At 53.5% G+C, this 112,776-nt stretch carries 113 protein-coding genes (1 of these 113 only partly in view); 81 read left to right on the forward strand and 32 right to left on the reverse strand.

Annotated features, from left to right (window positions below; genetic code table 11):
- Positions 1-229 precede the first annotated feature (229 nt).
- From DFK18_RS10400 to DFK18_RS10410, 3 genes are all read left to right on the forward strand, one after another.
- On the forward strand, positions 230-853 hold the full coding sequence (locus tag DFK18_RS10400; RefSeq protein WP_114418197.1) for a potassium channel family protein: 624 nt from the start codon (positions 230-232) through the stop codon (positions 851-853).
- A 99-nt stretch (positions 854-952) separates the two neighbouring features.
- The gene (locus DFK18_RS10405) at positions 953-1,330 is read left to right on the forward strand and encodes a DUF4870 family protein (protein ID WP_218563943.1); all 378 of its coding nucleotides are present in this window, start codon (positions 953-955) and stop codon (positions 1,328-1,330) included.
- Positions 1,331-1,381: 51 nt separating this feature from the next.
- Positions 1,382-1,918 carry a DUF924 family protein gene (locus DFK18_RS10410; RefSeq protein ID WP_114418198.1) on the forward strand — a complete coding sequence of 179 codons (537 nt, stop codon included), beginning with the start codon at positions 1,382-1,384 and terminating at the stop codon, positions 1,916-1,918.
- Positions 1,919-2,022: 104 nt separating this feature from the next.
- On the opposite strand, the gene DFK18_RS10415 is transcribed toward DFK18_RS10410, so the two are convergent.
- A complete protein-coding gene (locus DFK18_RS10415) occupies positions 2,023-3,642 on the reverse strand; it encodes a sensor domain-containing diguanylate cyclase (protein ID WP_114418199.1) in 1,620 nt (539 codons plus the stop codon).
- A 135-nt stretch (positions 3,643-3,777) separates the two neighbouring features.
- On the opposite strand from DFK18_RS10415, the gene DFK18_RS10420 reads away from it, so the two are divergent.
- Complete coding sequence (locus DFK18_RS10420; protein WP_114418200.1) at positions 3,778-4,653, forward strand: fructosamine kinase family protein; 876 nt, start codon at positions 3,778-3,780, stop codon at positions 4,651-4,653.
- Positions 4,654-4,667: 14 nt separating this feature from the next.
- Here the strand turns inward: DFK18_RS10420 and DFK18_RS10425 are convergent, their stop codons facing one another.
- Complete coding sequence (locus DFK18_RS10425; protein WP_114418201.1) at positions 4,668-5,171, reverse strand: SIS domain-containing protein; 504 nt, start codon at positions 5,169-5,171, stop codon at positions 4,668-4,670.
- Between the two features lie 155 nt (positions 5,172-5,326).
- On the opposite strand from DFK18_RS10425, the gene DFK18_RS10430 reads away from it, so the two are divergent.
- The 4 genes from DFK18_RS10430 to DFK18_RS10445 all read left to right on the forward strand — a co-directional run bounded on the left by DFK18_RS10430 (position 5,327) and on the right by DFK18_RS10445 (position 9,621).
- Positions 5,327-5,740, forward strand: coding sequence for an acyl-CoA thioesterase (locus DFK18_RS10430; RefSeq protein WP_114418202.1), 414 nt, complete (start codon positions 5,327-5,329; stop codon positions 5,738-5,740).
- A 54-nt stretch (positions 5,741-5,794) separates the two neighbouring features.
- Positions 5,795-6,502 carry a (d)CMP kinase gene (gene cmk, locus DFK18_RS10435; RefSeq protein WP_114418203.1) on the forward strand — a complete coding sequence of 236 codons (708 nt, stop codon included), beginning with the start codon at positions 5,795-5,797 and terminating at the stop codon, positions 6,500-6,502.
- Between the two features lie 196 nt (positions 6,503-6,698).
- Positions 6,699-8,375: a 30S ribosomal protein S1 gene (rpsA, locus tag DFK18_RS10440; RefSeq protein ID WP_114418204.1), complete on the forward strand. Its 1,677-nt coding sequence runs from the start codon at positions 6,699-6,701 to the stop codon at positions 8,373-8,375.
- Positions 8,376-8,493: 118 nt separating this feature from the next.
- Positions 8,494-9,621, forward strand: coding sequence for a PQQ-dependent sugar dehydrogenase (locus DFK18_RS10445; RefSeq protein WP_114418205.1), 1,128 nt, complete (start codon positions 8,494-8,496; stop codon positions 9,619-9,621).
- Here DFK18_RS10445 and DFK18_RS10450 read toward each other — a convergent pair.
- The gene (locus DFK18_RS10450) at positions 9,618-10,781 is read right to left on the reverse strand and encodes an HD-GYP domain-containing protein (protein ID WP_114418206.1); all 1,164 of its coding nucleotides are present in this window, start codon (positions 10,779-10,781) and stop codon (positions 9,618-9,620) included. The genes DFK18_RS10445 and DFK18_RS10450 overlap by 4 nt on opposite strands.
- A gap of 325 nt (positions 10,782-11,106) precedes the next feature.
- On the opposite strand from DFK18_RS10450, the gene DFK18_RS10455 reads away from it, so the two are divergent.
- Positions 11,107-12,264, forward strand: coding sequence for an EAL and HDOD domain-containing protein (locus tag DFK18_RS10455; protein ID WP_218563944.1), 1,158 nt, complete (start codon positions 11,107-11,109; stop codon positions 12,262-12,264).
- Between the two features lie 15 nt (positions 12,265-12,279).
- Here the strand turns inward: DFK18_RS10455 and tusA are convergent, their stop codons facing one another.
- Entirely contained in the window at positions 12,280-12,534 is a 255-nt protein-coding gene (gene tusA / locus DFK18_RS10460; protein ID WP_425451596.1) for a sulfurtransferase TusA, read from the reverse strand.
- A gap of 91 nt (positions 12,535-12,625) precedes the next feature.
- On the opposite strand from tusA, the gene DFK18_RS10465 reads away from it, so the two are divergent.
- Positions 12,626-12,916, forward strand: coding sequence for an antibiotic biosynthesis monooxygenase family protein (locus DFK18_RS10465; protein ID WP_245944366.1), 291 nt, complete (start codon positions 12,626-12,628; stop codon positions 12,914-12,916).
- 48 nt (positions 12,917-12,964) lie between these two features.
- Here DFK18_RS10465 and DFK18_RS10470 read toward each other — a convergent pair whose 3' ends face one another.
- Complete coding sequence (locus DFK18_RS10470; protein ID WP_114418209.1) at positions 12,965-13,414, reverse strand: universal stress protein; 450 nt, start codon at positions 13,412-13,414, stop codon at positions 12,965-12,967.
- A gap of 119 nt (positions 13,415-13,533) precedes the next feature.
- Here DFK18_RS10470 and DFK18_RS10475 point away from each other — a divergent pair, with 119 nt between their 5' ends.
- From DFK18_RS10475 to DFK18_RS10485, 3 genes are all read left to right on the forward strand, one after another.
- The gene (locus DFK18_RS10475) at positions 13,534-14,049 is read left to right on the forward strand and encodes a hypothetical protein (RefSeq protein WP_162299763.1); all 516 of its coding nucleotides are present in this window, start codon (positions 13,534-13,536) and stop codon (positions 14,047-14,049) included.
- Positions 14,050-14,062: 13 nt separating this feature from the next.
- Positions 14,063-14,704: a peptide-methionine (S)-S-oxide reductase MsrA gene (msrA, locus tag DFK18_RS10480; RefSeq protein ID WP_114418211.1), complete on the forward strand. Its 642-nt coding sequence runs from the start codon at positions 14,063-14,065 to the stop codon at positions 14,702-14,704.
- A gap of 113 nt (positions 14,705-14,817) precedes the next feature.
- Positions 14,818-16,452 (forward strand): methyl-accepting chemotaxis protein, encoded by a 1,635-nt coding sequence (locus DFK18_RS10485; RefSeq protein WP_114418212.1) that lies wholly within the window; start codon positions 14,818-14,820, stop codon positions 16,450-16,452.
- 54 nt (positions 16,453-16,506) lie between these two features.
- On the opposite strand, the gene gdhA is transcribed toward DFK18_RS10485, so the two are convergent.
- Together gdhA and hisC are read right to left on the reverse strand one after the other, a co-directional pair.
- Entirely contained in the window at positions 16,507-17,859 is a 1,353-nt protein-coding gene (gene gdhA / locus DFK18_RS10490; RefSeq protein WP_114418213.1) for an NADP-specific glutamate dehydrogenase, read from the reverse strand.
- Between the two features lie 158 nt (positions 17,860-18,017).
- Complete coding sequence (hisC, locus tag DFK18_RS10495) at positions 18,018-19,079, reverse strand: histidinol-phosphate transaminase (protein WP_114418214.1); 1,062 nt, start codon at positions 19,077-19,079, stop codon at positions 18,018-18,020.
- 53 nt (positions 19,080-19,132) lie between these two features.
- Between hisC and DFK18_RS10500 the strand changes: the two genes are divergently transcribed.
- The 15 genes from DFK18_RS10500 (at position 19,133) to DFK18_RS10570 (ending at position 32,230) form a co-directional block, all read left to right on the forward strand.
- Positions 19,133-19,858, forward strand: a complete 726-nt coding sequence (locus DFK18_RS10500) for a pseudouridine synthase (protein WP_114418215.1) — start codon at positions 19,133-19,135, stop codon at positions 19,856-19,858.
- A gap of 39 nt (positions 19,859-19,897) precedes the next feature.
- Complete coding sequence (locus DFK18_RS10505; protein WP_114418216.1) at positions 19,898-20,233, forward strand: hypothetical protein; 336 nt, start codon at positions 19,898-19,900, stop codon at positions 20,231-20,233.
- An 86-nt stretch (positions 20,234-20,319) separates the two neighbouring features.
- Complete coding sequence (gene fabD, locus DFK18_RS10510; protein ID WP_114418217.1) at positions 20,320-21,279, forward strand: ACP S-malonyltransferase; 960 nt, start codon at positions 20,320-20,322, stop codon at positions 21,277-21,279.
- A gap of 18 nt (positions 21,280-21,297) precedes the next feature.
- On the forward strand, positions 21,298-22,062 hold the full coding sequence (fabG, locus tag DFK18_RS10515; protein WP_114418218.1) for a 3-oxoacyl-ACP reductase FabG: 765 nt from the start codon (positions 21,298-21,300) through the stop codon (positions 22,060-22,062).
- 135 nt (positions 22,063-22,197) lie between these two features.
- A complete protein-coding gene (gene acpP / locus DFK18_RS10520) occupies positions 22,198-22,431 on the forward strand; it encodes an acyl carrier protein (protein ID WP_091959712.1) in 234 nt (77 codons plus the stop codon).
- 209 nt (positions 22,432-22,640) lie between these two features.
- The gene (fabF, locus tag DFK18_RS10525) at positions 22,641-23,879 is read left to right on the forward strand and encodes a beta-ketoacyl-ACP synthase II (RefSeq protein WP_114418219.1); all 1,239 of its coding nucleotides are present in this window, start codon (positions 22,641-22,643) and stop codon (positions 23,877-23,879) included.
- A gap of 7 nt (positions 23,880-23,886) precedes the next feature.
- On the forward strand, positions 23,887-24,732 hold the full coding sequence (locus tag DFK18_RS10530) for an aminotransferase class IV (RefSeq protein ID WP_114418220.1): 846 nt from the start codon (positions 23,887-23,889) through the stop codon (positions 24,730-24,732).
- Positions 24,733-24,743: 11 nt separating this feature from the next.
- Complete coding sequence (mltG, locus tag DFK18_RS10535; protein ID WP_114418221.1) at positions 24,744-25,811, forward strand: endolytic transglycosylase MltG; 1,068 nt, start codon at positions 24,744-24,746, stop codon at positions 25,809-25,811.
- Positions 25,808-26,476 (forward strand): dTMP kinase, encoded by a 669-nt coding sequence (gene tmk / locus DFK18_RS10540; RefSeq protein WP_114418222.1) that lies wholly within the window; start codon positions 25,808-25,810, stop codon positions 26,474-26,476. Before mltG ends, tmk begins: the two co-directional genes overlap by 4 nt.
- Positions 26,473-27,495 carry a DNA polymerase III subunit delta' gene (locus DFK18_RS10545; RefSeq protein ID WP_114418223.1) on the forward strand — a complete coding sequence of 341 codons (1,023 nt, stop codon included), beginning with the start codon at positions 26,473-26,475 and terminating at the stop codon, positions 27,493-27,495. The genes tmk and DFK18_RS10545 overlap by 4 nt, the downstream gene beginning before the upstream one ends.
- On the forward strand, positions 27,488-27,823 hold the full coding sequence (locus DFK18_RS10550; RefSeq protein WP_114418224.1) for a PilZ domain-containing protein: 336 nt from the start codon (positions 27,488-27,490) through the stop codon (positions 27,821-27,823). Before DFK18_RS10545 ends, DFK18_RS10550 begins: the two co-directional genes overlap by 8 nt.
- Positions 27,824-27,837: 14 nt before the next feature.
- Positions 27,838-28,653 (forward strand): TatD family hydrolase, encoded by an 816-nt coding sequence (locus tag DFK18_RS10555; protein WP_114418225.1) that lies wholly within the window; start codon positions 27,838-27,840, stop codon positions 28,651-28,653.
- A 63-nt stretch (positions 28,654-28,716) separates the two neighbouring features.
- Positions 28,717-29,394: a TetR/AcrR family transcriptional regulator gene (locus tag DFK18_RS10560; RefSeq protein ID WP_114418226.1), complete on the forward strand. Its 678-nt coding sequence runs from the start codon at positions 28,717-28,719 to the stop codon at positions 29,392-29,394.
- 2 nt (positions 29,395-29,396) lie between these two features.
- Positions 29,397-29,963, forward strand: a complete 567-nt coding sequence (locus tag DFK18_RS10565) for a DUF1285 domain-containing protein (protein WP_114418227.1) — start codon at positions 29,397-29,399, stop codon at positions 29,961-29,963.
- Positions 29,960-32,230: an ATP-dependent helicase gene (locus tag DFK18_RS10570; protein WP_162299764.1), complete on the forward strand. Its 2,271-nt coding sequence runs from the start codon at positions 29,960-29,962 to the stop codon at positions 32,228-32,230. The genes DFK18_RS10565 and DFK18_RS10570 overlap by 4 nt, the downstream gene beginning before the upstream one ends.
- Here the strand turns inward: DFK18_RS10570 and DFK18_RS10575 are convergent.
- The gene (locus tag DFK18_RS10575) at positions 32,208-32,966 is read right to left on the reverse strand and encodes a TrmH family RNA methyltransferase (RefSeq protein ID WP_114418229.1); all 759 of its coding nucleotides are present in this window, start codon (positions 32,964-32,966) and stop codon (positions 32,208-32,210) included. The genes DFK18_RS10570 and DFK18_RS10575 overlap by 23 nt on opposite strands.
- A gap of 114 nt (positions 32,967-33,080) precedes the next feature.
- Here DFK18_RS10575 and purT point away from each other — a divergent pair, with 114 nt between their 5' ends.
- Complete coding sequence (gene purT, locus DFK18_RS10580; RefSeq protein ID WP_114418230.1) at positions 33,081-34,262, forward strand: formate-dependent phosphoribosylglycinamide formyltransferase; 1,182 nt, start codon at positions 33,081-33,083, stop codon at positions 34,260-34,262.
- 122 nt (positions 34,263-34,384) lie between these two features.
- Complete coding sequence (gene ppnP, locus DFK18_RS10585; RefSeq protein WP_114418231.1) at positions 34,385-34,669, forward strand: pyrimidine/purine nucleoside phosphorylase; 285 nt, start codon at positions 34,385-34,387, stop codon at positions 34,667-34,669.
- Between the two features lie 82 nt (positions 34,670-34,751).
- Here the strand turns inward: ppnP and DFK18_RS10590 are convergent, their stop codons facing one another.
- Complete coding sequence (locus tag DFK18_RS10590) at positions 34,752-36,389, reverse strand: electron transfer flavoprotein-ubiquinone oxidoreductase (RefSeq protein WP_114418326.1); 1,638 nt, start codon at positions 36,387-36,389, stop codon at positions 34,752-34,754.
- Between the two features lie 326 nt (positions 36,390-36,715).
- Between DFK18_RS10590 and DFK18_RS10595 the strand changes: the two genes are divergently transcribed.
- The 5 genes from DFK18_RS10595 to DFK18_RS10615 all read left to right on the forward strand — a co-directional run bounded on the left by DFK18_RS10595 (position 36,716) and on the right by DFK18_RS10615 (position 41,075).
- Positions 36,716-37,465 carry an electron transfer flavoprotein subunit beta/FixA family protein gene (locus DFK18_RS10595; protein WP_114418232.1) on the forward strand — a complete coding sequence of 250 codons (750 nt, stop codon included), beginning with the start codon at positions 36,716-36,718 and terminating at the stop codon, positions 37,463-37,465.
- Complete coding sequence (locus tag DFK18_RS10600; protein ID WP_114418233.1) at positions 37,465-38,391, forward strand: electron transfer flavoprotein subunit alpha/FixB family protein; 927 nt, start codon at positions 37,465-37,467, stop codon at positions 38,389-38,391. Before DFK18_RS10595 ends, DFK18_RS10600 begins: the two co-directional genes overlap by 1 nt.
- A 135-nt stretch (positions 38,392-38,526) precedes the next feature.
- Positions 38,527-39,912: an ATP-dependent RNA helicase DbpA gene (gene dbpA, locus DFK18_RS10605; RefSeq protein ID WP_114418234.1), complete on the forward strand. Its 1,386-nt coding sequence runs from the start codon at positions 38,527-38,529 to the stop codon at positions 39,910-39,912.
- Between the two features lie 81 nt (positions 39,913-39,993).
- On the forward strand, positions 39,994-40,485 hold the full coding sequence (locus DFK18_RS10610; protein WP_114418235.1) for a hypothetical protein: 492 nt from the start codon (positions 39,994-39,996) through the stop codon (positions 40,483-40,485).
- Positions 40,486-40,652: 167 nt separating this feature from the next.
- Entirely contained in the window at positions 40,653-41,075 is a 423-nt protein-coding gene (locus DFK18_RS10615) for an ArsC/Spx/MgsR family protein (protein ID WP_114418236.1), read from the forward strand.
- Positions 41,076-41,159: 84 nt separating this feature from the next.
- Here DFK18_RS10615 and DFK18_RS10620 read toward each other — a convergent pair whose 3' ends face one another.
- Both DFK18_RS10620 and DFK18_RS10625 read right to left on the reverse strand, forming a co-directional pair.
- On the reverse strand, positions 41,160-41,672 hold the full coding sequence (locus DFK18_RS10620) for a DUF2846 domain-containing protein (RefSeq protein WP_114418237.1): 513 nt from the start codon (positions 41,670-41,672) through the stop codon (positions 41,160-41,162).
- Positions 41,673-41,777: 105 nt separating this feature from the next.
- Positions 41,778-44,102, reverse strand: coding sequence for a diguanylate cyclase (locus DFK18_RS10625; protein ID WP_114418238.1), 2,325 nt, complete (start codon positions 44,100-44,102; stop codon positions 41,778-41,780).
- Between the two features lie 389 nt (positions 44,103-44,491).
- Here DFK18_RS10625 and DFK18_RS10630 point away from each other — a divergent pair, with 389 nt between their 5' ends.
- From DFK18_RS10630 to DFK18_RS10640, 3 genes are read left to right on the forward strand one after another with little or no spacing between them, the layout of a single operon-like run.
- A complete protein-coding gene (locus DFK18_RS10630; RefSeq protein ID WP_114418239.1) occupies positions 44,492-46,219 on the forward strand; it encodes a DUF1538 domain-containing protein in 1,728 nt (575 codons plus the stop codon).
- The gene (locus tag DFK18_RS10635; protein ID WP_114418240.1) at positions 46,216-46,587 is read left to right on the forward strand and encodes a P-II family nitrogen regulator; all 372 of its coding nucleotides are present in this window, start codon (positions 46,216-46,218) and stop codon (positions 46,585-46,587) included. Before DFK18_RS10630 ends, DFK18_RS10635 begins: the two co-directional genes overlap by 4 nt.
- On the forward strand, positions 46,584-46,907 hold the full coding sequence (locus tag DFK18_RS10640) for a hypothetical protein (protein WP_114418241.1): 324 nt from the start codon (positions 46,584-46,586) through the stop codon (positions 46,905-46,907). Before DFK18_RS10635 ends, DFK18_RS10640 begins: the two co-directional genes overlap by 4 nt.
- Here the strand turns inward: DFK18_RS10640 and DFK18_RS10645 are convergent.
- Entirely contained in the window at positions 46,904-47,368 is a 465-nt protein-coding gene (locus DFK18_RS10645) for a flavodoxin family protein (RefSeq protein WP_114418242.1), read from the reverse strand. The two genes, DFK18_RS10640 and DFK18_RS10645, sit on opposite strands and share 4 nt — an antisense overlap.
- 29 nt (positions 47,369-47,397) lie before the next feature.
- Complete coding sequence (locus DFK18_RS10650) at positions 47,398-48,942, reverse strand: bifunctional GNAT family N-acetyltransferase/carbon-nitrogen hydrolase family protein (protein ID WP_114418243.1); 1,545 nt, start codon at positions 48,940-48,942, stop codon at positions 47,398-47,400.
- A 149-nt stretch (positions 48,943-49,091) separates the two neighbouring features.
- On the opposite strand from DFK18_RS10650, the gene DFK18_RS10655 reads away from it, so the two are divergent.
- Positions 49,092-49,637: a YaeQ family protein gene (locus DFK18_RS10655; protein ID WP_114418244.1), complete on the forward strand. Its 546-nt coding sequence runs from the start codon at positions 49,092-49,094 to the stop codon at positions 49,635-49,637.
- A gap of 4 nt (positions 49,638-49,641) precedes the next feature.
- On the opposite strand, the gene DFK18_RS10660 is transcribed toward DFK18_RS10655, so the two are convergent.
- Both DFK18_RS10660 and DFK18_RS10665 read right to left on the reverse strand, forming a co-directional pair.
- Positions 49,642-50,949 carry a methyl-accepting chemotaxis protein gene (locus DFK18_RS10660; RefSeq protein ID WP_114418245.1) on the reverse strand — a complete coding sequence of 436 codons (1,308 nt, stop codon included), beginning with the start codon at positions 50,947-50,949 and terminating at the stop codon, positions 49,642-49,644.
- 206 nt (positions 50,950-51,155) lie between these two features.
- The gene (locus DFK18_RS10665) at positions 51,156-51,638 is read right to left on the reverse strand and encodes an Lrp/AsnC family transcriptional regulator (RefSeq protein ID WP_114418246.1); all 483 of its coding nucleotides are present in this window, start codon (positions 51,636-51,638) and stop codon (positions 51,156-51,158) included.
- A 182-nt stretch (positions 51,639-51,820) separates the two neighbouring features.
- On the opposite strand from DFK18_RS10665, the gene DFK18_RS10670 reads away from it, so the two are divergent.
- Entirely contained in the window at positions 51,821-55,306 is a 3,486-nt protein-coding gene (locus tag DFK18_RS10670) for an indolepyruvate ferredoxin oxidoreductase family protein (protein ID WP_114418247.1), read from the forward strand.
- Here the strand turns inward: DFK18_RS10670 and DFK18_RS10675 are convergent.
- On the reverse strand, positions 55,303-56,847 hold the full coding sequence (locus DFK18_RS10675) for a diguanylate cyclase (protein WP_114418248.1): 1,545 nt from the start codon (positions 56,845-56,847) through the stop codon (positions 55,303-55,305). The genes DFK18_RS10670 and DFK18_RS10675 overlap by 4 nt on opposite strands.
- Positions 56,848-56,952: 105 nt before the next feature.
- On the reverse strand, positions 56,953-57,462 hold the full coding sequence (locus DFK18_RS10680) for a DNA-deoxyinosine glycosylase (RefSeq protein ID WP_114418249.1): 510 nt from the start codon (positions 57,460-57,462) through the stop codon (positions 56,953-56,955).
- A 42-nt stretch (positions 57,463-57,504) separates the two neighbouring features.
- Between DFK18_RS10680 and DFK18_RS10685 the strand changes: the two genes are divergently transcribed.
- From DFK18_RS10685 to DFK18_RS10695, 3 genes are all read left to right on the forward strand, one after another.
- Positions 57,505-57,966: a YaiI/YqxD family protein gene (locus tag DFK18_RS10685; protein ID WP_114418250.1), complete on the forward strand. Its 462-nt coding sequence runs from the start codon at positions 57,505-57,507 to the stop codon at positions 57,964-57,966.
- A gap of 191 nt (positions 57,967-58,157) precedes the next feature.
- The gene (locus DFK18_RS10690; protein WP_114418251.1) at positions 58,158-58,361 is read left to right on the forward strand and encodes a cold-shock protein; all 204 of its coding nucleotides are present in this window, start codon (positions 58,158-58,160) and stop codon (positions 58,359-58,361) included.
- Positions 58,362-58,473: 112 nt separating this feature from the next.
- The gene (locus tag DFK18_RS10695; protein ID WP_114418252.1) at positions 58,474-60,456 is read left to right on the forward strand and encodes a CASTOR/POLLUX-related putative ion channel; all 1,983 of its coding nucleotides are present in this window, start codon (positions 58,474-58,476) and stop codon (positions 60,454-60,456) included.
- An 11-nt stretch (positions 60,457-60,467) separates the two neighbouring features.
- On the opposite strand, the gene DFK18_RS10700 is transcribed toward DFK18_RS10695, so the two are convergent.
- The 6 genes from DFK18_RS10700 to DFK18_RS10725 form a co-directional block, all read right to left on the reverse strand.
- Positions 60,468-61,850 carry a class II fumarate hydratase gene (locus DFK18_RS10700; RefSeq protein WP_114418253.1) on the reverse strand — a complete coding sequence of 461 codons (1,383 nt, stop codon included), beginning with the start codon at positions 61,848-61,850 and terminating at the stop codon, positions 60,468-60,470.
- A 149-nt stretch (positions 61,851-61,999) separates the two neighbouring features.
- Positions 62,000-64,051, reverse strand: a complete 2,052-nt coding sequence (metG, locus tag DFK18_RS10705; RefSeq protein WP_114418254.1) for a methionine--tRNA ligase — start codon at positions 64,049-64,051, stop codon at positions 62,000-62,002.
- Between the two features lie 117 nt (positions 64,052-64,168).
- Complete coding sequence (locus tag DFK18_RS10710) at positions 64,169-65,278, reverse strand: DUF1513 domain-containing protein (RefSeq protein ID WP_114418255.1); 1,110 nt, start codon at positions 65,276-65,278, stop codon at positions 64,169-64,171.
- Complete coding sequence (locus DFK18_RS10715) at positions 65,268-66,341, reverse strand: imelysin family protein (protein WP_114418256.1); 1,074 nt, start codon at positions 66,339-66,341, stop codon at positions 65,268-65,270. The genes DFK18_RS10710 and DFK18_RS10715 overlap by 11 nt, the downstream gene beginning before the upstream one ends.
- A complete protein-coding gene (locus DFK18_RS10720) occupies positions 66,342-67,775 on the reverse strand; it encodes a di-heme oxidoreductase family protein (RefSeq protein ID WP_114418257.1) in 1,434 nt (477 codons plus the stop codon).
- A 4-nt stretch (positions 67,776-67,779) separates the two neighbouring features.
- On the reverse strand, positions 67,780-69,072 hold the full coding sequence (locus DFK18_RS10725) for an imelysin family protein (protein WP_114418258.1): 1,293 nt from the start codon (positions 69,070-69,072) through the stop codon (positions 67,780-67,782).
- 121 nt (positions 69,073-69,193) lie between these two features.
- On the opposite strand from DFK18_RS10725, the gene DFK18_RS10730 reads away from it, so the two are divergent.
- From DFK18_RS10730 to DFK18_RS10795, 14 genes are all read left to right on the forward strand, one after another.
- Positions 69,194-70,360, forward strand: a complete 1,167-nt coding sequence (locus DFK18_RS10730; protein ID WP_114418259.1) for a cytochrome-c peroxidase — start codon at positions 69,194-69,196, stop codon at positions 70,358-70,360.
- Positions 70,361-70,426: 66 nt separating this feature from the next.
- Positions 70,427-71,575: a peptide-methionine (S)-S-oxide reductase MsrA gene (gene msrA / locus DFK18_RS10735; RefSeq protein ID WP_114418260.1), complete on the forward strand. Its 1,149-nt coding sequence runs from the start codon at positions 70,427-70,429 to the stop codon at positions 71,573-71,575.
- A 302-nt stretch (positions 71,576-71,877) separates the two neighbouring features.
- Entirely contained in the window at positions 71,878-73,065 is a 1,188-nt protein-coding gene (locus DFK18_RS10740) for a thiamine pyrophosphate-dependent dehydrogenase E1 component subunit alpha (protein WP_114418261.1), read from the forward strand.
- Positions 73,062-74,039, forward strand: a complete 978-nt coding sequence (locus DFK18_RS10745) for an alpha-ketoacid dehydrogenase subunit beta (RefSeq protein ID WP_114418262.1) — start codon at positions 73,062-73,064, stop codon at positions 74,037-74,039. The genes DFK18_RS10740 and DFK18_RS10745 overlap by 4 nt, the downstream gene beginning before the upstream one ends.
- 11 nt (positions 74,040-74,050) lie before the next feature.
- A complete protein-coding gene (locus DFK18_RS10750) occupies positions 74,051-75,280 on the forward strand; it encodes a 2-oxo acid dehydrogenase subunit E2 (protein ID WP_114418263.1) in 1,230 nt (409 codons plus the stop codon).
- Between the two features lie 181 nt (positions 75,281-75,461).
- Positions 75,462-76,532 (forward strand): NAD(P)H-dependent flavin oxidoreductase, encoded by a 1,071-nt coding sequence (locus DFK18_RS10755; RefSeq protein WP_114418264.1) that lies wholly within the window; start codon positions 75,462-75,464, stop codon positions 76,530-76,532.
- Between the two features lie 17 nt (positions 76,533-76,549).
- Positions 76,550-77,203, forward strand: a complete 654-nt coding sequence (locus DFK18_RS10760) for a DsbA family oxidoreductase (RefSeq protein WP_114418265.1) — start codon at positions 76,550-76,552, stop codon at positions 77,201-77,203.
- A gap of 83 nt (positions 77,204-77,286) precedes the next feature.
- Entirely contained in the window at positions 77,287-77,826 is a 540-nt protein-coding gene (locus DFK18_RS10765; protein WP_114418266.1) for a manganese efflux pump MntP, read from the forward strand.
- Between the two features lie 76 nt (positions 77,827-77,902).
- Complete coding sequence (locus DFK18_RS10770) at positions 77,903-78,841, forward strand: cation diffusion facilitator family transporter (RefSeq protein WP_114418267.1); 939 nt, start codon at positions 77,903-77,905, stop codon at positions 78,839-78,841.
- Positions 78,842-78,860: 19 nt separating this feature from the next.
- The gene (locus DFK18_RS10775; RefSeq protein ID WP_114418268.1) at positions 78,861-79,553 is read left to right on the forward strand and encodes an aspartate/glutamate racemase family protein; all 693 of its coding nucleotides are present in this window, start codon (positions 78,861-78,863) and stop codon (positions 79,551-79,553) included.
- 92 nt (positions 79,554-79,645) lie between these two features.
- Positions 79,646-80,146, forward strand: a complete 501-nt coding sequence (locus DFK18_RS10780; RefSeq protein WP_114418269.1) for a HugZ family pyridoxamine 5'-phosphate oxidase — start codon at positions 79,646-79,648, stop codon at positions 80,144-80,146.
- Between the two features lie 126 nt (positions 80,147-80,272).
- On the forward strand, positions 80,273-80,731 hold the full coding sequence (locus tag DFK18_RS10785; RefSeq protein WP_114418270.1) for a hypothetical protein: 459 nt from the start codon (positions 80,273-80,275) through the stop codon (positions 80,729-80,731).
- 224 nt (positions 80,732-80,955) lie between these two features.
- The gene (locus DFK18_RS10790) at positions 80,956-81,405 is read left to right on the forward strand and encodes a MarR family winged helix-turn-helix transcriptional regulator (RefSeq protein ID WP_114418271.1); all 450 of its coding nucleotides are present in this window, start codon (positions 80,956-80,958) and stop codon (positions 81,403-81,405) included.
- Between the two features lie 44 nt (positions 81,406-81,449).
- Positions 81,450-82,193, forward strand: a complete 744-nt coding sequence (locus DFK18_RS10795; RefSeq protein ID WP_114418272.1) for an SDR family NAD(P)-dependent oxidoreductase — start codon at positions 81,450-81,452, stop codon at positions 82,191-82,193.
- Positions 82,194-82,254: 61 nt separating this feature from the next.
- On the opposite strand, the gene DFK18_RS10800 is transcribed toward DFK18_RS10795, so the two are convergent.
- A complete protein-coding gene (locus DFK18_RS10800; RefSeq protein WP_114418327.1) occupies positions 82,255-83,109 on the reverse strand; it encodes an SDR family oxidoreductase in 855 nt (284 codons plus the stop codon).
- Positions 83,110-83,211: 102 nt separating this feature from the next.
- Between DFK18_RS10800 and DFK18_RS10805 the strand changes: the two genes are divergently transcribed.
- Positions 83,212-83,670: a winged helix-turn-helix transcriptional regulator gene (locus DFK18_RS10805; RefSeq protein ID WP_114418273.1), complete on the forward strand. Its 459-nt coding sequence runs from the start codon at positions 83,212-83,214 to the stop codon at positions 83,668-83,670.
- Here the strand turns inward: DFK18_RS10805 and DFK18_RS10810 are convergent.
- Entirely contained in the window at positions 83,667-84,974 is a 1,308-nt protein-coding gene (locus tag DFK18_RS10810) for an MATE family efflux transporter (protein ID WP_114418274.1), read from the reverse strand. The genes DFK18_RS10805 and DFK18_RS10810 overlap by 4 nt on opposite strands.
- Positions 84,975-85,101: 127 nt before the next feature.
- Positions 85,102-86,373 carry an NAD(P)/FAD-dependent oxidoreductase gene (locus DFK18_RS10815; RefSeq protein ID WP_114418275.1) on the reverse strand — a complete coding sequence of 424 codons (1,272 nt, stop codon included), beginning with the start codon at positions 86,371-86,373 and terminating at the stop codon, positions 85,102-85,104.
- Between the two features lie 242 nt (positions 86,374-86,615).
- Between DFK18_RS10815 and DFK18_RS10820 the strand changes: the two genes are divergently transcribed.
- The 11 genes from DFK18_RS10820 to DFK18_RS10870 all read left to right on the forward strand — a co-directional run bounded on the left by DFK18_RS10820 (position 86,616) and on the right by DFK18_RS10870 (position 94,169).
- Positions 86,616-86,939, forward strand: a complete 324-nt coding sequence (locus tag DFK18_RS10820) for a hypothetical protein (RefSeq protein WP_114418276.1) — start codon at positions 86,616-86,618, stop codon at positions 86,937-86,939.
- 56 nt (positions 86,940-86,995) lie between these two features.
- Positions 86,996-87,592, forward strand: coding sequence for a hypothetical protein (locus tag DFK18_RS10825; protein WP_114418277.1), 597 nt, complete (start codon positions 86,996-86,998; stop codon positions 87,590-87,592).
- A gap of 32 nt (positions 87,593-87,624) precedes the next feature.
- The gene (locus tag DFK18_RS10830; RefSeq protein WP_114418278.1) at positions 87,625-87,837 is read left to right on the forward strand and encodes a DUF4177 domain-containing protein; all 213 of its coding nucleotides are present in this window, start codon (positions 87,625-87,627) and stop codon (positions 87,835-87,837) included.
- A gap of 17 nt (positions 87,838-87,854) precedes the next feature.
- Positions 87,855-88,247, forward strand: coding sequence for a TM2 domain-containing protein (locus DFK18_RS10835; protein ID WP_114418279.1), 393 nt, complete (start codon positions 87,855-87,857; stop codon positions 88,245-88,247).
- A gap of 107 nt (positions 88,248-88,354) precedes the next feature.
- On the forward strand, positions 88,355-89,434 hold the full coding sequence (locus DFK18_RS10840; RefSeq protein ID WP_114418280.1) for an alkene reductase: 1,080 nt from the start codon (positions 88,355-88,357) through the stop codon (positions 89,432-89,434).
- 67 nt (positions 89,435-89,501) lie between these two features.
- The gene (gene yghU / locus DFK18_RS10845; protein ID WP_114418281.1) at positions 89,502-90,353 is read left to right on the forward strand and encodes a glutathione-dependent disulfide-bond oxidoreductase; all 852 of its coding nucleotides are present in this window, start codon (positions 89,502-89,504) and stop codon (positions 90,351-90,353) included.
- Positions 90,350-90,904, forward strand: coding sequence for a class I SAM-dependent methyltransferase (locus DFK18_RS10850; RefSeq protein WP_114418282.1), 555 nt, complete (start codon positions 90,350-90,352; stop codon positions 90,902-90,904). The genes yghU and DFK18_RS10850 overlap by 4 nt, the downstream gene beginning before the upstream one ends.
- 65 nt (positions 90,905-90,969) lie before the next feature.
- Positions 90,970-92,358: a 23S rRNA (uracil(1939)-C(5))-methyltransferase RlmD gene (gene rlmD / locus DFK18_RS10855; RefSeq protein ID WP_114418283.1), complete on the forward strand. Its 1,389-nt coding sequence runs from the start codon at positions 90,970-90,972 to the stop codon at positions 92,356-92,358.
- A 47-nt stretch (positions 92,359-92,405) separates the two neighbouring features.
- The gene (locus tag DFK18_RS10860; RefSeq protein ID WP_114418284.1) at positions 92,406-92,798 is read left to right on the forward strand and encodes a bacteriohemerythrin; all 393 of its coding nucleotides are present in this window, start codon (positions 92,406-92,408) and stop codon (positions 92,796-92,798) included.
- 4 nt (positions 92,799-92,802) lie between these two features.
- Complete coding sequence (locus DFK18_RS10865; RefSeq protein ID WP_114418285.1) at positions 92,803-93,054, forward strand: hypothetical protein; 252 nt, start codon at positions 92,803-92,805, stop codon at positions 93,052-93,054.
- A gap of 53 nt (positions 93,055-93,107) precedes the next feature.
- Entirely contained in the window at positions 93,108-94,169 is a 1,062-nt protein-coding gene (locus tag DFK18_RS10870) for a carboxysome shell carbonic anhydrase domain-containg protein (protein ID WP_114418286.1), read from the forward strand.
- On the opposite strand, the gene DFK18_RS10875 is transcribed toward DFK18_RS10870, so the two are convergent.
- Together DFK18_RS10875 and DFK18_RS10880 are read right to left on the reverse strand one after the other, a co-directional pair.
- Positions 94,152-95,528, reverse strand: a complete 1,377-nt coding sequence (locus DFK18_RS10875) for a (Fe-S)-binding protein (protein ID WP_114418287.1) — start codon at positions 95,526-95,528, stop codon at positions 94,152-94,154. The genes DFK18_RS10870 and DFK18_RS10875 overlap by 18 nt on opposite strands.
- A 172-nt stretch (positions 95,529-95,700) precedes the next feature.
- Positions 95,701-96,471, reverse strand: coding sequence for a DUF3750 domain-containing protein (locus DFK18_RS10880; RefSeq protein ID WP_114418288.1), 771 nt, complete (start codon positions 96,469-96,471; stop codon positions 95,701-95,703).
- Positions 96,472-96,558: 87 nt separating this feature from the next.
- Between DFK18_RS10880 and DFK18_RS10885 the strand changes: the two genes are divergently transcribed.
- Entirely contained in the window at positions 96,559-98,457 is a 1,899-nt protein-coding gene (locus DFK18_RS10885; RefSeq protein ID WP_114418289.1) for a protein kinase domain-containing protein, read from the forward strand.
- Here the strand turns inward: DFK18_RS10885 and DFK18_RS10890 are convergent.
- Together DFK18_RS10890 and DFK18_RS10895 are read right to left on the reverse strand one after the other, a co-directional pair.
- A complete protein-coding gene (locus DFK18_RS10890; protein ID WP_114418290.1) occupies positions 98,364-98,723 on the reverse strand; it encodes a hypothetical protein in 360 nt (119 codons plus the stop codon). The genes DFK18_RS10885 and DFK18_RS10890 overlap by 94 nt on opposite strands.
- Positions 98,724-100,592: a GGDEF domain-containing protein gene (locus DFK18_RS10895; protein ID WP_114418291.1), complete on the reverse strand. Its 1,869-nt coding sequence runs from the start codon at positions 100,590-100,592 to the stop codon at positions 98,724-98,726. It lies immediately after the preceding gene.
- Positions 100,593-100,823: 231 nt separating this feature from the next.
- On the opposite strand from DFK18_RS10895, the gene DFK18_RS10900 reads away from it, so the two are divergent.
- Positions 100,824-101,228, forward strand: a complete 405-nt coding sequence (locus DFK18_RS10900) for a hypothetical protein (RefSeq protein WP_114418292.1) — start codon at positions 100,824-100,826, stop codon at positions 101,226-101,228.
- 37 nt (positions 101,229-101,265) lie between these two features.
- On the opposite strand, the gene DFK18_RS10905 is transcribed toward DFK18_RS10900, so the two are convergent.
- On the reverse strand, positions 101,266-102,975 hold the full coding sequence (locus DFK18_RS10905) for a proline--tRNA ligase (RefSeq protein WP_114418293.1): 1,710 nt from the start codon (positions 102,973-102,975) through the stop codon (positions 101,266-101,268).
- Between the two features lie 210 nt (positions 102,976-103,185).
- Positions 103,186-104,490 carry a peptidoglycan DD-metalloendopeptidase family protein gene (locus DFK18_RS10910; RefSeq protein ID WP_114418294.1) on the reverse strand — a complete coding sequence of 435 codons (1,305 nt, stop codon included), beginning with the start codon at positions 104,488-104,490 and terminating at the stop codon, positions 103,186-103,188.
- Between the two features lie 167 nt (positions 104,491-104,657).
- Between DFK18_RS10910 and DFK18_RS10915 the strand changes: the two genes are divergently transcribed.
- The 10 genes from DFK18_RS10915 to DFK18_RS10960 all read left to right on the forward strand — a co-directional run.
- Positions 104,658-105,605, forward strand: a complete 948-nt coding sequence (locus DFK18_RS10915; RefSeq protein ID WP_114418328.1) for a LysR substrate-binding domain-containing protein — start codon at positions 104,658-104,660, stop codon at positions 105,603-105,605.
- A gap of 143 nt (positions 105,606-105,748) precedes the next feature.
- Entirely contained in the window at positions 105,749-106,003 is a 255-nt protein-coding gene (locus tag DFK18_RS10920; protein ID WP_114418295.1) for an FmdB family zinc ribbon protein, read from the forward strand.
- A gap of 274 nt (positions 106,004-106,277) precedes the next feature.
- Positions 106,278-108,050: an aspartate--tRNA ligase gene (gene aspS, locus DFK18_RS10925; RefSeq protein WP_114418296.1), complete on the forward strand. Its 1,773-nt coding sequence runs from the start codon at positions 106,278-106,280 to the stop codon at positions 108,048-108,050.
- Positions 108,051-108,291: 241 nt separating this feature from the next.
- A complete protein-coding gene (locus tag DFK18_RS10930) occupies positions 108,292-109,041 on the forward strand; it encodes a YebC/PmpR family DNA-binding transcriptional regulator (protein ID WP_114418297.1) in 750 nt (249 codons plus the stop codon).
- Between the two features lie 129 nt (positions 109,042-109,170).
- Positions 109,171-109,731, forward strand: a complete 561-nt coding sequence (ruvC, locus tag DFK18_RS10935; RefSeq protein ID WP_114418298.1) for a crossover junction endodeoxyribonuclease RuvC — start codon at positions 109,171-109,173, stop codon at positions 109,729-109,731.
- A gap of 35 nt (positions 109,732-109,766) precedes the next feature.
- Positions 109,767-110,420 carry a trimeric intracellular cation channel family protein gene (locus tag DFK18_RS10940; RefSeq protein WP_114418299.1) on the forward strand — a complete coding sequence of 218 codons (654 nt, stop codon included), beginning with the start codon at positions 109,767-109,769 and terminating at the stop codon, positions 110,418-110,420.
- Between the two features lie 50 nt (positions 110,421-110,470).
- Positions 110,471-111,079, forward strand: a complete 609-nt coding sequence (gene ruvA, locus DFK18_RS10945) for a Holliday junction branch migration protein RuvA (RefSeq protein WP_114418300.1) — start codon at positions 110,471-110,473, stop codon at positions 111,077-111,079.
- Positions 111,080-111,137: 58 nt separating this feature from the next.
- The gene (locus DFK18_RS10950) at positions 111,138-111,812 is read left to right on the forward strand and encodes a YoaK family protein (RefSeq protein ID WP_218563945.1); all 675 of its coding nucleotides are present in this window, start codon (positions 111,138-111,140) and stop codon (positions 111,810-111,812) included.
- A 70-nt stretch (positions 111,813-111,882) separates the two neighbouring features.
- On the forward strand, positions 111,883-112,110 hold the full coding sequence (locus tag DFK18_RS10955; protein ID WP_114418301.1) for a putative signal transducing protein: 228 nt from the start codon (positions 111,883-111,885) through the stop codon (positions 112,108-112,110).
- Between the two features lie 11 nt (positions 112,111-112,121).
- Positions 112,122-112,776, forward strand: partial view of a haloacid dehalogenase type II gene (locus tag DFK18_RS10960; RefSeq protein WP_114418330.1) — the 5' portion only. 23 nt of this gene lie beyond the right edge of the window; the window shows 655 of its 678 coding nt (coding positions 1-655); its start codon is at positions 112,122-112,124; the stop codon falls past the right edge of the window.

The following is a 112,776-nucleotide window of genomic DNA, read 5'->3' on the forward strand; positions in this document are numbered from 1 at the left end:
TCCTGGGTGTAGTGGTGGCCTGTTTATGCAGTTTGATGTTCATGAATACGCTCCTGAATGATCTGCTGAAGGAGACCCTTTGCAGCAAGCAAAGGATAACTCCTCAATGAGATTTGATCATCCGGAATCTGACATATAGCTACTTAGTGGTGATGCTGGTGACTTCTTTCAACCGGTCTTGCAAAGAAATCCGGGGTGTTTCAGGCTGGTTTTAAAAAGGAGACCCTGCATGCGCTGGATGAAAATATTTTGCCTGCTGTCACCGACCTGGTTGCTGGCTGATCGTTTTAAAAAAGGCTGTGACCGGACTCGGGTTATTAAAACCCTGAATTCAGTTTATTTGTCGATTGCTGTTGCTTCCATGGTCCTGGTGCTGGCTTTTCAGGCTTGGGGGGCTTGGCAGCCTTGGGTTCGCTTGCATCAGGCATTACCACTGATTGTCGTCTTCCTTTGGGGGTATTTTCTTTTGTCCCGCTGCAATGAGATCTTCTGGGCTTTTTTGATGGATGCTTTTGACAAGCTGGATGCCGCCCAGAAAAGCAGTAGTTGGTTGACTCCACGGCAAAGGGTGGCCTTGTCCTTGAAAAGCTATCTGGAGCTGGTCATCAATTTTGCCCTGATTTATTCCCTCTTTCCTGCTCAGGCGGCCTTTTGGGAAACCCGGCCACCCGGCAGTCTGTTAGAGAGCCTCTATTTCAGCGGTGTCACCATTACCACCCTGGGTTACGGGGACCTGGCACCGGCTCACTGGGCCCTGCAACTCTTGACTGTTTACGAGGTTTTTTGCGGGTTTATCCTGCTGGTGGTTTGCTTTACGGTTTATAGTAATCTTAATCGCCGCACTGCCATCTAGGGTTGCGGTATTACCCTTTGATAAAGGTAACTCCAGGGAACAGGAAGGCCTCCAGGGAGTCCTAACCAGCTGAATAGCAGAATATTTCAGGAGCCAGTCATGCAGAACGAACCTCATTCACCCTCTAAGACCACGGATGAGCTGCCCACATCGGGCGGTTATTCCATGAAAACCATCACCCTGGCGGTCTATGCATTGCAAGCAGCCTCTTTTCTGGTGGGCTTTACTTTTGTTGTGGCCGTGATTATCAACTATGTAAAGGCTTCCGAAGTTAGGGGAACCTGGCTGGAAACCCATTTTCGTTGGCAGATTAGAACCTTCTGGTTCTCGCTACTTTGGGTACTGGTCGGGATCGTCCTGAGTTTTGTTTTGATCGGTTATCTGGTTTTTCTGGTCAACACCATCTGGGTGATCTATCGCATCGTCAAGGGCTGGTTAAGATTGACTGAAAATAAGCCCATGTATGTTGAATTTTAATAGAAGGCTTAGTGGCTGTTTCTAAACAGCTGCAAAGTCAGGGGAGGTCGCGTGCCCGAGTCGGTTCTTGAATTCTGGTTTGATCAGTTGGAGCCCAGTCAGTGGTGGAAGGTGGATCACGACCTGGATCAGCAGTTGCGTGAGCGTTTTCTTCCGCTTCTTCGGGCTGCTGCTGCCGGTGAGTTGGCCGCCTGGCGAGGTGATTCGCGCGGGCGGCTGGCCGAGATTCTCTTGCTGGACCAGTTTTCCCGCAATATTTTTCGTAATACGCCCCGCGCTTTTAGCCAGGATGCTTTGGCCCTGGTTTTATCCCAGGAGGCGATTGCAGCCAATGCGCTTAAACACTTGTCGCAAGAAGAACGTAATTTTTTATTGATGCCCTGGATGCACAGTGAATCCGCGAAAATTCACCAGCAGGCTGAAATCCTGTTTCGGGATTATGCCTCCGAACATTCCTATGAATTTGAATTAAAGCACAAGGTCATTATCGACCGCTTTGGGCGCTATCCGCACCGCAATGCGATTCTTGGGCGTGAATCCACTCCCGAGGAAGTAGAGTTTCTGAAGCAACCCGGCTCTTCTTTTTAAGGAGCCTCTAATTAACCGCTGCGCTGCGCCCCATATGGATGTGGGTCGCAGCGCAATAGTTAATCAGAGGTTTCTTGGTTACCAAGAGGGATGGCCGCAAATGATTATTCCTTTGCAACTACCTGGTTGCGCCCGTTTTCTTTGGCTTGATATAGCGCTTGGTCGCAGCGTGTAATGAGCTGGCTGGCGTCTTCTTCCAGTTGGTGACTAACAACACCGAAGCTGGCTGTCACCTTACCTACGCCGGGAAAGTCGGTTGTGTTCAGGCAGTGATGAATTTTTTCGGCCATTTTACAGGCCTGATCCAGGCGGGTGTTGGCGCAGACCAGTAAAAATTCCTCTCCACCCCAACGGCCGGGGCAGTCGGTTTCACGCAGATTGCTGCGTAGAAGCTGGGCCAGGGTAATAAGCACCTGATCCCCTGCTGGGTGACCATAGGTGTCGTTGATGGTTTTGAAATGATCGATATCCAGAAGTAAAAGGGACAGAGGCTGGCCGTGTTTTTGATGCTGCTGGATACCTTCCTCAATATTTTTACTGATAGCGTTGCGATTGTAGAGGCCCGTTAAAGGGTCTGTAATGGATATTTTATGCAGATGTAGGTTTTTTTGACGAAGTTCTAGGGTTTTACGTTCTACTTCTTTCTCCAAGTGCTGCAGGGATAAGCGTAATCCAAGAAACAGAAGCAGTTCGATAAAGAGAAAGCCCAGGAGCCCCAAAAGGATATTGAATCTTAAAGTTGATTCAAGTGCTCGAACATCAGCAGTAATGTCCCTCCAGAAGATGACGCTGCCTGCCGGTCCTAACTGGCTGCTTTGGGAGGCCTGATAATCATAGAGAGGTATGCGGGTTACCGCATAGTGGGTTTCCCCACTTTCTAGTGTCCGGGTACCTGAGGTGAAGAAAGCAAGTTCTTTTTCTTGCATTAGCATGATCAGTTCAGGGAAGAAATCACTTGATTTGGACTCTATCCCGCATTGGCAGCTGAGAAGATCACTGCCAAAGCGTTCTTCAACATAATCCGGCCACATTTTTTCCGTGATATGGGTAGGGGTCAGGATCACGCCACCATGAATCTGGTACTGTTGCTGGAAAAGCTTGATTATTTCTTCAAAGGAGGTGCCAACCTCTAGAGCTCCCAGATGTCGAGGTCCTTCAGGTGAGGTTTCTGGGGCAAAAACGGGCACTACACCTCTTAAACCTGAATAGACTCTTCCTGTTTCAAAGCCGGTTCTTGGGGTTTGATCCTGATTAGTGGCCACAATAATATGGCGCAGGTTGTCCATGTTGTCGCCAAATTTTTCCGGCTTGTGTACTCGAAGGAAGCTGGTAGAGCCTGGAGGTAGGTGAAAGTGCAGCTGTCTGGCATCGAAGGTTTTCTGCACTTCTTGCCAGCTGCTTTGAACTTCGGCTAATAATTGTTGCCGCAGCTCGGCGGCACGGGGGCCGCCTGGACCACCGCCTTCCTCTTCTACAGCTCTTGTTGCCTGCTCAAAAAGTAGTTGAACCTGCTCATCTCTAGAAATATAGGTGGCTACAAATAAAAGGTTGTCTAGGGTTTGTGCTTTGGTTGCTTCATAGTCTCGGTGCAGGTTTTCGCCTTCTTCTTGGATAACGTGTTGAAAGCTTTCTTCTGCCCGTTGGTTGTTATAAACAACAAAAGTAATGTCCAGCAAAGCGAGGAAGAGGCTAGCAGTCAAAAAAAGAAGGTTTTTGGGAGACATCAAATAACCTGAAGTAAGAAAGCTCAATGCTGGGTGAACGCCGTTCAATCAGCTTGCTTGGCCGGTCTTGTAAAGTCAAGTAACTGAAGCGACGGGTTTTTTGTTCACCAGTGGGGCTTAAGAGTAGGAGGGTTAATGCCTGGGAATCTCAATGAACTTATTGCTGCCTTCCTTAAAAGGGATACTTGCGAGGGCCGATGGCATAGTTTATCCGGCGGCTGTGTTGATGAAACCGGTTATTGGCAGTTTCGGGATGGGCGGCGGATTTTTATTAAATTAGGACGCAAGGGGCAGGCAAAAAGATTTGCTGCCGAGGCGCGGGGCTTGCAGCTGCTGGCCGAGGCGAAGGGTCCACGTGTCCCTGAGGTCCTGGGGCAGCTAGTGAAAGGCGATCAGGCCTGCCTGATTTTGGAATATCTTGATTTGCAGCCTCTTCAGAACCCGGTGGAATTGGGGTATTCCCTTGCTCAACTGCACATAAAGAGTGGCAATTCCTTTGGTTGGCCCGAAGACAACTGGATCGGCTCCAGCCCACAAAAGAATCGCTGGCGAACGGACTGGGTTGATTTCTGGAGAGAAGAGCGCCTGGGTTACCAGCTTCAACTGGCCCGGGAAAACGGAGCTCCTGGTCAGCTGTTGGCTGCCGTGGAAGAACTGCAGCAAGGCCTGGATGCCTTTTTCACCCAGTATCAACCGCGTCCTTCATTAGTGCATGGTGATTTGTGGAGTGGAAACTGGGCCAGTGATCCTCAGGGGCGGAGCGTTATCTATGATCCCGCAGCCTATTACGGTGATCGTGAAGTGGATCTGGCTATGACGGAACTCTTTGGCGGACCTGGCCCCGATTTTTATGCCGCTTATCAGGAAGTCTGGCCTTTGGACCCAGGCTATTCGGTACGCAAGCAGTTATATAATCTCTATCACCTGCTCAATCATTTTAATATGTTTGGTAGTGGTTACGTGGGCCAGGCAAAGGGTACAGCGCTTTCTCTACTTGCAGAAATTCGTTAGTTGGGGGCGGAGTGTCAGGCTTGATCGGCTGAAGTCTTGAGCTCTCTGGCCTGATTGAAGGCCCTGGCGAGAAGATAGCCCAGAGTGCCCAGGGTGGCTGGTGAAGTGGCCGTCAAGTGACTGTGAGCAACCTTGGCGGCAGGTGATTCAGGGTCGCTGGTAATGGCTGCCAGCTTACAACGCTGCTCATGAACAAACCGGAGTAGGTGCTGATGGGTATCACTGTCTCCTTCCAGTGACAGCAATAGCAGTGTGTCTTCAGGGAAAACCAGCTCGACATCGGGCGCAAAGGTTTCATCGTTGTAGACAAAAATACAGGGCGTATCTGCCTGTGTCAGGGCGGAAAAGGTTTTGCGGCCGGCTTCACGATTTTGATCCTGAGCACAAATCACGATGCGCCCACGGCATTGCATCAGGGTAGCCAGGAAGTCTTCCATGTCCTGGTTTACTTGGCCAGCAATCTGGGACAAGGCTTCCTGCTCTGCTGCTAATTCTTTTTTGATTAAATCAAGATGCATATGCCGTTACAGAATGTAAGTTTATTTATTTGAATTCATCCTAATTCAAGGGACATGGCATAGCAAGCACATAGCAGCAGCAAATACAAACAAGCGTATGAATCTGGGTGCAAGTGTTTTAGACTGGCAGGCGTTTTTATTTGAGAGGATGCTCTATGTTGACCCGAACCCCCATTAAAATTCGTGGCTATCACCTGGATCTTTACGGCCATGTTAACAATGCCCGCTATCTGGAGTTTCTGGAGGAAGCTCGCTGGGACTTTCTCGAACAGCAGGTGGATGTTTCCTCTTTCACCGGTTCTGGCCTGGGCCTGGCGGTCGTGAATATTAATATCAACTATCGCCGCGGGGCTTATGTGAATGAGGAAATCGAAATCCTCACTTCCCTGGCTCGCCTGGGTAACAAAAGTGCGGTCATGCACCAGGATGTGGTCCTGAAGGGAACAGAAACCCTGGTGGCTGATGCCGATGTCACTTTTGTCGTGACTGATCAGAAAGCCCAGAAAGCGGTGCCGCTGGAGGGTGAGCTGAGAGAAGTTCTGGAACAATGGCAAAAAAAGGATGCCTGATGCTTTTGCAGATAAAAGGCGTATAATGCCGCTGCAAAACTTGAGGGAGTTGTTATGGTTGCTGAAAACACCGTGCCGGTGATCACTCTGGATGGCCCCGGAGGAGCGGGCAAGGGAACCGTTAGCATGCTGTTGGCCAAGCAGTTGGGCTGGCATCTTCTGGATTCAGGGGCGCTTTACCGCCTGGTGGGCCTGGCGGCCGATAACCATGGCGTCGAACTGGATAATGAAGCGTCTCTGGCAGTTCTGGCCGAGCATCTTGATGTGCAGTTTCTGGTCTCCAAAGAGGAGCTGGTCCAGGTAGTGCTCGAAGGCGAGGATGTTAGTCAGGAATTAAGAACTGAGCGGGTAGGTGGTCTGGCCTCCCAGGTGGCTGCCTTGCCCAGTGTTCGCGAAGCGCTCCTGGCCCGTCAGCGCGCCTTCCAGGATACGCCAGGACTGGTCTGTGATGGGCGCGATATGGGAACGGTGGTTTTTCCTGAGGCACCCCTGAAAATCTATCTGACGGCCAGTGCCGATGAACGGGCACGTAGACGTCAGGAACAGTTGCGTGACAAGGGCGTAACTGCTAGTCTATTGGACCTTAAAAAAGACATTCTGGAGCGTGATGCGCGTGACATGAACCGCAAGACAGCCCCGCTGCGGCCTGCAGAGGATGCTGTTGAAGTGGATACCACGTCGCTAAGCATTGCAGAAGTCGTCGACTTAATTCTTGCTGAAGCAAAAAGCCGAGGCTTGATATCTCAGGCATCCTCCGCCTGAGATGCTTTTCAAGTCGAGCAGTACGGAGGTCATTCAGAGTAGCGTCACAGTTTGCTGAGATCCCCTTTGAAAATCTCATCAGGCTTAACCAGCGTTAACGCCTCTGAATGGAAAAGACCAGGCCCGCGTTTGTTGGTGGCGCGGAGGGCGGCAAATCAGCCGCATTTTTTGACATAAAACTTGAGTAGACAATTTCATGACCGAATCCTTTGCCGAACTATTTGAAGAAAGCTTGCAAGAAGTCAACATGGAAGCTGGCTCCATCATTACCGCCACCGTTGTGGATATTGATGGTGACTGGGTTACCGTTAACGCCGGACTCAAGTCCGAAGGCGTTATCTCCCTCAGCCAGTTCGAGAATGCTGACGAACTGAAAGAAGGCGACCAGGTGGTTGTAGCCCTGGAGTCTGTGGAAGATGGCTTTGGTGAAACCCGTCTGTCCCGCGAAAAAGCCCGCCGCGCTGAGTCCTGGATTGAACTGGAAGCGGCTTTCGACAAGAACGAAATCGTCAAGGGTATTATCAATGGCAAGGTCAAGGGTGGCTTTACTGTTGATGTTAACTCCATCCGTGCCTTTCTGCCTGGCTCTCTGGTTGACGTGCGCCCTGTTCGCGACACCGCTCACCTGGAAAACAAAGAGCTGGACTTCAAAGTTATCAAGCTGGATGCCAAGCGCAACAACGTGGTTGTATCCCGCCGCGCTGTACTGGAAGCAGAAAACTCTGCCGAGCGTGAAGAACTGCTGGCCAACCTGGCCGAAGGTCAGGAAATCCAGGGTATTGTTAAGAACCTGACTGATTACGGTGCCTTCGTTGATCTGGGCGGCGTTGACGGTCTGCTGCACATTACCGACATGGCCTGGAAGCGTATCAAGCATCCTTCCGAGATTGTTGCTGTGGGCGACGAGATTACCGTTAAGGTACTCAAGTTCGACCGCGAGCGTAACCGTGTTTCCCTGGGCCTCAAGCAGCTGGGCGAAGATCCTTGGATCAACATCAAGTCTCGCTACCCAGAAAACTCAATCATCAAGGCACGCGTTACCAACCTGACTGACTACGGCTGCTTTGCTGAGCTGGAAGAAGGCGTTGAAGGTCTGGTACACGTTTCTGAAATGGACTGGACTAACAAGAACGTTAATCCTAAGTCTGTTGTTAGCCTGGGCGACGAAATTGATGTCATGATTCTGGACATCGACGAAGAGCGTCGTCGTATTTCTCTGGGTATCAAACAGTGCCGTCCCAACCCTTGGGAAGAGTTCTCCAGCCAGTACAACAAAGGCGACAAGATCTCTGGTGCCATCAAGTCCATCACCGACTTTGGTATCTTCGTTGGCCTGGACGGCGGCATCGACGGTCTGGTTCACCTGTCCGACATCTCCTGGAACGAAGCGGGCGAAGAAGCTGTTCGCAAGTTCAAGAAGGGTGAAGAAGTTGAAACCATCATCCTGTCGATCGATCCAGAGCGTGAGCGCATCTCCCTGGGCATCAAGCAGCTGGAAAGCGATCCTTTCAACGAGTTCCTGGCACTGAACGACAAGGGCTCCATTGTTAAGGGTCAGGTCGTTTCCGTTGAGCCTAAGGAAGCTGTTGTTGCTCTGAACGAAGAAGTTCAGGGTATCCTCAAAGCCTCCGAAATCAGTGCCGAGCGTGTTGAAGATGCACGTAACGAACTGAAAGAAGGCGATGAAGTTGAAGCTCGCATCGTTAATGTTGATCGTAAGAACCGTGTGATCAACCTGTCCATCAAAGCTAAGGACAAGGTTGAAACCGAACAGGCCATGGCTGCTCAGCGTGAAGCTCAGCAGACTGAAGGTCAGTCCGGTCCTACCACTATCGGTGACCTGATCAAGCAGCAAATGGAAAACCAGAACTAAGTTATTAAGTTCCCGGTTTGTCCAAGAAACCGCCACCTTCGGGTGGCGGTTTTTTTTCGTCTTCACTAGGCTTGCAAGCGAAGAGTTACTCCTTTCCCGCCAATTGAAGGATGTAAAAATGCGCAAGTTTGCTCTGATGATGGCTCTGGGCTTGCTGCTCTGTTTACCTTTGCAGGCTGATCAGCAAGTAACCACCGAAGACTACACCCTGAAGGTGGATATTCTGGCTGAAGGCCTGGAGCATCCCTGGTCGCTGGTATTTCTGCCGCAAGGCGAGGTCCTGATCAGCGAGCGTGCCGGACGTTTACGCCTCTATCGTGATGGTCAGCTATTGGATACCGCGATCCGGGGTTTGCCGGAGATCAGCGTGGGCGGTCAGGGCGGCTTGCTGGATTTGGCGCTGCACCCGAACTTTGCCAGCAATGCCTGGCTCTATTTCAGCTATGTGGCCGAAGTGGAGGGGGGTTATACCACTCGCCTGGCCAGAGCGCGTTATCAGAACCGGCAATTGCATGATCTGGAGGTGCTCTACACGGCTCTCCCGGCTAGCGGGACACGCAGACATTTCGGTGGTCGGCTGGTGTTTGATCGTCAGGGCTATCTCTACATGACAGTAGGCGACCGGGGTGAAAAGGAGCGTGCTCAGGATACCGGGGACGCTGCTGGTAGTGTTGTTCGGCTGACTGATGAGGGACAGGTGCCTGCAGATAACCCCCTGGTAGGTCAGGAAGCTGCCTTGCCGGAAATCTATGCCTGGGGAACCCGCAATGCTCAGGGCTTGGCTTTGGATTCACAAACCGGTGAAATCTGGATGCAGGAACATGGTCCTAGAGGCGGTGATGAGGTCAATCGATTGCAGTCTGGAGCCAACTACGGTTGGCCCAAAACCACCTTCGGACGTGCTTATACCGGTTTTGAAATCACGCCCCACACCCATTTGCCAGGCATAGAGCCGCCTCTGTGGCACTGGACGCCTTCCATTGCTCCTTCAGGATTAGTGGTCTATCGCGGCGAGCTATTTTCACGTTGGCAGGGGGATCTTCTGGTGGGAGCTCTCAAAGCCCGTTTGATTACGCGCCTGCCTCTGGAACGTGAAGGCGATACCTGGCAAATAAATCGTGAAGAGCGCTTCTTCGAAGACATTAAGGCCAGAATCCGGGCCTTGTATGAAGCGCCTGACGCCAGTGTCTGGGTTCTAGCGGATGCTGAGGATGGCTACCTGCTGCGTCTGACGCCTGGTGACTAGAGTTCTATTGCCGAGCGTACATGAACGCCCCAGAAGAGGAAGGGCTGCAGGGGTTTGAGAATATCCTTGCTGGCCACCTCCAGTATTTTGAACTGGGGATCACTGGTATCCCGGGGTGGTGGATGGATATAGGCCTGACCACTCATGGCCTTGATGCCAGCGCAGATGGGAGTATTGATGTTTTCACCACGTTTGGTGACCACGGCCAGATCACCATTAGTCAGTTTGACTGCTGTGCCCGGGGGGTAGATGCCGATCTGATTCAAAAAAAGCTTGGTGAGTTCCGGCCCGACCAGAGAGCCACGTTCGTTGAAAAGCTGTTTCAGGGCTGATTTTACCGACATGGGCTCACGGTATTCGCGAGCACCTATGAGGGCAACATAAATGTCGGCCAGAGCCACCAGCTTGGCTTCATTGGCCAGATCCTGCCCCTTGATCCCCAGGGGATAGCCGCTACCATCCAGGCGTTCATGGTGTTGAAGAACAGCACGCCGCCAGAGAGGCTCCTTGATTTGCATGCTGTCCAGCATTTCCAGGGTTCTTTGCGGATGATGGTGGATGGTCTCGCGCTGGCTGTCAGTTAGCGGTTCTTTTTGCCGATTGAGCTTGTCATGAATATGCAGCATGCCCAGATTGGCGGTCAGGGTGGCGGCTAGCGTGGAGAAGAGCTGTTCTCCATAGATGTTCAGCTTTTGCGAGATGACCGCAATTAGAACGGCACATTGAATAGGGTGATGGATGCTGTAGGGAATTTCATCATGCCGTGGCCAGTGAACCGTTCCCAGCAGGGCTTCCGGGCTGCGTTCGGCTAGACCGAGGACCTGGCTGCAGATGCTGCGGATTTTGCGATAGAAGACCTCGGGCGCTGCAGAATTGCTACTCTTAACCTGTTTGAAGGCAGTTTCCAGTTGGGATTCCAGCTCTTCGATTTCCAGAAAGGGGTTGACGTTGGCGCTGTAGCGAAAGGGTTTGAATTCACTGCTATGATCTTCACGACTGTAATCACGTTTGACCAACCCTCTTTCCATGAGGATTTCAATTTGCTGTTCGCTGCTGATCATGGCGCCACGGGACAAAAGCAGGCGTCCCCCTTTGGTGTAGATATCCAAATGGGTTTTGCGGCCTACAGTGAGTTCTCCGGGGCGTATTTTTTCAAGCATTCAGTGTCTCAGAACAAGCAGGTGTTCAATGTTTCATCGGGTAAAAGCGTGTGACCCCAGCTGGGTGGCTTTTTAATGGAGCAAAGATTATTCTTGCAGTCAGGTGCTTTGAGTATGGCGGCTAGTAACGTAAAAGTGTGAAATTTTGTGTTAAGGAATGGCTTAATAATTCATTTGTTTTGCATATACTAAGAACCAGGTGTTTGCTAAGCTGTTTTAGGATGTTGAAGACTTAATATTATAGGGCTAGGTAGCTATGGGTGATCAGGAAACAACCAGTCAAGACAACTATTGTATTGCATTACAGCCTATATGTGACCACCGCATGCGGCATGTTGCCGATGAGCTCCTCTACCGGGCCAATGCCACAGCTACCTTCGCTACAATTGAAGACCAGATGCAGGCAACGGCGCGAGTCTGCAATGTTGCCTTCTATGAAACGGGTCTGGAAAAGCTGATCGGCAATCGTAAGCTTTTTTTCAACGCCCCCCGGGAATGGTTGCTTAAGCCGGAGCTCCTGCCTCCCTATCCCGAACAGGTGGTGGTCGAAGTTCTGGAAAGTGTTACCGGTGACCCGGAAGTTCTGGAGGCCCTCCAAAAAGTCCGCCAACTGGGTTACGACGTGGCACTGGATGATTTTATTCTGACTACGGAGACCGAGCCTCTCCTGGATGTCGCTACCATCATCAAGGTGGATCTTTTCGAACCGGTTCGCGAAGAGGACATTGAACTCTACAAATCACGTGGCATTCGCTTGCTGGCTGAAAAGGTGGAGGACCTGGAAACCTTCAAGCATTACCGGGATCAGGGATTCGAATTTTTCCAGGGCTATTTTTATTCCAAGCCCGAAGTTCACGAGGAAACCTCACGCAAGGGCCGGGGTAACAACAAGGGTGCTCAGATCCGCTTGCTGAAAGAAGCCCAGGAAGAAGAGCCCAACTATGCGGCCATGGAGAATCTGATCGCCCAGGATCCGCAGCTGACCTTTATGCTGTTGAAATATGTTAACTCAGCTGCCTTTCGCCGCCGTAGTGAAATCACCACTATCCATCAGGCCTTGAATACCCTGGGCATTGACCGGGTCAGAACCATAGTTACCACCGTGATGCTGGCCAATAACGGTCCTGCTAGCCGCTTGTTGCTGCCTCAGGCTCTAACGCGGGCAGCCATGTGCGAAAAATTGGCTGAAAGCATGTCCGCCATCAATAAGCGTACTGCTTTTATGGTGGGCCTGATGTCGATGATGGATTTACTCATGGGCGTGGATATGAATGAACTGATGGATCAGTTGCCACTGAGTAAGGAGATCAAGGATGCCATTCTCCACCGCGAAGGTAAGCTGGGGCAGCTGCTGACTTTGGTCCTGGCGTTTGAGCAGGCACGTATGGAAGGCAAGTCACCCGGTTTGGTTGAACGTTTGAACCAGGCCTGGATGGACAGCCAAGTCTGGTCCAATGAAATCATGATGCAGGTTGATTATTGAAGCCCAGGTAAGCCTTCAATTGCTTTTTTTAATCCAGTAGCGGTATTCCTGTTCATCCTCTTGCTGGTGAACCAGTTCGTGTTGGAGGAACTGACAAAACTTGGGAATATCCCGCGTGGTGGCCGGGTCAGTGGCTCTGACCAGAAGGATTTCTCCTGCAGTCATCTCATCCATTTTCTTGTGCAAAAGCATGATCGGTTCCGGACAATATAGGCCTCGGCTGTCGAGAAGTGCCTGATACTCGGGAGCAGGTGAAGTGGGTGTCATCATCTTAGCCTTAAAGATAGTTGCACAGGGACGAAATTGGCGATAATTTTCAGGTATTTAGGCTGCTTGAGCAAGTTGTTTCAGGAATTGGAGAATGAAGATGATAAAAGTATTGATCGAACGCCATCTGCAGGATGGGCTGGAAGAAGAATACATGCAGGCCTCCAAGGCGCTGTTGCAGGCCTGTATGGAATTTCCTGGCTATATTTCCGGGGAGTCCCTGAAAGATCTGGATCGTCCCAACCACCGTATCATCATTACTCATTGGCAAAGTGAGTCGGCCTGGCGTGAATGGGAGAAATCACCCCAGCGTCAGCAGCTGCTGGGTGGCATTGCCGGTATCCTGGCTACTGATGAGAAGGTACTTTTGCTGTCTCCGATTTAAAGCTAGTCACCAGGTGTCCCGGTCAGGGCCGGGACACCCAGCTACTGCTTAGTTGTCGTCTTTTCCTACGCGTACAGCCAGGACATCACAGGGCGCGCCGTGCAGAACGCCGCTGGACACTGAACCTAGCAGCAGCTGCAGACCGTGACGGCCATGGCTGCCCACAACGATTAGATCAACCTTGTTTTCTTCGGCCAAACGATGGGTTTCCGAGTCCGGCATACCCACCAGGACATGCTGGTTTTCTTCGGGAATATCAAAGTCTTTGAGCAATTCGGCCATGCGCTTGTGGGCGTGTTCGTCCAGTTGTTCCTGGATGCTGGTCAAATCCATGGGGATGTCACCGCCATAAGCGAATCCCAGTGGCTCCAGGGTGTGCACCACCGAGACCTTGGCCTGCCGGTTGCGCGCAGCAATTTCCTGAGCCCGCTCCAGTACCTGGCGGGAATCTTCGGAAAGGTCGATGGCAACAAGAATGTTCTGGTATTCGTTACTCATAGATAGCGTCCTGTTTTCAGTGGCTTGCTAAACAAACTTTTCATGAGACTATAGCCTGAAATTGGCCTTTTTGTCTTGGCTTTCAAACTTCTTTTCAACATTTTTATAGTGAGGCGAGTGTGGAGTTATTGGGATGGTTCCTTCTGGCGGCCCTGTTGGTTCTTTCGCCGATTACCTGGTTAAAACCCAGTGTGCGGCAAAAGCAATTGATTCGTTTACGTGATCTGGCCCGGTCTTTGGGTATCAAGGTCACCTTGACGCCTCTTCAGTTACAGGATGGTCGCAAGCTCTATGGTTCGGCCTACCGTTGGTTACGGGCTCCCGAAGCACCGATCATGCCTGGCTATATCTGTCTGTTGAGCGATCGCCTGGATGAAGTTCAGGGACGCAGTTCCTATTGGAAGGACGGCTGGATACTGATGCAGGGCAGCCCTTCAATTTTGACGGATGAGCAGCGTCAGGCTTTTGATGCCTGGCTGGATCAATTACCAAAAGACAGCTTTGCTGTGGAATGGGGGTCGGCAACCCTCAGCCTCTGGTGGGAAGAAAGAGGCAGCAACGAGCTGCTGGAAGAACTGGATGCAGGCGCTCGTCAGCTTCTGCAGCTAGACTGCAAGAAACCGCATACAGCTTAAACGGGAGGTAGCCATGTCAGTGACTGCTTTTTCAGCCGAGGGCGAAAGACGCTTGGCCCCGACTTCTTTCCCTTTGCCGGACGTATCCGAGCCGGAAGGTGAGTCCCAACAGCAGGGGTGGAAGCGCCTGGTCCTGGGGGGTGGTTGTTTCTGGTGTGTCGAGGCTGTTTTTCAGCTACTGCCGGGTGTTCAGCAGGTGGTTTCCGGTTATGCCGGCGGGGAGGCTTCGACGGCCAACTACGAGGCTGTCTGTAGCGGTCAGACCGGCCACGCTGAAGTGGTGGCCATTGATTATGATCCGGTTGAAATCTCTCGTGGCCGCCTTTTGCAGGTCTTCTTTTCGGTGGCTCATAACCCGACACAGCTGGATCGCCAGGGAGCGGACCGGGGGCCTCAATACCGTTCGGTCATTTTTTATCAGACAGAGCAGGAAAAACACCAGGCCCAGGCCTACATCCAGCAATTGGAGGCTGCAGGGGCCTGGAGCCAGCCTCTGGTCACCCGCCTGGAAGCTCTGGAAGCCTTCTATCCGGCTGAAGACTACCATCAGGATTTTGTCCGTCAGCATCCCGGGCAGCCCTATGTCGAAGCCGTGGCACGCCCTAAGCTGGAGCAGGCACTGGCCAATTTTTCCTGTCCTCTGCCTCCTTCCTGAAGGTGGGTGCCTAAGCCTAAAGTTGCAGGGGGCGGCTCTTTTTTGTTGTACCCACTAGGCCTAAACTCAGTGACTTAGAAAACATAATAAGAAAGTATCAGAGGGGTGGGCGGATGAAAAATGCACTCAAGCTGCTTGGGTGGCTGTTTTTGCTGCTGGGTCTGGCTTTGTTCTGGTGGCAGGGGCTAAGCGGTCCTTTGGCGTGGTTGGCCAGTGGACTGGTTGTTCTGGGTGGTGTTGGGCTCAGTTGGCCAGCAGGCAAGCCCCAGGAAAAAAGAACCTCCAGTCGTTCGGGGCTGGAGCAAATTTATGCCGCAGATGGCCAGGCTCTGCAAGGGCTTTCAACGGCCGGTCTTTCATCCGCAGAGGCGGATTACCTCTCGCTCAAGCAGATGGCCAGCCAGTTGGCACAAAGAGCCAGCTTGACAGCGATTTCCACGGCCGAGGTTTCCCATCATGCCGATACCATGGATAAGCGCCTCAGCTGGCAGTCTGATCAGGTATCCACGGTTTCTTCTTCCATGGATTCCATTTCGGTGGCCATAGAGCAGGTTTCAGTTAATTCCAACAAGGTCGCGGAGATGGCCGGGCTGGCGCGTGACGATAGCTTTCATAGCCGTGATGCCCTGGCCGGTTTGATGACGGATATGCGGGATTTGTCCAGCCGTTCCGAGAAGGCGCTGGATCTGATAGAGCTGCTCAACGAAAAAAGCTCCAGTATTCAGCAGGTGACTCAGGTGATCGAGGGCATCGCTGAGCAGACTAACCTCCTGGCCCTGAATGCTGCCATCGAGGCGGCTCGTGCCGGTGAGCATGGTCGTGGTTTTGCTGTGGTGGCTGACGAGGTGCGTAGTCTGGCCAGTCGTACTTCGGAATCCACGCGCCAGGTTGAAGAGATCGTTCACGAGATCCAGAAAAGTACCCATGAAGTCGTGGATAGTATCGGCCATCTGATGAAACAGGTTTCCGGCGGTGCTGCAGCTGTCGAGGAAGTCGGTGGGCGCATGGAATCCATGGCGGGTCAGTTTGACGAAGTGGGTCAACAGATTAATTCTATCGCTTCAGCAGTGGGTGAAAGCCATGATCATGTTCAGGAGATTGCCGGTAGCCTGACTGAATTGACTGAGCAAATTTCCCAGGGTAACCGGGATATGCATGATCTGGCCCGGCAGGCACAAAGCCTGATGGATAATGCTGAATCCATTAATGCGGATCTGGCTACGCAGCGGGTGGACTCGCGTCACCAGCAAGCTTATCAATTGGCACGTCAGGCTGCGGACGAAGTTGGTGAGTTGTTGGAAAAAGCGATTCAGGACGGGCGTTTTTCAGAACAGAGCCTATTCAACCCTGACTATCAGGAAATTCCCGGAACCCAGCCCACCAAGTATCATACGGCTTTTGACAGCTTGACCGATGAGGTGCTGCCTCCCCTTCAGGAGCCTTTGCGCAAGGCTTTTCCCGGTGGTCTCTCCTATGCCATAGCCTTTGACCGTAACGGCTATGTGCCCACACACAATGATGCCTATGCGCATGCCCCCACGGGTGATCCTGATGTGGATCTGGTTAAAAGCCGTAGTAAAAGGATCTTTCAGGACCCCACAGGCAGTCGCTGCGCTTCCAATACCAAGGAGTTGCTGGTGCAGACCTATAAAAGGGATACCGGTGAAGTGGTTCACGATCTCTCGGTGCCCATTTATATCCGTGGCAAGCACTGGGGCGGTTTTCGAGTCGGTTACGCCCCGGAATGATGCTGTCTTCTTGACGAGGCCCGGCTTGATGCCGGGCTTTTTCTTGGCTGCTGGCTAGACGGCTCCCTGTTGAATCATGGCATTGGCGACTCGCCTGAAGCCGGCAATGTTGGTGCCCAGAACCAGATTTTTTTCCTGGCCAAATTCGGCCGCTGTCTGGTGGCTGAGAGTAAAGATATCCCGCATGATTTTTTGCAGGCGCTGATCCACTTCATCAAAACTCCACTGTGTCATGCTGGCGTTCTGGGCCATTTCCAGCTGACTGGTGGCAACTCCGCCTGCATTGGCTGCTTTGCCGGGGCCGTAAGCCAGTCCGGCTTCCAAAAACAGGTCAATGGCCGCTGCTGTGGAAGGCATGTTGGCACCTTCACACACACAGATAACGCCATTTTGAATCAGGGCCTTGGCATCAAGAGCTGTGAGCTCGTTCTGGGTTGCTGAAGGAAAGGCGGCCTGGGCAGGGAAATGCCAGACGGCATGGCCTCTTTGAGGGTAATCCTTGACCGCAAGATAGCGCGCGTCGGGATGCTGTTGGATATATTCTTCCAAAGAGCCTCGGCGAACTTCCTTGATTTCCTTGAGCAGGGCCAGATCGATTCCGCGATCATGATAGATACAGCCTCTGGAATCCGAGCAGGTTACCGGCAGGGCACCCAGTTGGTAGAGTTTTTCAATCGTATAAAGAGCGACATTGCCCGAGCCGGAAACCAGGCAGGTTTTGCCATCCAGACTTTCATTGCGACTATTGAGCAGGTTCTCGGCAAAATAGACTGCGCCATAACCGGTGGCTTCTTTACGAACCAGGGATCCGCCCCAGTTGATGTTTTTACCGGTTAATACACCTTCATAGCTGGCCGTGAGCCGCTTGTATTGACCGAAGAGGTAACCGATCTCCCTGGCACCGACCCCGATATCTCCTGCGGGCACATCGGTGGTAGAGCCGAGATGTCGATAAAGTTCACTCATGTAGGCTTGGCAAAAGCGCATGATTTCGGCATCTGATCGCCCCTTGGGATTGAAGTCGGAGCCGCCCTTGCCTCCACCTAGCGGCAGGCCGGTTAGAGCATTTTTGAAAATCTGTTCAAAACCTAAAAATTTGATAATCCCGGCATTGACGCTGGGGTGGAATCTCAAACCACCTTTATAGGGGCCAAGCGCTGAATTGAACTGGATCCGAAACCCCTTGTTGACCTGGATTCTATTCTGGTCATCCTGCCAGGTGACTCGAAACAGAAGCTGTCTTTCCGGTTCGACCAAGCGTTCAATGATATTCTGATCGGAATAGAGAGGATCTTTTTCAATGAGAGGGCGAATCGATTCCAGGACTTCTCGAGCCGCTTGATAGAATTCGTTTTGTCCGGGACTGCTTGCTTGAAGACGATCCAGGGTGGTCTGAACGTAGGACATGAAGGCTCCTTTTCGCAAAGATGGGGAGGTTGCATGAACCTATATAGTACATCCATGCATCTTTAAGGTGCGAAAATATAGCTGAAGGGAGGGTTTGCGTCCAGAGGTGTTCTGTTTTGGTGCAAATTGGGCGCCCGGAAAGGGCGCCTGGCGCAGGTTTATAAAACTTGCTTGAGGGTTGTGATCAGTTGCTGGTTTTGCTCGGGGGTGCCAAGCGTTATTCTCAGATACTTGTCGATACGAGGTTTGTTGAAATAACGAACCAGCAGTGCCCGGTCACGCAGCTGTTGGGCGAGCTGCTGCGCTGAAGTTGTTTCGGGAACCCGGGCAAAGACAAAGTTGGCCTTGGAGGGGAGTACCTCGAAGTCGAGTTTTTCCAGTTCCACGGTGAGCTCTTCGCGGCTCTGAATCAGAGTTTGGCAGAGGTTTTGATAGTAGTCTCTGTCTTCCAGGGCCGCTTGGGCACCAGCCAGAGCCAGACGATCCAGAGGGTAGGAATTGAAGCTGTCCTTGACCCGGTTGAGGCCTTCGATCAGTTCCGGGCTGCCCAGGGCAAAACCAACTCTCAAGCCAGCCAGGGCCCAGGATTTGGAGAAAGTCTGGGTGACCAGGAGATTGGGGTAGTCCTTGACCAGGCGGGCGGCTGACTCAGCGCCAAAATCGACATAGGCTTCGTCCACCAGTACGACTGAATCCCGGTTTCTTTCCAGTAGGGCAGTGAGGTCTTGTAGATCCAGGGCCTTGCCGGTGGGTGCGTTAGGGTTGGGGAAAATAATGCCGCCATTTTCGCTGGGATAATCTTCCAGGCGAATACTGAGTTGGTCATCCAGCGGCTGGAGTTGATAATCCACTTCGTAAAGCTGGCAATAAACCGGATAGAAGCTATAGGTGATGTCGGGAAAAATCAAAGGAGCCTTCTGTTGGCGAAAGAAAGCCTGGAAAGCCAGAGCCAGGACTTCATCCGAGCCGTTGCCGACAAAAATATTTTCACTGTCTAACTGGCAATAGCGGGCCAAAGCCTGCTTTAATTCCAGTCCCTGAGGATCAGGGTAGAGGCGAAGGCTGGCATTTGTTGCCTGGCGGATGGCTTCAAGCACCCTGGGAGAAGGGCCGTAGGGACTTTCGTTGGTGTTCAGCTTGATCAGGTTTTCGATTTTAGGCTGCTCGCCCGGTACATAGGGGGTCAGCTGGTGAACCAGCGGGCTCCAGAAACGGCTCATATTTAACCCTTGGGAATCAATTTCAGAAAAAATAAAGAGCTACTTTATACCTTATGGCAAAACAAACTCAACGTTTGGACAAGTTTCTGGCCAGTACGACTGAATTAACGCGAAGCCTGGCCAAGAAGGCGCTTCACCGCGGAGAAGTCAGTGTGAATGGCGAGGTGGTCAAGAACCCCGGGGTGCAGCTTACTGCCGAAGATGAAGTGGTCTGGCTGGAGCAAAGCCTAAAGAGCTGGGGGCCTCGCTATCTGCTGATGAACAAGCCGGCTGGATATGAGTGCACAAGCCGCAGTAGTCATCATCCGTTGGTACAGGATCTTCTGGATTTGCCGGATAAAGCCAGTATTCACCCGGTCGGCCGCCTGGATGTCGAGACTACAGGTTTACTGCTTTTGACCGATGATGGTCAATGGCTTCACAAAATTACCTCACCCCGTTACCAGAAAGAAAAGGTATATTTTGCAGAATTGGCTGAACCTCTTGTGGAAGGAGCGGCTGCTTCCCTGGCAGAGGGGGTGCTGTTGGAGGGGGAAGAAAAGCCGACAGAGCCGGCCAAACTGGAAATTTTGGATCCACAGCGCGTACGCCTGACCGTGACGGAAGGCCGTTACCATCTGGTTCGCAGGCTTTTTGCAGCCTTGGGAAACCGGGTAGTGCGTTTACACCGCGAAGCAGTTGCGGGACTCTGGCTGGATGAAAAGGCGCTGCCTGCGGGAAGCTGGCGGCATCTGAGTGAGGAGGAGGTGCAGGGGGCAGCCCAGGCACCCAGGGTATAATTGACCGGGACGAGCCGGTTACAGAACAGGATTTTCAGGATGCAAACCATGAAAAACCGCATGTTGATCGAATTGGAGCGTATCCGTAAGGATATCAATCGCGAAGTTATCAATCCCTTGGTTCCGGAGTTGAGCCTTGCCGATCTGGGGCCGCTTTTGACTATGGTGGCCAATGCCAGGGCTCAGTATGTGAAAACCCTCTTGGATCTGGCTCAGTCCACCGAAGGTGAGGCCCCTCAGGTAGAACAGGTTCAGGCATTGCGTGATCAGCGTTTCATTTTTGAAGAATTGGTGGCGGCAACCAATGCCCTGGAGACAGTGATTCAGCGTGAATATATGGATGTCAAGGATAGTCAGAGACCAAAACCTGCTTAAAAGTAGACAAAAGGCATAGCCTTCTGTGAGGGCTATGCTAGAATGCGCGCCCATAATTGAGCTGAGTATAGGAACAAGGTGACTTTATGGCTTCTACCCTGGCATTTGTTTTTCCTGGGCAGGGCTCCCAGCAGCTGGGAATGCTTGCTGAACTGGCAGAACGGTATGCAGTTGTGCGGGCTACTTTTGAAGAAGCATCCGCTGTTTTGGGTTATGACTTGTGGGAACTGGTTCAGGAAGGTCCAGCTGATCAGCTGAATCAGACCGATAAGACCCAGCCTGCGCTTCTGGCGGCCAGTGTTGCTGTCTGGCGGGTCTGGAAAGAACTGGAAGGCGCTCATCCTGCTTGGGTGGCGGGTCATAGTCTGGGTGAATATTCTGCCCTGGTTTGCAGTGGTGCCCTGGACTTTGCTGATGGTTTGCGTCTGGTTCGTGCCCGCGGCGAATTTATGCAGGCTGCAGTGCCGCAGGGTGAGGGTGCCATGGCCGCCATTCTGGGTCTGGATGCCGAAGCGGTGGAAAAAGCCTGCGCCGAAGCTGCAGAGGGTGAAGTCGTTCAGGCAGTCAATTATAATGCCCCCGGCCAGATCGTGATTGCCGGTTCTGTTGCCGCAGTTGATAGAGCCATTGCTGCCTGTCAGGCTGCCGGTGCCCGCAAGGCCATGCCGCTTCCGGTCAGTGTGCCTTCTCATTGTGAGTTGATGCGTCCAGCGGCTGAGAAGCTGGCAGAAGAGTTGAATCGCATTCAGCTCAACAAGCCGCGTGTGCCTGTGATTCAGAATGTGAATGCAGCACCTGAAACTGAAGTCTCCAAGCTGCGTGACAATCTGGTTGCTCAGCTTTACCGTCCGGTGCGCTGGATTGAAACCATCGAGTTTATGGATGCCCAGGGCGTGGATACCTATCTGGAATGTGGTCCAGGCAAGGTGCTGGTCGGTCTTAACAAGCGCATCGTCAAGCCAGCCAAGAGCCTGGCCGTGAATGATCCTGACTCGGTAATGGCTGCGCTGGAGTTGTTGCGCGGCCAGCAGGAAGCGAACGCATAAAAGAAAGCGAGAACAAAGATGACTGAACAACAGACACAAGAAAATCTGCAGGGTCGCGTAGCTCTGGTGACCGGTGCCAGTCGTGGTATTGGCCGGGCTATCGCTGTGGAGCTGGGCCGTCGCGGAGCGACCGTGATCGGTACTGCTACCAGCGAATCCGGTGCCCAGAAGATTACGGAAGGTCTTCGCGAAGCCGGTGTTGAAGGCCAGGGCATGCAGCTGAATGTGACCGATGCCGATTCTATTGCCCAGGTACTGAAAACGATTACCGATGAGCAGGGTGCGCCGACCATTTTGGTCAACAATGCAGGGATCACCCAGGACAACATCATGATGCGGATGAAGGAAGAGGAGTGGGATTCAGTAATGGATACCAACCTCAAGTCTGTTTATCGCATGAGCAAGGCCTGTCTGCGTGCCATGACCAAGGCTCGCTGGGGTCGTATTATCAATATCAGTTCCGTAGTTGCTACCATGGGTAATATGGGCCAAGCTAACTATGCGGCTGCCAAGGCCGGTATGGAAGGCTTCACCAAGTCTCTGGCCCGTGAACTGGGTTCACGTAATATTACTGTCAATGCGGTCGCGCCCGGCTTTATTGCCACGGACATGACCGAGGTGCTGCCCGAAGAACAGAAAGAATTTCTGATCAAGCAGGTGCCGCTGGGCCGCCTGGGCAAACCAGAAGAAATTGCAGCTGCCGTGGGTTTTCTGGCCAGTGAGCCAGCGGCTTATATTACCGGCGAAACCCTGCATGTTAATGGCGGCATGAACATGCGGTAAAAACCTTTTCTTCGAAGTGGATTTTTTTAACCAAAATCACTGATTTTAGGTTGCAAGAGTCCACTTCGGTTTATAAACTGGCGTGCAATTTTAGACAATGCACGGCAAGACTCTAACCAGGAGCAAACAAACGTTATGAGTACCATCGAAGAGCGCGTAAAAAAGATCGTCGCCGAACAACTGGGTGTTAAGGAAGAGGAAATTCAAAACTCCTCATCCTTCGTCGAGGACCTGGGCGCTGATTCTCTGGACACTGTCGAGCTGGTTATGGCTCTTGAAGAAGAATTCGAGACCGAAATCCCAGACGAAGAAGCAGAGAAAATCACGACTGTTCAAGAAGCTGTCGACTACGTTAATGCTCACCAGTAAGCCCAGGCTTGCTGCTAGGCAGTGAAGTTCCGGATTGTTTGTCTGGCTTCACAGAAAACCGCTTCACCCCTGACCGGGTGCGGCGGTTTTTCGTTTTTTAGGATATAATGCACAGCGGTTAGGGGTCGCCAAGCGAAGGCGCGGCCTATTTATATGCAAGATCCGGCTCCGGGTCTGGTATCAGGTCATTAGTATTTGGAGGAAGGGGCATGTCACGAAGAAGAGTTGTGGTCACTGGGATGGGGTTGGTAACTCCTCTGGGAAACAACCTGGATGAATCCTGGAAGGGGATTCTGGCTGGTCAAAGTGGCGTTGCTCCCATTGAAAACTTTGATGCCACTGCTTTTAGCACCCGCTTCGGTGCTCAGGTAAAGAATTTTAATGTGGAAGACTATATGTCGGTCAAGGATGCCCGCAAAATGGATACCTTTATCCAGTACGGCATGGCCGCAGCCATCCAGGCGATTGAGAACTCGGGCCTGGAGTGCAATGAAGAAAATGCCGATCGCATCGGTTGTGCCATCGGTTCCGGCATTGGTGGTCTGCCCATGATCGAGAAAAACCACGATGCCCTGAACAAGGGTGGTCCCCGTAAGGTGTCTCCTTTCTTTGTGCCTGGCTCCATCATCAACATGATTTCCGGTAACCTGGCCATCCGCTATGGCTACAAGGGGCCTAATATTGCGATCACCACGGCCTGTACCACGGGCACCCACAATATCGGCTATTCCGCCCGAACTATTGCCTATGGGGATGCTGATGTCATGGTTTGTGGCGGTGCTGAGTGTGCCAGTACTCCACTGGGTGTAGCTGGCTTTGCCGCTGCCCGTGCACTTTCTACCCGCAACGATGATCCGGTAGCTGCCAGCCGTCCCTGGGACAAGGATCGTGACGGTTTTGTTCTGGGTGACGGTGCCGGTGTTCTGGTGCTGGAAGAGTATGAACATGCCAAGGCGCGGGGCGCTACCATCTATGCTGAACTGAGTGGCTTTGGTATGAGTGATGATGCTTATCACATGACGCTGCCCCCCTCGGAAGGTACAGGTGCAGCGGCTGCTATGCGCAATGCCATCAAGGATTCTGGTCTTAATCCTGACCAGATTGATTACATCAATGCCCACGGCACCTCGACGCCTGCTGGTGATGTGGCCGAAAGCAAGGCGGTGGAGTCGGTGCTGGGCGCTGCATCCAAACAGGTTGCCGTGAGTTCCACCAAGTCCATGATCGGGCATCTGCTGGGTGCTGCCGGTGCCGTTGAAGCTGTCTTCTCGGTTCTGGCGATTCGTGACCAGGTAGCACCACCGACGATTAATCTGGATAACCCGGATGAAGCCTGTACGCTGGATTACGTGCCTCATGAAGCTCGCCAGATGGAGGTGAAGCATAGCCTCTCCAACTCCTTTGGTTTTGGGGGCACTAACGGCAGCCTGATCTTTAGCAAGGTCTAATTAGGGCATGTCCGTATTGCGAACCCTGGTTGATGGCCATGAACCCTCACCGGAAGACCTGGACTGGCTGCTGGCCAGCCGGGCCCTGGCTTTTGGCGAGGGAGTCTTCACCAGTGTTCGCATCTGGCAGGGCAGGGCCATTTTTTGGCCCGATCATCTGCAACGCCTGAAAAAAGGTCTGCAGAGTCTCAAAGCGGAAGTCCAAGGCCACTTTTGGGAAAAGCTTCAGACGGAAGTCCAGCAAGAAGCTGAATACCAGGTGTCCGGAATGCTCAAGGTCATGCTTCTGGCTGGTCCAGGAGGCCGAGGCTATCGTCGGGGTGGCGAGCGCTTGCCCTGGCATCGGGTGCTCTCGGGTCGGCAACTGCCACTTCAGCAGGCGGCCTACCAGGGGGTAACCGTCTGGTGGCAACCCAGTCCCGAAACTGGCCCCCAGACGGATAACAAACATCTAAATCGCCTCTGTCAGGTACTGGCTTCCGAAGCCTGCCCCGATCACTACCCTGAAGCCCTGCTCCATGATTCCCGGGGGCGCATTACCGAAGCCATTGCCCGTAATGTTTTCTGGTACGCCCAGGGCACTTGGCATACCCCCGCCCTGAGTCGCGGTGCCCTGGAAGGCGTGATGCGTAAGCAGCTTTTGCAGGCTACCGGTGCGATGGAGGAGGATGCGGCTTCTCTGGAGGCTTTGCAGGCCAGTGAAGAAGTCCTGCTGTGTAATAGTCTTCAGGGGATCTGGCCGGTGGTGCAGCTGGATGCAGAAGAAGGCTCTCTGGGGCGCTGGCCGCTGGGTCCACAAACGCGCTCACTGATGACTGCTTTTCATCCCGGGATGGGATTACCCCAGGCGTAAGGATTAAATTGATGAAAAAACTCTTCATGGCGCTTGTTCTGACAGGAACAGCCACTCTTCTGGCCTTGGTGCTCTGGGTGAATGGCCAGGTACACCAGCCACTCCAAGTCGATGAACCTCAGTTGCTTGAGGTGGCACCAGGCCAAAACCTGATCAGTTTACTGCAGCAGTTTGAAAGCCAAAACTGGATTGATTCATCCTTGCCTTTTCGCCTCTGGTTGCGAGCGACCAGTGAAAGCGGACGTATCCATGCCGGTGAATATCAGTTGGAACCGGGCTTAACCCTTCATGATCTCTATACCCGCATGCGTGATGGCGAAGTGGTAACCTATCAGGTCACTCTGGTGGAAGGCTGGACCTTTGCTGAAATCCGCGCTGCTTTGGCCGCAGCAAGCAAGCTGGAGCCGGTGAGTCATGATTGGAGCGAAGAAAAAATCATGGCCACTCTGGGGCAACCAGAGGAGCCGGCAGAAGGCTGGTTTTTCCCTGACACCTATGTCTATCACCAGGGAATGAAGGATCTGGATATCCTGCGTCAGGCTCACGAGAGAATGCAGCTTCTGTTAGAGGAAGTTTGGTCCGAGCGTCAGCCGGATCTGCCCCTGGATTCTCCCTACGAGGCTCTGATCCTGGCCTCGATCGTAGAACGTGAAACCGGTGCTGCCCATGAACGTCGCGATATTGCCGGTGTTTTCATACGCCGTCTGGAAAAAGGCATGCGTTTGCAGACTGACCCCACGGTTATCTATGGCATGGGAGAGGATTATCAGGGGCGGATCACCTATGCCGATCTGCGCCGCCCCACTCCCTGGAATACCTACACCATTCGAGGCCTGCCCCCTACGCCCATAGCTTCACCCGGTGAGGCGGCCCTGCGTGCCAGCGTCAACCCGGCAGAAGGGGAGGCGCTTTATTTTGTTGCCCGTGGTGATGGTACGCATCAGTTCTCGGCTACTCTGGAAGAGCATAACCAGGCTGTGCGTGAATATCAGCACCGACGGCGTGAGGATTACCGCAGCTGGCCAGCTGCCGAGGCGGCTGATGAAGAAAGCACCGGCACAGAGGACACTCAGCCATGACGGCCAGAGCTCGAGGTTATTTTGTCACCCTTGAAGGCGGTGAAGGTGCAGGTAAAACAACCAATCTTCAGGCCATTACCGCTCAGCTGGATGCTGCGGGTATAGACTGGATTGCCACTCGCGAGCCGGGTGGAACAGCCTTGGCAGAGAAAATCCGTGAACTCCTGCTGGCAGCTGAAGGTGAGGCACCGCATGAGGTAACCGAGTTGCTGCTGATGTTTGCTGCCCGGGCCCAGCATCTGGAGGAAGTGATCAAACCGGCACTGGCCCGTGGTCAATGGGTGGTTTGCGATCGTTTTACCGATGCAACCTATGCCTATCAAGGCGGGGGTCGTGGTCAAAGCGAAGAGACGATTCAGCAGTTGGAAAAACTGGTACAAAAAGATCTGCAACCGGATCTGACCTTTTTGCTGGACATGCCCGTAGAAAAGGCCGCAGAACGCCTGCAAACCCGTGGCCAGCAAAAGGATCGTTTTGAGCAGGAAAAGCAGGATTTCTTTTCCCGGGTCAGGGATGCCTACCTCAAGCAAGCGTTAAAAAACCCTCTACGCTTTCGGGTTTTGGATGCCAGCCAGCCCCTTGATCAGGTGCAGGCTGATCTCAAGGAAGCTCTGCTCCCCAGTATTCTGGCCTGGAAGCAAGCCCAGCCAAAGAGTGCGCAATGAGTCTCAAGGATGCCGGTGCCAACCCCACTAGCGAACAAAAACCAGCCTTGCCTTTGCCCTGGCAGGCTGATATTTGGCATCAATGGCTGCAGCAACTAAGCCAGGACCGGCTGCCACATGCCATCCTTCTAACCGGTTTGCCGGGTTTGGGCAAGCGAACGCTGGCCCGTGCCCTGGCACATTACCTGCTTTGTGAAAACCCGGAGCCGCGGGAGCCTTGTTGGCGTTGCCCTTCCTGCCAATTGCTGGATTCCGGCTTTCACCCGGACTGGCACCCCCTGGAACCGGAAGCTCCGGGCAAGGCTATCCGCGTTGATGCCATTCGTGAGATGAATGCCCAGGTACAGCAGAGTGCTCAACGGGGCGGTTACAAACTGGTGCTGATCTGGCCTGCCGAAGCCATGAACATCAATGCTGCCAATGCCTTGCTGAAAACGCTGGAAGAACCTGAACCGAGAACCCAGTTTATCCTGGTCAGTGACCAGCCCTCGGCTTTGCCAGCTACTATTCGCAGTCGCTGTCAGCAATGGCCGGTTAAAGCGCCGGATCTGGCCAGCGGCCAAGCCTGGCTTGGTTGCCAGTTATCACCGGAGCAGGATCCTGAAATACTGCTTAAAGCCGCCGGTGGTCGCCCTCTCCAGGCGGTTAAAATGGCCACGCCCGAGTGGGAAGAACCTCGCCAACTTCTCCTGCAGGTTATGGAGGCTCTGAACCGAGGCGCTGATCCCAGTGAGCAGGCACAGAGGCTGAAAAAGTTTGATTTGCCTCAGTTGCTGGATTATCTGCAAAGCTGGCTGGCTGATACGCTAAGGCTTAAACTCATGGGGGAGACGCAAGTCATGGATAGTCGTCAACTCCCCTTGTACCATCAATGGCAGCAGCTGCTCAGCAGCCAGCAACTCTTGGCACTGGACAGTGAATTCAAGCAGGCCCATCTGGCGCTGGCCAGCAACCCCAATCATGAACTCTTTATCGAACGCCTGCTGATCAGGCTGACTCAGGAGCTGGGACATGAGTGAAACCAAGACTTTGACACTCAAATTGAGAGACAAGCAGGCGCTCTATGCCGCCTATATGCCTTTCCTGAAACGTGGTGGTCTTTTTATCCCCACCAGTCGCCACTTCAAGCCTGGCGAAACCGTTCAGGTTTCGCTGCAGCTGGCCGATGAGCAGGACCCTATCGAAATAGTGGGTACCCTGGCCTGGCGTACCCCGGTCGGGGCCCAGGGTCGCAAGACACCGGGAATCGGAATCCATTTTGCCGAGGACGAGGATTCTCCGCGTTACTTTATTGAAGATCAGTTGGCTGGTCTGCTGAATACCGATAAATTAACACATACCATTTAGGAGCCGAAGACTTTATGTTACTGGTTGATTCCCATTGCCACCTGGACATGCTGGATCTGGAAAAAACTTCAGCGGGTGCTGAGGCGGGCCTTCAGGGAGTACTGGATACAGCCCGGCAGCGGGGCGTGGGGCATTTTTTGTGCATCAGTGTTAACCCCGGACGCCTGGATGAACTGCGCCAACTGGTCGAGCCCCATGCTGATGTCAGCTTGAGTGTCGGCTTGCATCCCCTGCATCAAGTGGATACGCCGGTCGATCTTGAGCAGTTGATTGAGCTGGCCCAAGCCGACGATATCGTTGCCCTGGGGGAAACGGGTCTGGACTACCACTATGATCCCGATCAGCGCCAACAGCAGCTGGATTATTTTCAGATGCACCTGGACGCAGCCCTGGTCGTAGACAAGCCGGTGATCGTTCATACGCGTGAAGCCCGGGAAGATACCCTGGCATTGCTCAAACCCTTTGCCGAAAAAGGTGGTCGCGGCGTCATCCACTGTTTTACCGAAGACCTGGATTTTGCCCGCCAGATGGTTGGTCTGGATTTCTATATTTCCCTGTCCGGCATTGTCACTTTTAATTCCGCGAAGAAACTGAGGACGGTGGCCGAGGTGCTGCCGCTGGATCGCCTGCTCGTGGAAACCGATTCTCCCTATTTGGCCCCCGTACCCCATAGGGGCAAGCAGAATGAACCCGGTTATGTTCGCGATGTGGCCGAGTTTCTGGCGCAATTGCGAGGGCTGGAAACCGATTTCCTGGCCCAGCAGACGACCGAGAACTTTTTTCATCTCTTCCCTCTGGCCAGGAAAAACGCCCCTGCACTTGCCTCTTGAGGCAAAGAGGATTACCTTGTTGACTGAAAAGCCGAATTGGGTCACAAGTTTGAGGAGCAAGCCATGGCTGAATCACCGGTAGAAAAACAGGCACGCCGAGTCAGGGAGTTTCGCCAGCGCGAATCCCGCATACTGGATGCCGCCCTGGAGTTGTTCCTCGAACAGGGTGAAGACAAGGTGACCGTGGAAATGATTGCCGAGAAGGTCAATATCGGCAAGGGCACCATCTACAAGCATTTTAGTACCAAGGCGGAAATCTATCTGCGCCTGATGCTGGACTATGAAAAAGAGATGGCCAATCTTTTCCAGCTTCCCCAGATAGCCGAAGACAAGGAAGCCCTGTCCAAGGCCTATTTTGAATTTCGCATGCAGGAGCCTGCCAAGTATCTGCTTTTTAACCGCCTGGAAGAAAAACTGGTCAAGGCCAATGTCATTCCCGAGATGATCGAAGAACTGCACCAGTTCCGGGCGCGCAATCTGGAAAGCCTGTCCGACCTGATCAGTGGGCGCGTGGAAGAAGGTCATCTGGAAGATGTGCCCGCCTATTTTCATTACTGTGCTTCCTGGGCCTTTGTGCATGGGGCAGCGGTGCTTTATCAATCCGAATTCTTCCAGGATGTTATCCAGGACAAGGATGAATTCTTCCGTTTTATGATGGATATCGGTGTGCGCCTGGGTAACCGTGGTCAACGCGGTAAAAAACATCTGGAAGCCGGTAAACCCACCAAGAATGATGCCTGATTATGAGTTTTGCGTCTTTTTCCGGTCTGGTGACCCGGATCGAAAAAAATGCCGAGGAAACCGGTGAACTACCTGTCGAGGACTGGCATCCCACCCAGGTTGTCGATGTGGATCTCAGCATCGATAGCCAGGGGCAGTGGTACCATGAAGGCCAGCCCTTTACCCGCAAGTCTCTGGTACGCCTCTTTTCCCGGCTGCTTCGCAAGGAAGCTGATGGTCACTATTACCTGATTACTCCGGCTGAAAAGGCCCGGATCAGGGTTGCCGAGGTTCCCTTCCTGGTGGTTCTGGCCGAAGCCGATGGCGAAGGTGAGAGCCAACGTCTGCGTCTGCAAACCAACGTCAGTGATGATTTCTGGCTGGATGGGGACCATCCTCTGCGGGTAGAAATGTCCGCTGACGGGGAACCCCGCCCCTTTGTTCGTGTGCGCGCCAATCTTGAAGCCAGAATCCTGCCCCAGGTTTATTATCAAATGGTCGACTGGGCCGAGGCTCGTGAAGAGGGCGAGCATACCTGTGTCTACCTGACCAGCTGTGGCCGAGAATTCCTCCTGGGTTGTTTCTCTTGAGTCTGAAGCCCTTAACACCAGAGCAGCAAGCGGTTGTCACCCATACTCGGGGGCATGCTCGTGTTCGTGCTGTGGCTGGTTCAGGCAAGACCACGACTCTGGTGGAAAGAGTCCTCTACCTGCTGCAGCAGGGGGTGGCCGCACGACGTTTGCTGGTGGTCATGTATAACCGTGCCGCCCGCGAGGATTTTTCCAGCAAGCTGCAGCAACAAGCGCTGGCCAGGGGTCTGCAAGGGCCGCTTCCCGACGTTCGGACCTTCCATTCTCTGGGGCATCGTCTTACGGCTACCCTGGTTCGCTGGGGTTACCTGAAGCCCAGACGCTTGCAGCAGGAAGAGTGGATGCAGGACAGTTTCAGTCGCCAGGCGTTGAAAACCCTGGCAGAACGTCAGGGCGAAGCTGTTCAGCCCTGGCTGGAAGAAGATGCACTGGATGCTTTCAAAAGTTTTTGCACCCGCGTTAAAAGTGGTTTGAAACCAGCCGCTGAAGTAGCTGAAGACCTGGAGCTGCCACGTAACCAAAAGCACCTGGTGGCCGCTTTTGATGAGCTGGAAACCCTACTGGAACAACAGCAGGCGATGTTTTTTGATGACCTGCTTTGGCGTCCCCTCCAGGTGATCAGCCAACATCCGGAGCTGAAGCAGCGGCTGCAGGGTTTTCTCGATTATCTGGTGGTGGATGAATACCAGGATATCAATGCAGTCCAGCAGGCCCTTCTGGTGACTCTTGCCGGAGAAGCCCAGGTTATGGTGGTGGGGGATGTCGACCAGTGTATTTATGAATGGCGTGGCGCCCGGCCTGATTACATGCTGCACCGTTTTCAGCAGGATTTTAACAGTGTGGTGGATTACCCGCTTTCCTGCAGTTTCCGCTTTGGTCACTGGCTGGCGCTGGTAGCCAACCAGGTGATTCAACATAATCGCGAGCGTCCTCCTCAGTTGACCCTGGCCAGGGATTTGCAAGCCACTTCGATTCAACAGGGACAGGGAGCCGCCTGGCTACTGGATCGGTTACAGCAATGGCAGGTCGCCCATCCCGGTAAAACCGCTGCCGTCCTGGTACGTAGCTGGTCACAGAGCCTGGCCGTGCAACTGGAATTACTCAAGGCCCATCAGCCTTTTCAATTGGCACGTCAGGAGCATTTTATTTTTAATCGGCCCCAGATTCAGGGGCTGCTGGCCTATGTACGCCTGGCCCTGAACTCAGCCCCAGGCCGGCGCATCAACTACCAGCATCCTGCAGCACGTCAGGATTTCTATCAGTTGCTGAGTTTTCCTACCCTCTATCTCACAGAAGTTGAGCGTCAGGCGCTGGTAGAAGCCAGAGCCCAGAACAGTGCCCGCCTGGAGGCGGTACTGGAGGCGCTGCCACCGGGTAAGCGCAAACGCTTGCAGCGGCGTTTACAGTTGTTGCAATCCTTGGCACGGCGGGCTGAGCAGATGGCACCCAGGGCTTTTCTGGATCAGGTACTGAGAGAAACAGACGCCCTGGAGCAGATCAAAAAGACCGCTGCCAGCAAAGAAGCAGCCGACGAAAGCCTGCGTTTGCTGGCTGGTTTGCAGCGCTATGCCCAGCAAAGCCCCAAAAAGCTGGCTGACTGGTTGCAGGAGCTGGAAGCAGCTCAGCAGGAAGGTTCGGCTCATCTGGCTGCCAGCAAGGACAAGAAGCAGGTGAGCATCCAGACCGTGCATGCAGCCAAGGGTCTGGAGTGGGACTGGGTGGGTGTCTATGGGCTGAACGAGGGGGATTTTCCCTATAACTCCGGCTTTAGCCGTTTGACGCCTGCGGAGGAAGAAGCGGAACGCCGTCTTTTCTATGTTGCCATTACCCGGAGTCGTGAGGCGCTGGTTCTGGCAGAGGGAGATGCCGGGGGGCAGGTCAGCCGCTTCCTTCAGGAAGCAGCGCTCAAGGATGCTCACTGGTTGATTAAAGCCTTGCGGGATGAAGAAACAGCTGCTGTAGGCCAGGAAACTTCAGTGGCCTACCCTGAGCTGATCAGGCATTACTGGCAGCAAGTCAGTGACCGACCGGTGCCACCTTTGACTCAAGCCAGTAAAGAGCCACCGCAGGCTGCTTCTCCCCGCTTGCAGGAGACATCGGGTCTGCAGCCAGGTGACAGGGTCAGCCATCAAACCTTTGGTGAGGGGGAGTTGCTGAGAGCAGAAGGCGATTATCCCAGTCGTTTGCTCGACATACGTTTTGATCAGGCCGGGCTCAAGCGCCTGAAGGAAGAAAGGGCGCCGCTCAGCCGCCTTCAAGGCGCCTGAGATTATCGCAGATCAGGGCCGTTGCTACCCCGACATTCAGTGATTCTGCCTGGCCATAGCCGGGCAGGGTGACCCGTTGCGTGATCTTGTCTTCCAGTTCGGGGGCGATGCCCTGGGCTTCACTGCCCATAACCACTATCCCCCCTTGGCCCGGTTTTTCCAGTTTCAGGTCATGTATGTTTTCCCCTTCCAGATAAGCACCTAGCACTGCTGTGCCTTCAGGAAGGGTCTGCATGAATTCATCCAGTGGCTGGTAGCTGACCTTGACCCTCAGGAAAGAGCCCTTGCTGGCGGTGATCACCTTGGGATTGAAGACCTCGGCCGTCCCGGGGGAGCATACCAGTTGCTGAATGCCATACCAGTCGGCAATGCGCAGAATCGTTCCCAGATTGCCGGGGTCATTGATCCGATCCAGCGCCAGGATCCAGTTGCCCGCTTGCCAGGAAACTGGCTGAGGCTCAGGCTGAATAGCCACGGCCAGGGCTGACTGGTTGCTGACCAGGGTCCCCAGCTGGGTGAGTTCTTGAGCCGAAGCCGGAACCACCTTTAAGTCGTCCAGATCAGCAGAAAAGCGCTGGATAAAATCGGGGGTGGCAAACACTTGATGGAGGGGCCAGCCCGATGCCAGGAGTTCCAGCACGGTTTTTTCACCTTCGACCAGGAACAACCCCTGTTCACGGCGGTATTTCTTTTTGTGCAGCGAGCGCAGCAGCTTGGCCTGGTTTTTACTGATCATCTGAGTCTCTTGATTGGCGGTGGTTGCGAAGCGCAAGCTTTATCGGCTGGCTTCCTCTATACTGCGGGAATTTTTACCATCTAGGCAGCCTCTAGCTGCACAAGGAGCCGGATTATGACACAAGTGGGTACGCCCTTCAGCCCAACAGCCACACGAGTACTCCTGCTGGGTAGTGGCGAGTTGGGTCGGGAAGTGGTCATCGAACTCAAGCGTCTGGGGTGTGAAGTGATTGCTGCCGATCGCTATGCGCATGCCCCTGCCATGCAGGTGGCTGATCGCAGTCGGGTCGTGGACATGCTGGATGCTCAGGCGCTGCGTCAAGTGGTCGAAGAGGAAAAACCGGCCTTGATCGTTCCGGAAATCGAGGCCCTGGCCACCGATGAGCTGGAGCGTCTTGAAGCGGAGGGTTTTCAGGTAGTTCCTACAGCCAGAGCCGCGCGTCTGACCATGAACCGGGAAGGCATTCGTCGCCTGGTGGCTGAAGAACTCCAGTTACCGACCTCGCCTTACTATTTTGCGGCAACCCGTGAAGACTACCTGCAGGCCGTCGAGTCGATCGGTCTGCCTTGTGTGGTCAAACCCATCATGTCCTCCTCAGGTAAAGGTCAGAGTCTGGTAAAAACAGAGGCTGATATCGAGGCGGCCTGGACCTATGCCCAGGAAGGTGGACGAGCCGGGAAAGGCAAGGTGATTATCGAGGGCTTTGTCGATTTTGATTATGAAATCACCCTGCTGACGGTACGTTCCATCAGTGGCACCCGTTTTTGCGCTCCCATTGGTCATCGCCAGGAAAAGGGCGATTATCGTGAATCCTGGCAGCCGCAAGCCATGTCGGCTGGCGCTTTGGAAAAAGCCAAAGAAATTGCCGAGCAGGTGACCTCTGCCCTGGGTGGCCAGGGGATTTTCGGTGTGGAGCTTTTTGTCAAAGGTGATCAGGTCTGGTTTAGTGAAGTCTCCCCGCGTCCTCACGATACCGGTATGGTGACCCTTATCTCCCAGAACCTTTCCGAATTTGCCCTGCATGCCCGCGCTATTCTGGGTTTGCCGGTGCCTCAGATTCGTCAGTTGGGGGCCGCCGCCTCGGCTGTACTCTTGGTGGAAGGTGAATCCAAGAGCATGATCTATTCCGGTCTGGAGGCCGCCTTGCAGGAAGAAGATACTGACCTGCGCTTGTTTGCCAAACCGGAGGTCAAAGGCAGTCGTCGTCTCGGCGTAGCCTTGGCACTGGATGAAGATCCACAAGCAGCCCGTGACAAGGCGTTAAGGGTGATCGACAAAATTCAGGTGACTTTATAACAAACTGCTTGCCAAGCTCTCGGGCTTGGCATTCAATAAAAGCACTAGTGACTGCTGTTGGTGGCTGGGTTGAAACTGGGCGCTGCAGCAGTAGCTTCTTATCCTTTTGTGGAGTGGTGTGTATGTTGCAGGTTAATGAGTATTTTGAAGGCCAGGTCAAATCCATTGCGCTGAATAACAGTGATGGTCCTTTGACTATGGGTGTGATGTCGGTGGGGGAGTATGAATTCTCCACCTCCAAGGATGAGGAGATGACCGTTGTGTCGGGTGCTTTGCAGGTTTTGTTGCCCGGCGATCCTGCTCTGCGTACTTTCCATAAAGGCCAAAGCTTCAATGTGCCTGCTGGCAGTGTATTCCAGGTCAAGGTTGAAGAGGAAAGCGCCTACCTGTGTCGTTATTCTGATTGAGGTTTGCAGAAGGGCGCATACCTTCTGGAATCCATAAAAAAGGGGCAGCCATGGCTGCCCCTTTTGCTTTTGCTAACCCCGATTACATGTTGGGGTAGGTTGGACCACCGCCGCCTTCAGGCGTTACCCAGGTAATATTCTGGGCAGGATCCTTGATGTCACAAGTCTTACAGTGAACACAGTTGGAGAAGTTGATCTGGAATTTGGGATTACCCGCATCATCTTCAACCACTTCATAGACCCCGGCAGGACAGTAGCGCTGTGCCGGCTCGTCATACTTGGGCAGGTTGTCGCGAATGGGGAGTTCAGGATCCTTCAAACGCAGGTGACAGGGTTGGTCTTCTTCATGCACCGCGTTGGACAGGAAGACAGAAGACAGCTTGTCAAAGCTGAGCTTGCCATCCGGCTTGGGATAGTCAATCTTCTCGCATTCGCTGGCTGGCTTCAGGGCTTCATGATCCTTCTTGGTGTCATGCAGGGTGATCGGCAGTTTGCCACCAAAGATGTTCTGGTCGATGAAGTTGAAAGCGCCGCCCAGGAAGGTGCCATACTTGTGCATGGCCGGACCGAAGTTACGCGACTGCTTGAGCTCCTGGTTGGCCCAGCTGCTTTCCCACTTGTCATTGTAGGCGGTGAGTTCCGCGCCACCTTCATCACCCTTGGCCAGGGCTTCAAAAACGGCTTCAGCGCCCAGCATGCCGGATTTCATGGCGGTGTGAACGCCCTTGATCTTGGCAAAGTTCAGGGTGCCGGCATCACAGCCGATCAAAAGGCCGCCAGGGAAGGTCATCTTGGGCAGGCAGTTGTAACCACCCTTGGTGATGGCACGCGCCCCATAGCTGACCCGCTTGCCGCCTTCCAGGTACTGTTTGATCACCGGATGGTGCTTCATGCGCTGGAATTCATCAAAAGGCGACAGGTGAGGGTTGGAGTAGGAAAGGTCAACGATCAGACCCACTTCCACCTGGTTGTTTTCATCATGATAAAGGAAGAAACCACCGGCAGTATCACCGGACAGAGGCCAGCCAGAGCCGTGAACCACCAGGCCTTGTTGATGCTTGTCGGGGTCGATATCCCAGAGTTCCTTGATGCCGATACCATAGTGCTGGGGGTCAGCATCAGTATCCAGCTTGTACTGGCTGATGAGTTCTTTACCCAGGTGGCCGCGACAGCCTTCGGTAAAGAGGGTGTACTTGGCACGCAGCTCCATACCTGGCTCAAAGCTATCCTTGGGTTCACCATCGGCGCCGATACCCATATCACCGGTGATTACACCCTGGACTTCGCCTTGGTCACCATAGATGATGCTGGCCGCAGGAAAGCCAGGGAAGACATTGACTTCCAACTCTTCGGCCTGTTCGCCCAGCCAGCGCACCAGATTGCCCAGGCTGACAATGTAGTTGCCATGGTTGTGCATGGTTTTGGGTACAGCGAAACCGGGCAGTTTGGTGCCGGAGGTTTCATTTTTAAGAAGGTAGACTTCATCTTTGGTCACCTGGGTGGTAACCGGGGCACCTTTGTCTTTCCAGTCAGGAATCAATTCATCCAGGGCACGGGTTTCAATGACCGCACCGGATAGAATATGGGCACCCACTTCAGAGCCTTTCTCAACCACACAGACTTCCAGCTCCTGGCCGGCTTCGTTGGCTTGCTGTTTCAGGCGGATGGCGGCTGCCAGCCCTGAGGGGCCAGCGCCGACGATGAGTACATCAAACTCCATAGATTCGCGTTCCACGGCAACTCTCCTCAAAGTGGGTTGTTTTCATTATCAAAACTGCTAAAGTGTATTTAAAACGGTCGTTTGCTTCTGGTCAATACCTGGCTTCAGTGAAGTGCTTTCAGCGACTGGAGTCAAGCCTTGTCACCGTTTTTTAAGCTTAGGGCATTATAAGCTTTAAAATGTGACCCGTCAGTTTAAGTCAAAGTTTGACTGAAAGCCGACTTAGAGTCATCATTCATGCAGCAAGCGTTATACGCCCTGTTTTTATGTCGCAGGTTGCACTCAAAGCTGCCTGCTGTTTCAACCACTGAGAAAACGGAGAATCTATGAAGGTTCTTGTCCCTGTTAAGCGCGTTGTCGACTACAACGTCAAGGTTCGTGTCAAAGCGGATCAGTCAGATGTTGATCTGGCTAATGTCAAAATGTCCATGAACCCTTTCTGTGAAATCGCGGTTGAAGAAGCGGTACGCTTGAAGGAAAAGGGTGTGGCCTCTGAAATAGTAGCAGTCACCATTGGCCCCAAAACAGCCCAGGAGCAGCTGCGTACTGCCATGGCGCTGGGTGCTGACCGCAGTATCCTGATCGAAACCGATGAGAAGGTGGATTCCCTGACTGCGGCCAAGTTGCTGGCCAAGGTGGTTGAGGAAGAAGAACCCCAAGTCGTCATGATGGGTAAACAGTCCATCGATACCGACAACAACCAGACACCTCAGATGCTGGCTGCTCTGGCAGGCTTTGCTCAGGCAACCTTTGCTTCTGAAGTAACCATCGACGGCGACAAGGCCCAGGTTAAGCGTGAAATTGATGGCGGTCTGCAAACCATCGAGGTCAAACTGCCTGCAGTGATCAGTGCCGACCTGCGCCTGAACGAACCTCGTTATGCCAAGCTGCCCAATATCATGAAGGCCAAGAAAAAGCCGCTGGACAGCAAAACACCTGCCGATTATGGCGTGGAAGTGGCTTCCAAGCTGAAAACCCTGAAGGTAGAGCCGCCTGCAGAGCGTTCTGCCGGTATCAAGGTGGGCAGCGTGGATGAGCTGGTCGACAAACTGAAAAATGAAGCGAAGGTGGTCTAATGAGTATTCTTGTTGTAGCTGATCATCATAACAGTGAACTGACACCCGTGACCGCCAATGTGGTCGCTGCAGCCAAGGAAATCGGTGGTGATATTCACCTGCTGGTTGCTGGCGAAAACTGCCAGGCTGCTGCTGAAGCTGCCGCCAAGCTGGAGGGTGTCAGCAAAGTACTGGTCGCCGATAATGCTGCCTATGGTCATCAACTGGCTGAAAACGTGGCTGCACTGCTGGCTGAAATTGGTAAGGACTACAGCCACCTGCTGACTGGTGCCACAGCTGTGGGTAAAAATGTGTTTCCACGCGCAGCCGCCCTGCTGGATGTGGACCAGATTTCTGAAATCATCAGTGTGGAAAGTGCCGATACCTTCCAGCGTCCTATCTATGCCGGTAACGCCATTGCTACGGTTCAGAGCGAAGATGCCGTCAAGGTTATCACCGTTCGTGGTACTTCTTTTGATCCGGTTGCTGAAACCGGTTCTGCTGAAATTGAAGCCCTGGACAAGGCAACCGATGCCGGTTTGTCCAGCCATGTCAGCGAAGAGCTGGCTGCTTCCGATCGTCCTGAACTGACTGCTGCCGGTGTTGTGGTTTCCGGCGGTCGTGGTGTAGGCAGTGAAGAAGGCTTTGACATCATCTACAAGCTGGCTGACAAACTGGGCGGTGCTGTAGGTGCTTCCCGTGCAGCAGTAGACGCCGGTTATGTGCCTAACGACCTGCAAGTGGGTCAGACGGGCAAGATCGTTGCTCCTCAGCTGTATATTGCTGCCGGTATTTCCGGTGCTATCCAGCATTTGGCAGGCATGAAAGACTCCAAAGTGATCGTGGCGATCAACAAAGACGAAGAAGCCCCCATCTTCCAGGTGGCGGACTATGGTCTGGTGGCCGATCTCTTTGAAGCTGTGCCTGAACTGGAAGGCAAGCTGTAAGCTTTCAGGTTTTCCTGATGACCAAAGCCAGCCCTAGGGCTGGCTTTTTTTATTGTTTTTTATGTGACTAAGCTAGGCGCAGGCAGTGGACTCGTCTAGACTTCACCTCCCTTTTCACTGTGACCGGAATTGCCCTTGACTGCTTCAGCTTTTGATCAACTGCCTCTTAAAAAAGAACTTCTGACCAACCTGGAGTCTCTGGGTTATCTGCAAATGACCCAAGTGCAGGCAGAGGCCCTGCCAAGACTGCTGGCCGGTGAAGACCTGGTTGTGCAGGCGCAAACCGGTTCAGGTAAAACGGCGGCCTTTGCCCTGGGCCTGTTGCAATCGCTTGAGGAAAAGGATTTCAGCCTTCAGGGGCTGGTGCTTTGCCCAACCCGTGAACTGGCTGATCAGGTGGCCGAGGAGATCCGGCGTCTGGCCCGCCAGCTGGCCAATATCAAGGTGCTAACCCTCTGTGGTGGCCAGCCTTTTGGTCCCCAGGTGCAATCACTCAAACATGGTGCCCATTTGCTGGTGGCGACACCGGGCCGTCTTCTGGATCACCTGCAAAAGGGTAATCTGCAAGTGGATCAGGTTCGACAGCTGGTCCTGGATGAAGCAGACCGAATGCTGGATATGGGCTTTCAGGAGCCCCTGGAAGCCCTGCTTGAAGCCCTGCCTCGCCAGCGGCAGACACTGCTGTTTAGTGCGACCTACCCGCCAGGTATAGCCAGCCTGGCCAAGGCATATCTGCAGCAGCCGGGTCAATTGAAGGTTCAGAGCAGTCATCAGGTGGCTGAAATTGAGCAGCATTTCTACCGGATCGGGGATGCTAGCCAGAGATATGCCTCTCTTGAGCAGTTGCTACTCCATTACCAACCGGCTTCCTGCATGATCTTCTGTACGACTCGCAAGGAAACCCAATCACTTGCCGAGGGACTGCGAGCGGCCGGTTTCAGTGCTCTGGCACTGCATGGCGAGCTGGAACAAAAAGACCGGGATCAGGTCTGGATCCAGTTTTCCAATCACAGTGCCTCTCTGTTGGTTGCCACAGATGTGGCCGCTCGTGGCCTGGATATGAGTGCTCTGGATCTGGTGGTGAATTATAGCCCGGCCCTGGACCCTGAGGTTCATGTGCATCGCGTCGGTCGCACGGGTCGGGCTGGCGAAAAAGGCCTTGCCTTGACCCTGGTGGCCGAAGAGGAAGCCTTCCGGTTCGAAATTCTGGCCGAGTATCTGGATGCTGATTTATCCTTGGAAAACCTGCCTCCTGTCAAAATGCAAGCCCGGCCAGAGCCAGCTCCCATGCAGACCCTGATGGTGGATGGCGGGAAAAAACAGAAACTCAGGCCTGGGGATCTGCTTGGTGCCTTGACGGCTGATCCTGAGCTGGAAGCAGCGGGGATAGGCAAGATTCAAATCAAGGCCAGACAGAGTTATGTGGCTCTACCCAGAAACCTGGCACGCCAGGGCTTGTCACAGCTGCAGCAAGGAAAGCTTAAGGGCAAGAATTTCCGGGTCAGGCTTTTAAAAAGCTGAAACAAAGCTGTTGCCTTAGTGAGGCGGACTGGATTCTGCTAAGGTATTGTTTAAATAAGTTTTTTGGGGAGAAGATAGATTATGATGAAGCGAATCCTGGTGAGTGTGCTTCTCACGGTGACAGGCATGAATCTTCAGGCTGCTCCCATCGATGCCGTGGGGCTGGTGATTGGTGAGCCGACCGGCCTGACTGCTAAAAAATGGCTGGATGATGATCGGGCCCTGACAGCGGGTTTGGGCTGGTCCCTGGGTCGGGATACGGAGGTCTATCTATCCGCCGACTATCTGTTTCACGAGGACCAGTGGCTGGATTCCGTGACTCTTCCCCGTGAGCTGGATGGGCGCTTGGCTCCCTATTGGGGGGTAGGTGGCCGTTTTGAACTGGATGATGAAGCGCCTCGTGAAAATCAGGATGATGACTGGGTTGCCGGTGTACGCTTTCCAGTAGGCCTGACCTACCTCTTTGCCCAATCCCCGTTTGATGTTTTTATCGAAATAGCGCCCGGCATGGATCTACTGCCCTCCACGGATTTGCGTATTGAGGCTGCTCTGGGTGGTCGTTTTTACTTCTGACTTGGTTGCAGCATTAACAACAAAAACCTTTTGTACGGGTTCTTTACTACTTGAGAGCTGCGAAGAACCTGGCCGTTAATCAACACTCTTCGGGAAGGAGGGGTCGCTAAGCGACTGGCCTGCTTTTTGCAGATTTAAAAGGAATTCAGTCTGCCAGGAGGTGCCTTGTGACCCGAGTAATTTTCTATGAAAAGCCCGGATGTATAAATAATACCCGCCAGAAGCAGCTCCTGGCGGCGTCCGGTCATGAAGTCATAGCCTGTAATCTGCTTAAGGAACCCTGGACAAGCGAGGGCTTAAAAGCCTTTTTCCAAGACCTGCCTTTGCCCGCCTGGTTTAACAAGGCAGCACCAGCCATCAAACAAGGGGAAATCAAACCGGAAGAACTGACAGAAGATCAGGCGCTGGCTTTGATGTTGAAGGAGCCGCTCTTGATCCGCCGCCCCCTGATGCTGGCTGAGGGAGAAAGAAAGGTGGGCTTTGAAGTGGATGAAGTGAAGGCCTGGATAGGCTTGGATGAGCCCGAAGGTAATCCGGACTTGCAAACTTGCCCGCGTAGCCATGAGGCTTCTTCCTGTAAGCCTGCCTAGGTCTGTCTGACTCTGTCTTCCTAGCTAAATGCTGCTGCTATAAGACCGCTGGATCTGGATATAAAACCAGAATCCAGCGTTTTTTTACTCACTCTGGGGAGTGGCATCCCGATTCAAATTATGATCGTCCATGGAAATCAGGCGTAGTTTGTTTTTGATATTGTTTTGAGCAGTGAGTGGCTGTCTTTCTAAAAGTTCTGTTTTATCCGGTATGCCAATCCGGCTATTAAATGTCATCTCGTAATAATAGACTTCCCCGGCTTCAAAATTTTCTGTCACTTCACCGGTAAAACCAAAAGTACTGGTTGCTGGGGCTTCCAGATGGTGTTCGCCGGGAGGCAGTTCCAACCAAACAAAGCTGAAGGCAAGAGTCGGAATGGGCTGCCCATCAACGCTGAGTTCATAGGCCACATAAGAGTAGTCACCACCAAGGCGATATACATAGACGGTTGCTGCTTCTGGGTTGGGTTCAAACTCAACCGCTTCATCGTAGTTTTCCGAACCGGGTAATTCGGAATAAACGGTGGTGGTACAGCCAGCACTGAGCATTAGAACGACGATAAAACTCAAGGCAAGTAAATATTTGATCCTAGTCATTTTATTCTCCTTTCAATGTTTTTCTATCCTGAATATAAATATTGAAAGTGAAAATAAGACCAAGGTTTTAAATCTAAAGTGATAGCTGCTTTCCATTGCTAGAAATTATTTGTTTTCTGAAGCCTCAGCCAGTTGATTACGACCTCTTTTTTTAGCGAGATATAAAGCGGAATCGGCCGCCTTGAGCAGTTGGTTCTTGTCATTGCCATCCTGCGGATAGCGGGCCAGTCCCAGAGAGACGGTAACCGGCTGAGTCACCTGGCGGCCCAGTTGAGCATTAATCTGCTTTTCCACCCTCTCGCGAATAAGCTCTGCCAGGGTTCTTAGGCCTTGCTGATGGGTTTCCGGAATAATCAGCGTGAATTCTTCCCCGCCATAGCGACAGGCGATGTCTTCTTTACGCAGACAGTTTTGCAGAAGCTGCCCCACGAGTTTTAGTACCTGATCACCCACTTCATGTCCATGGTTGTCATTGAAGTCCTTGAAGTAGTCGATATCCAGCATAATAATTCCCAACTCCTCTTGATGGCGCTGAGCGCGGGAAAGTTCGCTGGTCAAGCTGGCCTCCAATTGACGGCGATTATAGAGGCCCGTCAGGGTGTCGCGGATGGATTGCTGATGGAGGCGTTCACGCAGTCGCAGATTGATTAGTGACAGGGTGGCATGTTCAGCCGCTGTAGTCAGTAGAGTCTCGCGTCGTGCTAATTCTCTGGAATCCTGGTTGGCAGAGTCCGTAGCCTGGAACTGGATGCGGATAATACCCGTTACACTGCCTTCAGCCTGGAGGGGAACACAGAGGTTCAGGTTTTGCTCGCGGGTCTGACAGTAGGGGCAGAGATTATCCCTGTTTTCCGGCAGGCTGGTATGACTCTGGCCACGGCGCACGGCCCAGCAGCTTTCTGCGGGTGTCAGTTGTTGGGGGGTCGCTTCGTCGCCCCACTGAGTAATTCGTTGCAGATGTCTATCAGGAGCTACCCGATAGGCGCTGCCGGAATCCATGGGAAAGAGAGCCTGACAAGCCTGGAGGGTTACAGTAAAGACTTCATCTTCACTGTGGCAGGATAGAAGCAGTTCGCCCATGCGGGTGAAAACGCTGCTTTCATGGTTTCGGGTTTCCAGATGCTGAACGGTTTCTGCCAGACGGGCTGTACGCTCCTCGACCCGTTTTTCCATGTGATCCATTTGATCCTTGAGGCGGGTGACCATGGCATTGAAGGTGGTGGCCAGGAGGCCGATTTCATCCCGGCGTTTGATGTTGGTTCGAACATTCAAGTTGCCATCTCTGACTTTGGATGCCAGATCGGCCAGGATGGTAATGGGGTGAATCAGTCGATTCAAAAAGAAGTAGGCAGCAATGAAAGTAATCACCAGAATCACGGCAGCAATAATGAGCAGGCGGTAAGTCAGAGCATTGGCGGTTCTTTCCAGCTCATCCATATACACTGAAGAGGCCATGTACCAGTCAAATTCGGGTAAATACTTAACCCAGGAGATCTTTTCGTAGATGTAATGCCCCGGGTCTGAAGGCTTGTCCCACTGGTAAACCAGATGTTCATTGTCAGAATTGGCCACCGCCATGAGTTCGTGAGCCAGGGAGCGGTTGGTCAGGGGGTTGATGCGTTCACTGACATTCTTGCCTTCCAGATTGGGGTTGGGGTGAATGATCATATCCATGTTGGAGTCGAACACAAATAAATAGCCCGTCTGGCTGATGCGCGTCTGGTGGATCTGCTCGCGCAGGCGTTGAATCAGTTCTCCACGTCTTTGTTCGATTTGGGTTTCCACATCCTGGATACTGGTGGTCGCAGCCAGTATCCAGTCGTATTCTGGCAGATAGCGAAAGTAGGCCAGTTTTTCCGAGGGGGGCTCTTCAGGGCTGGGCTTCCATTGGTAACGACTGAAACCCTCCCCATTTTCATTGATGCTGGCGGTCAAAGCTTGCAGGTCGAGCCCTTGCAGATGTTGCTGGGCTTGGGTCAGCCTCATGCCATTGAATTGATTGCTGGGGTGGGAGAGGATATTGCCCTGGCCATCAAGGACGACTAGATAGTTGTTATTACCAAATTGCAGCTTGCGCAGTTGCTGCAGCAGCTCCGCCTGGCCTACTGCCGGAGAGTTTACATGATGCTGGATGCTGATATCCAATTGCTTCATGGCCGCTGTGGCCAGATTCAAGAGGGTGTGCAGCTCTTCCTTGCGGGTTTGCAGGGCAAAGCTTTCCCAGTCGAGAAGATTCTGGTGGGCACTAACAGCCAGCTGGTAGGTGCTATTGAGTACCAGTCTGCCGTTGTACTCTTCCTGCTCTTCCACAGTATCTCTCAGCCAGGGTACAGAAGCCCAATAGCTGACACTGGTAAAGAAAAGCGCTGCCAGAAAAATACTGGTCAGGGTTTTACGAAAGAGTTTTGATTTTCTGAGCCGGTTTTTCAAAATCTATCAACTTGCCTGTTCATGTCCATCAAGGTAAAAAATCCGGGTACAGCATGGCCTGAGTCGTGCAGAATAGAGGGCGCGGTAGAGGTTTAAGAAACCTCGGATTAACTATTGCGCTTGCTTATGCTACGTTGAAATTAGCCTCAAAATGCTCATTTACTGCTTGTAAACTCCGCTTTATCGTTTAATTTCGCCTTGCCTAACCTGCGCTCATCACGTTAATCAGAGGCTCCTTGATTATTGATTGACATTAATCAAAGCCCTTCTGACCGTCAATTGATTAATTATACTTTTTGAGCATAGAACAAAAATAAAGAAACGTTGCACATTTTTACATTAAGTGCCCTGCAAAGAGCGGGCAAACCCGACCCGTTCAGGAGAATCCGATGGTCGAAAAGACCCGCAGTATCCGTTATGGACAATATATTCGTGAAACCCAGGTCGATCATCGGCATATCAGTTATAACGACCTAACAGCACCTGCAGTTACTTCTTCACGACGGATCAGTCTAAGGCCACTGGATGTCTATCGTCTGGTGCAGCCCTATATTTCCCTGCGCTTTCTGGAACAGCTGTATGCGCTGGTACCCTTGGCTCTCTATCTGGCTTTTTTCCAACTTCTAATTTTGCGTCAGGAGGTGGAAGGAACCCTAGCCATCAGCCTGGGTTTGCTGGCGGTCATAGTCGGATTGATGCTGTTCATGGAGGGCATCAAGCAGGGGTTGATGCCTCTGGGTGAATTTATCGGTAATACCCTGCCCAAGAAACAGGCACTGCCCGCAGTGCTCTTGGTGGCCTTTCTGCTGGGAATTGGCGTCACCTTTGCCGAACCAGCGATTGGTGCGCTCAAGGCAGCAGGAGCCCTGGTCAAGGTGGAAAAAGCCCCTTACCTCTATGCACTCCTGACTGACTATGCCGACTGGCTGGTCTTACTGGTGGGTGTCGGTGTCGGGTTGGCCGCTGTGCTGGGAACCCTGCGATTTGTTTATAACTGGAGTCTGAAGCCCTATATATATCTGGCTTTGACGCCAGCTCTTCTGCTCACCCTCTACTTTATGCAGGATCCTAATCTGGCCCCGGTGTTGGGTCTGGCCTGGGATAGCGGTGCAGTCACTACCGGGCCGGTTACTGTTCCCCTGGTGCTGGCTCTGGGGATAGGCATCGCTTCGGCTTCAGGGCGGGGCAGCAGTGCCCTGGTGGGCTTTGGAATAGTGACCCTGGCTTCACTCTTTCCGGTGATCTGTGTGCTGGGCCTGGCACTCTATGTTTCCTGGATACTGACACCCGAAGCCATTATCCAAGCCGCCAGTGTCACGACCCAGTTAGAAGCCTCGATAGCCTGGTATCAGCAGACACCGGGAGAAGAGATGGTGTTGGGGTTGAGAGCCATACTGCCCTTGGTTCTCTTTCTCCTCCTGATTAGCCGTTTTTTACTCAAGGAGAAACTGAACAACGGCGGCATTCTTGCCTATGGTATTTTTCTGGCGGTTGCCGGGATGATTTTATTCAATATCGGCCTGACCTATGGTCTGGCTGCCTTGGGAGGGCAAGCGGGTAGCCTCTTGCCCTCCGCTTTTACAGCCCTGGAAACCCCCGGTGGTCAGCTACAACCTGCGATCTATTCTTACGGGTTGGGTTTGCTGGTTGTTCTCTGTTTTGCCTGGATACTGGGTTTCGGGGCGACCCTGGCTGAGCCGGCGCTCAATGCACTGGGGATGACTGTAGAACGCCTGACTCAGGGGGTATTCAAAAAGAGAACTCTGATTTATGCGGTTAGCCTGGGGGTGGGCAGTGGTATCCTGCTGGGGGTTCTCAAGATTATTTTTGACTGGCCCCTGGCCTGGTTATTGATTCCCTTTTATTTGCTGGCACTCTTGTTAACCTATTTCTCCAGCGAAGAATTTGTCAATATTGCCTGGGATAGTGCCGGGGTCACGACCGGTCCCATCACCGTGCCTTTGGTACTGGCCATGGGGTTGGGGATCGGTGAGGCCGTCCAGGTAGCGGAGGGCTTTGGCATTCTTTCCATGGCTTCCATCGGCCCGATACTGGCCGTTTTAACCACAGGGCTCTGGGCCCAGTGGCAGGCCAAACACCAACAGGAGACGGCATGAAGTCAAAACGCCAGATTACCATCCTCACTGATGTGGAGCGGATTACCTGTATTGTCCAGAAGGGCAATGCAGACAGAATCGTCCAGGCTGCATTCAAAGCCGGTGCTCAGGGGGCAACCGTTAACTATGCCCAGGGTAGTGGGGTCAGGGAAAAACTCGGGGTGCTGGGAGTCGCGGTGGAGGCCGAAAAGGAGGTCATCCAGATCATTGTATCCAGCGAACAGACCAATCGGATTTTTGATGCCATGTATCTGGCCGGACAGCTGGATACACCCGGTATGGGCTTTATGTATGTCACCCGTCTGGAAAAGGCCGGTACCTATATTCCCCGTGAGGTTCTGCAAAGGATCGAGGACCAGCAAGCATGAGCCACAAGCTGATTACCTGTTTAATTACCGGTGAGCGGGCGCTGGAGGCGATTGCCTGGCTGCAGGAGGAGGAGGGCATTACCACAGCCAATCGTTATCCGGCACGCGGGGCCAGCGTCAATTCCGGCCAGGTGTTCAAGAGTATCGAAATACTCACCCTGGTGGTGCCCGAAGATCGCGCTGATGAGCTCTTCGGCAAGCTGTTTGATCATCTGGATGTAGGGCATCCCGGTGGGGGGATAATATTTCAGGAAGCCTTGATGCAGGCCAGTGACTATCAGTTACCAAATCTTGACCAAGATGGGCCGAAACCGGCCTAGAAAACTCCGGCTTCCAGGCCCGCTGCCAGGGCCTGCCCCAGCTCGCGAGCCTGTTCGACAAACTCTTCCTGCCACTGGCCCTTGAAGATTATTGGCTCCTGCACCCAGTTCCAGCGCAGGCCGGTCACGATGCTTTCCACTGCCCGCTTGGTACCCGTGCCATCCAGCCCGGCGCGAATATAAAGCGCCACCGGTAGGCCCTGTTTTTCTTCCAGAACCGGATAATAGCTGCGGTCAAAAAAATCCTTGAGGGCGCCACTCATATAACCCAGGTTTTCTGTAGTGCCCAGAAGAACGGCATCCGCTTTTAGCAGCTCCTCGGGCCCGGCTTCCAGCGGTGGCAGCCACTGGCAGCTGACCCCTTCTATTTCATCCGAGCGGGCCCCCTCAAGAGCAGCCTCCACCAGTTTTCGGGTGTTGGGTGACGGGGCGTGAGCGACGATCAGTAGCAGTTTGCTCATCATCTACTCCCTTGGGTCGGGTGGATGTTTTAACTCTTATTGGCTTTTTTCTTCTTCCATTTGACGTTAAACAGATCCAGGCGTCGATCCTTGAGGTTGGTGACCGAGCCTTCATTGCGTACCAGTTTCAGGCGAGTGAAATCCAGGTCAGAGAAGAAAATCATCTCGGTGTTGGGTGTGGTCTCGTTGAGAACCGCATCATGCGGGAAGGCAAAGTCCGAAGGTGAAAAGACCGCCGACTGGGCATACTGGATATCCAGGCTTTCGATGGAAGGCAGGTTGCCGACACTGCCGCAGATCACCACATAGCATTCGTTTTCCACGGCACGGGCCTGGGCACAGTGGCGTACGCGCAGATAGCCGTTTTTGGTATCCGTCCAGAAGGGAACAAAGAGAATATCCATGTCCTGGTCAGCCAGGATGCGGCTCAATTCCGGAAATTCCACGTCATAGCAGATCAGCATCCCGATGCGACCGGCATCGGTTTCAAAAACCGAGAGTTCATGGCCGCCTTCAATTACCCAGTCGCGTTTTTCCTGGGGAGTAATATGCAGCTTGGGCTGGCGCTCGTAGGTGCCATCACGGCGGAAGAGATAGGCCACGTTGTACAGCATCTCATCCTCGCCTTCCTCAACCAGGGAGCCGGCGATGATATTGATGTTATAGCTGACCGCCATACGCATGAGTTCGGTTTTGAACTGCTCGGTGAAGGTGGCCAGAAAACGGATGGCCTGAGTGGTGTCCGATTGATCGGTCAGGCCCATCAGCGGGGCGTTGAAGAGCTCGGGAAAGACTGCAAAGGCACTGCCGTAATCAGACAGGGCATCGACAAAGTATTCCACCTGCTGGAGTACGGAATCCACGGAATCGAATTCGCGCATCTGCCACTGAACGGCACCGACGCGGGCCTCGGTGGTGGTGCTGTCGAGAATCAGATCAGCCGGTTCATACAGGATATTGTTCCATTCCAGTAGAGTGGCATAGCCGTGGGAGCGCTCATCTTCGGGAAGATAGCCGCGCATCAGGCGTTTGACCATAAAGTCGTTGGCCAACTGGAAGGATAGAATAGGGTCGTGGATTTCCTTGCGCGCCACCTCTTCCAGGAATTCTGTGGGTTTAAGGTCCTGGGCATATTCGTGGTAGCTGGGGATTCGGCCCCCTGCGAGGATGGCACGCAGGTTCATGGAGCGGCAAAGTTCCTTGCGCGCATCATAAAGACGCCGTCCCAGGCGGTGGCCCCGGTAAGTGGGGTCGATCAGAACATCCAGTCCGTAGAGGGCATCCCCCTTGGGGTTGTTGCGGACCAGTTCGTTGCTATCGGTCAGGTCGCTGTATTTATGCGGATCGGAGAAGGTGGCATAGTCCACCAGCACACTCAGGGCCACCCCCACCAGGCGGTCATCATCAACAATGCCGATCTGACCATCGGGGAAGTCACGGATCAGCTTGTTGATGGTTGCCTGTGGCCAGGCTCCACCAATGTCATCGTAGACCTTGTCCATCAGGACTTTTAACTGCGGATAATCTTTTTTGGTGAGATTGCGGAGATTCAGATGCGGATCTTCAAGGGTCATGATAAGTCCTAGGTCTGGGAAGCGACTTTCCTGCAAGCTTAAGACCTAATTGTCTGAAAATAAAGCAGCTGTTCCCAGCTTCGGGTTAAGCAAGCAGTTTTATTGCCAATGGACTAGAATAGCGCCTTCTTATCAAGGATCTAATTACCATGGCGCAGAAAGCGCGGGTTATCAAAGCCCGGTTACAACTTGCCGATATGCAACGGCATTACTATCAGGATCATAACCTGACCCTGGCACAGCATCCCTCGGAAACCGATCTGCGGCTGATGATCAGACTGCTGGCTTTTGCACTCAATGCCTCGGAAGAACTGGTTTTTGCCCGTGACTTGAGCGATGAGGGAGAGCCCGAGCTAGCTGAATATACCCTTCAGGGTGATATCCGTCTCTGGATCGTCTTTGGCCAGCCGGATGAGAAATGGCTACGTAAAGCCTGTCAGCAGGCCGAAAGGGTCAAGGTCTACGCCTATGGAGGGCGCAGTACACAAATCTGGTGGCAGCAGGAGGCCAGCAAGCTAGAGCGCTACACCAAACTCCAGATCTGGGAGGTGCCTGAAGAGGAGGCCCAGGCCCAGACCCGACTGATGGAGCGTAGCCTTCAGCTTAACTACACCATCAGCGAAGGACAGGTACTGGTGTCCAGCGATCAGGGCAGTGTGACTCTGGAACCGAAACTACTCAAGGACTTTGCCTGACAGCCTAATGCCGGGAGTCCTGAAGCGCCGCGACTGTGCGTGACACATTATCCGCACCCTGATGAATTTCCTGCATGATGGAGGCAACCTGAGTGATTTTATCCTGACCGTCCAGGGCTGTCTGGCGGGCATGTTGAATTCGCTCGGTCACTTCTTGAGTCAGTTGGTGGTTATTTTCCACCACTTCGGCAATCTGGCGCGTGGAATCGCTGGTACGGGCCGCCAGTTGACGTACCTCATCAGCCACGACGGCAAAGCCGCGCCCCTGATCACCGGCCCGGGCCGCTTCGATGGCCGCATTCAAGGCGAGCAGGTTGGTCTGTTCGGCAATGGCGCGAATCGTGGCCACAATATCCTCAATACTATCGGATTGATCATTTAACTGGCCAATTTGGCGGGTGGCCTCTTCGATCTGCTCGCTGATCAGGCTGGAGGTGGATACCGCCATTTCCAGAGATTCCAAACCCTGACGAGCGATCTGGGTGGTTTCTTCAGAGGTGCTGCTGGCTACCTCGGCGGCTTCGCGCACAGCCAGATCCTGTTCCACCTTGTTAGTGATGTCGCTGGCAAACTTGATCACTCGGGTGACTTGTCCATTGCTATCCATGATGGGGTTGTAGGTGGCTTCCAGCCAGAGAGTCTGGCCAGTGGCCGTCACTCGCATGAATTGACCTGATTTAAATGCCCCTGCCGCCAACTCTTTCCAGAAGTCGGGATTCTCAGCATAGAAATGCTCATCGCAAAAGATGCGGTGGTGCTGGTTGAGGATCTCTTCCTGGCGATAACCCACGGCATTGAGAAAGTTCTGATTGGCTGAAAGAATATGCCCCTCCGGGGTGAACTCGATAACGGCCAATGAGCGGTTAAGGGCCGCCATAACCGCCTGCTGTTGATCAGCCTCAAGTTTCTGGGCAGTGACATCAGAAGCCAGTTTCAGTACCTTGACGACTCGGCCCTGATCATCCTTGACGGGAAAATAAGTAGCTTCCAGCCAGACGAGCCGGCCTTCGCGGGTGACTCGGGCAAAGGTGCCTTGATTGGACTGTCCGGCAGCCAGTTGTGACCAGAAGCTCCGGTATTCAGCGGAAGCGGCGACCTCGGGAGGACAGAAAAGCCGGTGATGCTGCCCCTGAATTTGTTCCAGGCTATAACCCATCAGTCTCATGAAGAGCGTATTGGCCGTGAGGATATCGCCTTCAGGGGTGAATTCGATCACGGCAACATGGCTCTGGATCGCATCCATAACGGCCTGGTGGGCTTGAATATCCTGCTTGAGTTGCCGGTTTTCTGATTTTAGATGTTGATTAAACATCTGACCTCCAGGGCAAGTGCCCGTCTATTCAATTGCTCTAGTCTTTCTACTTGCTTAAAGCTTAACAAAACCTATGCAATAATTATAATAGAATTTTTCTTGGTTATTTTTACTTTAAAACTATCAATGCCGTCCACTGCGTGGGTTGGGGATTTTTATACCGTTATCTATGCAGGCTGGTACACGTGCAGACGGGGAAAGCTTGATCAGCTCCTGGAGTTGGGCAGGGGAATGGCAGTTTCATTTTTGATTTCTCGCAGGGCAAAGTTGGAGTTGACCTGGGAAATACCCTGAAGGGTGAAAATTTTCTCATTCAAGAAGCGGTCATAGGCGGCCATGTCTTCGATCAGGACTCTTAACACGAAATCGGCATGGCCGGTGGTGGCGTAGCATTGCATGACTTCGGGATAGCGCAGGATTTTTTCCTCGATTTCCTGGCTGTTGTCGATGGAATGACGCAGCAGGGTGATCATGACCAGCACGCAGAGAGGTTGCCCAACTTTCTGGGGATCAACCAGAGCGGTGAATTTTTTGATGATGCCGTCTTTTTCCAAGGCTTTTACACGTCGCCAACAGGCCGTAGTCGACAGTCCCACGTGTTCGGCCAGCTGTTGGTTTTTGAGGTGACCATCCTTTTGCAGTTCGTCCAGAATGCGTAGATCAAAGCGATCCAGTTGGGCGGTGTTCATTATTTGCCTCTTGATTGTTGTTGTTAAGCAATGAACGCAATAATTTTCTGAAATCCTATTTGTAATGCAAAATTATTGCAAAAACCAGGTATTTCTGTATCGAGAAAGCAAGCCTTTTCATCTCATCTATCACTAAACTGACTAGCCATCTGATACAAAAATAATAATGATGAGGTGTTGTTATGCCAATTGAGGCTGCCGGACAACTGGATAGCTACCAGTTGAAAGATCGTTATTCACGCCAGGAAGGCCGGGTATTTGTGACCGGTTCCCAGGCACTCGTGCGAATACTGCTGCGCCAGGCTGAACTGGATTGTCACCAGGGTTACCAGACGGCCGGTTTGGTGAGTGGTTATCGCGGATCCCCCCTGGGGGGCGTGGATCAGGCACTTTGGGATGCCCAGGAGTCGTTGGATAGTCACCAAATCAGCTTTATTCCCGCCGTTAACGAAGATCTGGCGGCTACCCTCCTGATGGGCAGCCAGCAGGTGGAAACCGATCCGGACCGTGAAGTGGAAGGCGTGTTTGGTCTCTGGTATGGCAAGGGGCCGGGTGTTGACCGTTCCGGTGATGCCTTCAAGCATGCCAATGCCTGTGGCAGTTCTCCGCACGGTGGAGTGCTGGTCATCGCCGGTGATGACCATGGTTGTGTGTCTTCATCCATGCCCCATCAGTCGGATGTTGCCTTTATGTCCTGGTTTATGCCGGTGATTAACCCGGCCAATCTCGCCGAGTATGAAACCTTTGGGCTCTGGGGCTATGCATTGTCACGTTTTTCCGGCTGCTGGGTGGGGTTTAAAGCCATTTCCGAGACAGTGGAAAGCGCTGCTTCGGTTGAAGTGCCTCCATTGCCGGATTTTGTCCTTCCCGAAGATTTCACTCCCCCCGAGGATGGCCTGCATTATCGCTGGCCGGATTTGCCCGGTCCCCAGTTGGAAACCCGCATTGAGCACAAGCTGGCGGCGGTCCAGGCTTTTGCCCGAGCCAATCCCATCGATCGGCTTTTTTACCCTAATGCCCAGGCAAAATTTGGTCTGGTCACTACCGGCAAGGGGCATCTGGATTTGATGGAAGCCTTGCGCCTTTTGGGGCTGGATGAAGAGGCTTTGGTCGATCTGGGCGTGGAAATCTACAAGGTGGGGATGGTTTGGCCGCTTAATCGCCAGGGTATTCTGGATTTTGTGCATGGCAAGCAGGAAATCCTGGTGATTGAAGAAAAGCGCGGCATTATTGAAAGTCAGATCAAGGAATACATGTCCGAACCTGATCACCCAGGGGAGGTTCTGGTAACCGGCAAGCAGGATGAAAGCGGCCAACCACTGATTCCCTATGTGGGCGAGCTGAGTCCTAAATTGCTGGCCGGTTTTCTGGTGGCCCGTTTCAAGCGTTTTTTTGACCTGGATTTAACCTCGGTCTGGCAAGCTCTTCAGCAACAGCAGGCTACTGCCCAGGACCCGGGTGGTGTTCGTCGTCTACCCTATTTTTGCTCCGGTTGCCCGCACAATTCTTCCACGAAGGTTCCCGAGGGCAGCAAGGCCTTATCCGGCATTGGCTGCCATTTCATGGCTTCCTGGATGGGACGCAAGACCGAGTCCCTGATCCAGATGGGGGGTGAAGGCGTTAACTGGATTGGTAAAAGCCGCTATATCGGTAATCAGCATGTCTTTCAAAACCTGGGCGAAGGTACCTGGTTTCATTCGGGTTCCATGGCCGTTCGCCAGGCTGTTGCTGCAGGCGTCAATATTACCTACAAAGTACTTTTCAATGATGCTGTAGCCATGACCGGTGGTCAGCCGGTGGACGGCCAGATCAGCGTACCCATGATTGCTCGCCAGTCGTATGATGAAGGCGTCAAGAAAATAGTGGTGGTCAGTGATGAACCGGAAAAATATCACGGTCATGAGCGCGAATTTCCAGCCGGGGTGACCTTTCATCACCGTGATGAGCTGGATGAAATCCAGCGGGAATTACGCCAGCTTCCCGGCTGTACCCTGATGATTTACGATCAAACCTGTGCTGCGGAAAAACGCCGTCGACGTAAGCGTGGCACCTATCCGAATCCGGCCAAACGGGCATTTATCAATCACCATGTCTGTGAGGCCTGTGGTGACTGTTCGGTGCAATCCAACTGCCTTTCGGTCGTGCCCAGAGATACCCAGGAGGGTCGTAAGCGAAAGATTGACCAGTCGTCCTGTAACAAGGATTTTTCCTGCCTGAGTGGATTTTGTCCCAGTTTTGTCACCATCGAAGGGGGAGACGTACGCAAGCCCCAGGGCATTCATGCTGATCAGGCCTTCTGGTCTCGGGTTGAGCAGCTGCCCGAGCCACACCGGCCAGTGCTGGGGCAGGGGTATGATCTGCTAGTCGCCGGGGTTGGTGGAACCGGGGTCATCACTATTGGTCAGCTGATCACCATGGCCGCTCATTTGCAGGGCTATGGCAGCAGTGTGCTCGACTTTATGGGTTTTGCGCAAAAGGGGGGGAGCGTCCTCAGTTACGTGCGCTTGGCACCGAAACCAGAGGGTTTGAATCAGGTGCGCATCGAAGCCGGTCAGGCCGATGCCGTACTGGCCTGTGATCTGGTGGTCGCTACCTCCGAGAAAGGTCTGCAGGTGTTGCAGCCGGGACACACCCGCCTGGTGGTTAATCAGGCCCAGTTACCGACGGCTGATTATGTTCTCTATCGTGATGCTGATATGAGTGCAGACAAGCGTTTGCAGCTGTTAAAAACGACCCTGGGCGAGGAAAACTTTGCCCAGTTCAACGCCAGTCAGGCGGCTGAACAGCTCCTGGGTGATAGTGTGTTTGCCAATATGATCCTCCTGGGGTTTGCCTGGCAGCAGGGCCTCTTGCCTCTGTCACTGCAAGCCCTGATGCGTGCCCTGGAACTCAATGGCGTGGCTTTGGACAAGAATAAACAAGCCTTTGCCTGGGGGCGTTTGGCCGCTGCCGATCCCGAGTATACGCAGCGGCATCTGGATCAGCAGCCCCTGCCAGTGGAGGCCAGTCTGGAAGCGGTTGTTGGCCGTCACGCCCGTTATCTTGAAGCCTACCAGAATAGCGCCTGGGCAGAGCGCTACCGGCACTGGGTGGAGCGGGTGGCTCAGGCAGAAGCGGCTGTGGAGGCGGGCAGTCAGACCCTGACCCGGGCAGTGGCTGAACAGCTTTTTCGCCTGATGGCTTACAAGGATGAGTATGAAGTGGCTCGCCTTTTCACAGAAACTGATTTTATGCAGGAAATTCAAGCCACCTTCACCGGCCCCTATCGTTTAAAACTGCATCTGGCTCCTCCCTTGCTGAACCGAAGCAAGGATCGCAGTGGACGTCCTAAAAAACGTGAACTGGGCCCCTGGATGCTGACAGCCATGAAGTGGCTGGCACGACTGCGCTCTTTGCGTAATACACCGCTGGACCCTTTTCGGTTTAGTCGTGATCGCAAGCTGGATCGTAAGCTGCTGGCTGAATATGAACAGCTCCTGGAAGAGCTGCTGGCTGATTTGCAGCCACAGAAACTGGCTACAGCAGTTGCTCTGGCTCGCTTGCCAGAAGAGATTCGGGGGTTCGGTCCCGTTCGTGAAGAGGCTGCGGAGAAGGCGGGTAGGCGTCGTCAGATGTTGCTGGAGGAATATCGTTCCGGCCAGCCGGTGACCCTGGCCCGGGCCGGTTAACTCTCTTGAGGGCGGGGTTCGGGACTGGCCACCTGGTTGCGCCCCGCCTGCTTGGCCAGGTAGAGGCCCCGGTCAGCACGATCGAGTAGAGAAACCACTTCGTGATCCCTTGGCTGGATAGCCGTAATGCCGATGCTCACCGTAACCTCCAGGGTAAGATCGTTGAAGTGAATGCAATGTTCCTGCAGTGCCTGGCAGAGGTCTTCTGCAAGTGCCCAGCCCTTCTGTAAGTTCATGCCGGGAAGCATGACTGCAAATTCCTCACCGCCCAGGCGTCCAATCAGGTCATCTTCGCGGATATGGTTGGCCACTAGCCGTGCAAACTCGATTAGCACCTGATCACCCGCCTGATGGCCATAGCTATCATTGATGGTTTTGAAATGATCCAGATCCAGCATCATAACCACGCCTTCACGGGTAGCGGGCTGTTCCAGCAAGCCTTCCAGACGTTCCAGAAAAGTGCGTCGATTGGGAAGCCCGGTCAGGCTGTCCAGCGAGGCTCTTTGCTCCAGCTTGAGCTGATCCTTCTTGCGCTGGGAGATGTCCTTTTTAATGGCAACATAGTGGCTGATTTGGCCACTACGGTCATACACTGGGGTGATGCTCATTTGTTCATAATAAAGCCGCCCTGATTTATGCCGGTTAATCAGCTCATCCGACCAGAACTCTCCCTGGCTCAGGCAGGCCCACATCTTCTCGTAGTATTCTTTTTGCTGTTTACCGGAGCGTAACAGCTGGGGCGTCTGTCCCTTGACCTCGGCCGGGCTATAGCCAGTCAGACGCTGAAAGGCCGAATTGGCCCAGATAATCCGTGTCTTGTTGTCGGTAATCATGATGGCTTCACCACAGGCCTCCATGACCGAGGCCATCAACTGATTGCTTTGGAAAATTCGGGTATCAAAGTGCAGAAGGCTCCAGGCCAGAAAACCGATGACGATCAGCAAAAGCCCTAAAACCACGGCATAATTCTTGGCTTCACGCCAGAAGATGGCATCGATGTCATCCAGATAGATGCCACTGCCCACAACCCAGTTCCAGGGTTCATAGAGTTCGATGTAGGAAAGCTTTTCCACGGGTTGGCTGCTGCCCGGGCGCGGCCAGTAATAGTGGAGATAACCGGCTTGTTGTTTTTCTGCCAGGCGAACAAAGTCCTGGAAGATGAATTGGCCCAGGCTGTCCTGGTAATGTTCCTGACGGCTGCCTTCAAGCTGGGGCTGAATGGGGTGGACCAGAATACGGGTATCCAGATCATTGATCCAGAAATAGCCGTTATCACCGTAACGCAGGTTTCTCAAGGCTTCCTGCGCCTGTCTCTGGGCTTCTTCCAGGCTCAATCCATGTTGGGTCTTTTGTTGGTAGTGATCGATCAGGGAAACGCTGCTTTCCACCAGTTGGCGTACCTTGTGGCGTCGATCTTCGAGAAGATTTTGATGCAGGGTGGAAAGCGCTAAGCCGATCAGGAGCAGACACGCCAGGAGAATACAGGAATAAATAAACAAGAGTTTCCTGTTAAAGCCCCAGTGTAAATTAAATGTCTGCATATCGGCCTCGGTGGCGGCATTTGCAAGATATAAAGTAAAACCTTGTTTTTATTATGGGCATCTGGTGGCAAAAGTAAACTTGTAAAAAGGTTTACGGTTGCTGGTTTACAGGAAATCCAATAGCTGGCGCCAGGCGGCCAGTTTAGCGTCAAACTTCAGGCTGGCATGGGCGGGGCTGGTTGAAGGTAGCTGAACCAGGGGACATTGGCGGTAGGTCTCGGGCAAGTGGGGCAATACCCGGCGTTGATAGCTCTGGTAAGCCTTGCCGCCATTACAAAAAACGGCTTGGGTTTGTGGATGACGCTGAAACCAGCCAGAAAAATCATTGGCCTGGATACTGGTTTCGACAATGTCGGCATCCAGGCTGGTTGCTCGAATACAGGACGCCATCACATCCCAGAGACCGATGCCGTTTTTTTTCAGCACTTCCAAGCGGCTGGCGTAATCAAGATCTCTACTAAACCCCAGTAACTCGGCCAGGATCGGCCAAAAGGCATTGCGAGGGTGAGCATAGTAGCCCTGTACCGCCAGTGAGGCCTTGCCGGGCATGGAACCCAGAATCAGGATTTTTGCTTGCTGGGGTTCGACCGGTGGAAAGCTGTTGATTGGCTGCATCTGGGGTAAACTCTATGCTGGTTTCTCAGTTTTGGAAAAGATATGAAAATTTGGGTGGATGCTGATGCCTGTCCAGGCGTGATTCGGGAAATTTTGTTCAAAGCGGCGACCAGGGTCAAGGTGCCCCTGATTCTGGTGGCCAATCAAGCCATCAAGGTACCAGCTTCCGAATGGATTACCAGTATCCAGGTGATGCAGGGATTTGATGTGGCCGATGATGAGATAGTCAAAAGAGCCGAAGCCGGTGATCTGGTCATTACCAGTGATATCCCTCTGGCTTCTGAAATCATAGATAAGGGAGCTTTGGCCTTGAATGCCAGAGGCGAACTCTATACGGCTGATACCGTAAAAGCCCGCCTGAATATGCGTGATTTTATGGAAACCCTGCGTTCCAGTGGTGTGCACACAGGCGGCCCCTCGGCCTTGAGCCAGGCGGATCGGCGTGAGTTTTCCAATCAACTGGATCGTCTCTTGACGAAATATCTGCGTAAAAATAAAAAATAAATGCTTGACTCGGCAGGAATAAAGGCGCAATCTTCGCAGCGTTGGTAGCAAGTCAGTGTTTATACAGTTCTTTATTCGACCCTTTCGGCAAGATCAGTCCTTTATTACACCTCGCTTGATTCCCGCAACAATGAGCTTGGGAAGTTATTTTTTTAAGTTCTGATCAATTTAATTCTGAAAGGTAAGAAATTATGGAAACTGGTACAGTTAAATGGTTCAACGACACCAAGGGTTTTGGTTTTATTACTCCTGAGTCCGGTGGCGATGACCTCTTTGCTCACTTCTCTGAAATTCAAGCTGAGGGTTTCAAGTCTCTGACTGAAAACCAGCGTGTTTCTTTTGAAGTGACTACAGGTCCTAAAGGCAAGCAGGCGGCTAAGATTCAAGTAATCTGATCCCGGCTTTCCCGGCCTGATAAAACCCACCTTTCATGGTGGGTTTTTTTATTTTCAAGCTGGCACAAGCTGTCCATAATGACAGGCATCTTTTGAATGGATGGAGAGATGCATGCTCAGACTGGGTTTGATTAACCGCATCAAGTTTTTTGTTGAACGTCAGTTCGTCAAGGGAGCCAGTTTCCAACTGCTGGTGGTGATGCTGGTGATCGGCTTGATCTCTCTTTTGGGAGGCGCGCTGGTGGCCTGGTCGGGTAATGCCTTTGACAGTCTCAGTTCGGCTATCTGGTGGGCTTTTCTGCGCTTGACCGATCCGGGTTATCTGGGGGATGACCAGGGTAGTTGGATACGTTTTGTCTCCACGCTCCTGACGGTCAGTGGCTATGTGGTTTTCCTGGGTGCGCTGGTGGCGATCATGACCCGTAAGCTGATCAGCATTATGGAAAACCTGGAAAGAGGCCTGACTCCGGTTGATCTGAAAAATCATCTGGTCGTGCTGGGCTGGACCAACCGAACCCTTCCCCTGATCCGTGAACTGCTGGACCCTTCACGCCGAATGCAGCGCTTTTTGCAACGCAATGCTGCGCGCCGATTGCAACTGGTGGTTTTATCCGAAGCCGCTTCAGCTGCCCAACGACTGGAATTGACCAACGAAGCCGGAATTGGCAGCAGAGCCCGTCAGGTGATTTTACGAGCGGGGACAGCCATTCAGTCGGATGCCCTGCACCGGGTGGCCTGTCTGGATGCAGCTGCAGTTATCCTGCCCAGTCATGTTCAGCATCCTGATAGCCTGGTGACGGCAGATGTCGAGACCCTGAAGGCTCTGTTGTCGATTGCTGCCCAGGGTCGCCTGGCAGCTAAACCCCTGCCGCTGATGGTGGCTGAATTGCAGGATATACGTAAATTACCGGTGGCACGTACGGCTTACCCCGGCCCGTTGGAGGTGATAGCCAGTGACCAGATGCTGAGTCGGCTGCTGGTTCAGAATCTACTGCACCCGGGACTCGCCTCCATTTACAATGAGTTGCTGACCCTGGCCGAAGGCAATGAAATCTTTATCCGCTCGGGGGATGGTTTCAAGGGACTGACGCTGGCCGAACTGGCGGCACGCTGTCCTAGGGCACTGGTCCTGGGGCTGTTGCAGCCTGATGCGCAGGGTGATTTCCGGGTCGCTCTCCTGGCCGATCGCCAAACCCAGATTGATCCCCTTGATCAGGTGGTTTTTATTGCCCGTTCCTATGAGGCCACTCAACCGGATGAGGCTTTAGTCGCTTCACCAGCTTCAGCCGAGCAGGAATCGCCAGCCTTTTCTATACCGCTACCCTGGCCTCCCGCTGCCAAGGCATCCTTGCGTATTCTGGTTCTGGGTTGGAACCGGCGGCTACCTGCTTTCCTGGAGGAACTGTCGAGTTACCGGGAACAGCAGTTCGATCTGGATTTGGTTTCGGTTTTACCCCCGGATTTGCGCGAAGAGGAAATTCGTACCTACCTGGGAGCAGGCGTGTCCGAGTTGAATAACCTGACCTATCGCCACTATCAGGCAGATTATATGGTCGAGGAAGAACTGCGCCGCCTGGACCTGCGGCAATTTGATTCGATTTTGTTGTTAAGCAGTGATCGTCTGGATTCCGGTGAGGAAGCCGATGCCAGAGCTTTGGTAGGTCAGTTGCAGTTGGACAGCCTGCTGCGCGAAGAAGGCCATCAGCCCCAGGTGGTAATGGAATTGAACGACCCGGATAATGAAAGCCTGTTGAATCTACCGCGAACCGAAGTTCTGGTGGGTCCGGTGATTCTCAGTCATCTGCTGGCCCAGATCGCCTTGAGGCGGGAGTTGAAACTGGTCCTGGATGAAATCTTTACCGTAGGCGGGGCCGAAATCCGGTTTTCTGAGCCTCTGGGTAAAGACGCTGGAGAGCTGGCCTGGATGACTTGTCAGCAGCAGGCCGAGGCCAAGGGAACCCTGGCCTTGGGGATCTATCGACCCTATCGGGATGCGGAACCGCGTTTGCTGCTGAATCCTGGCAGTAATCCGGATTTATACCTCCATCCCGGCGATCAGCTGATTCTACTGATGCCGGGAGAGGATAAGGCGTAAGCCGAGGCGGTCTATTGCAGGCCGCCATGAATCAGTTGGGCGGGGTCGAGCAGACGTTCCAGTTCCTCCCGGTCCAGATCCGTGGCTTCCAGAGCGACATCAATCAGGGGGCGTTTTTCACGGTAGGCCTGCTTGGCGATTGCTGCCGCCTTGCTGTAACCGATCACCGGATTGAGTGCCGTCACCAGAATGGGGTTGCGGCTTAAAGCAGCTTCCAGTTGTTGCGAGTTGACCTGGAAACTGGCGATGGCCTTGTCGGCCAACAGCCGGCTGGCGGAGGTCAAGAGCTCCAGGCTCTCCAGCAGATTGCTGGCAATCACCGGCAGCATGACATTCAGCTCAAAATTACCCGACTGGCCGGCAATGCCGATGGTGGTGTCCTTACCCATCACCTGGGCTGCCACCATGGCAACGGCTTCGGGAATTACCGGGTTGACCTTGCCGGGCATGATCGAAGAGCCTGGTTGCAGAGCTTCCAGCTCTATCTCGCCTAGACCGGCCAGGGGTCCGGAATTCATCCAGCGCAAGTCATTGGCCAGCTTCATCAGGGTGACCGCTGTGGTTTTCAGCTGGCCGGAAAGGCTGACGGCCGTGTCCTGGGAGCCCATCACGGCAAAAAAGTTATCGGCGGGGCGAAATTCCAGACCAGTCTGCTCGCTCAGGTGCTGACAGAAGCGATCCTTGAATTCTGGATGGGCGTTGATGCCAGTGCCTACCGCTGTGCCCCCTTGAGCCAGTTGTTGCAGCTGGGGTTGCAGGCTTTCCAGACGCTGGATATTGGCTTCCACCTGACTGGCCCAGCCGTCCAGGGTTTGCTGCAGGCTGACCGGCATGGCATCCATCAGGTGGGTGCGACCGGTCTTGATGGTTTCAGCCAATTGGCTGCCCTTGCGGCGACAGACACTGGCCAGATGCCTGAGTGCGGGCAGCAGATCCTCGTTCAGCGTCAGGGCGGCACTCAGGTGAAGGGTGGTGGGAATGACGTCATTACTGCTCTGGCTGCAGTTCACCTGGTCATTGGGGTGAAGGCTTTCTCCCAGATGATCACTAGCCAGACGGGCGAGCACTTCATTGGCATTCATATTACTGCTGGTGCCTGAACCTGTCTGAAAAACATCCACGGGGAAGTGTTGCATCAGATCCGCTGAGCCGAGTAACTCATCAGCTGCAGCTTCTATCGCCTCGGCCTGGTCCTGGCGCAGGAGTTGCAAGTCAGCGTTGCTGCGTGCCGCCATGATCTTGACCAGCAGCAGGGCACGAATAAAGCGCTCTGGTAGAGGCTGGCCGCTAACCGGGAAGTTATTCAGAGCGCGTTGGGTTTGTGCGCCCCAGAGAGCATTTTCCGGGACTTGTAATTCGCCCAGGCTGTCTTTTTCGGTGCGCATCTTGCTCATTTCGGGTCTCCTGATCGAAAAGGGGCTTAAATGGAATAAGCCTGGATGCCTTGTTGGCTTCCTAAAGGGATCAAGATAGCTGAATCAGAGGGGCTGCGCCAAGAGGGGATTACCGGCCTGGCTGGCCGGTAATCGGGGGGAAAGCTTCCTTAGACGACTCTCATGCCGGGCTTAGCGCCTTCATGAGGTTCCAGCAGGTAGATGCCGTCATCATCACCGGCAGCCAGTACCATGCCTTCGGAAACACCAAATTTCATTTTGCGCGGGGCCAGGTTGGCGACCAGCACGGTGAGCTTGCCTTCCAGGTCTTCGGGCTGATAGGCCTTTTTGATACCGGAGAAGACAGTACGGGTTTCACCGCCCAGATCCAGAGTCAGCTTCAGCAGCTTATTGGCTTTTTCCACGTGCTCGCAGCGGGTGATACGGGCGATGCGCAGATCCACCTTGATAAAGTCATCAAAGCTGATTTCCTCAGCCAGGGGATCGGCTTGCAGAGGACCCTGTTCACCACCCGGATTGCTGCTGACACTGGCTTCCTTGAGAGCCATTTCCTTTTTGGCATCTTCACGGCTGGCTTCCAGCAGGGCTTCAATCGTATCCTTGTCGACCCTGCTGATCATGGGTTTGAATTTGGCAATCTCATGGCCCACCAGTGGCTGCTGAATGCCAGCCCAGTCCAGCGCATCAATTTTCAGGAAGGCCAGGGTTTTTTCAGCCATCTCAGGAAGCACAGGAGCCAGATAGGTCATCAGAACCCGGAAGAGGTTGATACCGGTGGAGCAGATGGCCTGGACCTCGTCACCCTTGCCTTCTTCCTTGGCCAGCACCCAGGGCTGCTGGTCGTTGATCCAGGTGTTGGCTTCATCGGCCAGATCCATGATCTGGCGAACGGCTCGGCCATATTCACGGCGTTCGTAGTCGGCAGCGATGGCTTCTTCGGCCGCAACAAAGCGCTGATAGAGTTCAGGTTCCTTCATTTCACTCAGGGTGCCACCAGCTTTCTTGACGAAGCCGGCACAGCGGCTGGCGATATTGACCAGCTTGCCCACCAGGTCGGAATTAACACGGAAAACAAAGTCTTCCAGATTCAAATCCAGGTCGTCCACGCGGCCGGTCAGCTTGGCGGCAAAGTAGTAACGCAGGTATTCGGGATTCAGATGATCCAGGTAGGTGCGGGCTTTGATAAAGGTGCCACGGGACTTGGACATCTTGGCCCCGTTAACGGTGACAAAACCGTGGCAGTAAACACTGTTGGGGGTGCGGAAGTCTGCTCCGGATAGCATCGCAGGCCAGAAGAGCGCGTGGAAGTTGACGATGTCCTTGCCGATAAAGTGATAGACCTCGTTCTGTGAATCCGCCTTCCAGTAGTCATCAAAATCCAGGTCATCGCGCTGCTCGCAGAGGTTCTTGAAGCTGGCCAGATAGCCAATGGGAGCATCCAGCCAGACATAAAAGTACTTGCCGGGCGCATCGGGAATCTCGAAACCGAAATAGGGCGCATCGCGGGAGATATCCCATTCCTGCAGACCGGCATCCAGCCATTCCTTGAGCTTGTTGGCAATCTGTTCCTGGAGGCGACCGGTTTGTGTCCAGTCCTGCAGGAAGTCGGTGAAATCCTGCAGCTTGAAGAAGTAGTGCTCGGAGGACTTCATCACCGGTGTAGCCCCGGAAATCGCCGAGCGGGGATCGATGAGTTCAGCCGGGGTGTAGGTGGCACCGCATTTCTCGCAGTTGTCACCATACTGGTCTTCGGCCTTGCACTTGGGGCAGGTGCCCTTGATAAAGCGGTCAGCCAGGAAAAGGCCCTTTTCCGGGTCGTACATCTGCTCGATTTCACGAGTAGCAATATGGCCCTTGTCTCTTAGCCGGGTGTAGATCAGCTCCGAGAAATAGCGGTTTTCATCCGAATGGGTGGAATAGTAGTTATCAAAGCGGATATGAAAGTCCTGGAAATCCTGGTGATGTTCCTGGCGAACCCGGTCGATCAGTTGCTGGGAGGTAATACCTTCCTGCTCGGCACGCAGCATGATGGCCGTACCATGGGCATCATCCGCACAGACATAAGTGCAGGTATTACCGCGGCTTTTTTGAAAGCGGGTCCAGATATCGGTTTGGATGTATTCCAGCAGATGACCCAGATGGATGGGGCCATTGGCATAGGGAAGGGCGCTGGTAACCAGAATCTTGCGTTGTGTGGGCATGGAATGTCTTAATCGCTAGTGAAAGTGGAGAATAAAAAAATTTCCTCCTATCTTAGCGATTTTATTGCCTTTCTGCACCTGTCATCCAGGTACAGAAAGGCTTGCCAAACCCAAGGGTTAGATGAGCGTCATGTGATTGTCCCAGTTGACCTGGGGCGGGTTGGCGGCATAGACCGGCTGGCGTTCCTCCGATAGTGCCTGGATGGTGAAAATCTGGCCCAGACCACTGCTGACCAGGAATTCACCGGCTCTTGTCGTGGGGGCGAGGCCACAACCATCTGCCACATAGGCGGCATTAAGAAAGCGCCGTTCCTGCATGTCCCAGAGGGTGGTGAGATTGCCGCGTGGTGCTGAAACGGCTGCAAAGCGGCCACTGGCATCAAAACAGGCACTGCCACAGTATTGCTTGAGTTGGCTGCGGATGCGTTCGGGCAGTTGCAGCTCAGCCAGTTCTTCTCCGCGTCGGTGGGCGGCAATCAAGGGAACCTGATCAATGGGGTGGCCCTGGTATTGCAGTGCGATCACCACCTGACCATCAGGGGCTACATCCAGATGGCGGATACTGCATTGGTGAAAGTCTTGATGCAGGCTGCGTTTTTCCAGGAGTTCGCCGCTTTCGCTATCCAAGTAAACCAGTGATGGCTGCATGGAATCCAGATTCAGCTTTTCCCGACCATCCGTCTGGATGCCGCCATTGGCGACCACCAGGGTTTGGCCATCCGGCATCCAGTGGAATTCATGCGGCCCGATTCCCCGGGTGGACATTTCCCGAACCACCTGATAATCCGCCAGAATGTCTCTGACCACCAGGCGACCTTCGAGATCCGAGGGGTGGCGCTCGCTGGTGTAGAGATAGCGACCATCCGGACTGACCTGGGCGTGGCCGTAGAGGCGATACCCGGGTTGAGTGGTGATCAGGGCCTGGGTCTGCAGCGTATCGCTGTTGAATACATCGATGAAATCACCGGGTCGGCGGGCCAGGCTGTACACCCAGGGTTGATGCGGATGGGTGACCACCTGATGAGCCCGTTCGGGCAGGCGGTGGCTGGCCAGCTGTTCTCCCAGAGTATTGCTGATTTTCAGGTAGTAGTGGCCATCGCTGCCCCGGGCACTGCTGGCAAAGCGCAAGCCTTCAGCGGCAGTGGGAGTTGCCAGCAGGGGGGCAGCCGTAGCCAGAGCCGGTGTAGCAGCCAGCCAGCTCAGTAGTTGGCGACGATTAATCTCCATCACGGCTATTGAACCCCAAGTGAATATTGAGTACTCCCATGGCCAGTTCCAGCTGTTCGTAGAGGTCGGAAATGGCTGTTTCCAGTTCCCTCAGCTGGCGATCCAGTTGTGGGTCGATTTCAGCTGCTTCAGGTTCGGACAGGCTGGCGACTTGTGCCTGGATGCGATCGAATTCCTGATCGACAGATTCGGCAAAACCACCTTCACCCTCGGCCGTCAGCAGGCTTTTGACGCTGATGGGCTCCAGGCCGGAATAGAGCTCCTGCAGGCTGGCCAGATTAGTCTGGATATTGCTTAGTGTCTGACCACTGCGCCAGGATTCACTGCGTTGCCAGCGCGCTTCTTCAGGGCTGTCACCCAGGACATACTCCAGCTTGTAGTCTTCGATAATCAGCAGGGGCTCGGCCAGGGATTTCATCAGGGGCACGGCAGCCGCCGCATGGCTGGCAAAATACTGGCTACTCTCAGGGTTAAGTAGACGTTGTTTTTCCTGGTTTTGCCATTCCTGTTCCAGCTCGCGGGCAGTTCCGAGAAGATGCTGGCTCAGGCCCTGGGCAAAGCGGCAGTGATTCTGTCCGGGTTGAAAGCGGTTGTCAGCCTCGTTACCGAAAACCACTCTTTCCAAGGCCGGAAAGCCTTGCAGGCTGACGCTGGCTTCACGGAAGTAGTCGGCATCATAGTTTTGGTCGCTCTGATTGAGGGCTTGGCGGATCTGGCGTGCGCCCGTACCACGCTTATCCGGCCAGTATTGAATGGCGTAGTTGCGCATGAAAAGAGTGATGGGGCCGAATTGAACATGCTGGATAGCCTGCCAGGCATCCATGGCTTCACGATAGGTGCTTTTGACCTGAGCCAGTTGATTGCCCTGGTCGCAGTGGTTCGTGATCTGCTGGTGCAGACTATCCAGCTTGTTCACCAGGCGGTTGTAACCGGGCAGAATTTGTTGCTCAACGGCAGCCCGGTTGTAGGTCTGCCAGTCCTCGGCACTGGGTTCGGCCAGGACAGGTGTGGCAAGCACTGCCAGGGGTAGCAGCAGGCCCGCCAGGGAGGTTTTGTTTAGCATTTACAGGGACTCCACAAATTCAATCAGGGATAAGCGTTGCTCACGAGTCAATTGCATAAAACGGTTTTTGACCGTCTCGGCTTCTCCCCCGTGCCAGAGAATGGCTTCCATGATATTACGCGCACGACCATCATGCAGTAACTGACTGTGGCCATTGATGGCCTGGGTCAAGCCAACACCCCAGAGCGGCGGTGTGCGCCACTCACTACCACCTGCCTGGAATTCGGGATGCTCATCTGCCAGGCCGTCTCCCATATCATGCAGGAGAAGGTCCGTATAAGGCCAGATGGTCTGCTCGGCCAGAAAAGCGGGTGCATCTGCAGAAGTGGTGTAGGAAGGGCGGTGGCACTGGGCACAACCGACTTGATGAAAGAGGTTTTCACCTGCCTTGACGGCCGGATGATCAGCATTTCTGCGTGCAGGAACGGCCAGTGCCCGGGTGTAGAATTCCAATACCCTCATGACATCGCGGGAGGCTTCGACGCCATCCAGGTGCTCGCTGTTGCCGTTTGGCAGTTGCCGGCAGACAGCTTGTTCAGCGGTACAGCCGCCATGACCCTGAGGGTAAACTAGGCTGGAGATGCCGATATCCTCGATAAAGGCGGCGGCATTCTGCTGATTAATCGTGGGGTGTCCGGCCTTCCAGCCAAAACGACCCAAGCGGCTGGTCTGCTCGCTGATATCCCAGACGCGGTTAACCCGGCCACTGATCTCGGCATCTGCTTGTACCTGCTGCTCTTCATTGGCCAGCAGTTCCCGATCGGGAATGGCTTCCAAGAGGCCCAGGCCGATCATGGGCGGTGCCACTCGTCCGGAAAAACGGGTTTCAGGATGCAGGGGACCGTAATTCAGACCTTCAACACGATAATGGGGGCTACGCAGAGTGACCGTTTCACCATCGGGGAAGGTGACCTCTCTTTCTTCATAGCGAACTCCGATTCGGCCTTCAGCGGGCAGCCCTTGCAGAGCTTGGTCCTGTAACTGACCACCATAGGTGGGCTCGGGGATAAAAGCGATCTGTCCACTATTGAGAAGCTGTTCTTCCTCCCGGTTTCTGGGTGGAATGCTCAGACGCAGCAGAAAGGAGCGGTTAATGGCTGCGGTTGCGCCTTCTTCAGGGGGGTGGCCCCGACCATTATTCAGGTGGCAGCGGGCGCAGGAGCGGGCGTTATAGAGAGGACCCAGACCATCACTAGCCTTGGTGGAGGCGGGTGAAGACACCCAAAGTTTATCGAAGATGCTGTCGCCCAGGTTAAAGGGCATGCGTTCATCCAGTGACAAGCCCGGAGCCGGTTCGGAAAAAGAAATCCTGCCTGCTTCCAGGGTGGTGTCGCCACCGGGTTTCAGGGGGTTGGCTGTAACGGGAAGGCTGGCAGCCAGGGCGGCTGCCAGTCCCCATCTCAGCAAATGGCGGAGATGATGAATGGAAAACATGGTTTTACATAACAGCGCTGGGGTTATCCAGACTGTCAGAACCTTCCAGTTCAATGTTGTTCAGCTCCAGGGTGCTGATAACTGCTTCGATGGAACCTGTCTGGGTTTTCAGGGTGTCCACGAAGTTTTGTACCACGGCATTGCCACGATCATTGCCAGCAGCAATCAGGACATCAAAGGGGTTACCTTTTTCCGCTTCGGAAACCAGGGTCTGGCCTGCACCCACGCTGGCATCCAGTTCAGCGCGCAGCTGTTCATCCAGCTCGGCATCCTTGGCGGCAACCAGATCGGAAAGGCTGGGGCCTTGAACCAGGCTGCCGTCGACCCGGGTGTATTCGCCCAGGTAGACGTTGCGGATACCCAGGGCATCATAGTAGTGGGAATTGTGGGTGTTGTCGGAGAAGCAATCATGCTCTTCTTCAGGATCATGCAGCATCAGGCCCAGTTGAGTGCGCTCACCGCCCAGCTCACCATAGGAGAGGCTACCCATGCCAGTCAGGATGGTCGCCAGACCGCCTTCCAGGCCCTTGTCAGCCAGTTGTTGACGGGCTGCACCACCCTCGGCCCAGTTGCCTGCCATTTCTTCCAGATCCGTGATCAACAGGTCGGTGGCAGCTACCAGGTAGTCGCGACGGCGATCGCAGTTACCGCCGGTGCAGTTTTCCAGGCTGAAATCGGTGGCAGGGCGCTCACCATTACCTGGGTTGGTGCCGTAAAGATCCTGGCCCCAGAGGAGAAATTCAATCGCATGGTAACCGGTGGCAACATTGGCTTCCACGGCACCGATTTCGTGCAGGGTTTCACCCAGCAGTTCAGGCGTGATGCTGGAGGCATCAAGCGTGCGGTTGCCTACGGTCAGGGTTTCATTGGCAATGACATTGGCCGAATAATAGGGGTTTTCGGCAAAGGTCTCACCATAGCTACTGGTGTCGACATAATCGATCAGGCCTTCATCCAGGGGCCAGGCGTTTACCTTGCCTTCCCAATCATCAACGATGGCATTACCAAAGCGGTAAACCTCGGTTTGCTGGTAGGGTACACGGGCTTCCAGCCAGGCCAGACGTGCGGCCTTGAGGTTTTCTTCAGTGGGTTGGTCAAGCAGATCCTGAATTTCTCCGCGCAGTGCCTTGGCTGTGATTACAGAATCCGTGTAACCAGCTTCAGCGATATCGGCATAGGTATCTAAAACCGAAGCGGGCGTTGCCTGGGTCTCTTCATTGCTGGTGGCTTGGCAGCCGGTCAGTGCAACCAGGCCGGTAGCTGCGGCCAGGATGGCTAGAGAAGGTAGTGCTTTCATGCGGTGACTCCTTGCTAATGAATAACGTTTCTAGACAATAACACTTCTCATTTGTGATTGAAAGGCAGATGCAGTAAAATCTTTTTGACCGCACACTTATCGGGGATATAAGGGGATGAAAATGGCAGTAACAACTTGTAAGGCAAGGCTTTTTGGACGAGGCCTGCTCCTTGCTCTGGTCTTGGCGGGTACTCAGGTCAGCGCCTCCGACCCGGATCAAGAGGCCAAGGCGCGTTTGGGGCAGCAGCTGTTTTTTGATCCGATTCTGTCCCAGGATCGCACCCAGTCCTGTGCCACCTGCCATGTTCCCGATCAGGGCTTTATGGATGCACGTGATAATGGCGTTGCCGGTTCTGCATCCCTGGGTGATGATGGTCATTCGTTGGGTAACCGCAATACCCCCTCAGCAGGCTATGCCGCTTTAACCCCCGAATTCCATCTCAAGGCTAATGGTGAATATGCTGGCGGCCTTTTCTGGGATGGTCGGGCCAACAGTCTGGCTGAACAGGCCATGGGGCCGCCTCTGAATCCTGTGGAAATGGCCCTGCCGGATGCTGCAACTGCCGCTGAGCGTTTGCTGGAGAAAGAACACTACCGCCAGCAGTTTGCTCAACTCTACGGTGAAGCCGTGAGCGAAGACCCCCAGGCGCTCTATGAAGCCATGGCTGATGCTATTGCTGCCTTTGAAGAAACCGATTTCTTTGCCCCCTTTGATTCGCGTTATGACCGCTATCTAAGAGGAGAGGTGGAGTTTACCCAGCAGGAGGAATTGGGTCGTACCCTGTTTTTCTCCCAGCAATTCACCAATTGCAACTCCTGCCATCAATTACATACTTCGCCTCGGGCTGAGCGGGAAACCTTCAGTAACTATGAATTCCACAATATCGGCGTGCCGGCCAATCAGCAGCTGAATGCAGCTCGAAATTCGGATGCTGTAGATACCGGGCTTTTCCAACATCCACAGATTGATGATCCCGAGCACAAGGGTAAGTTTAAAACGCCTTCCCTGCGTAATGTCGCGGTCACCGGCCCCTATATGCACAATGGTGTTTTCCAGGATTTGCGTACCGTGGTGCTTTTTTATAATCAGTACAACAGCCGTTCACCTGCACGTCAGATCAACCCCGAAACGGGAGAAAACTGGGCTGCTCCGGAAGTGCCGCAAAACCTGTCCCTGGATTTGCTGGAATCCGGTCCGGCACTGGATGACCGTCGCATTGATGCCCTGGTCGCCTTTTTGAAAACCTTGACCGACCAGCGTTACGAGCAGCTATTGCCGGAATCCTGATCCTGGGTCGGGAACTCTTGACCTGGCCTGACCTCCAAAGGTGTATCCACCTTTGGAGGTTTAATCATGAAGCGTTCTTTTGCTGTTCTGGCGAGCACTGGATTGCTGGCGCTTTTGGCCTGGCAGGCCCAATCACAGGAAACTCAGGATGCCGCTTCGACTTCCCTGGATGAAGCGGCAGTAGCCACCTTTGCCGGTGGCTGTTTCTGGTGTGTTGAAGAGGGGTTTGAAAAAATCCCCGGTGTCCTGGAAGCCGTTTCCGGCTATACCGGGGGTGATGAAGCCCAGCCTACCTATGAAGAGGTTTCTTCGGGACAGACGGGACACACCGAGGCTGTTCAGGTGTATTACGACCCTCAAGTAATTACCTACGAAGGTTTGGTCGAGGGCTTCTGGCGATTTATGGACCCCACGGATAACCAGGGCCAGTTTGTTGATCGCGGTCGTCAGTATCGTCCCGGCATTTTTTATCATTCCTCCCAGCAGCAAAGAGTGGCCGAGGCTTCCTTGCAAGCCCTGAAAAACAGTGATCGTTATGACGAACCTCTGGTGATCGAAATTGAAGCCTTTGAGCGCTTTTATCGGGCGGAAGACTATCACCAGGATTACTACCGTAAAAACCCCCTGCGCTACAAGTTCTATACCCATAATTCCGGACGTTACCAGTTTATCGAGGAAGTTTGGGGAGACGATCAGCAGTTGGATTTTTCCCGTTTTCATCCGGAGGCTGACTCTGCAGCGGTTCAGGGGCCACCCGGACCCAACTATCAAAAACCCTCCGATCAAGTTCTGCGTCAGCGCCTGAGTGATGAAGAATTTGAAGTGACTCAGGAGGAGGGCACGGAACGGCCTTTTGAAAATGCCTACTGGGATGAAAAGCGTCCGGGGCTTTATGTGGATATCGTCTCGGGTGAGCCCTTGTTTTCCTCCCGCGATAAATATCGCTCAGGTACTGGCTGGCCCAGTTTTACCCGCCCCATCAGCCCCTCGGTTGTGGTAGAAAGGGAAGATCGCTCCTGGTTGAGTGTGCGTACTGAAATCCGCAGCCGTCTGGCTGATTCTCACCTGGGGCATGTTTTTGAAGATGGTCCCCAGCCAACGGGCCTGCGCTATTGCATGAATTCTGCGGCGATGGAATTTATTCCCCTGCAGGCCATGCGTGAACGCGGCTATGCCGATTTTATTCCAGCCGTGACCGGCGAGTCTGATAACTGAGCGGTTTACCTCTTCCCTTCTTCTGGCTGGTAGGCGAGACTCTGCTAATCTAAACCTAAGAGGCCGAGAATTTGTTATTGCGCTTGCTGATACTGCGTTGAAATTGAATTCAAAGTGCTCATTTACCGGATGTAAACTGCGCGTTTTCTTTCAATTTCGCCTGGTCTGAGCGGCGCTCATCACACAGATTCAAGGCCTCTGAATTGCTTCTCTTCCGGGTGGGGACGATCTTCCCATCCGGATTCTTCCTGACTGCCACAAGCGGTTCAGGGTAACGACAACAAGAAGAAGGAAAATGGGTTATGAGTGACCTGCGTAGTTTTGACGTAGAGCTGATTCAGCACCCTGAGTTTGTGGACCCACAAACTTCGGTTTTGCCCACCTTTGCTCTCCTGCAACAGGATGGCAACCTCTATCCAGGTGCAAAAGCACCGGATATATCCCGCGAACTGGCCTTGAAAATCCACGATACCTTTCTGTTTATCCGTGCATTGGATGAACGCCTTTTGGCTTCCCAGCGCCAGGGGCGGGTCAGCTTCTATATGACCGAAACCGGTGAAGAGGCCGCTGATATCTGTAGTACGGCGGCTCTGGCCGCAGATGACCTGATCATGGCCCAGTACCGGGAGCAGGGGGCGCTGGCCTTCCGCGGCTTCCCGCTGGAGCAGTTTATGCACCAGATTTTTTCCAATGAAAAGGATCTGGGCAAGGGTCGGCAGATGCCCATCCATTATGGCTCCCGTGATCTTCATTACATGACCATTTCATCCCCACTGGGAACCCAACTGCCTCAGGCAACCGGTTATGCCCTGGGCTACAAGCGATCAGGGCAGAAAAACTGTGTGATCTGCTATTTCGGTGAAGGTGCAGCCTCGGAAGGGGATTTTCACGCTGCCCTGAATATGGCCGGTGTATTCCGGGTTCCCGTGATTTTCTTTTGCCGTAATAACGGTTATGCCATCTCCACCCCGGTGCATGAGCAGCTGGCGGGCGATGGTGTGGCTGGGCGTGGTCCCGGCTATGGTCTGAAAACCCTGCGGGTGGATGGCAATGATGCCCTGGCTGTTTACGAGGCAACTCGTCTGGCACGCAAGATGGCTGTTGAGGAACACCAGCCGGTGCTGATTGAAGCCATGACCTATCGTTTGGGTGCTCACTCCAGTTCCGACGATCCCAGTGGCTATCGCAGTCGCAAAGAGGAGGAACGCTGGCGCCAGAAAGACCCGGTGGCGCGTTTCCGTCAATGGTTGATTCATCAGGGTTGGTGGAGTGAAGAAGAGGATGAAACCCGGCGTGAAGAACACCGCCAGGCTGTGATCACCGCGATGAAAAAAGCGGAGAAAGTGCCCAAGCCGCCGCTGGAGGAGCTCTTTACCGATGTCTACAAGGAGATGCCCTGGCATCTGCAGGAGCAATTGGAAGAAGCCCGAGATCTGGTTGAGCGTCACCCTGAAGCCTATCCGGCCACAGCAGGGAGGAAGCAAGCATGAGTCAGATGAATCTTTTGCAGGCGGTGAATATGGCCCTGGATACGGCCATGCAGCAGGACGAGCGCGTTCTTTGTTTTGGTGAGGATGTTGGCGCTTTTGGCGGTGTCTTCCGGGCGACCAGTCATCTGCAGGAAAAATACGGTAAGGATCGCTGCTTTAATACGCCCCTCACCGAACAGGGGATTCTGGGACTGGCCAATGGCCTGGCTGCCCAGGGTCAGGTGCCGGTTGCAGAAATCCAGTTTGCCGATTATATCTTCCCGGCTTTTGACCAGCTCGTGAATGAAACCGCCAAATTTCGTTATCGTTCCGGTGATCAGTTCGATGTCGGTCAACTGACGGTTCGTGCACCCTATGGCGGTGGGATTCACGGGGGGCTTTATCATTCCCAGTCGCCTGAAGCCTATTTCACCCATACCCCCGGTTTGAAAGTGGTGGTGCCTCGTAACCCGCATCAGGCCAAGGGGCTCTTGCTGGCCTCTATCCGTGAGCCTGATCCGGTGCTCTTTTTCGAGCCCAAGAAACTCTATCGTGCCTCAACCGGTGAAGTGCCGGAGGAAGATTATGAAATCCCTCTGGGCCAGGCAGAAGTACTGCGTGAAGGCACGGATATTACCCTGGTGGCCTGGGGAGCGCAGATGCAGGTGATTGAAAAGGCTGCCGAGATGGCGGCAGAGGAGGGCATCTCCTGTGAAGTCATCGATCTGCGCACGCTCCTGCCCTGGGACAGGGATACCCTGGCTGCTTCGGTGAAGAAAACCGGCCGGCTTTTGATTAACCATGAAGCACCCAAAACCTCGGGTTTCGGGGCCGAACTGGCCGCCAGTCTTCAGGAAGTCTGCTTTCTTTATCTGGAAGCCCCCATAGTGCGAGTTACCGGCTGGGATACGCCCTTCCCGCTGGCACTGCAGAATGAATACCTGCCCAATGAACACCGCACCCTGGATGCTATCCGGGCGAGCCTGGATTACTAAGGAGGCCAGAGATGAAAGAAGACTTTATCCTGCCGGACATTGGTGAAGGCATTGTCGAATGTGAGCTGGTCGAATGGCATCTGCAGGAAGGTGATCAAGTCGAGGAAGATCAGCCGGTAGCCGATGTTATGACCGATAAGGCCCTGGTGGAAATTACCGCCATGCATACCGGTCGTATTTCACGCTTGTATTACCAGCCGGGTGAAATTGCCAAGGTCGGTCAGCCTCTGTTTGAAATCGAACGTGAAGGCGATGAAGAGAGGGCTACTCCGGCATCTGATAAACCTGCGGCTACAGCAAGTGAGCCCGCCGCTGTCGAAAAAAGCAATCCGCCAGCTTCTTCATCAGAAACACCCTGCTCCGGCAAGGCTCTGGCGACTCCAGCAGTGCGTCGAATCGCCCGGGAGCTGGAACTGGATCTCAGCCAGATTCAGGGGAGTGGTAAAGATGGACGGGTTTTGAAAGAGGATCTCCTGCCTTATCAAGAGGGGACGGCTCAGCAATCCCCGGCTCAGAAAGAAGAAACCCCGGGAGCAGGCGATCTAACCCGGCCTTTGACAGGGATTCAGGCAGCCATGGCCAAGCAGATGCAGGCCTCGGCCAGCAGTATTCCTCATTTCACCTACGCCGAAGAGGTGGATGTGACCCGGTTGGAGGCACTACGACTGGAACTCAAACCGGATCTTGAAGCCGAGGGGCTGCGCCTGAGCTTGATGCCCTTCTTTATGAAGGCTCTGGCCTTGGCGATTCAGGAATATCCATTGCTCAACAGCCGTGTTAACGAGGCGGTCACGGAGATCACCTACCTGCAAGACGTCAACATTGGCATGGCTGCGGATACACCGCGGGGCCTGCTGGTGCCTAATGTCAAACAGGTGCAGAACAAATCCCTGGTGGAAATTGCTGCCGAGGTGAACCGGCTGACGGATGAAGCCAGAGAAGGCAAATTGGCTCCGGATTCCATGAAGGGAGGAAGTATCAGCATCTCCAATATTGGTGTTCTGGGCGGCACAGTTGCCACCCCGATCATCAACAAGCCGGAAGTGGCCATCGTTGCCCTGGGCCGCATTCAGGAGCTGCCTCGCTTCAACGCCGCCGGAGAAGTGGAAGCCCGTAAGATCTTGCAGGTCAGCTGGTCCGGTGATCACCGGATTATTGATGGCGCCACTATGGCACGCTTTTGCAATCTCTGGAAAAGCTACCTGGAGCAGCCTTCACGTATGTTGACTCGCTTGCGTTAGTGATTCTCCTGAGCGGTCGGGATGTCCGCTCAGGATTCACAGCAGGGTTTTTGTAGCCTTCAGGTAACCCAGCCAGCTGAATTCAGCTGGCTTTTTATTTACTGATTCATCTGCCTGGTTTGGTTTTTTTTGCTAGTATTTCCGCTCTAGACAATATTGATTCGGGAAAGGAGAGGGGTTTATGGCTGGCTCTGCTGATTTTTTACACAAGCTGGGATGCCGTTATCCAGTGATTCAAGCGCCCATGGCGGGTGTAGCCTCTCCACACTTGGCTGCTGAAGTTTGTAATGCTGGTGCGCTGGGCTCGTTGGGATTGGGAGCCAGTTCAGCAACTGTGGCCCGCGAACAGCTAGTAGCCACCCGTCAGCTGACAGAACGACCTTTTAACGCCAATGTGTTTTGCCATCAGCCACCTGCACGTGTTCTCCAGCAGGAAGAAGCCTGGTTGAATCACCTACAGCCGCTGTTTACCGAAACTGGGGCCAGCCGTCCTGGACAACTCAGTGAAGTCTACACCTCCTTTCTGGAAGCCCCTGAACAACTGGATATCCTGCTGGAATTCAAACCGGCCGTGGTCAGTTTTCATTTTGGCTTGCCGCAAGAAGACACTGTTCGTAGTCTGCAAAAGGCGGGTTGTCTGCTGCTGGCTTCGATTACCAACCTGGACGAAGCTCGCAGGGCTGAAGCCCTGGGCATGGATGCTTTGGTGGCTCAGGGAATCGAGGCGGGAGGCCATCGTGGCTGTTTTTACCCGGAAGACGAAGATGAACAGCTGACCACTGATGCCCTGGTCTCTCAAGTCGTTGCGAAGATGAAAACACCCGTAATCGCAGCAGGGGGGCTAATGACCGGGATGGATATTCAGCGGGTTCTGAGCTTGGGTGCGGTCGCAGCACAATTGGGTACGGCTTTTATTGGCTGCCCTGAATCCCTGGCATCTACAGCCTATCGTCAGCAATTATTAAGCGAGGCGGCCAGTCAAACCCGTCTGACCTCGGTGGTTTCCGGGCGTCCGGCTCGAGCCATGAGTAATCGCTTGATCCAGTTCTGTGAAGAAAACCCCGGACCTCGGCCGGCAGCCTACCCTCTAGCCTATGATGCAGCCAAGCAACTTGCTGCAGCCGCCAGCCAGCAGGGTCGCAATGATTTTGGTGTCCACTGGGCCGGGCAAGGTGCTCCCCAGGCGCGTGAACTTCCTGCTGCAGAATTGATCCATCAGTTAGTGCAAGAAATGCACGCAGCAACCCCTTGAATTGAGTTGGAGTTTTTATGACCCCCGTTAAAATTGATATTGTTTCCGATATTGCCTGCCCCTGGTGTGCTATCGGCTATGCCCGTTTGGAAGAGGCCATGCGGCAACTGGAAGGGGAAATGGAATTCCAGGTGGAGTGGCATGCCTTTGAGCTTAACCCTGATCCCAGTGCAGAGGGTGAGCCTATCCTTGAGGCCTTGAGTCGCAAATACGGTCGCTCAGAAGAAGAGATGGAAGGCATTCAGAGCCAGATGCAGGAAATAGCCCAGGGGCTGGGGCTGGATTTTTCCGCCTTGCAGGAGCGACATACCCGCAATACCTTTGATGGCCACCGGCTGGTCAAATGGGCTGCTGAAGCTGGCCTGCAAACCCCGATGAAAAAAGCACTTTTTACAGCCCATTTTGGTCAGGATGCCAAGATCTCCGACCCTCAGGTGCTGGCTGAATTGGCACAAACAGTCGGTTTGGATGCACAGGCTGCCGAGGAGATTCTTGCTGGTGATGCCTACAGCCAGGCAGTTCGTGATGATGAAGCCCGCTGGCAAGAGGCCGGAGTCAGTTCAGTGCCTGCCTATATTATTAACCAGCGCTACTTGATTTCCGGTGCCCAGGAACCGCAAACCCTGGTCAAGGCTCTTCAGGATATTAGCCAGGAAACCGCAGCAGACTAACACCCCCTGTAGCCATCGTGGATGACCACCGCGATGGCATCTTTCCCATTGTATAAATGAGATGATTGAAGGAAAAAACGGTAATGCTTGAAGTCTTGTTGTTGGCCGTGGCCCTGAGTATGGATGCTTTCGCTGTTTCTATCGGTTTGGGAGCCAAACAAAAGGCTTCACCACTCAAGCTGGGCATCAAGGCAGGCCTTTATTTTGGTGGTTTCCAGGCGCTGATGCCCCTGCTAGGCTACCTGGGAGGTCGGGGAGTTCTTGGCTGGATAGAAAGCTACGCCCACTGGATTGCCTTTGCCCTCTTGCTGTTGATCGGCAGTAAAATGATTTATGAAGCCCTGGTGGAAGGCATCGAGGAAGATCTGGCCCAGGTCACCCATCGGGTTTTGCTGGTTCTGGCTATCGCCACGAGTATTGATGCCCTGGCTGCCGGTTTTACCCTGACCCTGCTGGATTTTGATCCCCTGATGGCTTGCGCACTGATCGGTGTGACCACCCTGGGCTTTAGTCTGGCCGGTGTTCAGGTGGGGGTGAAAAGCGGAACCTGGTTGGAAAGCAAGGCGGAGCTTCTTGGCGGTATTATTCTGATTCTGATCGGTTTCAAGATTCTCCTGTTCTGATAGAAACCCTTCCGGGCCACTGGAGCTAGCTGGCTGAAGTGGCCCGGTCGATTTTTTTCTGGAAAGAGGCAGTGTTATGGGAGCTTCTCATCACCACCATCCAGCGGGCGGGCATTCTGCCCATTCGGCAACGGGCAATCTGAAGCTGGCCTTTTTTCTTAATCTGGGGTTTACCCTGATCGAATTTATCGGTGGCATCCTGACCAACAGTACTGCCATCCTGGCCGATGCGATTCATGACCTGGGTGATTCCTTTGCACTGGGTCAGGCCTGGTATTTTGAGTCCCTTTCTCGCAAAGGCCGCACCAATACCTATACCTACGGTTATCGACGCTTTACCCTGCTAGGGGCTTTACTGAGTGCGCTCCTGCTATTGCTCAGTTCCCTTTTTATACTGAGCGAAGCGCTACCGCGTTTGCTGGAACCGGAAGCAGCTCATCCGCAAGGCATGCTCTTGCTGGCGCTTCTGGGCATTGTCGTTAACGGTCTGGCCATGTTGCGTTTGAGTCGCAGTGAGGGGGCTAATATCCGGGTCGTTGCTTTGCACCTGCTTGAAGATGTACTGGGCTGGGTGGCGATTCTGATTGTGGCCGTGGTTCTGATGTTTTGGGACCTGCCTTTTCTTGATCCCTTGCTGGCGATTTTGATCACCCTCTATATTCTGGTTAATGTGATTAAGCAGCTCAAACAGCTGCTGCCTGTTTTTCTTCAGGCTTCACCCGCTTCAGTTGATCTGGATGAGTTGGAGAAACAACTGCTGAGTGTCGATCAGGTGGCTTCCGTTCACCATTTACATCTTTGGTCTCTGGATGGCGAACAGCAGGTTTTAAGCGCGCATCTGGTGACAGCCGAAGCTCTGGATGCCACTGCCTATGAGACCCTTAAAAAGCGCTTACGCGAGGTGATCGATGGCTACCCTGTGCAGCATTCTACGCTGGAGATCGAATGGCCTGAAGAAATCTGCCGCCTGGAGGTTGCTGAAGCAGTCACAAGGTCGTCGCCAAGGTCCCACTGATCGCAACAAGGAGAACAGCATGAAAACCATCGGTCTGCTCGGAGGAATGAGCTGGGAATCAACGCGGGATTATTACACCGCCATCAACCAGGGTATCAAGGCTCGGCTGGGAGGACTGCATTCGGCCAAAATTCTGCTTAAGAGTGTGGATTTTGCCGAGATAGAAGCCTTGCAACATCAGGGTAACTGGGCAGCCACCGCCACTATTCTGGTGGAATCGGCCCGTCAACTGGAAGCGGGCGGCGCCGATTTCTTGCTAATTTGTACCAACACCATGCATAAGGTTGCTCCCGAAATAGAAGCAGCTTTGAGTATTCCACTGTTGCACCTGGCTGATGCTACCGCACAAAAGCTGGTGGCAGCTGACGTTCAGAGGGTGGGACTCTTGGGAACTGCTTTTACCATGGAGCAGAATTTTTACAAGGGACGCTTGAAAGATCGGTTCGGTCTGGAGGTTTTGGTGCCTTCGATGGCTGAGCGCAAGGAAATCCACCGGGTTATTTACGAAGAGCTCTGTCTTGGAGAGATTAAGCCTGAATCACGACAGGTTTATCTGGATGCCATACATCGCCTTGCGGCCGAGGGGGCCGAAGCCGTGATTCTGGGGTGTACGGAAATAGGCTTGTTAGTGAATCAGCAGGATACCAAGGTGCCTCTTTTTGATACCACGGCCATTCATGCCCAGGCGGCTGTGGAGGCAGCACTCAAATAAAACTATATAATAAAAACGGTATTTATTATCAGTCTTTAAACCCGTTGAATAAGGGTCAGTATTGGATTTCCTGATACAGGAGAGGGGTGGTGATGCAGCAGAAATCGCCGGATACAGCGGCTATTCAAAAAGAAGTTCTGGCGTTTATCAGTCAGTTTAAAAGCGGCATCCTGGCCACGGTAACGCCTGAAGGCCAGCCTTTTAGCAGCTATGCTCCCCTGATTTATGAGCAGGATTGCTTTTTTATTTTTATCTCCCGGCTGGCTCAGCATACGGGTAATCTGCAAGCGTCTGCCCAGGCGAGCCTTCTTTTTATTGAAGCAGAAGAGCAGGCCAGTAATATCTTTGCTCGCCAGCGTGCCAGTATCCAGGTGACAGCCCGCCAGTTGGATAAAGCCACGGCAGCCTCTCAGCTTCTACTCGATAAAATGCAGGCACAGTTGGGATCGACCCTGGAGGTTCTGCGCGGGCTGGATGATTTTTGTTTGTTTGAACTGGAGCCCCTGCAGGCTACCTGGGTGACTTGCTTTGCCAAGGCTTTTACCCTCGAAGGTAGAAAACTGGATCAAATTCAACAAAAACAGCCGGATTAAAGCTTTAAAAGGACTATTCAAAAGCAGCTTATGCCAGCTTCTATACAAAAGTGGTTGCTTGGCTTATATTGGTGATCGCTTTTTTCATCAAGGATCAAACCCATCCAGGGAATCAAGGAGCAAAGGATGCGAAACTTTTTGGGTATTCTCAGTTATATTGTCTGCGGTTTTTGTATTCTCGTCTTAAATAGTCTTCTTTTGATCACCAGCCTTGAGAAAGTTGATTTCTCCGCTTTGTTTTTGAGTGTTGCTAGTGTACTGGTGGTGGGGGCAGCTTTTTATTGCCTGGGTTTTTTTCTTCACCGAGGTGCTTCTTGGAAGCTGGCAACCGCCTGGATTCTTTTGGTCGCTGGCTCCCTGGTTGTTATTCAAATGTGCACTTTTCTTTACCTGGATGTAGTTACCCGGGAGCTGTCAATTCTGGGTGTAGGAAGCCTGGCATCCTATTATTTAATGACTTCTGTAATGGTCTTCCTGTGTTTGGGCTGGGGCTTTTCGCTCTACCGTCAAGGCATGGCCGCTTACCATGCCAAGCTGGGGTTGCCAGCCCAAACGGCTGAAGAAGAACGACTGCGAAATGTCTGATGAATCCTGGCACTGATTCGAGACCTGCCTGAACAAATTGGGTTGTTTGAACCCTACCCAGGCAGGTTGGGTAGGGTTAAGTTTCTATCTGATCAGAAGTAGCCATCTCCTTACCTTGACCCCCTTTTCTCAACTTTTAGATTATTCCAGTTGTTGCCCGCTTGTGTTGCTGATCAAATTTCTTTAAGGTTGTATATACAACCAAATTGAGTTCAAGAGATTCCATGCATCCATATCAACAAATCCAGTCGCTGGGTCATTTGACCGGACTAGCCAGCCGCCTGTTTAACCAACTGTTGCACAAGCGTTTTAAAGAAGCCGGTATCGAGCTGACTGCCGAGCAGTGGGGCGTCATTTTGGTGCTGGTCAATCAGGAGCCAAGCACCCAGAGACAAATAGGAGAGTTGCTGTATCTGGAAAAGTCCAGTGTAAGCCGATCCATCAAGGGGTTGGAAAAGCGCGGATGGATACAAGTACGCAAGGCTGATGACGATGCCCGTATAAAGCTGATCTCTCTGACCCCCCAGGCAATGAGTGTGGTCGATCAATGTTCGGCCATCGCAAGGAATGTTTTGCAGGACGCACAAGCGGGCCTGACGGCTGATGAAGTGGCCGTAAACCAGGCTCATCTTGCAGAGATTATCGGTAATCTCCGCAAACTCAATGAATCCTGATCCTCGAGGATCAGGATAAACCAGCAATATTAGAGGATCTCTAGATGAGCAAACGCAATGCATTAATCACCGGTGGTGCTCGTGGTATCGGTGCAGCAACGGCAAAAGCCCTGGCTGCAGATGGCTATCGTGTCTTTATCAACTATGTGAATAGCGCCCAGGTCGCTGCTGATCTGGCTGAAGAAATTAAAGCCGAAGGTGGTGAAGCCTATCCGGTTCAGGCTGATGTCCGCGATGATGCTCAGTTGGAAGCCATGTTTGAAAAAATCCAAAAGGAATATTCCGGGGTGGATGTTCTGGTATCCAACGCCAACATGACTTTTACTCCCAAGCCCTTTATGGATCAGACTTGGGAAGAGTTTTCGCAAAAGCTGAATGATGAAATGCATGCGGCCTATCAGTCAGCCAAGCTGGCTGCAGCCAGCATGAAAGAAAAGCAGTTTGGCCGCCTGGTGTTTATTTCCAGCACCCTGTCGGAAAGCCCTGCGCCCAGTTTTATTGCCCATGGTTCAGCCAAGGGGGCACTGGATAGCTTTAATAAATACTTGGCACAGGAATTAGGTCCCTACGGGATTACTTCCAATATTGTGGCACCCGGTATGGTTGAAACGGATGCAACCCGTGAAGCACCAGAAGAATTCAAGGACTTTATTCGCAGCATCACGCCGACTCAGCGCATTGCCCAGCCTGATGATGTTGCCAATACCGTGCGCTATCTAACCAGTGAAGCCAGCTCTCACATAACCGGAACCTACAATCCAGTTTGTGGTGGGGCTTACCTGCAATAAGTAAGAAAGAGTCTTAAAACCACCCGGGATTTGCCTCCCGGGTGGTTTTTCATTCTCAGCCCTATTGCTCGAGGGTTTCCTCGATCATGCTGGCCAGAGGTGTAGTAGGTCGGCCGATCAACTGGCTCAGTTGATGGCTGCTATCCAGGAGTTCGTTTTCCGCAGCTCCAGCATCGGAATCAGCCAGCAATTCTGCCAGAGGCTCGGGCAGGCCCGCTTCCTTGAGGGCTGCAGCAAAATCAGCTGCTGGCAGATTCTGGTAGCTGATGCTTTTCCCGGTTTGCCGATTGAGTTCCTCGACCAGTTCACCCAGGGTGTAGCTCTCGTCTCCGGCTAATTCGTAAACCTTGCCGGCCTGGTCTTCACTGGTCAGGACTTTAGCAGCAGCAGCGGCATAATCTCTGCGAGCCGCTGAGGCAATGCGTCCTTCCCCGGCTGCTCCCAGAAAAACACCGAAATCCAGGGCGGCGGGAAGGCTGGCCATATAGTTTTCGGTATACCAGCCATTGCGCAGCAGGGTGTAATCCAAACCAGAAGTTGCCAGCGTCTTTTCAGTCTGCCGGTGTTCCTCGGCCAGGCCCAGTTTGCTTTCAGGTGCGCGCAGAATGCTGGTGTAGGCCAGTAGGGATACGCCTGCTTCCTTGGCTGCATTGATGACATTCTGGTGCTGGGTGAATCTTTGCCCCACTTCACTGGAGGAGATTAATAACGCCCGGTCAACGCCTGCAAAGGCCGTTTTTAAGGTTTCGGGTTGAGAGTAATCTGCCTGGCGAATCAGAACACCCTGGTCTGCCAGATCGGCCACCTTTTCCGGCGAGCGAACAGCCGCAATGATCTGATCTGCTGGTTGGGTTTTGAGTAGTTCTTCGATAACAAGGCGACCCAATTGGCCGCTGGCACCGGTTACTAGTAGCATGGTTTCATCCTCTTTCAGGTAAAAATCACTTGTGCTTTGCTGTGATACTGCGCAGACTAGCAACATAAATTACTTTTAGTAAGTACATGCAAAAAGGTAAGTATGAAAAAAAATATTTCTACGCAAACGGCAGTTCTTGACGATCAAGACGCAGCGAGTTTTACCGAACGTTTTCGACGTGGGGATCTGTTTTCCGACCAGTGTCCATCGCGCGATGTACTCAAGCACATTACCAGCCGTTGGGGGGTGTTAATCCTGGTTGCTCTTCAGGGGCAAACTCTGAGATTCAGCGATTTAAGGCGCAAGATTAAAGGCGTTAGTGAGAAGATGCTGGCGCAGACACTTCAAGCGCTGGAAAGCGATGGTTTTGTGAAGCGTATTTCCTATCCGGTTGTGCCGCCCCATGTTGACTACTCCCTGTCAGCATTGGGTGAAGAAGCAGCACAGCAGGTGGCCGGCATTGCTAACTGGATCGAAGACAAGATGCCAGAGATTACTCAAGCTCGCCAAGCTGTTGCCGCAGAACGCGAACAAGAAGCCGCAGCCCGGGCTGAGAACTAGTTGATCACTGAGAATTTGCGTTGGAAGATCCAGCCCAGGATCAGTCCGCGCAGGCCATTAAACAGCAGGAAAGCAGCCCAAAGACCGTGGTTACCATAACCTTTGAGTAGCCACCAGGCGAGCAAAAAGCCGCTCAGTGCCAGCAGCAGGCTGTTTCTCATGGCTGCCGTCCAGGTGGCTCCAATAAAAACCCCGTCATACAGATAACACCACAGCGAAACGGGCAAAAGCAGCCATAACCAGGGTAGGTAGGTTTTTGCCAGCTCACGAACTTCAACCAGGCTGGTGAGTTGATCAATCAGCCAGGGTCCGCCTAACCAAGCTAGAAAAGTGATCAAGACTGCGGTCATCACCGATAACCAGCGACCGGCGTGATAAATGCTTCGAGCCTCGTCAAAGCTGCGGGCATAAGCCTTACCAAAGCGACCTTCCACGGCCTGGGCAAAACCATCCAGCAGGTAGCTGGAGAGCATGACCAACTGCATGAGTACGGCATTGGCCGCCAGATAACTATCTCCCTGACTCGCTCCCTGGCGCGTGAAAAAAGCGAGGGCCAGCAACAGGGCGAGGGTGCGTACAAAGAGATCGGCATTGACCACCAGTAGCTTTTTAAGTGCCTTGGGCTCTGGGTGCAATCCCTTTAAGGGAATCTGTAATTGCCGACAGGTTTTGAGCAACCAGGCAAGCCCCAGGCTGGCAGTGGTTACTTCAGCCAGAAGGCTGGCCCAGGCAACCCCGGCACTGGTCCAGCCCAACCCGAGTACGAACCAAAGGTCCAGAAGGATGTTTATACCGTTACCTGTCACCAGTAGCAGGAGAACGATCCGGGTACGACCCAAGCCGATGGCAACGCCTAGAATAACGTACTGCACCAGTGCAGCCGGTGCACTCCACAGGCGGATAGCCACATAGTCTTCGGCCAGGGGTTGGGTTGTGGGACTGCCTTCCAGTAGACCCAGAAGCTCGCTTAAAAAAGGGCGCAGCAGCTGTAGAGCCAGTCCCAGAAGCAGGGCTAGACTCAGGGCCTGAAGAAGCAGTCGCCCCAGACCCTGGCGATCTTTTTTACCCCAGGCTTGTGCTACTAATCCGGTGGTGCCCATGCGTAAAAAACCGAAGCCCCAGTAGAGAAAACTGAAGATAACCGCACCCAGTGCCACTGCTGCCAGATAACGCTCATCAGGCAGGTGGCCGAGTACGCTGGTATCCACCAATCCCAGCAGGGGGACGGTGCAGTTGGATAGGAGGAGAGGCCAGGCCAGATGAAACAGCTTTCGGGTCTGTTCGGGAGGACGCAAGGAGAACATGAAACGGCGCTTTGTGGCTTGTGAAAAGCCAAGAGGTTAGGCCTTTGAATATTTTTTGCAACAATAAGCTGCAGAGTAGGGGGTTGGTACCGGGAAGCAGGCTGAACCCACTCCCCGGAGTAGGGGGTTATTTGAGGCGTTCAACCCCGATCATTTTCAGGATCTGCTTCTCGTAGAAGGGTTCATGATTGCCGGTTTTCATCTTGCGGATGAAGTATTTTTCAAAGGCCACCTTGGCAACATGCACCCACTTGCCTTTCTTGAACCAGCTGACATTGCGGGGAGGGATCTGTGGCAGGGCAACAAAGGCCGCGCCGGTATCGCCCATGTCAGCCAGACAGATGGCATTCCAGGTGGCTTCGGAGGTGGGTTCTTCGCCCTTGAGTACCGCGTTGATGTTTTCCACGATGGCAGTGACCATGGATTCGATCATATAGCCGGTTTTGGGCACACCGACGGGAACCGGTGTTTTCTCAACGGGGGGAATGGCAATACAAACCCCGGCAGCCCAGATATTGTCATAGACAGGACTACGCTGGTGGTCATCCACCTTGACGAAGCCCCGAGGGTTGCACAAGTCGGGTACTTCGGCCACGCAATCCACGCCCTTGAAGGCGGGCAGCATCATGGAGTGCTTGAAGGGGAGTTCATGCTGCTTGATGACTTCGCCCTCTTCATTGTGCTCATCCACGTACATCATGCCTTCTTCGATCTTACTGACCTTGGCATTGCAGATCCACTTGATGTGGTGGTTACGCAGATCGGATTCCAGCAGGGATTTGGAGTCACCCACGCCGCCCAGGCCCAGGTGGCCAATGTAGGGTTCGCTGGTAACAAAGGTCATGGGAACCTTGTCACGCACCTTGCGGTTTTGCAGTTCCTTGTTGAGGATAAAGGCGTATTCATAGGCAGGGCCGTAACAGCTGGCTCCCGCCATGGCACCGACAACGACCGGGCCGGGTTCCTCGCAGAGTTCTTCAAAATTCTTGTAGGACGCTTCGGCGTGATCCAGGGTACAGACTGACTGGGTATAACCACCGTGGGGGCCGGAACCAGGCACTTCTTCAAAAGCCAGCTTGGGTCCGGTCATGATCATCAGGTGGTCATAGCTGACAGCTTCACCGTTTGCCAAGGCCAGGCTCTTGTTTTCGGGGTCAATTTTTTCAACTTTTTGGGCAATAAAGTTGATTTTGTGTTTTTTCAGCTGAGGAGCGATCTTGAAGCTGATGTCGCTGCCACTGCGCCAGCCTACACCCACCCAAGGGTTGGAAGGTACAAACTGAAAGTAATCGCGTTCATTGATGACAGTGACTTCGTGGGATTTGTCCAGTTTATGGCGCAATTCATAGGCGGCAGCCATACCACCAGTCCCTGCACCCAGGATGACAACGTGAGCCATTACAGGTCTCCTCTTGTTATATTGTTATATGTTCAGCTTCTATCCTAGTATCCTTTTGCTATATTAGTAAAGCTAAAATTAGTAAAAACAGGTTTCTGCAACATCGTTCAAGGAGGGCCAGGTGGCTGGTTCTTTGCATCTCTTGGCGGTTAGAATATTTCACCTGCCTTGCTGGCTCTTGACCAGCTGGAATCTTTTATTGAAGGTTCCCCAATCCGGAAGCAGAGAACTGGGAGATAAACATGCTGAGATCTAAATTCGCCCTGGTGGGCTTGGCGCTTCTAACTTTGACCGCCTGTGGTGATTCCGATATTGATACCTCTTCTGCCAGCGAAGCGGCTGAAGATGCTCGTTCTTCCTTTGAAGAACTGGCGTCAAAACTGACTGGCGAAGGCCAGGAACGCCTGGAAGAGGCACTGGGCGGTGCCTGGAGTGATCTGGAAAACCTGCGTGAAGATCTCAGTCCTGAGCAGATACAGGCGCGCCTGAGTGAAGAATTTGAAGGTCTGTCCGGCGAGGAGTTGCGACAAGCCGTCGAGGAGTATCGAGACGAGTTGCAGCAATAATCCAGGGTGCCTCTAGGCAAGGATGCCTCTGCAATCCACTAACCAGGAGGTGTGAAATGTATAAGCGGGCGACTTGGCAAAAGCTTTTTCTTCTGGGGTTGCTGCTGCTTTTGGGAGCCTGTGCTTCGAGTTATCAGCTGAACCGGGAAACCCAGTCCCTCCTGGCGCAATTGGATGCTACTCAGGCCAGAAATCTTCTACACGGCTACATGATGAAAGATGAGCGGGGTGGTGGTTTCTGTGTCGGCGGGATGACCCAGCGTTCCGGTTATCAAACCCATGATCAACTCATGTTAACCACCCGGGGAGAGCTGAACTTTCTGGGGCATTGGCAGGCATCCCCTGGCCTGAAGGGTTTTACCCTGATTGAAGAGGTGGAAAACTACCCGCTGGAATTACCCCAAGGCTGGCAGGCAGGGCGTCTTCAAGTGGACCTGACCGAGATCGAGACGATTCGCATCAAGGATACCAAGGGGATAGAAGGTGAGAGCTTTTGTGAAGGCTTGTTGCCGGGTAAACTGATCCTGGCTTCGGCCGAGGCCGGTCAGACCAGCATGTATATTAATGTTGTACCTGAACATCTGAACCGGGCGCTGGCTGGACTCAGGTACTTTGCGCGAGATGCCGAAATGCTGGAAGGCACGGGTTTTTAATTTTTGCTGCTAGAACCTATCAAGGAGGAGTTATGACTTATCAAGAATACAAGGTGATCAGTGTGGCTGAAGGCGGCCTGGGAACCGTTTTTCTGGGAGCTTCAGGTATCCCCATTAAAAGAATGGAGGCGACGCTTAATCACGAAGCGGCCGAAGGCTGGACTCTGGTTTTTCAGATCGTTGAGCAAAAGCGTTTTTTGCTTTTCTGGAAAAGAGAAACGGTCATTCTGACTTTGGGTCGTTAACCAGCAAGGCAAAAGTCATGCTCAAAAAAGCCCAAGTCGAAGCTGAAGAGGAAGCCATTCGACGCCAGGTTCGTGACTTGCCGGATGACCAGCGTCTGGCTTTTTTTCAGGCCTGTAAAGACCAGCTCAAGGATCCGGATACCTATGCGGTCTTGAACTGGATTTTTATTGCCGGCTTGCATCACTTCTATCTTGGTCGCTGGCTCTATGGTCTGATTAATATCTGTATCTTCTGGGCCGGGGTTCTGCTGCTCTTTTTAGGTTTGCCCTGGTTGGGCGGTTTTCTAGTGATCGGAATCACTCTGTGGGAAGCCTATGAACTTTTCCGCTCGCAGATTATCGTTGCCCAGCATAATAACTGCTTGATGCGACGCCTCTATCAGCAAATCACTGGAACTTCTTTGATTTGATCCCTGGAAATCGCTTCTTCATGACCCAAGATTCACGCTAGGGTTTTGATTTTTCAATAATCAAATAATAACCTAGTGTATTGATCAACTTTGAGTCTGGAGGTTTTATGAGCGATCTGTTCACGCCCTTGCAGCTGGGTGCTGTGGAAACCAAGAACCGAATTTTCATGGCACCCTTGACCCGCTGCCGGGCGGACCAGGATCACGTGCCCACCGATATGATGGTTGATTACTATGCCCAGAGAGCTTCAGCGGGCCTGATTATTGCTGAAGCTACCATGGCGATGGAAGGGAATTCCTCCTTCTGGCGGGAACCGGGTATCTATTCCCAGGCGCAGATCGATGCCTGGAAAAAAGTGACGGCTGCAGTGCATCAGGAGGGCGGCAAGATCTTCCTGCAAATCTGGCATGGCGGGCGCACCTGCCACCCGGTGCTGAATGAGGGTAAGCAACCGGTTGCCCCCAGTGCGTTGGCCATTACCAGTGACCAGGCCAACACCCCTGAAGGCAAACTGGATTATCCCGAACCCCGTGCTTTGCAGGATCAGGAGTTGCCTGCAATCGTGGAGGGCTTTGCCCAGGCCGCCAAGAATGCTCGTGAGGCAGGTTTTGATGGCGTGGAAATCCACGCAGCCAATGGCTACCTGCTGGATGAGTTCCTGCGCACCAGTGCCAATAAACGTTCTGGCCCCTATGGGGGATCGGTTGAAAATCGCGCGCGTTTACTGCTGGAAGTTGTTGAGGCCGTGGCTGCTGATTGGGATGAGCAACACATCGGTATCCGCTTTTCCCCGCTGAACAGCTTTAACAGCATGCAGGATGAAGATCCTGTGGGTCTGATGACCTGGCTGGCCAGACGTCTGAATGACTATCAACTGGCTTACCTGCACTTGATGCGGGCAGATTTCAAAGGGCAGCAGCAGGCCGATATTCTGACCCCGATTCGGGAAAACTATCAGGGCAACCTGCTGGTCAATATGGGCTATTCTCCTGAGGAAGCCAAGGAAGTGGTCGCTGCAGGCGATGCCGATGCGGTCGCTTTTGGTGTGCCCTTTATCGCCAACCCGGATCTGCCCGAACGTATCCGCCAGGATGCAGAATTGAATTCAGCAGACCCCAAGACCTTCTACACTCAAGGGACCCGAGGCTATACCGATTACCCGCGTTTGCAGGATGCCGTGACCTGATCCTTTTGTTAAATGCTTGAATATTGATGACAGCAGGCAGCAAAGCTGCCTGCCGAGGAGGCTGAAAATGAGTGCGTCCAGTTATACCCCGCCCAGAGTTTGGCAGTGGGAGCCCGGCAATGGTGGTAAATTTGCCAATATCAATCGTCCGGTAGCCGGAGCCACCCATGACAAGGAGTTGCCGCAGGGCGACCATCCGCTGCAGCTTTATTCCCTGGCGACGCCCAATGGCGTCAAGGTCACGGTCATGCTGGAAGAGTTATTGGAAAAAGGCGTCAAGGAGGCTGAATATGATGCCTGGTTAATTGATATTACCGAAGGCGATCAATTCAGTTCGGGCTTTGTGGAAATCAACCCCAACTCCAAAATTCCCGCACTACTGGATAGGAGTGTTCAGCCAGCCCAGCGGGTTTTTGAATCCGGCTCCATCCTGCTCTATTTGGCAGAAAAATTTGGTCACTTTATCCCTCAAGACCTGGCCGCACGTACGGAATGCATGAATTGGGTTTTCTGGCAGATGGGTGCAGCACCCATGTTGGGCGGTGGTTTCGGTCACTTCTATGCCTATGCTCCGGAAAAACTGGAATACCCGATCAACCGTTTTACCATGGAAGTGAAGCGTCAGCTTGATGTGCTGGATCGTCGACTGGCCGAAAATACCTATCTGTCCGGCGAGGAGTACACTATTGCCGATATTCTGGTCTGGCCCTGGTATGGTGCTCTGGTGCTGGGACGTCTTTATGATGCGGCCGAGTTTATCCAGGCGGATAGCTACACCCATGTCAAACGTTGGGCTGAGGCCATTGACCAGCGGCCAGCCGTTCAGCGGGGGCGCAAGGTCAATCGCATCTGGGGCGAGGAAAACGAGCAACTGCGTGAACGCCATTCTTCTGCTGACCTGGATGCCCTGGATTCATGACCGCCTGGGTCCTCCTGGTTATCGGGGGGCTGTTGCTGCTGGTGCTGGTTTCGGTGGTCGTGTCTACCCTGAAAACGGGCATGTCACCCTGGCCCAGTCATGCGGCAGCGCGCCAGGTGATCCTGGGGCAGGTCGCTCAGCTGCTTGATCAGGAGGACCAGGACCGGGTTTTGACCGACCTGGGTTCGGGCTGGGGACATCTGGTCGTGCCCCTGGCCCGGCGTTATCCTCACTGCCGGGTGATCGGTTATGAGGTTTCTTTTTTTCCCTGGTTGGTGAGCTGGCTGCTTAAAAAACTGCTGAGGCTGGATAATCTCACGCTTTATCGAGGTGATTTTTTACAGGCCCCCTGGTATCTAAGTGACCTGGTGATTTGTTATCTGGTATCGCCCAGCATGCAGGCTTTAGCCGAACAGCTAAGACAACGGCAAGAAGGCCCCCGCTACCTGATCAGCCATTTTTTTGCTTTGCCCGGTTATCAGCCCTGGCAAACGCTTCATTTACCGGACTGGTATCGTTCCCCCCTGTATTTTTACCGTCTGACCTCCTGAGGTTTGCCCTGCCAGGCTTGAAGGCGTAATATCCGCCTTCGATTTTCAGCCAAGATCCCGATTCCATGAGCCGCCTCTTTACCAAACCGCGCAAGAAAAAAACCAAGCCTTCTGCTGCTGCGCACCCGACTGCAACCAGGACTCCCTCGACACAGGCACCGAGTTCTGAACTTCATCCCGATGGAGTTCAAATCCTGCGCTTGAGCCATGAGGGGCGGGGAGTCGCCCGCCAGGAAAATGGCAAGACCCTGTTTGTCGAAGGAGCCTTGCCGGGTGAGTGGGTGACGGTGCAGCGGGATCGTTGTCTTAGTCGCTATGATGAAGGCCGGATCCAAGAGCTGCTGGTGGCCAGTGACCAGCGTGTCGAACCTGTTTGCCCGCACTATCTCCACTGTGGTGGTTGTCAGCTGCAACACCTGGAGGCTTCGGCTCAGTTGGATTACAAGCAGCGCCAGGTGGCCGAGCAGTTGGATTTTCCGCTTGAGCAGATGGCTGAGCCGTTGGTAGGCCCCCAATATGGGTATCGGCGTCGAGCCCGGTTGGGGGTTAAATGGCGTAAAGATGGAGAACTGCTGCTGGGCTTCAGGGAAAAAAACTCTGCCCGGATTACCGCCACGCCCGAATGCCGGATATTGACACCTGCCTTACAGCAGCTCCTGCCCGATCTCTATGCCTTTCTGCCCAGACTCGAAGGAGGGCGCCATATTGGCCACTTGGAATTGCTTGAAGCAGAGGGCCAATTGGGGATCGAGATACGCTGGCTACGTAGCTACAAGCGCTTTTCGCCCGCGGATAAGCGTCTCTGGCAAGACTGGGCTGAAGAACGCGGGATTCATCTCTGGCTGAAAGAGGCCAGCGAACGTCATCTTCTGACCCGGCAAGAGCCGGATTTCAGTTACCGGCTGGGTGATCTGGAAATTGGCTTTGCGCCCGGTGACTTTATCCAGGTCAATGCCGAAGTCAATCGTCAGTTGGTCAGCCAGGCTCTGGATTGGCTGGATTTACGTGGAGACGAGCAGCTTCTGGATCTTTTCTGTGGTCTGGGTAATTTCACTCTGCCCCTGGCTCAACACGCCCAACGCGTTGTCGGTGTTGAGGCCTTGGAATCCCAGGTGGAGCGAGGCAGGCAAAATGCTCTTCGCAATCGGTTGGATAATCTGGAGTGGCAGGCGGCCGATCTGGAGGGCTCCCTGGCCCAACAAAGCTTTGCCAACCTAACCTGGGATGGGGTGCTGATTGACCCACCCAGGGCCGGAGCCAAGGCACTGGCTTCACAGGCTAAGGACCTAAAAGCGGCTAAACTTCTCTATGTTTCCTGCAACCCGGCCACGCTGGCTCGGGATGCCGAGCAGCTCAGGCAAGCGGGGTATGAATTGAAGAAACTGGGAATCATGGATATGTTCCCGCAAACGGCCCATGTCGAAAGCCTGGCTCTTTTTGTGCGTACCTCCTAAGCTGGTGTGTTTCTTGCAGCAACCTCTGTATTTATTTGGGAGGTTGCATGTCGAAATCCGGAGCCGCCATACCCCATCTGGGCTTTCCCGCCATAGATGCGGACCATCAGGCTTTTTATGCGCTGCTGGAGAAGGTCGGCGAAGCCGGGGATGATTTCCCGGTTTTGTTCGCTGAACTACTGGCTGCAACAGAAAAGCATTTTTCCTACGAAAATTCCCTCATGGATCGCTATGGTCTGGGTGCTCGTGATGAGCACCAGGCTGAGCATCGTCGTCTTCTCAATGAATTTACCCAGATCAATCGTCGTGTTGCCCGGGGGCTGCATCCTCTGGGGCGGGCCTATGTGCGCGAACGTCTGCCCCAGTGGTTTGTGCAGCATCTGGGCGGTCTGGATTCAGCTTTGGTAGCTGATCTTAAGCAAAGGCAGATTCAGGAGTAATTCCATGCAAAATTACCATTTAATCACGCCGCTGGAAGGTGATTTGAGTGCCGTTATCGAACTCTTGCCGCGTGAAACGGAAACCCATTGGCTGCTGGATGTGAAAATCCTGCATTCGGGTGAGCCTGTGGCCGATATCAGTTTTAATCTGGATGGTCATACTCAGGAAGAAGCCCTGGAGCTAGCGCATAATCTACCCAAGCACGGTTATATCATGCGCGAAATTGATGACCTGCTGTTTGGTGACAGTGAATGACTTCTGACTAGCGGTTATACTGGCGGGATTCTTTAGAACCTAGGAGATTTCCCGTGCCCGGAGCCATTCATACCCGTCCAATCGAGGAGCGTCTGGACTGGTTGTTGAACCTGAGCCGTAATCACTCCCGTGATTTTTGTGATCCGGAGAACTACCTGGCCCGCCAGAATTATCTGGCCGAGCATCCCACTCATATTATTGCACTCAAGTGCATGGATGGCCGGCTTCATCTGCCTCATGCCACCCAGACTCCACTGGGTATTATTCGCCCCTTCCGTAACCTCGGTGGTATTTTTGATCTGGGCTGGCCCTACATGGGGGATTTGCTGGAGCAGAGTGTTCTGGAGGCCATCCAGCAGGGGCGCAAGGTTCTGATTATCATTACCTATCATTACTCCAAAGGCGATCCGGCCCGAGGTTGTGCCGGTTTTGATTGCAATCATCAGGCGGCCCTGGACCATGCCCGGCAGATTCGAAGCCAGGTGGAGACCATCTTTGGGCAGGGGCACCAGACGGTTTATCCCCTGGTCTGTGGCTTTGAAACCGATGAAGATGCCCTGATTCTGCATAACAGTGAGGATGAGCAGCTGGATCTATCCACGCTGACTGAAGAGCCAGGGGAACAGTTGCCGCTACGCTTGGAGAGTCTTTTACCCGATATGCCTGCGCGGGTGCGCCATGATTTCCTGCCACTGGTCGAAGGCAATATACGCCATATTCGTAGTCTGCGCTCCATCCAGCGTGAACTGGATATCGAGCATCGCGAATGGATGATTTGTGTGGGGCGGGGCTTTGACTTCCTGCATGCGCCCAATGTGGCTTTGATTATCGGCCCCTACAGTCCGGATCTATCCGATCCGCTGCTCAAGGCCGCCGGGATTATCCGCAACAATATGGAAAAAGGGCGTATTCCCGATGATGGTTTTCTGTTGCTGTCATCAGCACCCTATGTCGAAGCGGGCCCGGATGCAGCCCGAGCCGAGTTGAAAGCTCGCTTTATGGCAGATTTTTCTGCAGGCGTGATTCGTGAGGCTTTGCCGGAGCTGGCTGAAAAAATGATTCAGCGTACAGCAACTCTGCATTGGCCGACTCGACGCCTAAGTCTTCTCGACTGAATCCGGCACTGATTGCAGGCGCTCGGCCAGGATTTCAGCCAGATGCCGGGGTGGGCGACTGCAGGCGGATTTAATCTGCTGACGGCAGGAGAAGCCATTGGCAATAACCTGGGCCTGTTGTTCCTGTCGCAAGCGAGGCAAAAGGTCCTCTTCAGCCATGGCCTGGGAGAGGTCATGGTGTTCGGCTTCATAACCAAAGCTGCCACCCATGCCACAACAGCTGGCTTCCAGAATTTCAGCCTTGTCACCGGGAAGCTGTTTGAGCAGCTTGCGCATGGACTTCATTGCTCCCACTGCTTTTTGATGGCAATGGCCGTGAACCAGAAGTTTTTCTTGTTCTTGACCTTCCCTGAATCTTAACTGCATTTGTCCTTTACGGATTTCGCGAGCCAAGAATTCTTCCAGGAGCCAGGCTTGGCGGCTTACGGTGTCTGCAGCCTCACCCAAGCCGAGGGCCCGGTAATCATCACGAATGGCCAGTAAACAGGAAGGTTCCAGCCCGACAATTGGATAACCGGCTTCTACCCAGGGCAAAAGAGCCTTCAGGGTACGCTCTGCTTCTTCTCGGGCTGCGTCCACTTCACCCTGGGCCAGGAAGGTACGTCCGCAGCACAGAGGACGCTGGGGCTCTTTATCGCTGGTGTCGGCCTTGAGCAGAATAACCTGGCAGCCGCCAGCTTCCAGTACCTTTTGCGCGGCAGTGGCGATCTGGGGTTGATAATAGCGACTGTAGGTATCGACCCAGAGCACGGCCTTGAGCCGGGTTTCCTCGCCCTGGGCACCTGAAGCTTCGGGCAAGGGCAGGGGATCTGTCGAGGTTTCCGGTAAAGTACGCGGAGCAATGCGCAGAAGCCAGCTGGCTACTTGGGGCACTCCGGGCAAGCGGTTATTGAGCCGGGTCAGGCCACCCAGAATGCGGGGGTAATGATGCAACAAGCGTGGTAGCTGAGCAAAAAGACGATTTCTCAGGGGCAGGGGCTGTCTGAGATTCTTCTGCGCCTGATACTCCAGTTTGATCTGGGCCATGTCCACGCTGTTTTCACATTCGCGTTTGCAGCCTTTGCAGCCCAGGCAGAGATCCATACTGGCTTCGACTTCGGGGTCTTCCAGCCAGGTCAGGGGGGAGTCGCTATTGAGCGCTTTTTTTAACAATCGAACCCTGCCGCCAGGGGTCAGGGCCGGATCTCCGGTCACACGGTAACTGGGGCACATCACGCCCCGGCCCGTGGTTTCACATTGGCGGCTGTTGATGCAAACAGCGACCGCCTTGGCAAAATTGCCACCCTGTTTGGGAATATCGGCATAGGCATCGCCCATGCCGGCATCCTTGTATTCTTTCCAGTCCAGAAGGCTTTTCATGGCTTTCTCTTGCAAATGGAGGTCAAGAGTAATAATGCAAAAGCCATGCCTTGCAGTTGACTGGAGCAAGACGGCCTTCGGCCTTGGCTGGAGGGGCTTGGGGGCAAATTGCCGGTAGAATTGCTGTTGGTTTACAGACAAGTTGTGACAAGTCTGTCAAAACTCCCGGCTGCTAGTCAGCCGGTGGTTGTGGAGGCCAGGGGTCACGCAGACTCAACTGGCCGATGCCGGGTAGTTTGAAACCCAGGTGCCAGGGGTCAATGCCCAGGTTCAAACCCAGCAGGTTCATTTCCAGGCCTTCTTTCAGCGAAACGCCCAGTCCCAGAACTCCGGCCAGACTGGCTTGATAGCCCGTATCACTGGGTGTGGCATCGACCAGAGAAGGCACGGGGTAGTCCTTGCCGATAGCAATATTGGGAAGTACCAGGGAAAGCTGCGGGGTCTCGCGGATCAACCAGGCAATGAAGGTATTGCTATTGGGGCCGGGCCAGGCACGATAGGTGTTGGGATAGGGATAGTTGGCAACAGCTTCAAGAATAGCGGGAATGGCCGCTTCGGCTTCAGCACCCTTGAGGTCTGCCAGGAGTCGGGGTTGGGCGCCGTACCAGTAGCGGTCGGGCAGATTGGGGCCGGATTGAACCAGGGTGTCATACCAGCCCATGACTTCATGGACCTGCCAGCTGTCGGCTTGTTTTTCCTTGGTGGCAATCCAGGTATGCACGGCAAAATAGCCTCGCCAGCCAAAGGCGCGGGCGGCGTAGACCTGAACCCTGGCCTCGGGAGCTTCTTCTGGTGTGGGTGCCATACCGGAGCTGGAGCGATCAGCCTCGGACCAGTGAACCGAGCTGCCCAGACTGGAGCAGGCGACCATCAGGCCGGGGCCCAGGAGCAGGAAGGCGATCAACAGCAGGCTGCGCAGCGGCCATTTAAAATAGGGAGACATCGTTTTTTCCTTGATTTCAGCCGGGTTTTGGGATGCACTTTCAGGGAAACAGCTAATTACGACTCCTTGTCGCTTTACAGGTTCATTATGTCGTCATCCTCTTCGCTGCTGCAGCAGTTTTATATCAATGAAGACCAGTCCATCTATTTGATGAGTCATGAAGATGCTCGCAAGATCAAGGACTGGATTCAACTATGCAAGGAACAGCTGAGAAACCTGGGTTTTTCGGAAATAGAAGAAGTGGGTAAAGGAGCCTTTGGCTTTGTTTTCGGGGGGCGATCCGCTGAAGGGCTGGATTATGTCTTCAAGTTTTCGCGCATGAACCTGCCTCAACAGATACAGGATCGCCTGGAAGAAGAGGCCTGGATGCAGTCACGGGTCAGGCATCCGCTGATTCCCAGAGTGTATGAATATGCCCGCTTGGCGCGCCAGTCGGCGCTGGTCATGGAAAGAGCCAAGGGGATGGATCTGGAAGCCTATTCACTCAAGTACGGGCGTTTGTCGCCACGCTTGCTGTTGCGCTTGACCTGGCAACTGGTTGAGGTGCTACAAGCCCTGCGTAACCATCAGCAGGATGGCCAGGCTGCTCCTCTGGTGCATGGCGATATCAAGCCTTCCAACCTGGTGTTTGATCCCGAGACAGAAACACTCAAGCTGGTGGACTGGGGATCGAGTGTTTTTGCCCAGGTGGATGCCCAGGGTCAGCCTTTGGGTAATGCAGCGCTGGGTCTGGCCGCTTCCCAGGTGTCGGAATCCAATGCGCGTCTGGGCGATATTTTTTTTATCGGGGATGAGCAGCTGAACGGCCATCTCAGTTCACCGCGTTTTGATGAGCAGGGCATGGCGGCCACCCTCTATGCGCTGGCTTCGGCACAATCCTGTCGTTATGGCTATGAGGTGCTGCCAGCAACTGCACTGGGTCTGCCCCCGGCATTTGCCCGAACCCTGCAACAGCTTTTGGCAGGTAACCCTGAGCAAAGACGCCTGGCTGGTGACCGTTTGCTGAGAGAAGGTCATCAGCTCAAGCGCTGGCGCTTGCCGGAAGGGGAGGAGGTAGAAGAAAAACCCGAGTTGCCGGTTTGGCTGACCGATCATGCCGAAGACCTGGAAACGGTGGTCTATAGTTCACGCAAGCGTTTTCTCCGCCAGGAACAGGCAGATACCCTGCTGCTTAAACAGGTCGGTGATGTCGAACTGGACAAGTATTATCGTAATTTCATGCAGGGTATGGGCGCTACCGAAAAAGCTTTTCTGGCGGCTGTCAGCCGCCTGGGTCGTTACCCCCTTCTTGGTGGTCTGGCTATTCACTGGCAGGAAAAAGGGTTACTGATAGATTCCAGCCTCAAGTTGCATGATCCCTCACTAAAAAAATCCTTTATTGCTTCGGTGAATAACCTGGTGAATCTGGCGCGAGGTATCCAGCGGGAAGAAGGCGTGTTCAAGTGCTGCATGTTTGATGCTCGTTCCACACGTCATCTGGAAAGAGAGCGCCAGGAAGATCCCTTTGTCCCTCCTGCAGATTGGTCCCTGCCTTATGAGGTTCATGCTGCCAAATGGACCGAGGAAGCGGGGCTCAGCCACTCCTATTTTGAAGATGGTGAAGATCCGGACGAGTTGTTGGAATTGCCCGAAGCGATTCTGGATGAAATTGCCCGCTTGAATGAAATACGTCATACCGGGCTGATCATTTTTGAGGTCCTGCCCCGGCATTTGAAAGTTCACAGCTATTATGTGCTGCTGGATCAGGCAAGAGAGGCGGAGTTTGCAGCCTGCCTGGAGCGTATCAGCCGCGCTATTCCGCAAATTAGCGGTCTGGGGGTTTCCGGCTTTATGAAGATGCCTTACAAGAATACCCGGCATCTGCAAAAACTGGATGCCTTGCCCGAGCATTATTACGAATGGCCAGCCAACAGGATCAGCGAGCGCAGGGAAAAGCCGATCAGGGTTAAAGCCAGTCCGAATACCACCAGGGCCAGTAGCCCATAAAATCCGATTAGCAGACGTGTTTTCAGCCGCTTGATGAAGCCGGCTTCAGGTGAAACTCGGGGAAGATTCTGGAAGAGGGTCAGAAAGCTGTAGGTAAGTAGAGACCAGAGTAGCAACAGACAGCTACTCAGCAGCCAGGAGGAAAGTGGTTGGCTGATCAGGCTGGCGACTGTCAACAAGAGGCCTGCAAGAGCTAGCAGTAAACTGACCGGGCGCATCCAGCCCAGACGTTTTGCCAGCTTTTGCAGGCCTGTGAGTAAAGCCATCTAGTAGGTTTCTGCACCCACCCAGAGATCCGGGGTAAAGCGCACTACCTGGTTTCGACCTCCATCCTTGGCAGCATAGAGGGAAACATCCGCATACTTGAGCACCTGCCAGAAGGCCTGACCATCATTGGGGAAGTCGGCTAGACCGGCCGAGATGGTCTTGTTCAGCAGAATGCTGCCAGCTTTAAACTGATGGGCTTCCACGGCCTTACGAATCTTGTCAGCAACCAGAAAGCCGCCTTCAGCGTCAGTATCCAGCAAAATGATCAGGAATTCTTCGCCACCATAGCGGATGACGAGATCGGATTCACGGACATTGGCTTTGAAGATATTGGCCAGATCCACCAGGATGGAATCGCCCACATCATGCCCATAGGTGTCATTAACGGTCTTGAAGTAGTCCAGATCCATCATGATCAGGGTCATGGCCGTATCGCGGCGTTTGCACTGGGTTACCAGCGTATCGGAATACTCTTCCAGGAAGCGGCGGTTGCGCAGGCCAGTCATGGCATCATTGAGCGTGGATTCACGCAGGCTGGCCATCAAACGCTTGGCCTGGAGTACCGGAGCAGCTTCGCGCAGGTAAGATTCCAGCAACGGTCTGGAGGCCTCGGCCTGGAGAATTTCCGTCTCGGATTTCAGAATCAGTTGAACCACGCTGCCAACACCACCTGATTGGATCACGGGCAGGCACAGATAGGTCTGGCCTTCCTGACGGGCTTCAGGTGCAAAGGATCGGCAGATGAGGCTGTTTTCAGTGCCATCGATAAAGTGACCGGTGCGCACGGCACGACAAGCGGTGCATTTTTCATTGATGTCCGGAGTACACCATTGAGTGGGTGCCTGGGCAATGCCATCGACATTAATGGTGTTGATCTGCTTGCGGTTATAGTCGACTTCATAGATGGAGTAGTTGTTGAAGCCGAACTCGTCGCGCACGACTTCGGAAATTCGCTGAAAGACTTCTTCGCTGCTTTCGTCTTCTTCAATCGCCTGTTTGAACTGGGCCACCTTGACCAGTCCTGAAACGGTATCAGCCGTGTCTGCCAGGAGATCGCCCTGTTGTTTGGGATTGGATTGCACCAGATGAGCAACATTGCGACGGATTTCCGTCAGTTTGCTGATAATGCCATCGGAGAGGCTATTGAAGTGCTGGGCAATCGCACCGATCTCATCCTTGCTGCGTTGAGTAACACGGACACTGAAATCACCCGCTTTGGCCTTTTTAACCGCATCTTCAATCTCGTTGGCCGTAGTGACCAGAGGTTGCAGCAGGCGACGCAGGAAGGCCAGAGAAATGAGGGCAAAGAGGGCGACGGCACCGACCAGTACCAACACCGTCATGATCGCTGCTGTGCGCATGTGATCGATGGAGGCCGTCAAGGTAACGGCCCCGAGAACTGAGCCTTCGGGAACAGCATGGCAATTCAGACAGTTAACATCCCCGCTGCTGCTGGCAATATAAGGAATAGTGGCACGAAATTCAGGTGATAGATAACCGCCAATCAAGGAATAAACCGGCTCGCCTGAATGCAGTACCTTGTAATCGATCGGGTCGGGGTTGGATTCCATCTCCAGACCGTTACCGAATTGCTCTTCGACCAGTTCACCGCGAATCACCCGGGCTTCATCCAGGCCTTCGACATTGGCAATTCTTTCCAGCAAAGAGTCACGCTTGTGCATGGTCCCATTGAGCATGGATTCAGTCAGGGCGACTCGAATCATTTCGGCTGCTGTGCGCGTATGCTCAGTAGCCGCACGAATGGAAAAATCACGGAAAGAAGCCAAGCTGGCCAGAGTGATGACCAGAGTCAGGGCTAGCATGACCGAGGCTAATGCCAGCAGAGTTTTAGTTTGCAGCTTGAGCACAGTTGCTCTTCCTTGTTATTTGGGGAAACTTTAAATGCCATTCATGTCCAGCTTTGGGAACAATTTTTTACAGTATTTTTACGAAAATTGAAAGTCTTGTCTGCTGACTTTTCATCTGAATCCTTGAGCTAAATGGGCATAGTTAACAAAAAGATACACGTATACGCCAGGAGTAAGATGGCTTATGATCCCTTTTACATCCTGATTTTGCGGGAAAGAGGAAAATAGCGCATGCAAGAGCCTAATTTCGGAGAAGAGCGACGCATAGAAAGACGCCTGGGTGACCGTCGTCGGCGGCGTGATCCTCTGCTTAAGTTGATCAGTGTTTTTGGTGTGGTTTCCTGGGTGTTGATGCTGCCAGCATTGCTCTTGGTGGATAGAGCACGCCCGGAAGTGGAAACCTTCTTTGATCGCTGGCTGGGTCTGAAGGTTGATCCTAACTGGGATCTGGAGGTGTTTCGTTATGCCTTTTTCCTGATGATTTTCATTTTGCTGATTTCAGGCCTGGGGTTGGTCTTTAATGCCTTGCGTAACAAGCGTAAGGAAGATTCCTTTCGCATCAACCTGATAGTGATTTTTGGCTTGAGTTTGATTGGCGTCTTCTACTATCTGGGCCGCCTGGGGGCTATCCAGTAAAAAATCGCCCGCTATTGATAGCGGGCGATTAGATTTCCTAGCCCTGCAAGCGGGTTTTCAGAAAATCGATCACTTCACCTGAAGGAACCTGAGTGGCTTCTTCATCACGGCGTCCCTTGTATTCCAGTTCACCGTTTTTCAGGCTGCGCTCACCGATAACGATTCGATGAGGGATGCCGATCAATTCCAGATCCGCAAACTTGGAACCGGGGCGACCTTCACGATCATCCAGAAGAACATCGATGCCTGCGGCCTTGAGGTCGTTATAGAGCTTTTCCGAGGTCTCCTGAACCAGCTCCGACTTGTGGGCGTTCATGGGAACCAGAGCAACTTCAAAAGGGGCGATGCTGGCTGGCCAGATAATACCGGCTTCATCGTGGTTTTGCTCGATGGCAGAAGCCACGATGCGGGTGACGCCAATACCGTAGCAACCCATGATCAGGTCAGCGGCTTTGCCGTTTTCATCCAATACCGTGGCATTCATGCTTTGCGAGTATTTGGTGCCCAGTTGGAAGATGTGGCCCACCTCGATGCCGCGTTTGATCAAGAGGCTACCCTGGCCATCCGGACTGGGGTCGCCTTCGACCACGTTACGCAGATCGGCTACTTCGGGCAGTGGCAGGTCTCTTTCCCAGTTGATACCGAAATAATGCTGGCCATCGATATTGGCACCAGCCGCAAAATCACTCATTTTTTCAACCGAGCGATCAATAATGCAGGGAATCGGCAGTTTGACAGGGCCAAGTGAGCCGGGTCCGGCACCAATAGCTGCCTTGATTTCTTCATCACTGGCCATTTCCAAGGGGCTGGCAACCTGGGGCAGGTTGGCGGCTTTGATTTCATTTAGCTCATGATCACCACGGATAATCAGGGCGACTAGGCCTTCTTCAGCAGCCTTGACGACGAGGGTCTTGACGGTTTTTTCGATGGGTAGGTCAAATTGCTCAACCAGTTGGGCAATGGTCTTGGCATCGGGGGTTGGCTGCTGACGCATTTCTTCACTGGGGGCGGCTCTTTCCTGTTCGCGGGGGAGAGCTTCGGCTTTCTCGATGTTGGCGGCATAGTCAGAGGAGTCGGAAAAGACGATGTCGTCCTCGCCGGATTCAGCCAGAACATGGAATTCATGCGAGCCGGTACCGCCGATAGAGCCGTTGTCAGCTATAACCGGACGGAAATCCAGCCCCAGGCGTGTGAAGATATTGCTGTAGGTCGCGTGCATGACATCGTAGGTGGTCTGCAGGGATTCCTGGGTCAGGTGGAAGGAGTAGGCATCCTTCATGATGAATTCACGCGCCCGCATGACGCCGAAGCGGGGACGAATTTCATCCCGGAACTTGGTCTGAATCTGGTAGAAATTGGTGGGCAACTGCTTGTAGGAGCGCAGTTCCTTGCGGACCAGGTCGGTGATGACCTCTTCATGGGTGGGGCCGACACAGAACTCACGATTGTGGCGATCCTCAAGACGCAGGAGTTCCTTGCCGTATTGCTCCCAGCGACCGGATTCCTGCCAGAGTTCGGCCGGTTGCACACCGGGCATCAGTACTTCCTGGGCACCGGATTTATCCATTTCTTCACGAACGATGCGTTCCACCTTGCGCAGGGTACGCAAACCCAGAGGCAGCCAGGTGTAGAGCCCTGAGCCAAGACTGCGAACCAGGCCGGCACGCAGCATCAGCTGGTGGCTGATAACCTGGGCATCATTGGGGGTTTCCTTGAGGGTGGCAATCAGAAGTTGTGAAGCACGCATGGATGCAAGTTACCTTAGGTTGTGTCCAGGGAGGCGTCTCAGAACCGGGTTGTCCGATTGATCAGACGCTACCTGGATGAGGTCATGAATTTTAATTCCAGAAACGGGAGCAAATTGTCAGCTATTCGGCAGTATTTTACCAGACGTCAAGTTATCTGCACTGGTGCTTTCGAAAAAGGCCCGCCGTGCGACGGGTCTTTTCATGCTCGATTAATTACCGTGTTGTGGCAGTTGCAAAGCCAGTTCGTCCAACGGTTGCTGCAGGTCCAGTCCTAGAAAGAGTTGTTGGCTTAATTGCTTGAAGTTATCCAGGTCTTCGCCTCGGAGGCGCTCAACACTGGGCAGTTCCACTTTCATGGCATCGATCGGACGCCCGTTGATATGCAGCTCATAGTGAAGGTGGGGGCCGGTACTTCGCCCCGTGTTACCGGTACGGGCAATAGGCTGGCCGCGCTTGACGTTTTCTCCCTGATTAACCAGGAAGCCGCTCAGGTGCAGATAACGGGTGGTATAACCCTGACCATGATCGATAACCAGATAGTTGCCACCAAAGGCATGATAACGGCCTCTGAGGATGCGCCCATCCGCTGGAGCAACTACCAGGGTGCCGGTCGGCGTGGCAAAGTCAGTGCCGTGGTGCGGGGTGCGTCGTCCGGTAATCGGGTGATAGCGGTTGAGGTTGAAATGCGAGCTGATGCGAAAACGCTTGCGCAGGGGCGTGCGGCTGAAGGGCGGGATCAGGCTAACGCCTTCGGGCGTGTAAAAGCGACCATCCTGCAGGTGTCTGGCAGCGCGAATCTGCATGCGCTCGCCCTGATAATCGAAAGCCAAAAGACGGGTGGAGTAGGGAGTCGGGTCATCACTCAGCCATTCCTGTTCAATGAGCAGACTGAAGGTGTCCCCATCCCGGGCATCGCGACGCAAGGGCAGGTGGCGATCCAGGGCGGCTGCGATGGCTCCTTCCTGCCCGGCGATTTCAGGCATGGAGCTAAGGCTGTTGGCCAGAATGCCATTCAGGGTGCCTTCCAGACGCAGAAGTCGAATTTCACGTTGGGTGGAAAGTTCGTTAAAACTGAAGCCTCTATCCTGGCGTTGCCATTCCACACCCTCGGCCCGGTTGCGCCAGATACGTAGGGAAAGCAGTTGGCCATCACGGCTGGCCAGCCATTCGATATACTGCCCTGGATGAATGCGATTGAGGAAGCGTGCTCCTTCGCCATCCAAGAGTTGATAGAGGGTGCTGACCGGCAGGTGCCATTCATCCTGCCAGAGTTGTGAAAGGCGATCCCCCGGTTGCAGGGTGTACTGGTCCCAATCTGGTGGTGGAGCCAGGGGCGGGATCAGGGCATTGTGAAAGTCAGTGGCTTCCAGAGCCGCCATGACCTCGCTTCGGGAAGGCTCAAACTCCTGGGGATCGGGGTCATCCCCGATGAAAAAAAAGCCGATGGCCAGGAGGCTACCCAGGGTGATCAAAAAGCCGATCAGGCTGGGATGAGTCAGGGTGCGTTTGAGCATATTGATCCTAAGTAGTCCGGCTCGTCGTTGAAAAATGGGGATAATAAGCAAGTCTGCAAGCGTTATACTATAACAATATGTCCTTATTGATATAAAAAACCTCAGCTGGAAAGAAGTCAGGCGCAAGGGAATGGGGTAAGATTGGCTTCTTTTTTTGAGTGCTTGTTGTGAATCTCGAAGTTAAATGGCTCGAAGATTTTGTCGCTCTGGCGGCAACCCGTAGTTTTTCCCAGGCTGCAAAGCGTCGCTTTGTCACTCAGCCCGCTTTCAGTCGTCGGATTCAATCCCTGGAAAGAGCCGTAGGCGCCACTCTGGTGGATCGCAGCAAGACGCCTCTGGATTTGACTGCCGATGGTCAGCTGTTTTTGATTACGGCACGTAATATTGTGGAACAGCTGGGTGAAGCTTTAAGGCATCTGCGCGGACTGGACCCGGAAACCGCTCAGTTGCTGGAGTTTACTGTTGCTCATTCGCTGGCGTTCAATTTTTTTCCTCAGTGGCTGGATCAGTTGCAAAAGGTGGTGGGGGAAGTTAACGCACGCATGACGGCCATGAATGTCGGGGAAGCAACCCATGCCCTGCGTGAAGGGCGCTGTGATTTTATGCTGGCTTATCATGACCAGTTGGGCAGTCTGCAGCTGGATGCTGTGCATTTTCCCTCCCTGCGTATGGGCATGACCGAGATGCTTCCGGTTTGTGCACCGGGAGCCGGCAAAGAGCCGCTTTACTGGTTGGATGCCAGTGATAAGCAGGCATTGCCGCTTTTGGGGTATACCCGGGGTGCCTTTCTGGAGCGCTCCTTGAGATTATTGTTGCGACAAAAACCGGTCGGCCTGCATTTCAAGACGGTTTATGAAACAGCCATGGCCGAAGGTTTGAAAGGCATGGCGCTACAAGGGCGAGGCATTGCCTGGATTCCGCGCTTGAGCATAGAGAGGGAGCTGCAAGAAGGCCAGTTGATGATCTGTGGCGATGAACAGTGGATTCTGCCTCTGGAAATACGCCTTTATCGCTGCACGCTGGTCCATAAGCCCCTGGTAGAGCGCCTTTGGCAACGTCTGGAAAAAGAAGCTGCCCAGGTAGAAGTCTTGGCTGAGGATCAGAACTTGGCGTAATGGGGTACCTCTGGGGTATAATGCCCGACCTTGAAATGGGTCGACTCTTGCCCCATTTTAAATCTGCTTACTTAAGCTCTGTTTGAACGGGCTCTGGTGATCGGAGCCTTGAGTTTAACCCCTTGCAGTTGAGGCAAACAGCGATGCCCATTTACGAATACCAGTGTCAGGCCTGTGGCCATGAAGTAGAAATCCTGCACAAGATGAGTGACGAGCCACCCAAGGACTGCCCGGACTGTAGTCAGCCGCAGCTGACACGCAAGATCTCGGCAGCCGGCTTCCGCCTGGCTGGAAGCGGCTGGTATGAAACCGATTTCAAAAGTGGCAGCAAGAAGAATCTGGCCGATTCCGGTGGAACCTCCACTAAGGGCGGTTCCTCTTCTGCGCCAGCAGCCTAGATGGCTGGAAAACTATATTTTGGAAGCTTCTGTTCGTCATGATCAGCAGACGCTCTAGAGCAGCTGCATTCAGGTGCCGCCTGGTGCCCGGATACATGAAGGTCGCCACCAAAATCGAGATGAAGTGATATTTGCCCCGGGTGAATTTCATCTTCAGGCTCGATTGTTATCAGGCAGCAACAGGTCCACTGACTCGTCAGTAGCTTCCATGCAGGGCTTTAGGCCCTGCTTTTTTCGTTTATTGAACCAACAACAGTTAACAGGAATTTTTTCTATGCGCAGCCATTACTGTGGCGACTTGAACACAAGTCATCTGGATCAGGAAGTTCAACTCTGCGGCTGGGTACACCGCCGTCGTGACCACGGGGGGGTGATATTTCTGGATCTGCGTGATCGTAATGGTCTGGCCCAGGTTGTGGTGGATCCGGATACAGAAGAAGCCTTTGCCACTGCTGACCGTGCCCGTAATGAATATGTGCTGAAAATTTCCGGCCGTGTACGTCATCGTCCTGAAGGCACGGTGAATCCCAATATGCCGACTGGCGAGATTGAAGTGCTGGCCAAGCAGGTTGAAGTTCTGAATACCGCGGAAACGCCCCCCTTCCAACTGGATGAGCATGGCAAGGTGGGCGAAGACGTACGCCTGAAATACCGCTATGTGGATCTGCGTCGTCCGGAGATGGCAGAAAAACTGCGTTTTCGTTCGCGCGTGACCCACCAGATTCGCAACTACCTGGAAGAACAGGGCTTTTTGGATATAGAGACCCCGATTCTAACGCGGGCCACCCCAGAAGGCGCGCGTGATTACCTGGTGCCCAGTCGTACCCATGAAGGTCAGTTCTTTGCACTGCCGCAGTCACCCCAGCTGTTCAAGCAGCTTTTGATGGTGTCCGGTTTTGATCGCTACTACCAGATTGCCAAGTGTTTCCGTGATGAAGACCTGCGTGCAGACCGTCAGCCTGAATTTACCCAGATTGACCTGGAAGCCTCCTTTGTTGATGAAGAGAACATCATGGGTGTGGCTGAAGGTATGATTCGTACCATCTTCAAGGAAGCCAAGGATGTTGATCTGGGTGAATTCCCGCGCATGCCTTATTCCGAAGCCATGAACCGCTATGGTTCTGATAAACCGGATCTGCGTATTCCTCTGGAGTTGGTCGATGTCAATGACCTGATGGAAAACGTGGACTTTAAGGTTTTTTCCGGTCCGGCTTCCGACCCCAAAGGTCGGGTTGCAGCCCTCAAGGTCAAGGGGGGTGCTGAGCTTTCGCGTAAACAGATCGATGAGTACACCAAATTCGTGGGTATCTATGGTGCGCGTGGTCTGGCCTGGATCAAGGTCAATGAAAAAACTAAAGGCCTGGAAGGCCTGCAGTCGCCCATTGTCAAATTTATGGAGCCGATTGTTGATCAGCTGCTGGAGCGCGTTGGTGCTGAAGATGGCGACATCATCTTCTTTGGTGCCGACAAGGCCAAGATCGTTAACGAGGCCCTGGGTGCGCTGCGTTGCAAGCTGGGTGAAGATCTGGATCTCTACACCCGTGAATGGGCGCCTCTGTGGGTGGTGGATTTCCCCATGTTCGAGGAAGAGGATGACGGTAGACTGAGTGCTCTTCACCATCCTTTCACCGCGCCTCTGTGCAGCCCTGAGGAGTTGAAAGCTGACCCGGGTAAACAGTTGTCCCGTGCCTATGACATGGTACTTAACGGTACTGAGCTGGGTGGTGGTTCCATTCGTATCCATAATCAGGATATGCAGGAAGCCGTTTTTGATGTGCTGGGTATTTCCGAAGCTGAACAGGAAGAGAAATTCGGCTTCTTGCTGGATGCACTCAAGTTTGGTGCTCCACCTCACGGTGGTCTGGCTTTTGGTCTGGATCGTCTGATGATGTTGATGACGGGTGCGCAGTCCATTCGTGAAGTAATTGCCTTCCCCAAAACCCAGTCGGCAGCCTGTGTGATGACAGATGCCCCGGGCGAGGTCAGCAAGGCTCAGTTGAAAGAGCTGAACCTGCGCCTGAGAGCCAAGCCTCAACCCGAAGAGTAATTCCGGGATCTGCGCCTCCTCTGCAAGCGGGGGAGGCGTTGATGACTAAAGCCTTAGCTGCTGGTCATCTCTTCCATCTCTGTCAGTCCTGATCGGCCGTTTCTTTAAGCGCCATCGGGATCTGACAACCATGTCCAATTGCGTCAGGAAGGCAGCCAGCCTCCAGTCACGGCTTCCCATTGGAAGCTCCCCGGAGGCCTTTCCTTCTGACCTGAAAGCAAGCAAGACAGGAGAAATTCTTATGGCAGGCCATAGTAAATGGGCCAATATCAAACACCGTAAAGCAGCCCAGGATGCCAAGCGGGGCAAGATATTCACCAAGCTGATTCGTGAACTGACTGTGGCTGCACGAGCCGGTGGTCCCGAGCCAGCAGATAACCCTCGTCTTCGAGCTGCAGTCGACAAGGCACTGTCGAACAATATGACCAAGGACACCATCGAGAGGGCCATTGCCCGGGGCGCAGGTACCAACGATGGTGACAGCATGGAAGAAGTGGTTTATGAAGGCTATGGTCCCGGTGGCGTGGCTGTGCTGGTTGACTGTATGACCGATAATAAGAATCGCACGGTTTCCGATGTGCGCCATGCCTTTAACAAGAGTGGCGGTAACCTGGGAACCTCTGGTTCCGTGGCTTATCTGTTTAACAAGCGTGGCCGGATCAGTTTCAGTTCGGGTGTCAGTGAAGAAGACATCATGGAAGCTGCTCTGGAAGCCGGAGCCGAGGATCTGATCACCAATTCCGACGGCAGTGTGGATGTATTTACCGACCCGGCCGATTTTGGACAGGTCAAGGATGCCCTGGATGCAGCCGGATTTTCTGCGGATTCAGCTGAAGTCTCCATGTTTCCGGATACCTACAGTGAAATCACGGATGCTGATCTGGCTCAGAAGGTGCTGCGTTTGGTCGACATGCTGGAAGACCTGGATGATACCCAGGAAGTCTATTCCAACGCCGACTTTAGTGATGAAGTCATGGAGCAGTTAAATTGACAGACCTGATTGCTGTCACCTGCGCCGAGGGTAGAAGGCATTATCTCTTCAATAAGCGGAGTTTACATCGAGTGGCTGAGCGTTTTGAGAGAGATTTTAACGCAGTAGCATCAAGCGCAGTCATTAGTCATGTTGATTCTGGGTATTGATCCGGGATCACGGATTACCGGCTATGGCTTGATTGAAGCCCAGGGCCGGCGCATGAGTTATCGGGCCAGTGGTTGTATCCGCATCCAGGCAACAACCCTGCCGCAAAAACTGGCCCAGATCTATGCGGGGCTGGCGGAGTTGATTCAGGAATACCGGCCGGATGAAGTGGCGATAGAAAGGGTCTTTATGGCCAAGAATGCCGATTCGGCACTCAAGCTGGGTCAGGCAAGGGGGACGGCAGTGGTCTGTGTCGCCAACCAGGGGCTGGAGCTGAGCGAGTATTCGGCCAAGGAGGTCAAGCTGGCTGTGACCGGTCGCGGCGGAGCTGACAAGACGCAGGTTCAGCACATGGTAAAAGCCCTGCTTAAACTCTCCGCCACTCCTCAGGCGGATGCGGCCGATGCCCTGGCAATTGCCCTCTGCCATGCCTACACCCTGAGTGGCCTGGTTGCTCTTTCGGGTCAGTTGGGTGGTAGTCAAAAGGGGAGCAGTTGGCGGCATTTTGATCCCGGCCAGCCCAAGCTTTCCCGCAAAAAATAATTGTGCTTTAGCGCTTCTTACACGAGTTGCCTGTCATGAATTTTGATTTGCCCCTGTTTATTTTCTCTCTGGATCTGTTTGGCACCATCGTCTTTGCCATAGCAGGGGTTTTGGCTGCAGCAGAAAGGCGCCTGGATCTGTTTGGGGTGGTGGTGGTTGGCACGGTAACAGCGATTGGTGGTGGCACCCTGCGCGATCTTATTCTGGGGCGGCTGCCGGTTTTCTGGGTTCAGGATACCCTCTATCTCACCTTGACCATCATTACCTCCATCGTGGTTTTTACCCTGGCACGCAAGATGCGTTTTCCCCATCGGGCCATTGTTGTGGCTGATGCCATCGGTCTGGCCGTTTTCACTGTCATTGGTGCCAAGGTAGCTTTAAGTCTGGGGCATCCACCCATGGTGGCCGTGGTGACCGGGGTGATGACAGCCGTTTTTGGCGGGATCGTTCGCGATGTTCTGACTGCAGTGAAACCGATGATTTTTGAAAAGGAAATCTATGCTACGGCAGTTATGGCCGGGGCTTTTGTTTACGTGAATTTGACCTGGTTTTTGCCGCCTAGTTGGGAAACCTTTACCACCCTGGTGTCCATGGGCGTGGTACTCTTTCTTCGCTTGGCGGCCATCCATTGGCATCTGCATCTGCCCGTTTTCCTGAGCATTGAAGAAACCTCCCGAAAGGATGACTAATACCGGGATTTCCTGCCGGAGCAGGGAAATTTATTAAGAGGAGAGACACGATGATTGGCCGTTTACAGGGCGTGCTGGTAGAAAAACAGCCCTCCTGGGTGATTGTTGATATTCAGGGCGTGGGTTATGAGGTGGAATTGCCGCTTTCGGTTTTTGCCAATCTTCCTGCCCTTGGCGATGAGCTGCTTCTCTGGATTCATCAGGTCATTCGCGAAGATGCCAATTTGCTTTATGGTTTTGCCCGTCTGGAAGATCGCCAGTTATTCCGGGAATTGATCAAGGTCAGTGGCATTGGTCCCAAGGTGGCCTTGGCTATTCTTTCCTCCCTGGAAACTGCCCAGCTATTGCGAGTCATTCAGGATGGGGATCTTCAGGCGCTAACGCGCGTGCCCGGTATCGGCAAAAAAACGGCTGAACGGCTGCTTGTGGATCTCAAAGACCGTTTGCAAGCCTGGAATCCGCAACAGGTGGCAAAACTGGAATTGCCGGTTGAAGCCTCTGAAGAAACGACCCGAGACCCGAGGGCCGAAGCCGAAGCTGCACTGATAACCCTGGGGTATAAGCCAACCGAGGCTAGCCGAGCGGTTTCTCGCCTTGATGCAGCGGGCCAGGATACTCAGGCCTTGATCAAGGCGGCACTGAAAAACCTGGCCGGTTAAGCTGCGGCGATCTGTTTTTTGCCCGGCCAGGCCTAAGCATCCAAGGAGGACGCTAAGCTTGATTAGAAAACTTCCCCGCTGGGTGGAAATCGGCGGCTTCTGGCTGGCTATGATTGCCGGATCGGTCAATGCGATCGGGGTGCTGGGTTTCCAGCATCAGGCGGTGTCGCATTTAACCGGCACCTCAACCCTGGCCAGCTTGGCTCTGGTGGATCTGGCCTGGTCGGAACTCCTGCATCTAGTCCTGATTCTGATCTCTTTTGTGGCGGGAGCTGCTTTCAGTGGTGCCCTGATCAACAATGCTGTCCTGCGCCTGGGCCACCGTTACGGGGTGGCGCTGATTTGTGAAGCCCTGTTGTTATTGCTGGCCATGCTAGCGCTGAGTGCAGGCTCCAATTCGGGTCACTACCTGGCTTCTGCCGCCTGTGGGCTCCAGAACGCAATGGTCAGTACCTACAGCGGGGCAGTCGTACGTACCACCCATGTCTCCGGCCTTTTCACTGATTTGGGGAGCATGCTCGGAGCCCGTTTGCGAGGCCATCCGCTGGATCGGCGTAAACTCCTGCTGTTTTCGCTGCTGATCTCCGGTTTTCTGACCGGAGGGAGCCTGGGAACCCTGGCTTTTATTCGTTTCGGGTTTGCTGCCCTGGCTTTTTCTGCCTTTGCCGCCTTGCTTTTAGCCATCATCTACTGGATCTACTATCTGAAAACCCGGCGTCTGCCTGCATCTTGAAAGACCTGCCAATCCCTTGCTGCTGCCGCTAGATTCGCAAGTTTTTGCAGACTGCTGTTAAACTCCGGCCATGCTTATTGTTTATCAGGCCAGTGATTATCTGGAAGCTCATCTGGTAGCCGGAATGCTGCAAAGCAGAGGGCTGCAAGCTTATGTTTGTGGCGAATACCTGCAGGGCGGTATTGGCGAGATGGCTCCTCTGGGGTTTGCCCAGGTGGGAGTTAGCGAAGAGGATTATGCACTGGCGTATCAACTGGTTCAGGAATATTCCCGAAAGGACCCGGACAGTGAAACTTGAGAGGTCCCATGATGCAAACAACCCTGGCTTTTGATGTTTATGGCACCCTGATCGATACCCAGGGCGTTTTGGTGGAATTGCAGAAGCTGCTGGGCGATCAGGCGCCAGCCTTCTCCGCTCGCTGGCGCGAAAAACAGCTGGAATACTCTTTTCGCCGGGGCCTGATGCAGAATTACCAGGATTTTTCCGTATGTACACGCGACGCCCTGGAGTTTTGTGATCGCTTCTATCAAACGCAGTTGACTGCTGAGCAAAAACAGCAGCTGTTGGCCTGCTATCGGACACTCCCGGCATTTGATGATGCCAAAGCTGCTTTACAGGAGCTCAGTGAAGCCGGTTTTCGGCTCTTTGCTTTCTCGAATGGTAGCGCTGAAGCCGTTAAAGGGCTGTTGCAACATGCCGGGATAGACGGTTTTTTTGAAGGTGTGGTGAGTGTTGAAGACTTGAAATCCTTCAAACCCAATCCGGCGGTCTACAGCCATTTCTTGCGCTCGAGTTCTGCTCGTGCCAACGAAACCTGGCTGATTTCCAGTAATCCTTTTGATGTGATTGGCGCTGTTTCTGCTGGCTGGCAAGCCGCGTGGGTTCAGCGTTCTTCCGAGGCAGTGTTCGATCCCTGGGGAATAGAACCCGATGCACGGGTTACTAGCCTTGGCGAATTGAAAA

Origin of the sequence: Marinospirillum perlucidum, assembly GCF_003336805.1 — a bacterium.
In the GTDB taxonomy this organism is placed as follows: Bacteria; Pseudomonadota; Gammaproteobacteria; order Pseudomonadales; family Halomonadaceae; genus Marinospirillum; species Marinospirillum perlucidum.

Coding starts and splice junctions, on each gene's coding strand:
- acpP (WP_091959712.1), top strand. CDS start 22,198: ATGAGTACCATCGAAGAGCGCGTAAAAAAGATCGTCGCCGAACAACTG.
- msrA (WP_114418211.1), top strand. CDS start 14,063: ATGTCAGTGACTGCTTTTTCAGCCGAGGGCGAAAGACGCTTGGCCCCG.
- DFK18_RS10680 (WP_114418249.1), bottom strand. CDS start 57,462: ATGCAGCCAATCAACAGCTTTCCACCGGTCGAACCCCAGCAAGCAAAA.
- DFK18_RS10700 (WP_114418253.1), bottom strand. CDS start 61,850: ATGAGCAAGATGCGCACCGAAAAAGACAGCCTGGGCGAATTACAAGTC.
- DFK18_RS10575 (WP_114418229.1), bottom strand. CDS start 32,966: ATGATCAGTAAAAACCAGGCCAAGCTGCTGCGCTCGCTGCACAAAAAG.
- rpsA (WP_114418204.1), top strand. CDS start 6,699: ATGACCGAATCCTTTGCCGAACTATTTGAAGAAAGCTTGCAAGAAGTC.
- DFK18_RS10805 (WP_114418273.1), top strand. CDS start 83,212: ATGAAAAAAAATATTTCTACGCAAACGGCAGTTCTTGACGATCAAGAC.
- DFK18_RS10610 (WP_114418235.1), top strand. CDS start 39,994: ATGATGAAGCGAATCCTGGTGAGTGTGCTTCTCACGGTGACAGGCATG.
- DFK18_RS10485 (WP_114418212.1), top strand. CDS start 14,818: ATGAAAAATGCACTCAAGCTGCTTGGGTGGCTGTTTTTGCTGCTGGGT.
- DFK18_RS10710 (WP_114418255.1), bottom strand. CDS start 65,278: ATGGAGATTAATCGTCGCCAACTACTGAGCTGGCTGGCTGCTACACCG.
- DFK18_RS10505 (WP_114418216.1), top strand. CDS start 19,898: ATGCAAACCATGAAAAACCGCATGTTGATCGAATTGGAGCGTATCCGT.
- ruvA (WP_114418300.1), top strand. CDS start 110,471: ATGATTGGCCGTTTACAGGGCGTGCTGGTAGAAAAACAGCCCTCCTGG.
- DFK18_RS10595 (WP_114418232.1), top strand. CDS start 36,716: ATGAAGGTTCTTGTCCCTGTTAAGCGCGTTGTCGACTACAACGTCAAG.
- DFK18_RS10450 (WP_114418206.1), bottom strand. CDS start 10,781: ATGCTTGAAAAAATACGCCCCGGAGAACTCACTGTAGGCCGCAAAACC.
- DFK18_RS10555 (WP_114418225.1), top strand. CDS start 27,838: ATGTTACTGGTTGATTCCCATTGCCACCTGGACATGCTGGATCTGGAA.
- aspS (WP_114418296.1), top strand. CDS start 106,278: ATGCGCAGCCATTACTGTGGCGACTTGAACACAAGTCATCTGGATCAG.
- DFK18_RS10660 (WP_114418245.1), bottom strand. CDS start 50,949: ATGTTTAATCAACATCTAAAATCAGAAAACCGGCAACTCAAGCAGGAT.
- DFK18_RS10600 (WP_114418233.1), top strand. CDS start 37,465: ATGAGTATTCTTGTTGTAGCTGATCATCATAACAGTGAACTGACACCC.
- yghU (WP_114418281.1), top strand. CDS start 89,502: ATGAGTGCGTCCAGTTATACCCCGCCCAGAGTTTGGCAGTGGGAGCCC.
- DFK18_RS10470 (WP_114418209.1), bottom strand. CDS start 13,414: ATGAGTAACGAATACCAGAACATTCTTGTTGCCATCGACCTTTCCGAA.
- DFK18_RS10695 (WP_114418252.1), top strand. CDS start 58,474: ATGCTCAGACTGGGTTTGATTAACCGCATCAAGTTTTTTGTTGAACGT.
- DFK18_RS10955 (WP_114418301.1), top strand. CDS start 111,883: ATGCTTATTGTTTATCAGGCCAGTGATTATCTGGAAGCTCATCTGGTA.
- DFK18_RS10770 (WP_114418267.1), top strand. CDS start 77,903: ATGGGAGCTTCTCATCACCACCATCCAGCGGGCGGGCATTCTGCCCAT.
- DFK18_RS10530 (WP_114418220.1), top strand. CDS start 23,887: ATGTCCGTATTGCGAACCCTGGTTGATGGCCATGAACCCTCACCGGAA.
- purT (WP_114418230.1), top strand. CDS start 33,081: ATGACACAAGTGGGTACGCCCTTCAGCCCAACAGCCACACGAGTACTC.
- DFK18_RS10590 (WP_114418326.1), bottom strand. CDS start 36,389: ATGGAGTTTGATGTACTCATCGTCGGCGCTGGCCCCTCAGGGCTGGCA.
- DFK18_RS10715 (WP_114418256.1), bottom strand. CDS start 66,341: ATGCTAAACAAAACCTCCCTGGCGGGCCTGCTGCTACCCCTGGCAGTG.
- DFK18_RS10670 (WP_114418247.1), top strand. CDS start 51,821: ATGCCAATTGAGGCTGCCGGACAACTGGATAGCTACCAGTTGAAAGAT.
- DFK18_RS10760 (WP_114418265.1), top strand. CDS start 76,550: ATGACCCCCGTTAAAATTGATATTGTTTCCGATATTGCCTGCCCCTGG.
- DFK18_RS10795 (WP_114418272.1), top strand. CDS start 81,450: ATGAGCAAACGCAATGCATTAATCACCGGTGGTGCTCGTGGTATCGGT.
- DFK18_RS10940 (WP_114418299.1), top strand. CDS start 109,767: ATGAATTTTGATTTGCCCCTGTTTATTTTCTCTCTGGATCTGTTTGGC.
- DFK18_RS10445 (WP_114418205.1), top strand. CDS start 8,494: ATGCGCAAGTTTGCTCTGATGATGGCTCTGGGCTTGCTGCTCTGTTTA.
- DFK18_RS10550 (WP_114418224.1), top strand. CDS start 27,488: ATGAGTGAAACCAAGACTTTGACACTCAAATTGAGAGACAAGCAGGCG.
- DFK18_RS10425 (WP_114418201.1), bottom strand. CDS start 5,171: ATGCATCTTGATTTAATCAAAAAAGAATTAGCAGCAGAGCAGGAAGCC.
- DFK18_RS10415 (WP_114418199.1), bottom strand. CDS start 3,642: ATGTCTCCCAAAAACCTTCTTTTTTTGACTGCTAGCCTCTTCCTCGCT.
- hisC (WP_114418214.1), bottom strand. CDS start 19,079: ATGAGCCGTTTCTGGAGCCCGCTGGTTCACCAGCTGACCCCCTATGTA.
- DFK18_RS10565 (WP_114418227.1), top strand. CDS start 29,397: ATGAGTTTTGCGTCTTTTTCCGGTCTGGTGACCCGGATCGAAAAAAAT.
- DFK18_RS10730 (WP_114418259.1), top strand. CDS start 69,194: ATGGCAGTAACAACTTGTAAGGCAAGGCTTTTTGGACGAGGCCTGCTC.
- DFK18_RS10850 (WP_114418282.1), top strand. CDS start 90,350: ATGACCGCCTGGGTCCTCCTGGTTATCGGGGGGCTGTTGCTGCTGGTG.
- DFK18_RS10890 (WP_114418290.1), bottom strand. CDS start 98,723: ATGGCTTTACTCACAGGCCTGCAAAAGCTGGCAAAACGTCTGGGCTGG.
- DFK18_RS10840 (WP_114418280.1), top strand. CDS start 88,355: ATGAGCGATCTGTTCACGCCCTTGCAGCTGGGTGCTGTGGAAACCAAG.
- fabD (WP_114418217.1), top strand. CDS start 20,320: ATGGCTTCTACCCTGGCATTTGTTTTTCCTGGGCAGGGCTCCCAGCAG.
- DFK18_RS10465 (WP_245944366.1), top strand. CDS start 12,626: ATGAAGATGATAAAAGTATTGATCGAACGCCATCTGCAGGATGGGCTG.
- DFK18_RS10810 (WP_114418274.1), bottom strand. CDS start 84,974: ATGTTCTCCTTGCGTCCTCCCGAACAGACCCGAAAGCTGTTTCATCTG.
- DFK18_RS10865 (WP_114418285.1), top strand. CDS start 92,803: ATGCAAAATTACCATTTAATCACGCCGCTGGAAGGTGATTTGAGTGCC.
- DFK18_RS10800 (WP_114418327.1), bottom strand. CDS start 83,109: ATGCTACTAGTAACCGGTGCCAGCGGCCAATTGGGTCGCCTTGTTATC.
- gdhA (WP_114418213.1), bottom strand. CDS start 17,859: ATGTCCTACGTTCAGACCACCCTGGATCGTCTTCAAGCAAGCAGTCCC.
- DFK18_RS10500 (WP_114418215.1), top strand. CDS start 19,133: ATGGCAAAACAAACTCAACGTTTGGACAAGTTTCTGGCCAGTACGACT.
- DFK18_RS10765 (WP_114418266.1), top strand. CDS start 77,287: ATGCTTGAAGTCTTGTTGTTGGCCGTGGCCCTGAGTATGGATGCTTTC.
- DFK18_RS10630 (WP_114418239.1), top strand. CDS start 44,492: ATGGTCGAAAAGACCCGCAGTATCCGTTATGGACAATATATTCGTGAA.
- DFK18_RS10685 (WP_114418250.1), top strand. CDS start 57,505: ATGAAAATTTGGGTGGATGCTGATGCCTGTCCAGGCGTGATTCGGGAA.
- DFK18_RS10835 (WP_114418279.1), top strand. CDS start 87,855: ATGCTCAAAAAAGCCCAAGTCGAAGCTGAAGAGGAAGCCATTCGACGC.
- DFK18_RS10780 (WP_114418269.1), top strand. CDS start 79,646: ATGCAGCAGAAATCGCCGGATACAGCGGCTATTCAAAAAGAAGTTCTG.
- DFK18_RS10885 (WP_114418289.1), top strand. CDS start 96,559: ATGTCGTCATCCTCTTCGCTGCTGCAGCAGTTTTATATCAATGAAGAC.
- DFK18_RS10400 (WP_114418197.1), top strand. CDS start 230: ATGCGCTGGATGAAAATATTTTGCCTGCTGTCACCGACCTGGTTGCTG.
- DFK18_RS10825 (WP_114418277.1), top strand. CDS start 86,996: ATGTATAAGCGGGCGACTTGGCAAAAGCTTTTTCTTCTGGGGTTGCTG.
- msrA (WP_114418260.1), top strand. CDS start 70,427: ATGAAGCGTTCTTTTGCTGTTCTGGCGAGCACTGGATTGCTGGCGCTT.
- ruvC (WP_114418298.1), top strand. CDS start 109,171: ATGTTGATTCTGGGTATTGATCCGGGATCACGGATTACCGGCTATGGC.
- DFK18_RS10690 (WP_114418251.1), top strand. CDS start 58,158: ATGGAAACTGGTACAGTTAAATGGTTCAACGACACCAAGGGTTTTGGT.
- DFK18_RS10430 (WP_114418202.1), top strand. CDS start 5,327: ATGTTGACCCGAACCCCCATTAAAATTCGTGGCTATCACCTGGATCTT.
- DFK18_RS10755 (WP_114418264.1), top strand. CDS start 75,462: ATGGCTGGCTCTGCTGATTTTTTACACAAGCTGGGATGCCGTTATCCA.
- metG (WP_114418254.1), bottom strand. CDS start 64,051: ATGCCCACACAACGCAAGATTCTGGTTACCAGCGCCCTTCCCTATGCC.
- DFK18_RS10665 (WP_114418246.1), bottom strand. CDS start 51,638: ATGAACACCGCCCAACTGGATCGCTTTGATCTACGCATTCTGGACGAA.
- DFK18_RS10860 (WP_114418284.1), top strand. CDS start 92,406: ATGTCGAAATCCGGAGCCGCCATACCCCATCTGGGCTTTCCCGCCATA.
- DFK18_RS10920 (WP_114418295.1), top strand. CDS start 105,749: ATGCCCATTTACGAATACCAGTGTCAGGCCTGTGGCCATGAAGTAGAA.
- rlmD (WP_114418283.1), top strand. CDS start 90,970: ATGAGCCGCCTCTTTACCAAACCGCGCAAGAAAAAAACCAAGCCTTCT.
- DFK18_RS10830 (WP_114418278.1), top strand. CDS start 87,625: ATGACTTATCAAGAATACAAGGTGATCAGTGTGGCTGAAGGCGGCCTG.
- DFK18_RS10785 (WP_114418270.1), top strand. CDS start 80,273: ATGCGAAACTTTTTGGGTATTCTCAGTTATATTGTCTGCGGTTTTTGT.
- DFK18_RS10790 (WP_114418271.1), top strand. CDS start 80,956: ATGCATCCATATCAACAAATCCAGTCGCTGGGTCATTTGACCGGACTA.
- tmk (WP_114418222.1), top strand. CDS start 25,808: ATGACGGCCAGAGCTCGAGGTTATTTTGTCACCCTTGAAGGCGGTGAA.
- DFK18_RS10875 (WP_114418287.1), bottom strand. CDS start 95,528: ATGAAAAGCCTTCTGGACTGGAAAGAATACAAGGATGCCGGCATGGGC.
- DFK18_RS10900 (WP_114418292.1), top strand. CDS start 100,824: ATGCAAGAGCCTAATTTCGGAGAAGAGCGACGCATAGAAAGACGCCTG.
- DFK18_RS10675 (WP_114418248.1), bottom strand. CDS start 56,847: ATGCAGACATTTAATTTACACTGGGGCTTTAACAGGAAACTCTTGTTT.
- DFK18_RS10775 (WP_114418268.1), top strand. CDS start 78,861: ATGAAAACCATCGGTCTGCTCGGAGGAATGAGCTGGGAATCAACGCGG.
- DFK18_RS10635 (WP_114418240.1), top strand. CDS start 46,216: ATGAAGTCAAAACGCCAGATTACCATCCTCACTGATGTGGAGCGGATT.
- DFK18_RS10820 (WP_114418276.1), top strand. CDS start 86,616: ATGCTGAGATCTAAATTCGCCCTGGTGGGCTTGGCGCTTCTAACTTTG.
- DFK18_RS10560 (WP_114418226.1), top strand. CDS start 28,717: ATGGCTGAATCACCGGTAGAAAAACAGGCACGCCGAGTCAGGGAGTTT.
- DFK18_RS10725 (WP_114418258.1), bottom strand. CDS start 69,072: ATGAAAGCACTACCTTCTCTAGCCATCCTGGCCGCAGCTACCGGCCTG.
- DFK18_RS10655 (WP_114418244.1), top strand. CDS start 49,092: ATGGCGCAGAAAGCGCGGGTTATCAAAGCCCGGTTACAACTTGCCGAT.
- DFK18_RS10740 (WP_114418261.1), top strand. CDS start 71,878: ATGAGTGACCTGCGTAGTTTTGACGTAGAGCTGATTCAGCACCCTGAG.
- ppnP (WP_114418231.1), top strand. CDS start 34,385: ATGTTGCAGGTTAATGAGTATTTTGAAGGCCAGGTCAAATCCATTGCG.
- DFK18_RS10880 (WP_114418288.1), bottom strand. CDS start 96,471: ATGTCTCCCTATTTTAAATGGCCGCTGCGCAGCCTGCTGTTGATCGCC.
- tusA (WP_425451596.1), bottom strand. CDS start 12,534: ATGATGACACCCACTTCACCTGCTCCCGAGTATCAGGCACTTCTCGAC.
- DFK18_RS10650 (WP_114418243.1), bottom strand. CDS start 48,942: ATGACCCTTGAAGATCCGCATCTGAATCTCCGCAATCTCACCAAAAAA.
- fabF (WP_114418219.1), top strand. CDS start 22,641: ATGTCACGAAGAAGAGTTGTGGTCACTGGGATGGGGTTGGTAACTCCT.
- fabG (WP_114418218.1), top strand. CDS start 21,298: ATGACTGAACAACAGACACAAGAAAATCTGCAGGGTCGCGTAGCTCTG.
- DFK18_RS10645 (WP_114418242.1), bottom strand. CDS start 47,368: ATGAGCAAACTGCTACTGATCGTCGCTCACGCCCCGTCACCCAACACC.
- DFK18_RS10405 (WP_218563943.1), top strand. CDS start 953: ATGCAGAACGAACCTCATTCACCCTCTAAGACCACGGATGAGCTGCCC.
- cmk (WP_114418203.1), top strand. CDS start 5,795: ATGGTTGCTGAAAACACCGTGCCGGTGATCACTCTGGATGGCCCCGGA.
- DFK18_RS10930 (WP_114418297.1), top strand. CDS start 108,292: ATGGCAGGCCATAGTAAATGGGCCAATATCAAACACCGTAAAGCAGCC.
- DFK18_RS10545 (WP_114418223.1), top strand. CDS start 26,473: ATGAGTCTCAAGGATGCCGGTGCCAACCCCACTAGCGAACAAAAACCA.
- DFK18_RS10815 (WP_114418275.1), bottom strand. CDS start 86,373: ATGGCTCACGTTGTCATCCTGGGTGCAGGGACTGGTGGTATGGCTGCC.
- DFK18_RS10745 (WP_114418262.1), top strand. CDS start 73,062: ATGAGTCAGATGAATCTTTTGCAGGCGGTGAATATGGCCCTGGATACG.
- DFK18_RS10750 (WP_114418263.1), top strand. CDS start 74,051: ATGAAAGAAGACTTTATCCTGCCGGACATTGGTGAAGGCATTGTCGAA.
- DFK18_RS10905 (WP_114418293.1), bottom strand. CDS start 102,975: ATGCGTGCTTCACAACTTCTGATTGCCACCCTCAAGGAAACCCCCAAT.
- DFK18_RS10720 (WP_114418257.1), bottom strand. CDS start 67,775: ATGTTTTCCATTCATCATCTCCGCCATTTGCTGAGATGGGGACTGGCA.
- mltG (WP_114418221.1), top strand. CDS start 24,744: ATGAAAAAACTCTTCATGGCGCTTGTTCTGACAGGAACAGCCACTCTT.
- DFK18_RS10620 (WP_114418237.1), bottom strand. CDS start 41,672: ATGACTAGGATCAAATATTTACTTGCCTTGAGTTTTATCGTCGTTCTA.
- DFK18_RS10455 (WP_218563944.1), top strand. CDS start 11,107: ATGCGGCATGTTGCCGATGAGCTCCTCTACCGGGCCAATGCCACAGCT.
- DFK18_RS10640 (WP_114418241.1), top strand. CDS start 46,584: ATGAGCCACAAGCTGATTACCTGTTTAATTACCGGTGAGCGGGCGCTG.
- DFK18_RS10420 (WP_114418200.1), top strand. CDS start 3,778: ATGCCTGGGAATCTCAATGAACTTATTGCTGCCTTCCTTAAAAGGGAT.
- DFK18_RS10910 (WP_114418294.1), bottom strand. CDS start 104,490: ATGCTCAAACGCACCCTGACTCATCCCAGCCTGATCGGCTTTTTGATC.